The organism is Streptomyces sp. NBC_01288, from assembly GCF_035982055.1.
Lineage (GTDB): Bacteria > Actinomycetota > Actinomycetes > Streptomycetales > Streptomycetaceae > Streptomyces.
In genome coordinates this window covers 1,140,543-1,255,885 of the sequence record NZ_CP108427.1, presented here as the reverse complement: position 1 = coordinate 1,255,885, position 115,343 = coordinate 1,140,543, and the positions used below count along the sequence as shown (strand labels likewise).

Here is a 115,343-nt window from a genome sequence, read left to right as displayed (position 1 = left end):
CTGTCACGAGGTCACTTTCACACCAGGGGGCCGCCTCTGCACAGTGGGCGGGTCCGCTCGGGTGCCCGCTCCCTGCCCGCTACTCGCCCTTCGGGTGCCGCCGCAGCAGATACGTGTCCATGATCCAGCCCTTGCGCTCACGGGCCTCCGCGCGCAGCCGCTCGATGCGCGGGGCGGCCTCGGCTATCGGACCGGAGGCGAGGATCTCGTCCGGGGTGCCCAGGTAGGCGCCCCAGTAGATGTCGATGTCCTGGTCGGCGTACCGCCGGAACGCCTGGTGCGCGTCCAGCATCACCACCACGTCGTCCACCCCCTCCGGGAACTCCTCGGACAGTCGCCGGCCCGTGGTGATCTGCACCGGCCGCGCGACCCGGTTCAGCCCCGTGCGGTGCCGGGCGACGAGCGCCGAGACACTGCTGATGCCGGGCACGACGTCGTACTCGAACGCCACCGCACCCCGCTCCAGGATCTCCTCCAGGATGCCGAGCGTGCTGTCGTACAGCGAGGGATCGCCCCACACCAGGAACGCGCCGCTCTCGTCCTCGCCCAACTCCTCGGCGACGAGCCGCTCGTAGATGTCCGCGCGGGCACTGCGCCAGTCCCCGACCGCGGGTGAGTACGCGGCGCCGCCGGCCTTCCGGTCCCGCTCCGGGTCCCGCGCCTCGACCAGGCGGTACGTCCCCTCCGGCAGGTGCGCGTCGAGCATGTCCCGGCGGAGCCGGGTGAGGTCCGACTTCACCTCGCCCTTGTCGAGGATGAAGAACACGTCCGTGCTCCGCAGCACCCTGACAGCCTGGAGGGTCAGCTGCTCGGGGTCGCCCGCGCCGATACCGATGACATGAATCTTTCGCACACCCCGAGTCTGCCCCACGCCACTGACAGCCCGTGCACCGCACCGGAACCCATCGACATACACCGGGATGATTCGAACTCCCCGTCGGCTACGACGTCCCGCGCAGCCGAGGCGCCCGCGCCCCCGCGTCGACACTCCCGCCGCCCCGCTCCACCTCGCCCCCGAGCCCCCGCGCCCAGGCCGCCACCCCCGCGAGATCCATCCCGTACGGCCGCTCCCGCCCCGACCGGGACGCCCACTCCTCGACGCCCCCGGCACCGCGCCGCAGCAGCCGGGCCCCGCCGGTGACGTTGCCCCGGGCCGCGTGCGTGAGCCCCACGGCGAGCTGGGCGAGCCCGCGCCACAGGGCACGCTCCTCGTCCGGCCCCGACTTCCAGGCGTCCTCGAACACCTCGTGCGCGTGGAACGGCTTCCCCTCGTCGAGCAGCGCCTGCGCCTCCACGACGGTGTCCTCCGGCGCCCGCACGACCCCCTCGGGCTGCCGCGCCACACCGTCCGCGTCGTACGGCAACGGTCGCCCGAGCCCGTCCCGAGGCCGGGCATTGCGCGCCCGCCCCTCGCCGTCCCGGTCCCGCGCACCGGCCGTACCGCCTGAGGTTGTGTCGCTCATACGACGATTGTCCCGCGCCCGGCACCGGCTTCGGCGCACCCCCGGGCGTGGGGTAAAGTGCTGTTCGCGCGATCACACGGTTCTCCGTGGGAAGCGCACCGGGACGTGGCGCAGCTTGGTAGCGCACTTGACTGGGGGTCAAGGGGTCGCAGGTTCAAATCCTGTCGTCCCGACTCGACAGAGTCGCAGGTGAGGGGCGGTTCCGGAGGAATCCGGAACCGCCCCTCGGTCATTGTTGGGGACCAGTTGGGGACCAACCTGCCTTGACCGGTGTCATCGGGTGAGGACAGCCGTCGCGGGAAGTGTGCGCGGGGCGCGTAGCACGCTGAGGTGTGCGGAGAGTGCCGTACCCGCGGCTGTGATCTTGTGGATGTCCGGGTGCAGGTAACGCTGGGTGGTGGTCAGCGATCCGTGGCCGGCGATTCTGCGCAGGACGTGGATGGGGACTCCGGCGTCCGCGAGCCAGGTCAGTCCGGTGTGCCGGAGATCGTGGCGGCGCAGGTGTTCGTAGCCGAGTCGGGTGACCACCTCGTCCCAGTGGGTGGCGTCGCGCAGGACCGCGGTGGAGATGCGTCCTCCGCGTGGGCCGGTGAACAGGCGCGCGTCAGGGGCGGGGCCGGCGGAGAGGATGCGCTGGGCAACGAGCGGCCGGATCTCCTCGATGATGGGAACCTTCCGGGCGCGCTTGCCCTTGGTGCCCTTGTCGGTCAGTCCGCCGGGCGCGGGCGTGGTTTGGCGCCGTACCGTCCAGATCCACTGACTTGTGTCGATGTCTCCGACGCGGCACCCGGAGACCTCTCCGATCCGGGCGGCGGTGCTCGCGGCGAACAGAACGACGTCGCCCCAGCCTCGGTACTGGTTGGAGGAGGCGGCCACGAGTGCCTCGGCCAGCTGGACGAGCGTGTCCCAGTCGGGCAGGGCGAGGGCCCGTGGGTCGCGGAGTTCGTCCTCGGCCTGCTTGTAGAGCTTCTGCCAGCCGCTGACGCGGGCGGGGTTGACCTTGATGATGCCGTCGCGGACCGCCTGCTCCATGACGCGGACCAGGACGGCGATGGTGTTCTTGACCGTGGAGCGACTGTGGTCGTCGACGATCCAGTTTTGCACGCTGCGGTCGACGACGCCGTTGGTGATCATCCGTACGGCGAGGTGGCCCAGGGCTGGGACCACGCGCATCCGCCATCCCGCGAGATACGGGTCGAGGGTCTTCAACTCCAGCCCGCGCAGGGCGAGATCCATGTTGGTGTCGCCGTATTCGGCGAGTTTCATGGTGGCGAGCGACGGGGACAGGCCGGCCTGCGCGGCGTCGATGATGTCCTGGAGCCACTCCTGAGCCTCGTCCTCGTCCGCCTTTCCCTCCGACAGGGACAGGCGTCGCTTCGTCGCCGGATCGAACCAGCGGACGCGCGCTCGGTAGGGATTGGGACGATCGGGCCGGTACTCGATGTCGGTGGAGAGCTTGACGCCGACCGGAACAATGGTCTTCTCGGCCATCAGGCTTCTCGGCGCGGGACGGTCCGGCGGCTGTGCAGCCATTCCTCGACGTCGAGCGCGCTGTACATGACGACGCGTTCCGAAACGGAGACGAACGGCGGGCCCTGCGGTGGCCGGGCGGTGCGCCACCGACGCAGAGTCGAGGCGTCCACGTGCAGACAGGAGGCGAGATCACTCGTCGAATACCAGGCGTTGGCCAGAAGGGACGAACGGCTGTCACCTTGGACGGAGACGGCCTGACTGGCTATGGAGTGCGCCGCGTGCTCCTTTTGCTTGCGTGGCTGATGGATTGTGGAATCTATTATCGGTTCGGGGGGCAAGTGCGGTGGATCTCCGGGCGGTATGGAGCACCAAACGGATACCGGAGAAGAACCTCCGGCGATGGATGACACCGCTCGCAAACGGAGAACAGGGGATTCCACCTCCGCAGCGGTGGTGAGTCCTCGCTGATGGATCGATCCGCAGTGGTGCTCGGGGCAGCCCTCTCTGTCAGCCTTGGGTGAGACATCCCGCTTTGTCGGGTTAGCCTGAGAGGGCACGACAGGAGAACCACCCCCTCATGACCAGCACCACGCCCGCCGGATCCGACCCGGCGCCCCGGCCGAAGCGCCGCACTTTCAGCCCCGAGTACAAGCTGCGGATCGTGGCCGAGTACGACGCCGCCCCGAAGAACGAGAAGGGCGCAGTCCTGCGCCGCGAGCGCCTGTACCACTCGCACGTCAAGGAATGGCGGGCCGCGCGGGATGCCGGGGCCCTGGAGAAGCTGGTCGACCAGCGCACCAGTCCGGCGAGGCCGAAGAAGCCTGCCGCCGAGGCGGAGAACGAGAAACTGCGCCGCCAGGTAGAACGGCTGGAGAAGGAACTGGCCCGGAACAAGGCCGCGTTGGAAGTCATGGGAAAAGCTTCCGCGCTCTTGGAAATGATCTCCGAGAGCGCGGACTGAACGCTGCCGCCGAACCGGTGCTCGACGACGCGTTCACCGGTGTCCAGGGCGAACTGGGCATCACGGCCGCGTGCCGGCTGACCGGCCGCTCCCGGGCCACCCACTACCGCCGGCTGCGGCCCCCGACCGAGCGAAAACCCAGAAAACCGCAGGTCCAGCCCTCATCCCTCACACCCGATGAGCGGGCGGCGGTCCTGGAGATGATGAACAGCGACGAGTACGCCGAGATGCCGCCCGCGCAGATCTGGGCCCGCGAGCTGGATGCCGGGCGTTACCACTGTTCCGTCTCCACGATGTACCGGATCCTGCGCGAGAAGGGGCAGTCCGGCGAGCGCCGCCGCCAGGCCACCCACCCGGCGAAGACGGTGCCCGAGCTGGTCGCCACCGGGCCCTCGCAGGTGTTCACCTGGGACATCACCAAGGCGGCCGGACCGGCCAAGGGCATCTGGTATCACGCCTACGTCATCATCGACATCTTCAGCCGCTACGTCGTCGGCCACACCGTCGAGCGGGCCGAATCAGCGCTGCGGGCCGAGGAGTTGATCCGCGAGACCATCACACGCAACGGCATCGTGCCCGAGACCGTCCACGCGGACCGCGGCACCTCGATGACGAGCAAGAAGGTCTCCCAGATGCTGATCGACCTCGGCGTCACCCGGTCGCACTCGCGGCCGAAGACCTCCAACGACAACCCCTACAGCGAGGCCCACTTCAAGACCACGAAGTACATGTCCGACTACCCCGAACGGTTCGACTCGCTGGCCCATGCCCGTGAGTGGTTCGAGGCGTTCATCGCGTACTACAACCACGAGCACCGGCATTCGGGCATCGGCTGGCACACACCGGCCAGCGTGCATTTCGGCACCGCCGAGGAGGTCCGCGACCAGCGTGCCGTCACCCTCGCCGAGGCCTACGCCTGCCACCCCGAACGCTTCGGCCGCCGCCCCCGACCACCCCGGATACCTCAGCAGGCATGGATCAACGACCCGGCCAAACGCAGAGAGTCCGCACCACAAACCTCATAGCGTCACGACCGTCTCACTGGACTTGAAATCTTCCGCAGACGTTGGACAACAATCGTCTGCAGAAACGCCGGTTTGGCTAACCGGCGATGTGCGGCTATGTTCCCCTCGCTCACGAGCGAAATTGCCGGAGCGCGGCTCCTGCGGGGCGACGAGATTCGTCGGATGTGTCGGCGATCGCGTACATGCTTGACGCATCAGGTGCCGTGCCGTTTCATGCTTTCCCGATGACGCACCATGTGGAGTGCGTGGCGATCCTTGAACCGGTGGTCAAGCTGTCCTGACCTGCGGTTTTGTGCGTGCGCATTATGTGCGGTGTGGGCGTTACGGGCGATATCTTGACGCTGAAATGACGCTCGTGACGCTCATTTGACGCTCGTTCTGATGGGATGTCAGGTGTGTGGATGGGCTGGTCAGACCACCTGAAATGATCAGGCTCCAATCCGCTTGCGGGGATCCGACGCGAGGACGACGAACCCGGACTTCCGTGCCCGCCTCCGACCGGCCACCCTCGATCTGCTTGACACGTCGTCGGGTGGCGTCGTGTTGGGTCCCGGCGGCGTTGAGAGGCGGGCGCAGCCGGGTAGCAGGTTCGCACCTTGGAGCTCCTCTGTAACGGTTGTGGCGATGGTCGGCGCTGATTGTGCTGTCGAGCGGAGGTGCGGCGGCGGCCACAGCAGCGTTCCGCGACCCTGAACAACGGGGCGGGCGGTGCGAGCCTCTATGCTGACTGCTTTCACGAGCGGGGGAGGGTGTGTTGGCGCGGCAGGTCACGCTCGGGCGGGACTTCCGACGGTTGTGGGGTGCCTACGGGGTCAGTGCTGCGGGCAGTGCCGTCGCCATGGGGGCTTTGCCCCTGGTCGCCCTCCTGGTGCTGCATTCGTCGGCGTTTCAGGTCTCTCTGCTTACTGCTTTCTCCGCAGTGGCCAGTGCGGTGATCGCCCTCCCGCTCGGTGTGCGTATCGAGCACCGGTACAAACGACCTGTCATGATCACTGCCGATCTGGTCCGCTGCGCGGTACTGGTGAGTGTTCCGGTCGCGGCTGCCTTCGGCGGGCTCACCTTCATCCACCTGTGTGCCGTGGGCATTCTTCAGACGGCTGCGGCGGTTGCGTTCGACGCGGCGAGCGGTGCGCACCTGAAGGCGCTTGTCCTGCCCGAGCACCGCCTTCGCGCCAACAGCCTGTTCGAGACCGCCAACTGGATCAGCGTCAGCGCCGGTCCGCCCGTCGGCGGGTTTCTGGTCGGTGTTCTGGGCCCCACCGTGACGATGGCGGTCGATGCCGCGTCCTTCCTGGGATCCGCTATCGGTATCCGCCGTATCCGGCGGCCCGAACCCGCGCCGACGGCACGCGCCGCTGCCCCTCGCCTGGGCCGCGACATTGCCGTCGGCTGGCAGTACATCCTGCGACATCCCGGACTGCGTGCGTTGTTCTGCAACTCCCTGCTCTTCGGCGGCTCCATCATGATGACGTCACCGTTGATGGCCGTCCTCATGCTGCGTGACCTTGGCCTCGCACCGTGGCAGTACGGACTTGCTCTGGGACTGCCCTGCCTGGGCGGTGTGCTGGGCTCTCGCCTGACTCCGCCGCTCACCCGCCGTCTGGGGCAGCGCCGGATCCTGTTGCTGTCCGGCGTCGCACGCACACTCTGGACGATTCTGCTGCCGCTTGCGCCGTCCGGTGCTCTCGGCGTGTTCACCATCGTGGCGGTTGACTTCGGCCTGTTGTCCGCGGCCGGCGTTTTCAACCCGTCGTTCACCACCTACCGCATGGAGGCCACGCAGGACGCGTTCATGTCCCGCGTGGCTACCTCCTGGTCGGCCAGCTCGAAGACGTGCCAGGCAGTTTTCATGATTGCCGGTGGCCTCCTCGCCGATGCGGTGGGTGTCCGTGGTGCGCTGCTCATCGCTGGGGTGCTGTGTCTGTCGAGCGTGCTCCTTCTGCCATGGAAGACGACACGCACTTCCGCCCAGGGCATTCCAGCACCGGCGGGGGAGCCGGTTCAGGAATCGGCCCCATCCCCGGCCGACTCTCCATAGCGAACTGCTGGCCCGCGCCGGCGGTCACGATGAGTTCCTGTTGCTCAAGTTCCCAGCACAGGCTTGGGGTTGCTGATTCGCTCATCGTGGCCTCGGCTAGGTTGCCGGCATGGCCGTCGAGATCGTTGAGTTCGAACTGACCGAGCCCTGGACGGGCTTCATCGCTGAGCCGCTCGTGCGTGGCAGCAATGCGGGTGTACTCGTGCTGTCTGGATCGAGCGGCCGGATCGAGCGCGAACGGTGTCGGCTCTTCGCCCGTGCCGGTGTGATCGCGGCGACGGTTCGGTGGTTCGGCGGGCCCGGGCAGCCGCCGGGCATCTGTGAGGTTCCGCTGGAGATTCTTGTCGAGGCGACCGGGCTGTTGCGCGGGCGTGGTGCTGAACGGGTCACCATCCTGGGGCTTTCGAAGGGCGCTGAGGCGGCGTTGCTGGTGTCCACGCTCTCGGACTGCGCGGATGCTGTGATCGCGCTGGCCCCCTCGTCGGCCGTCTGGGCCAACGTCGGCCCAGGACACGACGGCCGGGATCGCCCGTATCGATCCAGCTGGACTTGGCAGGGGCAGCCCCTGCCCTTCGTCCCCTATGTCGAGTCCTGGCTCCCGGCGGAGCCTTCAGACGGGCCGGTCGCCGTGCTCGACTGGTACGAATCCAGTCTCACAGCATGCGAGGACCGCCTCGACGCCGCGGCTATCCCGATCGAGAAGGCCGACGCCGATCTGGTGCTGGTCGCGGGCGGCGCCGACAGGATGTGGCCGTCCCTGCGGTTCGCCCAGGAACTCGCTGACCGGCGCACGGCGGCCGGGCGGGACGCGATGGTGATCACCCGGATCGACGCGGGCCACCGCATCATCTTCCCGGACGAGGTGGCACCGCCTCCATCCACTCGCTTTGACCACGGTGGCACCCCGGAGGCCGGCGCAGCGCTGGGAGCGGTCGCCTGGCCGCACGTGATGGCAGCCATCCGCGGCTCCTGAGCCTGTCAGGCGCCGCTGGTCAGGAAGCCGGATCCCGAAAGACCGAGGCCACGTCCGGCGCGATGCGGGCCCGGTCGACTGTCGGCAGGCGCCGGTTCCCACCGCGCTGCGAACTGCCCGAGACGGAGGCACACATGGAGGCACACATGGAGACAGACCTGGTCAGTCGCCTGGACGAGGCGGCCACACGGTTCGTGATCCCCCTGCGTATGAACGAGGGGTTCGACGAGCAGGCGCTTCTTCGGCTCCAGGAGGAGATCGATGGGTGTTCGACGGCATGGAGGAATGAAACCCACGTGCCGAAGCGTGCGGCGTTGATCCTGGCCGAACTCCACCCGGCGATCGAGGCTTGCGCCTGGCTGTACGACGGAGACGTGCGTCAACGGATCCAGGAGGCAGGGCTGTTGGTGTCAGAGACAGTGGTCGAAGCCCTGGACTGAATACCTCCCTCGCGTCGCAACGTCCCTTCCCGCAGGCCCAGCGCGAAGAGACGCGAGCCGGCAGTACGGCGGTCGATGAGATCGCGCCCGGCCCGTCGAACTGTCCTGACATCAGTCGATCAAGTTCAGAGTTGACTCTCCGACGTACCGGCGTACCGGGCGCATTCGAAGTCGACGCGGCTAGTTGGCAGTTGGCCCCTGGGGCCGGGCACACGCTGCGTGCCCGGCCCTGACCCTGCGGGTTCTGTGTGGCGGGTGTGTCAGGTGTAGTAGCCGCTGGAGTCGATGACGAGGTCGGTGGTGCCGGTGCTGTCGTTGTAGAGGGTGATGGATCCGCTGGTGTCGGTGGGGGTGAGGGTGAGGTTGGCGAGGGTGTCGCCGGTACCCCAGTTGATGTTGCTGGTGGCGGGTTTGCCGACGCTGGTGGGGTAGACGGTGGCGTTGCCGCCGGCTGTGGGGCCGGTGATGGTGACCATGGCGGCGATGGTGGGAGTCGTAGCCGTGGTGACGTGCTGGGTGGTGGTGCTGTTGAGGGTGTAGGTGCTGTTGGCGGCGACGGGGCTGGTGGATCCGCCGATGCCGCTGCGGGTGTCGACCAGGCGGGTGGGGTTGATGGTGTGGAATTTCTGGCCGGTGGTGCTGGTGGTGTAGTAGCCGGAGATGTCGGCGAGGACGGCGGTGGCGCTGGCGTGGACGGAGATGGTGATGGTTCCGGAGGTGCCGATGGGTACGTCGCCGGAGAGTGAGGCGATGGCGTTGCCGCTGTTGAAGCTGAGGCTGGTGGCGGCGGTGGGTGCGTATCCGGTGGCGTAGGTCTGGAGGTAGCCGGTGCCGGTGGCGTCGGCGGCGGCGAGGTTGATGGCGACGGCGGTGGCGGTGCTGGGGATGCCGTTCTGGCCGGTGATCTGCAGGGTGAAGGTCTTGTCGGCGGCCACGGTTCCGGTGGCGGTCAGGCTGGTGTGGGCGATGCTGGCGCGGGTGTCCAGGGCGCGGACCGCGCTGGTGAGCGGTGTGTAGGTCTGGTCGCCGGTGACGGTGGAGTCGCTGGTGAAGTAGCCGGTGACGTCCACGATCAGGGCGGCGGTGCCGCCGGTGGTGTTGATGTGGGTGTAGAGGTCGATCTTGCCGTCGTTGCCGACGGGGACGATCTGGTAGCCGGTTGCGGTGGTGGACGCCGTGAAGTTCGTGGATGAGGTCTTGGGTTGCTGGGTGCCGTCGGCGTAGGTGGTGACGTAGCCGCCGTCGGTCTGTGCGGTGGCGGTCACGTCGACGGCGACCGCGGTGACCGAGGCCGGGATCGTGGTGGGTGCGCCCGTGACGGGTGTGGTGACGCTGTCGCCCGCGATCTTCAGATGGGTGACGGAGTCGGTCGCGATGGTGCTCGTGCCGGCGGTGACACCGCTCGTGTAGGTGAGGCCGCTGCTGGTGCGGGTGTCGAGGATGCGGGTGGGGGTGACGGCCTGGTGGTATCCGGCGGGGGTGTAGGGCTGGGCGGGCGGTACGACGGCGCCGGTCCAGGTCTGTGCGCGGGCGAGTTCACCGGTGAAGTAGTCCGTGCGGGCAGAGGTGATGTAGGCGTCGCCGAGCTGGAAGGTGCCGCCGGCTCCGGTGCTGGGGGCGGTGTGGCTGCCGGTGGCGACGAAGACGTCGTCGACGTACAGGTTCATTACGCGGGTGGTCTTGTCGTAGGTGGCGGTCAGGTGGGCCCAGGTGCCGAGGTGGACGGTGCCGCCGGTGACGGTGTCGAAGCTCCAGGCGGTGCCCGCACCGGTGTTGAGGCTGAACTGCCAGCCGTCCGTGGTGGGGATCAGCAGGATTCCTGAATCCGCGCTGCCGGTCTGGGAGAGGACCGCGCCGCCGTAGGCGGTGGGGTCGGCCCAGATGGACACGGTGAGGGACTTGGTGAGATCCAGGGCAGCCGTGCTGCCCTGCAGGTAGTCGTGGTCGGTGGAGTCGAGGGCGACGTCGGGGTCGAACAGGCCGTCGGTGGGCGCGGTGACACCGCTGGTGCCGGTGAGGCTGATTGCGCTGGTGCCCCCGTCCTTCGCGGTGAGCGGGGCATCCGCGTAGGTGTTGTAGTCGTTGAGGGGCCAGTCGTGGGTGTCTGTGGTCAGGGCCTGGCCTGTGGGGGTCGTCCAGGTGGCGGTGGTGCCGGAGAGGGTCATCTCATGGGCGGTGGCGGTGCCGGTGCTGCTGATGGTCCACAGGTCGGGTGTGTTGTCGTTGTTGATGTCGGCGGCTTGGAGGGTGGGCTGGCTGACGGAGTCCCAGCCGGTGGTGGCTGCTTCGACGGAGGTGAGGGCGGTGGCGCCGTTGGCGAGGCTCTCGAGGTTGTCGGGGCTGAGGTACCAGAGCTGGCCGTGAGAGGGATCGTTGGTGTCGGTGCTGGTGTCGCGGGCGAACAGTTCTGGTAGGCCGTTGGCGTCGAGGGCGGTGGTGATGCTCCAACCGCTCCAGTCGGTGGTGCAGCTGGTGGTGGTCGCGGTGTTCTGGGCGAGGCAGTACGGGTTGTACTCGGTCAGCTCGATGGCCTGATCGGCTCCGGGGTACATGCCCTGGCCGTCGTTTGAGGGTTCGTCGTAGAGGTAGCCATTGATCAGGAGGAGGAGGTCGGGGTAGCCCGTGGAGGTGTAGCCGTTGAGGGTGTTGTACAGGTTGCCGCCGCTGGCGATGGAGGTGGCCGGGGTGGTGGTGACGGTGGTGGTGTCGCCGTCGCCGGTGGTCGTGGTGGTCAGGGCGAAGACTCCGGTGGAGTTGGTGATGGGGAGGGAGTCGACGGGCTGGAGGTCGGTGCCGTCGCCTTGGCCGCGCAGGATCTCGCCGCTGATGGCGCCGTTGGCAGTGTTGTAGCTGTAATCGAGGACGTCGTTGAAGCCGGCTCCGGTGAAGAAGTGGCCGGTGATGGCCTGGGTGCCGTCGAAGGACGTAGGGGTCTCGGTGGTGTCGATGCCGTTGCCGTCGATGCCGACGTTGCGTGCGACGGGGTCGACCTTGCCGCTGCCGGTGCCGACGGCCTGCCAGAGTCCTGAGGGCAGGGAGTTCTTGCCGCCGACGGTCAGCAGGTCGGCGTTGCCGTCGCCGTTGAGGTCGTCGTCGGTGGCGGTGGCGGGAGCCTGGGCGATGAACCGGTAGTCGTCGGTGTCGCCGATGTTCCCGCCGCTGGAGACTGCGGTGACGGTCAGGACGTTGGTCTGCGTGGTCGGCTTCAGCGAGATGGTGGCGGTGTAGGGGCTGGAGCTAGAGGCGGCGACGCTGACCGGATTGCCGCCGTTGAGCTGGTAGCGGTAACTGCCGGGTGCGGAGCTGGTGTTGGTGTCCGTCAACGTGAAGCCGGCGGCCGTTCCCACGGTGCACAGACTGTCCCCCGAGGGACTGTCCGCGAGTTCAGGACACTGACTGGTGGTGGAGGCTATGGCACTGATGCTGGGTGCGCCCGGGATGGTGGGGTCGTAGTAGAAGTGACAGGTCTTCGACTGACTGCTGGTCAGGTCTCCGTCGCCGACGGTGAGGTACCAGGCGAACTCGGTTTTCGCGGTGAGTGCCTGGAAGGGCCCCGAGGTACTGGTGTGCGAGTACGGGGTACTGGCCGTTGTGCCGTTGGGGGCGCTGATGGCGCGCGGGTAGGTGGTGCCGCTGGACATGTTCTTCAGCGTGAAGTTGGCGGTGAGCTTGTTGATGCTTCCGTCCGGATCGGACACTCCGGCGCGCAGGGTGACGTCGCCCAGACCCAGGGTGGCGGGAGTGGTGGCGGTGCAGCTGGTGGCCGGGCTGGTGGTCAGGGTGGTCGGGGTGTTGGGAGTGTGGTCGTAGGTGGTGGTGATGGTGGCCTGCTTGCTGAACTGCTTCCAGGCCATGTCGTCGCCCTCGTCGGCGGCCCGCAGGCCGAAGGTGGCCTTTGACCACTTGCCGGCGGCGGCCGACTTCATCAGCGAGCTGATGTCGAAGGTGACGTCCGCAGGACCACAGGAGGCGGACCAGCCATGCGCCGCGGTCTGCGTGTCGAGCTTGCTGAACCAGAACTTCTTGTCCGGGTCACTGGAGCTGTGCGAGTTGGACCAGGTGGTGCCGGAGGTGATCGAGGCCGTGTGCCACAGGTCGACTTCCGTCTTGGTGCAGGAGGCCGACCAGTTCTCGTAGAAGGAGATGCTGGAGGTGATCGAACTCGGGTCCGCGCCCCAGACGCTGCTGTGGATGCTGGTCTGGAACAGGGCCCGGTTGGTGGAGACGTCGGAGGTCCAGTCGGTGTAGCCGACGTGCAGGGGACCGGGAGTGGAGGCGGCAGGCTTGTAGAACGCGGTGTCGGGCCACTCGCTGTCGACGAACGCCCATGCCTGGACGGTGTCGGTCTGGCCAGAGGGCACGAAGGTGGGGTCGATGTAGACGGGGTAGACGGTGTCCTTGCCCACCAGCAGCCGATGGTCGGGCGAGAGCCGTATCTTCCCGGCGCGGTAGGCGGCCTTCAAGCTGGTGGTACGGGCCGCTGTACCAGGAGAGGCGGGGCTGGAGCTGACCGGGTCGCCGGTGCGGGTATCGACGCTCTGACCGGTCTGGGGGTTGGTCACCTTCGGGGTGTTCGCGGCGGCACGGCCGGAGTCCCACATGGTGGGGGCGGTGGCGGAGAAGACGGTGCGTCCGTGGCGGTCCTTGGCGGTGATGTCACCGGCCATGTCGCTGGCCAGGGTCACTCCGGTGGCCTTGGTGGACAGATTCAGGTCGCTGAGCGCGGGGTTCGCCGCGGCGCCGGCGTTCTTCACGACCAGCACCTCACTGAACCCGCCGGTGTCCTGCGCGGTGACGGCGAGATCCACATCAGGCAGCACGCTGCGGTAAGTGGCGGTGGCGCCCGAGAGCGAGGGTGCTCCCAGCGTGAACGCGGCGGGCAAGGACACCGCCAGGGTTCCCTCGCCGGCCCGCATGGTGGCCAGCGGGGCGTCCGCGCCGCCTGACAGGGTCAAAGAACTGGTCGACACCTTGGGGGAGATGGTGCCGTCCGCTTGACGCACGAGCGTCGGATCCAGGCTCTTCCATCTCCCGTGCACCAGTTTGCGCACCGGGGCGATGGTCTGTCTGAGCGTCAGCGTGCCGTTCGGGTTCGCGGTCAGGGTGGAGGAGTCCGTCGTCGCGGCCGTCGCCTGGACCGGCTTGCCGGAGGCCCGCGCCTTCGCCAGGGCCTGATCCTCACTCAGCCCCGGGGAAACGCCGGCCGAAGGCCGGCCGGCTGCGCCGGCGTGAGACGCCGATGTGGCCGCGTGAGCGATGCCGGGAAGCCCCACGGCACCCGAGACAGCCAGGGCAGCGGTACCGACAATCATGCGGCGCGCCCAGGAACGAGGCAGAGACGTCCGCGAATTATTTTGCATTTTCTTTCCCCCACTTATTCATGCTGATGGAAATTCCGCACGGCTTACCCTCGACCTATGCCGAACGACCTTGCGCGAGGGTCAATATCTCGCAAAATGGCCCCGGTGGATTTGTTCGTCCGTTGTGACGCCCACCCGTTGCGGAGCGGGGTGCGGATGTGGCGTTGAAGGCGGCCGGATCGCGCCACCGTATGAGGATTTAGTGGCCTGACATGCGGTTGTGTGACCCAGATCACGGCGTGTACATGCCGTGGATGTCCACTTCTGTTGAAGTTTGGCCATCTTCTCGGGCGGGTTCTTTCCTAACTCATTATTCATTTGGATTGAACCTTCATGTACTTCTTTCCGTCGGGGAGTAATCACCGCAGCAGTAATAGGTGCAGGTGGTTGTTCGATATTTCGGCATGTCGTCATGGCGAGGGGGAAGCCGTGTCCGGTAGACGGGTGCGTGGAAACAGCGGGATGGTAGAGGCGCGATACCGGCGCACAGCCGGGAGGCTTCTTGTCGGGTGGGCCGCGGTACTGGCCTGGTCCCTGTGCCTGAGTCTGGCCTTTGGATCGACAGCGACCGCGCTGCCTACTACGACGGCCACCACGTCGGCTGCGAACGCGAAGCCGAAGGCGGACCTCGGCCGCTCAGTCACCGGCCTGAAGCCCGTTCCGCACAAGAGCGTGCATCTCTCCGGCGCCACCCGGCATACAGCCGTACCGACCCGGACGGCGTGGCCGGCCGCCAAGACACGGACTCTGAAACTCGCAGCACCGAAGCACTCGGCGACCACGGGTTCCAAGGCCACCGCGTCGGGAACACCGGTCTGGGCACGGGCAGTAGCACCCAGCAAGGGCACCTACGCGGGCCCGACCACGCTGGGGGTCTCGGTGAAGTCGCGGCCCCTGTCCACCCGGCTGGGTGTGTCCGGCCCGGTCTGGTCTCTCGCCATTAGCCAGAGCGCCGGTGCCGGTGCATCTGGCTCGGGCCGAGTGACAGTGGGCCTGGACTACGGTGCGTTCAGCCAGGCGATCGGCGGCAACTACGCCTCCCGGCTGCGACTGGTGACACTGCCCGCCTGCGCACTCACAACCCCTCAACTCGCCCAGTGCCGCAAGCAGACACCACTGACATCCCTCAACGACCCCAACAACACAGCCGTATCCGCGGACCTCACGCTCGGCAGCACAGGCTCGGTCAAGAGCGCCGCCTCCACCAGCGTCAGCCAGGCCGCGGCTGGATCGGCGTCTTCGGCTGTCTACACCGGCGCGGCCTCCAAGTCCGCGACGGCACAGACAGCATCGACCTCCGGCGCGGCCACCGTGATCGCGGCCACCGACTCCACCGGGCAGGAAGGCGGAGCCGGAGGGAACTACGCCTCGACCCTGTCGTCCGCGGGCTCCTGGGGCCAGTCGGGCTCGTCGGGCGACTTCACCTACACCTACAAGGTGGACTCGCCTGAGGCCACGACGTCGCTGGCGCCGGACGCGTCGCTGTCCTACGACTCCGGCAGCGTCGACGGGAAGACGGCGAATACTCAGGCCCAGTCGTCGTGGGTGGGCGATGGATGGACCACCCAGGACTCCTTCGTGGGACAGGAGTTCACGCCCTGTTCCGACTCCCCGGAGGGCAGCGCCGGGTCGGTGACCACACCGGACGAGTGCTACGACGGCCCGATCCTGACGATGTCCCTGAACGGATCGTCGACGTCCATCGTCTACGACAAGGACACGTCCACCTACAAGCTGTCCGACGACAACGGTGCGACGGTCACCAAGGTGACCAGCTCGTCGAACGGATCGGGTACCTACGACACGTCGTACTGGGTGATCACGGAGCGGGATGGCACCAAGTACTACTTCGGCCGCAACGAGCTGCCCGGCTGGGCCTCCGGCGATGACGCGACGAACTCGGTGGACTCCGAGCGCGTGTACTCCGCCCACTCCAGCGACCCCTGCTACAACTCCACGGCCACCAGCAGCTACTGCACCATGGCCTACAAGTGGCACCTGGACTACGTCACCACCCCCACCGGCGACGCGATGGCGTACTACTACAAGCAGGACACCAACTACTACGGCGCGTACAACGGAGCCTCCGAGGTCAAGTACGTGCGCGATTCCTACCTCGTGCACATCGACTACGGCTTCACCACCGCCACCGGCCCCTACGGCACCGTCCCCGACAAGATCGTCTACGGCACCTCGGTCCGCTGCACCTCCACCAGCAGCAACTGCGGCAGTTCGGAGACCTCCTCCAACGCCTCGTACTACCCTGACGTGCCCTACGACTTGGCCTGCGCCTCCGGGGCCACCTGCAGTGCGTACGGGCCGTCGTTCTTCTCTACCGTCCGCTTGAGCTCGATCACTACGCAGCAGTACTCGGTCTCCTCCAGCGCGTATGTGACGGTCGACTCCTACGCGCTGACGCAGACCGAGCCGTCGACAGGTGATGCGACCAGCGCGACGCTGTGGCTCTCCTCGGTCCAGCGCACCGGCTCGGACCTTACTGCGGGCGGCTCGACCTCGTCGATCCAGATGCCGGCGGTGAAGTTCACCGGCTCGGCGCTGGAGAACCGGGTCAGTACTTCCACCTACCCGGGCCTGTTCCGCTACCGCATCACAGCGATCACCAACGAGTTGGGCGGAGTGACCGGGGTCTCCTACACACTGCCGACCGCCTGCTCGACCTCGGCCACACCGTCCTCGAACACCGCCTCATGCCTCCCGGAGTACTGGACGCCCAGCGGTTACATCAGCCCGATGCTGGACTGGTTCAACAAGTACGCGGTCCAGGAAGTCCTGGAGACCGACAGCACCGGCGGCTCGGCAGCCAAGGAGACCGACTACTCCTACAGCGGTGCGGCCTGGCACTACGACGACGACGAGACCACCAAGGCCAAATACCGCACCTACGGGCAGTGGCGCGGCTACCAGCAGGTGACGACCACCACCGGCAACGGCTCCGGCGACGCCCAGACCAAGCAGGTCGACTCCTACTACCAGGGCATGGACGGCGACCGGCTCTCGTCCACCTCGAACCGAAGCGTGTCGCTGACCGACTCCCAGGGCGGCAGCCACACCGACTCCGCCCAACTCAGCGGCCAAATACTGGAGTCCACCTCTTACCTTGGCAACGGCGGAGGCGTCGACCACTCCACGATCACCTCGTACTGGATCTCCGCGGCAACCGCGACCCGCACCCGTTCCGGGCTGCCGGACCTGACCGCCAACGCTACGAGCACCGCCGAGGCATGGACCCGACAGCGGCTGACCGACGGCGGCACCACCAGCTGGCGCTACAACGAGACCGACACCACGTACGACGCGACCCGCTCCGACGACGACTTCGGCCTGCCGACCTACGCCTACACGCACACCGTGCCGGCCAGCACCGCCTACGACCAGTGCACCGCCACCACGTACGCACCGGCCAACACCAGCGCCAACATCGTCGGCCTGGTTTCCGGCACCGAAGTGGACTCGGTCGCCTGCTCCGGCTTCAGCGAGGGATCCGTCAGCTCTGCCCCCGACGGCTTGAACACCCTCGGCGCACCCACCAGCGTCAACCGCCCTGACCAGGTGGTCTCCGCCACCCGGACGCTTTACGACGACACCACCTTCTCCACCGCCTTCCCGCAGGCCGCCGCCCCGACCATGGGCCTGGTCACGATGACCCGCAAGGCCACCGACTACGGTTCGGGCGCCTTCACCTGGCGCACCACCGCGAAGAACACCTACGACAGCACCTACCACCGCCTGTCCAGCACGGCCAACGGCAACGGCAACACCACCACGACCGCCTACACGGTCAACTCCGCCTACCTGACCACCGGACAGACCGTCACCGCACCCACCGTGAGCGGCGTCGCCCACACCACCAGCTCGACCCTGGATCCGGAACGCGGGCTCACACTCACCAGCACTGACGCCAACCACGTGGTGACGACCGTCCAGTACGACGCGCTGGGCCGGGCGACCTCGGTGTGGAAGAACTCGCGCGCCACCACCTCGCTGGCGAACCTCACCTACACCTACACCCTGTCCAGCAGTTCCCTCTCGGGTGTGGTGACCAACACCCTCAACGACAACAGCGGTTACCTCACCTCGGTCAGCATCGAGGACTCCCTCGCCCGCACCCGCCAGACCCAGACCTACACGCCACAGGGCGGCCGTCTGATCGACGACACCCTGTACGACTCGCGCGGCTGGACGGCGAAGAAGAACACCGACTACTGGGACTCCGCCACCACACCGACACTCGGGCTGAAGTCGGTGGCCGACAACCAGGTCGCCGAGCAGGACGTGTTCACCTACGACGGGCTCGGGCGACAGGTCTACGACATCTCCGAGAAGAACGCGGTGATCGTCTCCACCACGACCACGGTCTACAACGGCGACGCCACCACCGTCATCCCGCCCGACGGCGGCGTCACCAAGACCACTCGCACCGACCCGGCCGGCCGCACCAGCGAACTTGACGAGTACACCGCCACACCCACACTGGCCACGCCGCTGAACACCGCCACCGGAATCTTCTACCTCACCGGGGGCACCCGCACCGCGACCACCTACGGGTTCGACGGCCACAACCAGCAGTCCACCACCACCGACGCCAAGAACCAGGTGTGGACCAGCACTTACGACCTGGCCGGCGAAGTGGTCTCCAAGACCGACCCCACCGCCGGCACGACCTCCGCCATGACCTACGACGCGGACCGCAACCTGCTGCAGGCCCAGGACTCCCGCGGCCAGTACGTCTCCTACACCTACGACGCGCTCGACCGTAAGACCGGCCAGTACGCCGCCTCCACCGCCGACCAGACTGCCTACGCTTCCACCAGCTCACCGGGCAACCAGACCGCGGCCTGGGTCTACGACAACTCCAACACCGCGATCTCCGGTATGACCTACCCGGTCGGGCACGTCACCACCGCCACCTCCTACAGCGGCGGCTACGCCTACGTACAGCAGGCCGTGAACTTCAACGTCTTCGGCGAGTCCCTGGGCGAGGAGACCATCATCCCCCCGGGTGCACAGGGCTCGGTCCTCGGCAAGACCTGGAAGATCACCCACACCTACACCAGCGTCAACGGTCTGCTGTGGACCGATGCCTACGCCCTTGGTGGCGGACTGCCGGCCGAGGTCATTACCCACGGCTACAACAACGACGACGAACAAAACGCGCTGGCCACCACTGCCTACAGCTACGTGCAGAGCACGGCTTACAGCGCCTATAACCAGGTCGCCCAGGTCCAGCTCGGCTCCTCCACCTCCTACGCCACCGTCACCGACGGCTACGACGCACGCACCGGGGACCTGACGGACCAGCTCGTCACCCGCTCCACCACCACCCCCGCCACCATCGACGAGACCGCCTACACCTACGACCTCTCCGGCAACATCACCCACCAGACCGAGACCCGCTCCGGCTCCAGCACCACGGCTGAAACCCAGTGCTACACCTACGACACCCTCGACCGCCTCACCACCGCCTGGACCACCGCCTCAACCGCCACCAACACCTGCGACACCACCCCCACCAGCAGTGACCACAGCACCGTCGGAGACGGCATCACCGGCGGAACCTACTGGACCAGCTGGACCTACGACGACATCGGCAACCGGCTCACCCAGACCCAGCACAGCGTCTCCGGCACCGGCAGCGACACCCTCACCACCAGCGGCTGGTCCAGCAGCCAGCCCAACACGATGACCGGCACCACCACCACGGGCGGCTCGACCGGCTCGACCAGCTACGGCTACGACGCCGCCGGAAACACCACCACCCGCGACACCAGCACCGGCGACCAGACCCTCCTCTGGAACAACGCCGAACAGCTGACCAGCGTCTCCAACAGCACTACCGGCACCGCCACCAGCTACATCTACGACGCCGACGGCGACCTCCTGCTGCAGATAGACCCCAGTACCACCACCCTCTATCTCGGCAGCGAACAGATCACCCTCAACGACTCCACCGGCACTGCCACCGGCGTGCGCTACTACAGCGCCCCCGGCGGCACCACCATCGTCCGCACCGGCACCGGCACCAACTACGGCTTCGAACTCGCCTCAGACCAGCACGGAACCAACAGCCTCTACCTCGACTACACCGCCCAGACCCCCACCTGGCGCCAGTTCGACCCCTACGGCAACACCCGCGGCACCACGACTACCTGGGCCGACAACCGCACCTTCCTCAACAAAACCACCGACACCACCACCGGCCTCACCGACATCGGCGCCCGCGAATACGACCCCACACTCGGCCGATTCATCAGCCTCGACCCCGTATTCATCGCCACCAGTCCCCAGGAACTCGGCGGGTACACCTACGCCGGCGATGATCCTGTCGGTGAGAGTGACCCCACCGGCCTGTGCATGGCGGACATCTGCGGTGTCGGCACACCGAAGGGCAACGTGGTAGGCGGTTCCAGCGGCATCATCACCGACGGACCCGTCGACCCCGGATACAACAGCGCAGGCTACTGCCACAATGGCTCTTGCGGCCGGACCCACTACAACACGAGCTGGGGCACATCACACAGCGGTAGCGGAACCGGAAAGGCAACGGTCAAGCGGCCTAAGGGATTCGGTGAGACGATCGCACTAGCCAAGGTCGCTGGCCTAGTCGACATCCTTTCTCACATAAATGAGGTAACGAATCCGGCCTGCGTGGTTTCCTTCGGGGTCTGCAGCGGCGATCCGGACGCGGTTGACAGCTTGATGAGCGATCTTGGTGCGGATACTGATTCACCTACCTATCAGGCATCCGCGAAAAACGGTGAAGAAGCTGGCGCGTGGTTGGCTGGTGGAGAATTCGGCGAGGCAGAGTCAGAGATTCTCGGGTTTGCCTGCAGTTTTGCGCCTTCCACTCCGGTTCTGATGGCGGATGGCAAGACCAAGCCGATCGATAAGATCAAGGCTGGCGATAAAGTCCAGGCGGCCAAACCGAAAACCGGAAAACATGAGGGCGCCCGGACAGTCCAGCACGTGTGGATCAACCACGACCACGATCTGCTCGACCTAACCATCCGCGCCAACGACGGCCGTACCGCGACCTTCCACACCACTTCCAACCACCCGTTCTGGAACGACCGTACCCACACCTGGATCTCCGCAGGTGAACTCCACGCTGGTGATGCCCTCAGCACGCCCGCCAACGGCCACGTCTACGTAGTTTCAACCAAGGTCACACCGGGTGCGGCAAACCGCTGGAACCTCACCGTCCAGCAACTCCACACGTACTATGTGCTGGCGGGCGCCACGCCAGTTCTCGTTCACAATTGTAATCCGGTCAAGGACTTCGACGTGCCGAGCACGCCGGGGGTTTACACTATTCACCTGAGGGGTGGAGAGAAGTATGTTGGAATGTCGACAGCAAATATCCAGGATCGCGTAATAGCTGCGACCAAGCCGTCCCACGCTGTGGGCACTGCTGGTTATTCATGTGCGGATATCTGCAATGTTACCTGGATGTCTCTCCCTGCGGGTGTCAAGTCCGTTCCTGCTAGAAGGTTGGAGCAGACAGTGATGGAGGGATTGAAGGTCCGAGGTATTTCTCTCGTTAATCGACGAGATCCTGAATTTGATGTCACCGGTCTGGGTGGCCCGGAAAACTGGAGATAATGACGTGGGAACGTGGAGTAGCGGTATCCTGGAGAGTGACAGTGCGCAAGACTTCATTGACCAGGTGAGAGGCATGCCTGTCGAGGAACGGTTGGCCTCCGTAGAAGATCTTCTGGCGAAGGTCGCAGCAGACGCATCGGTCATCAACCGAGAATTCCTTCCGGAGGAAGTAGTTGCAGCTGTGGCAATCGTTGCGGCGGCTGCCACCAAATCACGTGACTTCGTGTGGATGAATGACGAGAATTTTCTGGATGCAGTCCATGGCATCCGCCGACAGGGTCAACTCCATAACGTAGCCCTTGCTGCCTTGAGCGAGGTTGCCGATGGAGATGATGCATTCCTGTTGGCGGGATGGAAGGATGATGGCGACCGCGCCGCTGTGGTTCGACAGGTTGACGAAATTAGGGCGGTTCTTTCCGGAGTCTAGGCAATTCAGCCTAATGCTCCAGCAGTGTTTCGCTACCTGGCCTGATCAGGAGGCGTCGCCCGGAGTGTAGTTGGCTGATGGCGTGTCAGGGCAGTCTTGACGCACGAGCCCCTCCGAGGAATGGATTCATCGGCGGTAGTGGTAGCGGTGGGCGACGGCCTGGCGCCTGCATCGCCACTGATTCATTGAGCTTCTTCGAGTTGGCCACCGATCAGGTGACGGTCCATGAAGCGCAACGGGTGAGGCCCCCGGGCTGTTGATCGAGATGTCTGACGTCTCAACCACTCTGCTCGGGGGCCTCGTTGGTCATCTATCCTGCCGCACTCGACCTGCCCCATGCGCTCGTGGAGTGGGTGACGATGCTCATCGTCACCCGTGAGGGTGACCGGCGCTGCAAGCTCCGCCCGTCCCAGCGCGCGATGGTGGCACTGGTGTACCTGCGCGAACACACGACCCTGGCGAAGATCGCTGCCGGGTTCGGGATCAGCGAGTCCACCGCCCACGCCTACACCAGCACGGTCATCCGCCTGCTCGCCGACCGTGCACCGGGCCTGCTGAAAGTCCTGCGCGAAGCCGATGCGGACTTCGTCCTGCTGGACGGCACGCTCGCCGAGTGCGACCGGGTCGGCGACGGACGGGCCGACTATTCCCACAAACACCGCCGGCACGGGGTGAACGTGCAGGTGGTCACCGACCCGGGCGGCCGGCTGCTGTGGCTCTCACCCGCACTGCCGGGCCGATCTCACGACCTGACCGCTGCCCGCACCCACCGGATCATCCGCATCTGCGAGCGCCAGGGCGTCCCCATCCTGGCCGACCTCGCCTACCAGGGCGGCGGCCCCTGGGTGAGCACCGGCATCAAACGCAAGCCCCTGCAGGAACTCACCCTCACCGAGAAGACCCTCAACCGCGCGCTGTCCGCGGCCCGGGCACCGGTCGAACGCGGCGTCGCACGCCTGAAGTCCTGGCAGATCTTCCGCAGATCCCGATGCAGCCCCAACCGCATGACGTCAATCGCCAAAGCCATCCTCACCCTGGAGCGGCAACGCTGAAGAAGCTCAGTGGTGCACCTGGTACGGACAGGAGCACCTCTCGCTCCAGGACATCGCGGACCGCGATGGAACAAGCCTCGCCACCATCCGGCTCGCATTCATCAACAACGGCGTCTGTCTGCGCCCGGCTGGTTCCTACCCGGGCCGTCCGAGGAGAAAGTGACGGCGCCGACGCTGCCGACCAGCTCATGGCCACGTTCCTGAGGCAGGGGCCCGGCATCGTCGTGCGACAGGCTGGAGAGCCGCAGCCGGACGGCTGCGGGTCGCCCGAACTGCGGCCACATGCTCGCCAGGTGTCGGGCTTTCGCCTTCGCCGTCAGGCCATTCGGGTCACTGTGCGCGACGGACGGATCAGACGGTGAGTGGCCGTTCCAGGGGGTGTTGGGCGGGGAGGGATGCGGTGCGGTGTGCGATGTGGCCGAAGGCCATGAGCGTGAAGATGTCGCCGAGGACGGGGATGCGGAAGACGAACGGGCGGGGGCCGATGGAGTCGGAGATCGAGTCGATGCTTCCTTCGCTGTTCTGCCGGGCCATCAGGTAGGTGATGCCGGCGGCGGCCGGTTCGGGGTCCGGCTGGTGGCACAGGGCGATCAGGGCGTAGGCCGTGCTGACCGGGTCGCTGGCCGATCCGGGCTGCTGGCCCCAGCCTCCGTCGGGGTTCTGGGTCCGGAGGATGTGGTCGAGCGCCCGCGTCCGCAGTACGTGCGCGTGGGGCGCGTCGGACGGGGAGACAGCCAGTACGGCACGGAACATGCAGTGGAGCCTGCTGGCGCTCCAGTCCGGCGGGAAGGTGCCGTCCGCGCGCTGCCCTGCGGCGAGGTAGGCCAGGGCGCCGTCGAGGACGGCGGGGTCGCGGGGCGGCCGGCAGGAGAGTGCGTTGATCGCGGCGGCGGTCATGCAGACCTCGGAGGGAGCGCCGCCGACGTATGTCGGGAAGCCTCCGTCGGGGCCGCGGGTGGCGAGCAGTGCCTGGCGTCCGCGTTCGACGGCTTCTTCGTGGGTGGGGTCGTTGTGGGTGTGGAGCAGTTCGAGGACGACCGAGGTGTCGTCGGTGTCGGTCACGTCGGCGATGTCTGTGACCGACCAGCCGCCGTTGGGTTTCTGCCGGTCGACGAGGTTGTCGGCGATGGACTGAATGACGTCGTCCGGCGCGCCGGCGGCCAGGAGTGCCACACCCGCGGTCGCGGTGCACCAGGTGTCCGTGTCGGTAAAGAAGGGGATTCCGCCGTCGCGACGCTGGTGCTGGAGGACTTGGTCCACTCCGTCCCGGACGAGGGTTTCGTGTCCGCCGAGTCGGTGCAGTGCGTGCAGGGCGGACAAGTGCACCAGGAGGTTGCCCTCCCAGATCTCCTTCCGGTTCTGGGTGGACACCAGCAGGTCGATGTCACGGTGTTCGATCCGGTGCCGTGCGCCTGACGCCGTTGCCCAGATGACCTTCACGGCGGTCGTCTGGGTCTCGGCCCAGGGGTGCAGCCCGGCGTTGGAGAAGGCCGTGTGGTCGGGCTCCGCTTCCATGCCGATCTTCGCCCCGCAGGCGATGAGGAAGGTCTCGAAGGTGACGCGTTTGCGCCGGCTGGTGAAGGTGGGTGCCTGTGCGATGTAGGCGTCGAGGTCGACGGACGGGCTGTCGGACGGGCTGCCGCATGCTGCCGCGATCAGTGCCTGGTCGAGAGGTCCGGCCGACGTCCTGCGGCGCTTCAGGTACCCGGAGATCCTCTCCGCCTGGTCGCTCCGGCCGGGGCAGGAGCGCAGGAGTGCCAGCGTGAGTGCGGATTCCAGCACGCGGCTCTGGCAGGGTTCGCGGACTCCTCCGTCGGCTTCGACGCGTTCGATGACGTACGTCTTGAGCCGTTCCATCGTGGTGCGCCAGCCGACAGGGAGCGCACTGCTGGGCCAGGGGGTCTGATGGGCGGGTGTCGGGCGAACGCGCATGGGAGCACCTTTCGGAGGCGGAGGTGGTCGGTCCCGGGCGGGAGAAGGCTGGAGCAGACGGGGGCGCGTGCGGTGCACGGCCGGCCGTGACGGTGTGCCACGCCGTATTACTCCGGCGGGTTGCGGAGGGCTGTCAGCGCGGTCAGTTCGTCGATGCGGTCGATGACCTGCCAGGCGTGCGGGCGCAGGGGGGCGTTGTGCGGGAACGCCATGAGGACGCCGCGCCCCGTGCAGTGGAACATCCGCAGGTCGTACACGCTGTCACCGGCCACCAGCACCCGGCTGGGATGCAGTCGGTGCCGGGTGCAGAAGTCGTGGAGCTGGCGGTGCTTGAGCTCGGCGGCGTCGATCGTGAAGCCGACCGAGGCCAGCGCGTCGGTGTCGTCGAAACCGAGGTGGACGTTGCTGTACCAGTCGGTGACACCCAGGCGCGCTGCCATGGGCTCCACGTAGGTGTTGAACGAGGCGGAGATCAGCCCCACCCGCAGCCCGGCCCGCTGAAAGCCGCGGATCATCGGTGTCACCGAGGGGCGCAGTCTGATCGTGGAGAACACCCTCTCGACGGTGGTACGGCCGACACGGCCGCTGGAGGTCAGCAGGGCCAGCAGGCGCTGGTCGGCGACGGCCTGGCTGATCCGGCCGGACTCGGACTCGCCGATCAGATCGGTCAGCCGCTGCTGTGGGATTCCCAGGGCCGCCAGGAGTTCGGCGGCCGAGTTGTCGAGTGTGAGCGTGTCGTCCACGTCGGCGATCACCGCGTCGAACAGGCGGCGGTGTCCTTCCGGCGGGGCGGGCGGCGGACCGGCCCGATGCGTGACCGTGTCGGGGCAGTTGAGCGGCCCGGTCATGGCCGTACTCGCAGAGCGGTCAGGGCGCGCAGGGGGAACGTCGGCCGGTAGACGGGGGTGGTCTCCGGCGCCGCCGACAGCTTCGGGAAGCGGGTGGCCATCTCTTCCAGCGCGATCCGCAGTTCCGCCCGGGCCAGGGCGGCGCCCACGCAGTAGTGGGTGCCCCGGCCGAACGCCAGATGAGGAGCGGCAGGCCACCGTGCGGGCAGGCACCGGTCCGGGTCCGGGTACCGGCCGGGGTCGTGGTTGCCGGCTCCGTACAGCAGGAGCACCCGGCTGCCCGCGGGAAGCGCACGGCCGGCGACGGTCACCTCCCGCACCGCGGTGCGGTACATCCCGACCACGGGGCAGTCCAGCCGTAACCCCTCTTCGACAAGGTCGGCGATCGGGACGGTGCCGTCGACCAGCGCGGCCCAGCCTCCTGGTGAGCGCAGTTGGGTCCGGACGATGATGGACAGCGCCTGCGCCAGCGTGGTGTGGCCGGTGATGATCAGGGTCGGGATCAACGAGGCCACCTCGTCCGGCGAGAGCCGGTGACCATGAGGGCTCTCGTGCAGCATGGTGCTGATCAGGTCGTCGCGCGGAGCGGACAGCCGCTGCCGCGTCAGCTCCCTGGCGAACCCGCCGAAGGCCCGCAGCCCCGTGGCGTACTCCCGTAGCCGCTCAGGGGTGTGGTCGCGGCCGACCATGAGCTGAACCTTGTGGTCGGACCACCGCAGGCACGCCTCGTGGTGCTCGTCGGGGATGCCGAGGAAACGCAGGATCACCGTCAGCGCGTACGGGAGCGCGAACTCGGTGATCAGGTCGAACTCCGAGGCGGCGGCGAGCGGCCGCAGCAGATCCGCGGCCGCGGCCCTGATGCCGGTTTCCGCGGCCTGCAGCGCCCGCGGGGTGAACCCCGCGTTGATCACGGACCTGACCCTGGTGTGTTCGGGCGGGTCCATCTCGCCCAGCGACGCCGACTCCCCGCTCCAGGTACTCAGGATCTCCCGCACGTCCGGCGGCAGATCCTTCAAGGGCCGGGGTTTGTGATCGCGGGCGGAGAAGTCTTCGTCGTTGCGGAGGATCGCGGCGATGTCGTCGTACGCGGTCACACACCATGCCTGCAACGGGGGAGAGTGGAAGATCCGGCCATGACCGCGGAGCCGGGCCAATGCGCCGTAGAGGTCCTCGCGATCATGGTTCCAGGGATCGAACGCCAGGGGCGGCGCTTCATCATCGGTTGACCATCCTGCCAAGGAACCCTCCGGACAGATGACCTGGGGACGTAGCCCGTCGGATAGAAGATGTGGCCGTGCCGGGCGACGCAGCACCCGGCCGGGACTGGTCGGCCCTGTCAGCGATCCTCACACGGGGCCCGCGGGACATCCCCCTCACGACAACCACCAAACCATACGAAGGGGTGACATTCCCGCCCTCGTCAGCCGTGATGCCCCTCTGCCGGCGAAGGGGCAGAGGGCCGAGGAGCGTCACCGGAGTCAGCAGGTACCTGGACGCGGTCCTGCCGGTGAAGGGAGCCGCGAGCCAGAGGCGGGCCCCGGCCGTAACGCCTTCACCCGACCGACCGCGCCGGGCAGTTGCACCGGCTGACCGACATGGGCCGCGACCGCGGCCACCTGCACCACGTACGCGGTCACCGCGCCCGGCTGGGAGAGGTCAATTCCGGGATCCTCACCACGCAACTGGGACTGCTGCCCTCCTGGATCGAACGCCGCAACACCATCGCCCGCCGGTACTCGGATACCTTCGCCGAACTGCCGGTCGAGACGCCGATGGTCCAGGACGGGTAACCGACGACTGCCATGGCGTAGGTGTGGGCGGTGCAGACGGATATGCCGAGCCCGGTGGCGATCCGCGCGGGCGGGTCGTACCGGCGAGGTGGACCAGGGCGACGAGAGCGCGCTGGTGAGGCGGGAGTCTGCAGCGGCGGTCACCCCTGACCGGGTGACGATGAGCTGGCTACCGTCGATCCGAGCGAGCCGTTACGGGGTCGACTCACCGTGCGGAGCCATGCGCTAAGAGCGTGCTGGCCGGACTGGTCCCGTCTGCCAAGGGGAGTAGGCGCCGTCGCGGCGGGTTTGCCCTGTGCCGGCACAAGGGATGCATCGGCCGTGTTCTCGATGCCTGTGCCCTCGCGCTGGGAATCCCTACGCCGGCAGTTCTCCGCCGACGGCTACGTCGCCCTGCCCGGGCTCACCAGCCCCGCCGTGCTGGCGAAGCTCGGAGAAGAAGCACGCCAACTGGAGGCCGACGCGGTACGGCGGGACTTCCGCATGGAGTGCATGGCGGACAGCCCACGGCACATGACCACGCTCGGCGGACACCGGATCGCCGACGCCTCACCACTCATCACGGGTCTCTACGAGGACCGGGAGCTGATGCGGCTGCTCTCCTCGCTCCTGGGCGAGACGGTCGTCCCCGTCCACGACCCTGTCGAACGGCACGTCCTGAACGTCCTGCACCGCCCCGGCGACACCCACGGCGCGCACACCGACGACTACCCGCTCGCCCTGGTCCTCTTCCTCGAAGCCCCGCCGCACATCGCAGACGGCGGCCTGCTGGAATACCACCCCGGCCGCGAAGACCTCAACGCGCTCGACGCACCCGGCGCCCGGCGCGCACACCACCGGCCGGGTGACGGCTACCTCCTGCGCAGCGACCGCACCGCCCACCGCGTCACCCCGCTCGGGCGTCCAGGGCTGCGGCGCGCCGTATTCAACTTCGCGTACACCACGCCCGACCGCCAGGGCGCGACCACCTCGTCCGCCTCCCTCCTCTACGACTGAGGCCCAGCCCGGGCATCAGTGAGCTTCTTCAGCGTTGCCGCTCCAGGGTGAGGATGGCTTTGGCGATTGACGTCATGCGGTTGGGGCTGCATCGGGATCTGCGGAAGATCTGCCAGGACTTCAGGCGTGCGACGCCGCGTTCGACCGGTGCCCGGGCCGCGGACAGCGCGCGGTTGAGGGTCTTCTCGGTGAGGGTGAGTTCCTGCAGGGGCTTGCGTTTGATGCCGGTGCTCACCCAGGGGCCGCCGCCCTGGTAGGCGAGGTCGGCCAGGATGGGGACGCCCTGGCGCTCGCAGATGCGGATGATCCGGTGGGTGCGGGCAGCGGTCAGGTCGTGAGATCGGCCCGGCAGTGCGGGTGAGAGCCACAGCAGCCGGCCGCCCGGGTCGGTGACCACCTGCACGTTCACCCCGTGCCGGCGGTGTTTGTGGGAATAGTCGGCCCGTCCGTCGCCGACCCGGTCGCACTCGGCGAGCGTGCCGTCCAGCAGGACGAAGTCCGCATCGGCTTCGCGCAGGACTTTCAGCAGGCCCGGTGCACGGTCGGCGAGCAGGCGGATGACCGTGCTGGTGTAGGCGTGGGCGGTGGACTCGCTGATCCCGAACCCGGCAGCGATCTTCGCCAGGGTCGTGTGTTCGTGCAGGTACACCAGTGCCACCATCGCGCGCTGGGACGGGCGGAGCTTGCAGCGCCGGTCACCCTCCCGGGTGACGATGAGCATGGTGACCCACTCCACGAGCGCATGGGGCAGGTCGAGTGCGGCAGGATAGATGACCAACGAGGCCCCCGAGCAGAGTGGTTGAGACGTCAGACATCTCGATCAACAGCTCGGGGGCCTCGCTCGTTGCGGTGCGTGGACTGTCACCTGATCGGTGGCCAACTCGAAGAAGCTCACTGTTCCAGGCGGGTGGCGGTGCGCTGGGTGTGGCGAAACCGTGGCGGGCTCCAGTCGACGAGTGAGTCCGCTGAACTGTGGATCTCAGCACGACGCCATAAGTGGTGCTGATATGCAGTCAGCACGGAGAATATGGCGCGGTTTTTGAGAACCTACAGAAGGTTGTAGGGATTCATCGTCCATGTCTTACGGCGCTCTTGTGACCTGCGACTTCGCGCGGTGTCTCACGGAGTGTCGGCAGTGAGCCGTCTCATTGCGATGTCAATTCTTCGAAGATCTGCCATCGTGAAGGTCAGCCGCGACCGGCAGAGGGTGCCGCACCATGGCACGGCACCCTCTCGGTTCGAGCGGATCAGAGTTGCTGTCCCGCCCAGCAGTTGTTGTCTACGAGGTCCTCCTCATCCGTCGCTGTGGCATTTGAGCTGTGCGTCGATCTGCGTGGCGGTTCTGGCACCGTCGCGGGTCCAGTACTGGCCGTCGGGTATATGGGCGGCTTTGATCTTGCGGATGTTGAACACATCCCCGGTGCCGTCATCGGCTCCGGGGAAGGTGACGGAGATGTCGAGGTTGGTCGGCAAGGTCCTGGGCTGTGTTCCTGGACTCGCCTTCAGGAAATCGTCCGCCTTCCACAAGGTGACCGCACCGCGCCTTCCTTCGGGAGTCTTCGGGCCGCTCGCCCGCCAGAGCAGCTTTTCGGAGTCGCTGTTGTATACCTCGACCGTTCCCACCTTGTCCGTTGGGCAGGTGGGCATCTTGACTGAGATGCGGGAGTCGTCGATCCGTATGCCGGTCAGGATGATCGTGGCCGGGTCGGACATGCTGTAGGCGCCGTACACCCAGGTACCCGCGGCCACGAGGACGGCCAGTACGAGTACCGAGCCCCCCACCGCGAAGGGCCACACGGGTACTCTTCGAGGTTGGCTCAGCATGGATAGCCGCCGTCCGTCCAGTTCGCGCGACGCTCCCACTTGTTGTGGCATGCGTTTCGCCCTGCCCGCATGTATATGTAGGCGAAGCGCCATCCGTATTTCATCCACTGCTTTTTGTGTTTGTTTTCGTGCCGGATCCGGGGTTTGGACGTGTAGTAGCTGTTGTTCCAGGTGAAGTACGTCGTACCGAGCGTGGTTCCTCCGCGGGCGTGGAGACCGTAGCCGCCGGTGCACACGCGCATACCGTAGCGGTACCGGCATCGGTAGCCGAGGTAGCGGGACCCGACGTAGGCCAGGCCGACGCCGACAATGCGCGCCTCCTGGCGGTTGTTCCACCGGTTGGCGGCCCGGTAGAAGCGCTTTCCGTAGTGCCACGCCAGCTTCGCGCCGACGCTGACGTGGAAGCCCCAGAACCTGCCGTCGAGGTCGTAGCGGTTGATCGGGTCGCCGCCGCAGTACTCATAGGCGTTGGCCGAGCCGCCAGGTACGGGGTCGATGGACAGGAAGCGTCCGGTGGCGGGGTCGTAGAGGCGCACGCCCATGAGGGTGGCGCCGGTGACCGTTTCGCTGGAGCGCTGCTTTTCGCCGAGCCAGCCGTAGCGGTTGGCCGTGGTGTCGCCCTGGGGAGTGCCGTACTCGTCGTAGGCGAGTGCGGTCAGGGTCTGGCTGGTGTCCAGGGGGAGTTCCACGGTGACATCGCCGTGGATGTCGGCGAGGATCCGACGTCGATCCGACATCAGACATGAGAATCCGACACGAAATTTGAGACCCTACATGCGTGTCCTCGTGCTGGAAGCAGCCGCAGGAGGCTGCGAACACGTCGATCAGATCGCGGGGCGCTCCGCGGTCGGTGAGGGCCCTGACCTTGGTCCCGAGCACCTTCTCCTTCCAGCCGCACTCCGGCATTTCCGTCACGCGGCTGCCCGGGTGAGGGAGTCGAGCTGGGGGAAGGCGTCCTCCCATACGGTGCGCACGGTGCGGCCGACCAGGGTGCGCAGTACCGGCCACAGCTGGAGAAGTAGGTCGTGGTTGACGTAGTGGGGAAGGCCGTCGCGCAGACCCTCGTGCAGGACGGTGCGGTACAGGCCCATGCGCTGGCGGGGCTTGCCCAGGTCGTATGAGGTCATCCCGGACCAGGCCAGGTGCAGCGATCCCCGATCCCTTGGGACGGGCCGTGCAGCTCGTCCAGAGATTCCGGCAGGCGCCGTCGGAACTTCTCCCGGTACAGCGCGAGGTCGTCGGAGACCTCGCCCGACAGTTCGCTCTGCGCGGGGATGGATTGTTGGTTGTGACGCTCGTTTGACGCTCTGGGCTCCCGCACGCGGGGCAGTGAGCGGATAAATCGCCTCTGACCTGGGCTTTTTCGTGACCCGTCCAGGCCGACATCGTTCCGATGGCGCACCATGTGGAGTGTGTTGCGATCCTTGAGCCGGTGGCAAAGGTGTCCTGACCTGCTGTTTTGTGCGTGTGCGGTATGTGTAGTATGGGCGTTACGGGCGATATCTTGACGCTGAAACGACGCTCGTGACGCTCGTTCTGATGGGGCGTCAGACGCATTGCGTCCCTGGTCAGGCGATGTTACTGCTGTACCGGAACACCTCCGCTCGCGCGGAGCTGACTCCCGCACCGGCCGCGGGCTCGATCACGTCACCGGAACACCTCCGCTCGCGCGGAGGTGTTCCACCGGCGGTGCCCAGGTCGGACGGGTCGGGGCTGTCCGCTCCGCTCTCGCGGAGGTGTTCCGGACGGAGCCACCAGCAAGGTCGTCGTCCTCAAGTCCGCTCCGCTCTCGCGGAGGTGTTCCAGTACGAGAGCAGGCGGTCTCTCGTACTGCCCCGTCCGCTCCGCTCTCGCGGAGGTGTCCCGAACCCGCGCACCGCCGCACAGGCAATCGCGAGTTCCGCTCCGCTTCCGCGGAGGTTTTCCGGAGCCGGTGTCGTCGGGGTGGCGTTTTCAGCGGTCTGCTCTTACGGAGTTCCGGGGCATGCGCCCGCTGTCTGCCGCCGATTCGCGTCCGCTCTGTTCCCGCACGACCCAAAATCGTTGACCGCAGCAATTGCGCGTCGGCGCGTCGCGATCGCGACAGCTGGCTGTTGTTGTTCAGATGGCCGTGGAGGCGTCGGGGTGCCGGCGGGTGGTTCTGACTGATGGCTTCACGGCATCACGTGGGAGTTCTCTGGCTCCGCTTGCTGAACTGGACGGGGACCTGAGTGAGTAGCCCTGGAATCAGCACGACGGTGGTTGAAGTGGGCGCGCGGGTATGCGCGCGATACCGATCCCTTGCGCCATCTTCCATGCATGTCGAGTCCGTGTCATCGGGCACCGCATGCATTGCAGTCGTGCCTGATGAGATGAAGTTCGTACGGACCTGGGTGAGCGGTGTGTTGGGTCCGTTTGGGCTGACGGGGTCGGCGTTTGGACTGTCATCTGTTGGTGGAGTGCCGAAGGGCCGGCTCGCGTTGTTGTGGGGCCGGCCCTTCGGGTTCATTGCGGTGGGTGTGTCAGGTGTAGTAGCCGCTGGAGTCGATGACGAGGTCGGTGGTGCCGGTGCTGTCGTTGTAGAGGGTGATGGATCCGCTGGTGTCGGTGAGGGTGGGGGTGAGGGTGAGGTTGGCGAGGGTGTCGCCGGTGCCCCAGTTGATGTTGCTGGTGGCGGGTTTGCCGGTGCTGGTGGGGTAGACGGTGGCGTTGCCGCCGGCTGTGGGGCCGGTGATGGTGATCATGGCGGCGATGGTGGGTGTGGTTGCCGTGGTGACGTGCTGGGTGGTGCTGCTGTTGAGGGTGTAGGTGCTGTTGGCGGCGACGGGGCTGGTGGATCCGCCGATGCCGCTGCGGGTGTCGACGAGGCGGGTGGGGTTGATGGTGTGGAATTTCTGGCCGGTGGTGCTGGTGGTGTAGTAGCCGGAGATGTCGGCGAGGACGGCGCAGTTCCTTGCCATGAGTGCAGAGTGGACTGTCAGCGTCTTTGAGTTGCCGCCTTTTGTTGGTGCGGGTGAGCTTTGTAATGGGGCGCCTTGTGGTCGGTCAGGAGCCATAAGGTGGGCGAGTGGCAATCCACTTGATGGCGGAGGTTAGCGATCTTTCGGATCTGTGACTCGGAAAGCGCGGTGGGTTGGCTCCAATTGCGGCGGCAGATCGTGTGCCGGATTCTTCTGCTGGAGCCACCTGCCAAGCAGTGGATCAGATCGGGTGCTTAGAAGGCGCCTGCTCTGTCGCGGTGGCGGCAGTCGAGGGCCGCGTTCTGGTGTAGGAGGAGATTGGCAGTCGGTGAGCCGTCGACGTGGTGGAGTTCCGCTTCAACGTTCAGTTTTCGCCGACCCTCTGTGCCCTCTTTGGGGACCGGCCCGGCGGGTCTCCTGCGCGTGACTTGCTGCTGTGATCAGAAACGTCCCTCGGATGCGAGCGGAGACTGGGCGCCCTCGGCAGGTGCGAACCTGCTGGCAAGTGCTCGGGGGGCGCCTGTTGTATCCGTCACGTGGGCATCCCTGTTGGTGGCTATGCCCGATGTCCATAACACGGGATCGCCGGTTGGCCAAACCGGCGCTTCTCCTGATCATTGTCTGCGTTCGTTGACGGACATTGCGATCTCCTTGTCTGCGGTGGGGCATCTTCAGCGCGTCGCTGGTGAGGTCAGCTCCTGCCAGACGATGTCTGCCTGCCTGCCTGCCTGCCTGCGTGCGCGCGGGAGTGAGGGAGAAAGCGCCTGGCCGGTCTGGGGACCAGAGCTGGGGACCAGTGCATGGTGCACGCGGTGGCCTCGCGGTGTCGGTGTTGATGAAGAGCATGCAAGTGATGAATCGGCGTCCTTCAAAGATTGGACGAGGCGCCGTTCTGGTGCCTGGAAGGGGTAGCGCTGTTGCGGGGTTCGCGTTGTCGAGGAGCAGAGTCGGGGGGACTTGTGGGTATCGAGCTGTCGTTGGCTGACGTTCCGCTCGGGCCGTTCGAGGGCTCGTTGGTCACTGTGTATTCGGCCAGGAGCAAGGCGGCCAATCTGCACGTGTCGAGGCGATGCGGACAGTTGCGCACGTCCGATGTGAGGACTACCGACGTGCCGCTGGAGACGGCGATGTTGCGGCGGCTGTGTTCGCGATGCGCGGCATGGGGTGTCTGGGGCCGGCCGGGTACCGGGCTGGGTATGTTCTTCGGGGCTCTTGGCGGAACGGGGTTGTTGTACCAGTTGCAGTCCTACGTGAAGCCGGACGAGGAGGAACACTGGTCCGACCGCGAGGCACGGGAAGCCGCCGAACTCCTTCGCACTGAACAGGATGTCGACCCCGATGATGACGAGGAGGAGGTGGAAGGCGGCATATCGCGGTGGGAGGCACGTGAGGATGCAGAGGAGCTGCGCGGTCTGATCTTTGCCCACTGGCGCGGCGCGGGACGGAGTCTGCATCGGGCACAGGCCACCCTTGCTCACTTTCCATGGCTGGAGGAGTGGGCGAAGCCGTCACTGACGGTCAAGACGCGGTACCTGGAGCCGCTTCGGTCTCAGGCGGCGCGGTTTGTAGACCCGGAGGAGCTTGTCGTGGCTGCTGCCGCAACGGCACTCCCTGTGCCCGAGCTTCCGCACGCGGATCCAGCTTTCGCGGTGCTCGGCGGCAACAGCCGGGTGTCCAGGGCACTGGTGGACCTGTGGCACCGGTGGCAGAGCGCGGCCGAGCGGCCCTGGGAAGGTCCGGGGACGCGTGCATACCTCTCGTACGACATCGTGCGAGGCATTCGCAGCAATCGGAAGGGCTACGACGAGGCCCGAGCCGAGGCAGCGCGCCTGATCGCCTCCTGGGAGGAACAGGCCCAGGCGGCAGCGACGCCGGCCGACCGGGCACCGAGATGCCGGCTGACGACACAGATGCCGGAAGCATCCGACGCCATGCCGCGTCACGGTGCCCGGGATTTCCTGGACGGGCTGGATACGTGGACGCTCGGTGTGCTGCTCACGTGGACCGTTGATGCCGACTGGGGGAGCGGCGTCCTCACCCTGGAAGTGCCTGATCTCGTCGCCGAACGGCTACTGAGCCCGGTGAGCAGCCTTCCGTGCAGTCCAGCCGCCGCGGCGCCGGATCTGCCCGAACCTGACCGCAGTTCGGGAAGGCAGCCGGGCATCGTCCGGCCGGGTGTCTTCGATGACACCCCGGTCTTCGACCGGCGTCCGGTCACCCTCGATCACATCCGTGCGCTGCACACACTTGGGCCCGCTGCCGACGAGCTCTACCTTGTCTTCTCTGCGAGCGGGGGAGCGGAAGTACTGCCTCCGGACAGCATCGAGAAGCGGCTGGCCAAGGGGTGGCTGGGCGTCCTCATCGCAGGGGCCCGTGACCTGCCCGGAAGCGTGCTCGGCCTGCAGGAGCTGGAACAGAGTCCCGAGCCGGAAGCGCGTGAGGCCCAGCTGCCCGGTCGCGGCCAGGACGTCCACGATCCGAATTTCGGCGAAGGACTGGGTCTCGCCGAGGGCACACGCCGGACCCTCCGCCAGACGTATGCCACCGAAGACCGGAACCTGAATCTTCGCCTGCTCGCCCTGGCGCGCGGCGCGCACGACCTACGAAGCCTGGACGCCGGACAGCCTGGCGGGCTGCCAGTGGCCGTATGGCACGGCCTGCTCACCGAGGACCGCCTCAGCCTCGCACCTTTCCGGCAGCCCGGCAGCGACCGTTGGCGAAGCGGCAGCGGCCTCCCTCTGGGACCCTTGGCCGCAGTCCAGCTCTACACCACCAACGCCAGCCCTCTGATCGAGGGCAAGGGCCACTCGCCGCTGTGCCGGCACGCACACGAACGCGCGGTCGTGGCCGGCGACGACCTCCTCACGGTCGCCGACCTCATGGCGCGCACCGACTTCGACTGGTGCAGCAAGTGCGGCGGCTACGCCATGCGCAGGCTCACCGACACCCAACTGTCCTACTACCGTGCAGCTCACCAACTGCACGGTATGAAAGGGCGACTCGACGGCGGGAGCGGAATTCCCGACACCGAGATCTCCACGGTGATCGCTCGCCTGGACGAACTGGCGGCCTGGCACGCGGATGATGAAGCAGAGTGGTGCGGCAGTGATTCCTGGCAATGGCAGAACACCATCCGCGAGCTCAGGCGGCGAGTCGCGAGATCTCACACCGTGACCGCCCCTGGCGAACCCGCCTCCTGACCAGGCGACGGTCCTCGGACGTGCGTCGCGGATGCCCCGTCGGCGATGACACAAGCGTCTCCTCCAACTCGGAAGATTTCAAGTCCAGTGAGACGGTCGTGACGCTATGAGGTTTGTGGTGCGGACTCTCTGCGTTTGGCCGGGTCGTTGATCCATGCCTGCTGAGGTATCCGGGGTGGTCGGGGGCGGCGGCCGAAGCGTTCGGGGTGGCAGGCGTAGGCCTCGGCGAGGGTGACGGCACGCTGGTCGCGGACCTCCTCGGCGGTGCCGAAATGCACGCTGGCCGGTGTGTGCCAGCCGATGCCCGAATGCCGGTGCTCGTGGTTGTAGTACGCGATGAACGCCTCGAACCACTCACGGGCATGGGCCAGCGAGTCGAACCGTTCGGGGTAGTCGGACATGTACTTCGTGGTCTTGAAGTGGGCCTCGCTGTAGGGGTTGTCGTTGGAGGTCTTCGGCCGCGAGTGCGACCGGGTGACGCCGAGGTCGATCAGCATCTGGGAGACCTTCTTGCTCGTCATCGAGGTGCCGCGGTCCGCGTGGACGGTCTCGGGCACGATGCCGTTGCGTGTGATGGTCTCGCGGATCAACTCCTCGGCCCGCAGCGCTGATTCGGCCCGCTCGACGGTGTGGCCGACGACGTAGCGGCTGAAGATGTCGATGATGACGTAGGCGTGATACCAGATGCCCTTGGCCGGTCCGGCCGCCTTGGTGATGTCCCAGGTGAACACCTGCGAGGGCCCGGTGGCGACCAGCTCGGGCACCGTCTTCGCCGGGTGGGTGGCCTGGCGGCGGCGCTCGCCGGACTGCCCCTTCTCGCGCAGGATCCGGTACATCGTGGAGACGGAACAGTGGTAACGCCCGGCATCCAGCTCGCGGGCCCAGATCTGCGCGGGCGGCATCTCGGCGTACTCGTCGCTGTTCATCATCTCCAGGACCGCCGCCCGCTCATCGGGTGTGAGGGATGAGGGCTGGACCTGCGGTTTTCTGGGTTTTCGCTCGGTCGGGGGCCGCAGCCGGCGGTAGTGGGTGGCCCGGGAGCGGCCGGTCAGCCGGCACGCGGCCGTGATGCCCAGTTCGCCCTGGACACCGGTGAACGCGTCGTCGAGCACCGGTTCGGCGGCAGCGTTCAGTCCGCGCTCTCGGAGATCATTTCCAAGAGCGCGGAAGCTTTTCCCATGACTTCCAACGCGGCCTTGTTCCGGGCCAGTTCCTTCTCCAGCCGTTCTACCTGGCGGCGCAGTTTCTCGTTCTCCGCCTCGGCGGCAGGCTTCTTCGGCCTCGCCGGACTGGTGCGCTGGTCGACCAGCTTCTCCAGGGCCCCGGCATCCCGCGCGGCCCGCCATTCCTTGACGTGCGAGTGGTACAGGCGCTCGCGGCGCAGGACTGCGCCCTTCTCGTTCTTCGGGGCGGCGTCGTACTCGGCCACGATCCGCAGCTTGTACTCGGGGCTGAAAGTGCGGCGCTTCGGCCGGGGCGCCGGGTCGGATCCGGCGGGCGTGGTGCTGGTCATGAGGGGGTGGTTCTCCTGTCGTGCCCTCTCAGGCTAACCCGACAAAGCGGGATGTCTCACCCAAGGCTGACAGAGAGGGACTGGGCCGAAAGCTCGGCGAGGTTGACTTGGGGACCAGCTCTGGGGACCAATGGTCGCTGCATGGATCTGCCTTTCGGCGGTGGCGGAGACCAGAGGAAAGAGGGAATGCGCCCCAGCGGCCGACCTCCTGACCGACAGCAGCCCTTGGGCCTCCTCGTCAGGGTGGGCGCCTTTCTTCGCTGGAGGTCGCCGATCCGCTCCTCATGAAGTTGAGCCGTCGTCGAGAGGCTTACGGAGTGCAGGTGCCTGAGCCGATGAACTGGCGTGTTCCGGTGTAGGGGTCGAAGACGGCGACGGCCCAGTGGGTGTAGTTCCAGGTTTTGTTGCTCTTGAACTCGGCGGTGAGTTTGCCGCAGAGGGCCTTCTCGGCGGCACCTTTGAGGTTGGACTGCGAAGCGCGGCTGGCGAATCGGCTGTTGGGGTCGTCGGTCCATACGTACGCCGCTTTTTCGACAGGGTCGAAGCCGAGGTTGATGCCGTCGTTGACGGTGAGGGCGTCCTCGTTCGTCGTGGTGGTGTCGGTGTTCCAGGTGGCAACGATGGCTTTGACCGTGGCGTCGGCGATGCGGATCTCCGCCTTGTCGCTGCTGGGAATCTCAGCCGTGGCCATGCCGGATTCGTCTCCGTACCACTGGCCGGCTACCTCTGTGAAGCATCCGGTGGTGGCCTCTCCGAAGCCGATAGCTGCTGCATCGAGGTCTCCGTCGGATGTCTTCCAGTTGATGGAGAAGCGGCCGTAGGGCCAGGTGCTCGGATCGTTCTTGAGGTGGTGCGCCAGGGTGGAGCAGGCCGCCATCTCCCCGGCCCTGCGGAACACGTCCTGATAGGTGTCGGGCAATTGCGGCACTGGCCCACCGGTCACCATGACCGTCTGGGCCCGCTGGTTGAATGTGATGGTGGGTTTCATGAAGTCCATGTCCTTGGTCGCCAGCATGGACGTCATCCGGTCGCGGATCGCCGTCTCGGCGTCCCGCTCCTCGGTGGTGTTGGCGGTGGTGCTCGATCTCCATTCGTCGGCAGATGGCTGGGCCTCGTCGGCGGCACGGGTGTAGGCAGGGGTGGGCACCCCAGCTAGCGGATCCGTCGGGATCCTGATCGTGCGTGGATCGACCGCAGGCGCGGTGACGGTTTCGCCAGGGGCGCCGGAAGCCGCGCCTGCGGAAGCAGCGAGTGCGGAGGGTCTCCCTGAGGACGGCGCCGAAGTGGCGGTGCGCTCGGGCGTGATATCCACGTCCGCCCGGTCGCTCCTGCTGTAGAGAGTGACGATGCCGCCTGTGATGGCAGCGCCGACTGTCACCGTTGCGACGGCGGTGATGAGCGCCCGCCTACGGATGGGAGCAGCGGTCAAGTGCCAGGCAGGATCTTCCACGCTGGGCAGGTTCCACTCGGTGGTGAGGCAGTCGCTGATGTGCGTGGGTTCCGCTCTGGCGTCGGCGCCGAGGACCTGGGTTGCCTGGTCGGCCAGCAGTCGCGCACATTCCTCTGCTGCCGCGTCGGCGATGATGCGCTCGGCAGGGCTTTTCGCGAGCGCCTTCATCAGGGGCTCGTGCAGTTCGTCGGGAAGGCCGTCGAGATCGGGTTCCTCGGACATGACCCGGTAGGCGACAACGTCAGGAGCTCCAGTGCCGAAGGGCAAGCGTCCCGTGGCGGCGTAGGCGACCAGCGCGCCCCAGGCGAACATGTCGCCCTCGGGGCCAGCGGAACCTGTTCGGTACTGCTCGGGGCTGATCCAACCAGGGGTGCCGGTCACGACACCGGTTCGGGTCACGGAGGTGCCGTCAGAGGCATGAGCGATGCCGAAGTCCAGGACACGGGGGCCGGCCGGGGTGAGGATGACGTTCTGGGGTTTCACGTCCCGGTGGACGACGCCGGCAGTGTGGATGGCGGCGAGGGCCTGGGCGGTACCAGTGGCAAAGGCGTAGAGGGTGCCGCCGGTGAGTACGCCGTGGCTGGCGAGATGCTGATCGAGGGTGAGCCCGGGGGCGTAGGCGCTGGCCAGCCAGGGATTCTCGGCATCCGGGTCTGCTGCGAGAAGAGGTATGAGGCACGGCCCCTGCACTCGGGCTGACAGCTGGACCTCTCGGCGAAAGCGGGCCCGGAACTCGGGGTCCTCGGCCTGCGCGGGGTGAATCACCTTCACCGCGACACGCTGGCCGGCCGGATCGAGACCGGCGTGAACGGTACCCATGCCGCCCGTGCCGAGACGGCCGACGATCCGGTAGGGGCCGACCTGCTTCGGGTCACCAGAGCGGGCAGGCTGGACCCGCGTCTCTGCGCGAGCGATGCTCACAGGGTGTTCGTTCCTCTTCTGCGATGGAGCGCCATGAGACTGGACGCACGCCCGTGAACGGAGCCCCCAGCCTTAGGAACGGGATCGTATCGGCAGACTGCCGCAGCGAGTCGGGCAGTTCGCAGCTTCGTTGTCGCGAGGACGCTCCACGGAGTGGCCTGGCGACAGAGCTATGACATGCGGGTGGGGACCAGTTGGGGACCACACGGTGTGCGCGATGGCGCACGGCGGAGCCTTGGACGCACAAATCGCATCCAGATTAAGCCTGTTATATCCAGAAAATGCCCCCGACCCTCACTCCTGGGGGTCAAGGGGTCGCAGGTTCAAATCCTGTCGTCCCGACGGTGTGAAGGGTCTTCGCAGGCGAGAGCTTGCGGGGGCCCTTTTCGTATGGGGCGTTTCTCGTCTCCGGGGTTGAGTGCGCCGCCTGCCGCGCGGGCCGCGCCCACCAGCGCGGCGTCCCCCGCGGAGCCGGCGGGTCTGATCGCACGAACTCCGGGAGGCGGCGGATCCGTGCGGGCACCCGGGTCGTCCGGTGTCCAGCCCGCGGCCGCGAGACCGGTGGACAGGGCGGGGGCGACCAGGTCCCAGGAGCGGGCGATGGAGCCTCCGACGACCAGGGCGGTCGCGCCGAAGTCCAGCATGCGCGGGCCCACCGCGACGCCCAGGGTCGTGAAGACGTCGTCCAGCACCCGCCGGGCCCGCCCTTCCCCCGCTCCGGCCCGTCCGGCGATGTCGTGGACATCGGCGGCGGGGTCGCCGTAGCGGGCGAGGATCGCCCTGCGGGAGACCGTGTCCTCCAGCGGTCGGCCGTCGATCTCGGTGAGGTCCATCCGGCCCTCGGGCGGTATGCCGGGACCGGTGTCGCGGATGCGGCCGTCGGCGAGGAACGCCGAGCCGACACCGGTGCCGAGCGTGATGCCCACGGCGCGGCGGTGTCCGTGGACGGCGCCCGTGGACCACTCGCCGGTCAGGAAGGCGTGGGCGTCGTTGAGGAACACGATGTCGCCGGGGCGCTGTCGTAGTCCGTGGAGGAGTGCCGCTCGCATGTCCGTCCCGTACAGGGACTCGAACTTGCCCACGCCCCTGAAGAGGGCGATCCCCCTTGCGTAGTCGAACGGTCCGGGCACCGCCACGCCCCACCGCGCGCCAGGAGGTACCGGCAGCCCGTCGGCGCAGTCGCGTACGCGGCCGAGTATGGCTTCGGCGTCGCCGTCCGCGTCGAGTGGCTCGCGCGTACGGCTGGAGACGCGGCCGTCGCGCGGGTCGACGAGCGCCGCGGTGACGTGCGTACCGCCGATCTCCAGGACAGGGATCAACGGACCAGCGCCTTCACGACGCGCACCGGGCCGTCGACTGCTGCCCGCAGGGTGTAGCGGCCTACCGCGGCCGGCACGGTGAGCGTCTCCGCGTAGGCCAGTTCGTGCCGGTCTCCGGCCGCCGTGTGCACCGTGACGCCTTCACCTTCGACCACGTTCAGGATGTGGAACCGTCCCTGCGTGTCGTCGTCGGCCTCGGCCCCGGCGTCGAGCACGAACCTCCTGACCTCGTAGAACATCTCGGGCAGCGCGCCGATGACCTCCTCGCGCCAGCCGGTGCCCTCGCGCAGGGTGCGCGGCTTCTGGACCAGGTCACGGGCGACGGCCTCCCCGCGGCGTCCGGTCTCCAGGTTGGCGAACCCGTGCTCGTAGGGGAGGGGGCGCGGGTTGCCGTCGGTGCCGGGCCGCAGCCAGTCGTAGAACCTCAGGCTGTACAGGTAGGGGGTGGCGCTGATCTCCAGCACGAGGTTGCCCGCGCCGCTCGCGTGCGGGGTGCCCGCCGGGATCATGAACAACTGGCCCTGTTCCGCGGGGAAGGCGAGGACGTGGTCCTCGGGGTCCATGGGTACTCCGTCGGTGATGGACCGTTCCACCTCCTTGCGGAAGACGTCCACGTCGGCGTCCTCGCGCAGGCCGAGGAACACCTTGGTGTCGGTGCTGCCGAGGGTGAGGTAGTACGTCTCGTGCTGGGTGTACGCCCAGCCGAAACGCTCGCGCATGTACGGCTCCTTCGGGTGGCAGTGCACGGAGAGGCTGCCGCCGCCGACGGTGTCCAGGTAGTCGAAGCGGATCGGGAAGGACGTGCCGAAGCGGGCGTGTGCCTCTGCCCCCAGCACGCTCAACGGTTCGAGTACGCACAGGAGTTGGAACGGCACCTCGGCCTGGGCCTGCGGTCCGGTGCCGATGAGGATGCCGGCCTCGGGCGCGATCAGTTCGTAACCGAGCGCGGTGTTGCGGGAGTCGGGGTTGAAGCCGAGCTCGCGCTGGGCCCAATGACCGCCCCAGGGAGTGGAGTTGAAGTACGGGCGGGTGCGGACGGGCTGGTGGGCCAGGGCGGCGTACGTGGCGCGCAGGCCCGCTCCGTCGATCCACGCCGGGTGGTCGGGGTGCTGGACGTCGAGCCAGGCGTCGAGGCGGGGTGCGAGTGTGTCGCGGTGCCGGTCGAGCATCGGCCAGTCGATGTAGAAGAGGCGTCTGAAGTCGGGCTTCTCGTCCGGCAGTCCGAGGTTGGAGCCCTGCTCGCCCGCTCCGACGGCGGCCTCCGCGTAGCGCTTGGGTACGTCGGCGTACCAGAGCAGGTCGTGCTCGACGAGGGCGGCGCCGGGGCCGTAGACGAGGAGCAGGCCTGTCTGTGGTGGTGTGGGGACCGGGAGGGTCTCGAAGAGGTCGTCGAGGGGGTTGTCGGCGAGTTTGCGGAAGTACGGGTCGTCGGCGTCTGCCAGGTGTTCGGTACGGCTTCTGACGCGTGCCGGGGGTGCGTAGTGGCTCCGGATGTCGAGCAGGGTGACGGGGGTGCCGCGGTCGGTCAGTTCGTGTGCGAGGCGATCGGCGAGGAGGGGCCAGTCGACGGACGGGGGGCCGTCGATGGCCAATACCGTTGGGCCGGTGGGGAGTTGGGAGGCGACCGCCTGCCAACCGGCGTGGAGGACGGTCTGGGGGGCGGGGGCGTAGCGCGGATCGAGCCGGTACACGGGGTTTCCTTTCGCGGACAGGGCGCCGCTCATTCCTTGCTCGATCCGGCGAGCATCCCGGACACCAGCGTGCGCTGCGAGAAGAGGAAGAGCACCAGCACGGGCAGGATGGCGATGACGATGGCCAGGGCGAGTTCCGGGATGGTGATGTTCAGGCCGGCTCCGGCGACCGGATTGAACGACGGTGTGGAGGTGAGGAGTTGGTTCAGGCCCACCTGGACGGGGAACTGCTCGCTGTTCGGCAGGACGAGGTAGGGCAGAAAGAAGTTGTTCCAGTTGCCCACGAAGCTGAAGAACGCGACCAGTCCGATCACCGGCTTGGCGAGCGGGAGCGCGATGCGTGCGAAGAGCTGCCACTCGGTGCAGCCGTCGATGCGCGCGGCGGACAGCAGGTCCCTGGGGAGGCTGCTCCCGAAGTAGATGTAGACCAGGTACACGCCGAACGGATAGAAGGAGAAGGGGAGTATCAACGACCAGACGGTGCCGATGAGATGGAAGCGGTTGAGCTCCAGGAAGATCGGCAGCACCAGGGTGGCCTGCGGCATGATCATGGTGACCAGGGTGATCACGAGGAGTGTCTTGCGGCCCCGGAACTTCGTCAGCGCCAGCGCGTAGCCGGCCGGGACGCTGACGGCCAGCGTCAGGACGAGTGAACCGCCCGAGTAGATGGCCGAGTTGAGCAGCCACCTCGTCATGGCGCCGTCCTGGAAGGCGAACAAGTGCCGCCAGGCCGTGCCTATTTGATGGAACGAGCCGAAGGAGAGCGGGTTGTCCCGCACCACTTCGCCGGCGGTCTTCGACGGTGCCAGCAGCAGCCAGATCACCGGCAGGACGAAGAACACCAGGAGAAAGGCCAGGAGGAGTCCAACTACCAGGAAGGGGAGGCTCTTTGACGGGCGGACGCGTCGCCTCATGGCCGTCAGGGAGAGAGTCGTCTGTGTCATTTCTCGTCCAACGTGAACAGGTTCGAGCGGGCGACCAGGAGACCGGCGGCGAGGAGGCCCACGGCGAGGAGGACGACGGAGATGGCGGCGGCGCCGTTGAAGTCGCCCTGCTGGAAGGCGTAGACGTACGCCAGTTGGTTCGGTGACCAGGTGGGACTCACCCTGCCGAGGCTGGCGGTCTGGAGGAGTTGGGGCTCCACGAACAGCTGGGTGCCCGTCGCGAAGGCCATGATCGCCATGTAGACGATCCACTGCCGGATCATCGGGATCTGGATGTGCCAGGCGGTGCGCCACGGACCCGCGCCGTCCATGCGGGCCGCTTCCAGCACCTCGTCGGGGATGTTGTTCAATGCCCCGTACATCACGACCATCCAGCCTCCTGCACCGGTCCAAAAGGCGATCAGCATGAGGATCAGCGGCAGGTTGCCGGGCGCCAGGACCTCGGCGAACGTCTTGAACCCCAGGGCGGTGAGCAGCCGTGACACCGGGCTGACATCGGGGTCCAGCATGAACAGCCAGACCAGCACGCTCGCCACTCCGGCGAGGGCGCCGGGGATGTAGTAGAGGAAGCGGAAGAGCGCCGAGGTGCCCGGACGCACCCGGCTGCGCAGGATCACGGCGGTCAGCACGACCACGACGACGAGCGTCACCAGCCACATGACCAGATAGATCAGCATGTGGGTGAAGGCCGGGGCGAAGCGGTAGTCCTGGACGACCTTCGTGAACTGGTTGAGCCCGGTGAACTGGCCCCGGTCGTTGGTGAGCGACAGGTAGAACGCGTACCCGGTGGGGAAGACGCCGAACGCGAGCAGCAGCACCGCGTACCCGGCGACGAAGAAGTAGCCCGCGCGACCGCGGCCCGTGCGCCGCGGTACGGTGCCGCGGCGCACGGGGGAGACGGTGACGCGCTCGGTCTCCAGCAAGGTCACTGACCGACCACCTTGTAGCCCTGGGTCTTCGCCTCGCCGGCTATCTCCTTCTGCCAGGCCGGCAGCGTCTCGGTCAGGCTCTTTCCGGCGGTCAGCGCCGGGAGGACGACGCTGGACCAGGCGGTGGAGTCCGAGAACCTGGTGTTCGACCAGCCGGTCCACACCTCGTTCGCGGCCTGCTCGAACGCCCCGCTCACGTCATTCGCGAAGTAGTCCTTGTTCGCCGGGTTGGCCAGCCATGCCTTCGCGGCCTGCGTGTACGCCGGGTAGGTGGGCGCGGTGGCCTGGTTCGCGTCGGAGGTGGTCAGCCAAGTCACCAGGTCCGAGGACGCCTTGAGGTTGGCGCTGTGCGAGGACACCATCCACACACCGCCGCCGACGTTGCCCGTGGCCGCCGTGCTCTCGCCCTTCCAGGTCAGCGGGGCCGCCGCGGCGATCTGCTTGGCCGGAGTCTTGAAGCCGGCCTTGAAGAGGTACTGGCCGTACCAGGAGGGGCCGTAGGCCATCAGTACCTTGCCGCCGCTGTTCTTGGCGAAGCCCTGGCTGAAGAAGCCCTGCGTGGCGACGGCCTTGGCGCTGATCAGGTGGTCCAACAGGGTCGCCATCCGGGTGCACTTCGGGTCCTGGAGGTCGGTGCGCAGGGTGTCCGGCTTCGTCAGGCTGAACGCCGGGCACTGGCCCGACCAGAAGTACGACTCATGGGAGTTGGTGTCACCGACCGAGCCGACGAGGTAGCCGGGGTGCTCCTTGGCGACCTTCGTGCCGAGGGCCTCGTAGTCCTCCCATGTGGTGGGGACCTGGTAACCCCACTTGTCCATGAGGGACTTGTTGTACCAGAGGACGACCTGCGCGATGTCGTTGCGCATGCAGTAGGTGTGGCCGTTGAACTGACAGGGCGTCAGGGACCCCTTGGCGAAGCCGTCGAGCGTGCTCTGCGGGACGAGCTTGTCGTCCAGGGGCGCGGCGAACGGCTGTGCGCCCGGCTTGGTGGCCTCCGACGCCCAGGTCACGTCGGTGGGCGAGCCGAACACCACGTCCGGCCAGCCACTGCCGGTCCGGTCGAACAGCTGCACCTTCGACTGGAGGTACGTCGATCCGTCGGCCCCGCCGTCGTACGTGACGATCTTCATCTTCACGTCCGGGTGCGACTTCTGGTACGCCTGCACTGACGGCAGCCGGGTCGAGTCGGCCCACACCGTGATCTGTGAACTCGCCTTCTGCGCAACGGGCTTGAACGCCGACTGCTGGGAGGCGGAAGGGGTGGTGTCGGCGCTGGCGCAGCCGGCCAGGGCGGCCGCGGTGGCCAGGGACAGCGTGACGGCAGCCGCGCGGAGCAGCGAGTGACGCCGGCCGGTTCTCGGAGATCGGGAAGACTCCATCGTCTTGCCTTGCCTTTCTGTTCTTGCGCCGCTCAGCGCGGTTGCTCGACGAACGGCAGGAGTTGGCTGCCGTAGCCGAAATCGAGGGGGAGGGCTATGCCGGGCCCCGTGGGGGCGTGCACCAGGCCCTGGTCGTCCACGTGGCGCTCCCGGACGACGTTCACCGAGGTCACCAGGGACTCGTAGTAAGTGGTGTTGGAGATGGCCATGCACAGGTGGTGGTTGGGGATGTCCGAACCGTGCACCTCGGCGCGCAGCCGGTAGGCGTCGGCGAGATGCGCGGTGCGCATGGCGCCGGTGATGCCGCCCCGGAGGGTGGTGCCGGCCCGGACACCGAAGGTGGCGGCACCGGAGCGGATGAAGTCCGCCGCGTTCATGTGCGCACCGTCGGAGGTCTCGGCCACCAGAAGCGGTACGTCCACGACCTCGGCCAGCTTCTGGTACGCGGAGATGCTGAACTCCCGCATCGGCTCCTCGTACCAGAGGTAGTCGGCCTCGGAGAGCGCCCGCCCCAGCCGGATCGCGTCGGGCAGGTCGAAGCCCGCCGAACCGTCGTACATCAGCGGGACGTCGGGACCGACGTGCTCGCGCAGGGCCAGGCACAGTTCCGCGTCACGGCGGGCGTCGCCCCAGGCGTGCAGCTTGATGCCCCGGTAGCCCAACTCCAGGCACTGGTCCGCCACATCGAGGAACTCCGCGATGCCGGCGAACGTCGAGGTGGAGGCGTAGGCGGGGATGGCGTCCCGGAATCCGCCGAGCAGGCGCCAGACCGGTTCGCCGTGGTAGCGGCCGGCCAGGTCCCACAGGGCGATGTCGATCAACCCCAGGGCGGGGAGCGGGAGTTCGTGGATACGGTCCAGCTCCCACACCCGGTGCCACAGCCACTCCCGCTGGAACGGGTCGGCTCCGACCAGCTCCGGGCGGAAGACCCGGTCCACCAGGTCCCGCAGCATGGAGTGGGCGCCGGGACGGGCGAACACCGCCACGCCCTCGGCTCCCTCGTCGGTCCCGATGTGCAGGACCGCGCCGTCGCCCACCGGAGCGCTTCCGCTCAGCCCGTCGCGCCAGCGGAAGGGCGGACTGGCTGCCGGAACGTCGATCCGGTGCACTTCGACATGGGTGATCTTCATCCTGGCTTTCGTCTTCTGTAGGGAGAAAGGTTTCGGCTCGGAGGCGGAGTACTCGGACGCGGAGCACCCGGAAGCGGAGTACTCCGCATCGGAGTGCTCAGAAGCCGCCGTACGCCTGGAGCGCGTAGACGCTGCCGCCGTTGCCGCTGGAACCGGTGACGGTCAAGCGCAGGAAGCGTGCGGTGACGGGGGTGTCGGCGAAGGCGTAGTCGGTCCGCGCGGTGGTGCTCTCGGCTGTGTGGTCCTCGAACGTCGACCAGTTCTGGCCGTCGGTGGAGTACTCCAGGCGGTACTTGTAGCCGCTGGGCAACTCGAAGGTGGTGACCACGGTGGAGACGGCGGTGTCCTTGCCGAGGTCGACCTGGAGCCAGGACGGGTCGGGCAGTCCCAGGCCCTGCGCCCAGCGGGTGGAGAGGTCGCCGTCGACCGCCTTCGCCGGGGCGTAGCCCTCCGACTGGGAGGACGCGGTCGCCGTCCTGTTCAGGGCCAGGTCGTCGTCGGCCGGGGTGGTGACGACCGCTGCCTTGCTGGGGGCGGAGGCGTTCAGCGCCTCGTCGCGTGCCACGACGGTGAAGGAGTACGACGTGGCGGCGGTCAGGCCGGAGACCCGCAGGGTCGTGGCGTCGGTGACAGCGATCCGCTTGCCGTCCTGGTAGACGACGTAGCTGGTCACGCCGGTGTCGTCGGTGGCCGCGGGCCAGCTGACATCGACCAGGCCGGGCAGCAGCGGCTTGACCGTGGGCTGTCCGGGGGCGGTCGGGGCGGTGTGGTCCGTGACGGTCCTGGGAGTGCCGTAGACCTGGAAGTCGTAGATGCTGCCGCCGTTCCAGTTGGAGCCGGTGACGGTCAGTCGTACGAAGCGGCCCGCGACCGGGGTGTCCGTGTGGGCGTAGTCGGTCGCCGCCGTGGTGTTCGCGGCGGTGCGGTCCGCGAGGGTCTTCCAGTGGACCTCGTCGGGGGAGACCTCGATGCGGTACTTGTAGCCGCTGGCCTTCTCGAAGGTCGTGATCGCGCCGTTCACGTCGTACGACGCTCCGAGGTCGACCTGGATCCAGGAGGGGTCGGGCAGGCCCAGGCCCTGGGCCCAGCGGGTGGAGAGGTCTCCGTCGACCGCCTTCTCCGGGATGTTGGCCTCCGAGTACGACGAGGCGGTGATGGGCTTCTTGAGGGCGAGGTCGGAGCCGGACGGCATGGTGACCGTGACCGTCTGGCTGGGCTGGGACTCGTTGCCGGCGGCGTCACGGGCGGTGACCTTGAAGGAGTACGTCTTCCCGGCGGTCAGGCCCGGGAGGCGCACCGAGGTCTTGCCGGTGGCGCTGACCAGCTTGCCGTCGCGGTAGACGGAGTAGCCCGTGACCGCGGTGTCGTCGGTGGACGCGGGCCAGGTGAGATCCGCGATCGTCGGGAAGGCGGTGACCGCGCTCGGCGTGCCGGGCCTGCTGGGCGCCTGGTGGTCGGGGACGGCGGGGTCCGGGTCGAGGTGGCGGTAACTCGCTTGCAGGCCCGCGTTGTTGACGATGGAAGCCGGCAGCTGGGCGCAGGAATCCACCGTGGTGTTGCCGGTGATGGTGCTGCCCGTGCTGTTGGCCTGGGTGGAGTAGGCGGGCTGGGTGGTGAAGTTGCCGGTGGCGTCGATGTCCATGCCGTGGTTGAGGAACAGCCACTGGTAGGCGACGTCGCACAGGGCGTTGCCGGTGTTCGTCCAGTACCGGCTGCCCTCGTCGTGGTAGATCGCGCCGTAGGCGGGCGGCGGTGTGCCGTGGATGTAGTTGCCGGACACCACACCGCCGGGGTTGGAGCTCAGCGTGTAGATGGCACCGCCGTCGGCCTGCGACTTCATGATGTCGTAGATCTCGTTGTCGGTGACCTCGGTGTCGCGGCTGGTCGTGGGGGTGTCCCAGATCGGAACGCCCAGATTCCCGGGGTAGTTGGTGTCGCCGCCCTGGTCGGTGAGGCCCCAGCCCCAGCCGACGGATATGCCGGTGTACGGCAGGTCGTAGACCTTGTTGTGGGTGATGGTGGTGTGGTCGGTGTAGCCGGCCAGGATGCCGATGGAGCCGTTGTACTGGTCGGCGACCTTGGTGACCACGTTGTCGGCGACCCTGGTGTCCTTGGTGATGTCGCGGGGGTCGTCGGGGTGGGCGTCGATCACCTCGACCCCGCCGATCTGGATGCCGGTGGCGGCGATCTGGCGGAAGACGTTGCCCGTGATGTCGGTGCCCTGGGTACCGGTGTTCAAGTTCAGCCCCACCGCGCCGAGATGGGTGAAGGTGTTGCCCTCGAAGCCGATGCCGTGGCCGTGGCTGACATTGACGGCACCCGGTGTCTTCTGCCACTTCAGGCGGGTCGCGTCGAAGGTCGGGTCGTTGCCGACCATCCGGAAACCGGCCTGGCCCTCGATAAGGCCTTCGGAGGAACTGGGCGCGAGCCAGGTGGAGTCGGAGAAGGTGATGCCCTGGAACGACACGTCGCTCACCGGGGCGGTCCTGGTGCCGTCGAGGTCCACCAGGTCCTGCACGAGCGGCACGGTGACTGTCGAAGTGGACAGGTTCTGGCCGGACTTGGGCATGTAGTAGATCTCGCCCGCGCCCTTGTCCAGGTACCACTCACCGGGGGTGTCCAGCAGCTCGCGGGCGTTCTCCAGCCAGGTCGGATTCTGGATCTCCTGACCCTGCTGAAGATGCGCGTTGTGCCAACAGGGCTGCTGCATCGTCATCTTGTTGTCGGCGATCGACTGCACGGGGCAGCGCATCAGCTTCCAGCCCCAGGAGCTGACGACCTCCAGGTCCGAGGGACGCTTGTACGCGTTGAGACCGGAGTCCGTGAAGGCGTAGCCGGTGGACGTCTGGCTGAACCCGGCGGGGTTCTTGCCGCTGCGCGCCCGGGTCTCCAACTCGCCGTCCACGTACAGCTGTCGGGTGTCGATGGCACCCACCTTGGCCTTGTAGACCTTCCCTGCCGAGTCGGCCGGGGTCCAGCCGGTGACCTGCTTTCCCCCGCTGATCACCGGGTGCGCGCCGGGCGCGGCCTCGTAGAAGATCCGGTGTCCGTCGCGGCCGGAGTCCCGGGCGGTCAGGGCGAAGGTGCGGCTGAGCCGGTAGGTGCCGGACAGGAGCCGGACATGGATGTCGCCCTTGGCCTTCTGCTTGACGTCGCGTACGTAGTCCCGCGCGTGGTCGAGGGTCTTGAAGGGGTGGGTGGCGGTACCGGAGCCAACGTCCCGGCCGGTCGGGGAGACATAGACATCGAGGTCCGGCGACCTGGGAGCCGCGTGGGCCGGCACGGCGTTCAGCAGGGCTGCCACGACGGCTGCCGAGCAGACGGCCGTGAAACTTCTTCGCAGCGGCACGAAGGCGCCCCTGCGCGCAGACGGATGAGACACACCTATCCAATCGCCTGAGGGAGGTTGATACCTGCAAGTCCCGGTCGTCCACCGGGACTTGCAGGGCGTCGGGCGGCCCGATCGCCGTGCCGCGGCACATGCGGGGTCGGCCGGATCTACGGGCTGCCGCCTCGGCGTACGGCGGTGGAGCCCGGGTGCTGCCACCTATTGAGAGCGCCCCGGAGGTCCCTCGGGGGCCGGGTGAGCGTCGGTACTGAACAGCCGGCCGCGAATCTTGTTCTCGAACTGGCTCTGCGTGGTGCCGATGTGTTCCACCATCAGCCGCTCGGCGAGATCGGCCGCCCCCGCGGCGACCGCCTCCGCTATGGCCACATGCTGATGTGCGGCGACCTCCAGCGATCCGGGCACGTCACCGTGGAAGAGCAGCACGTCGGACTGGGCCGCCAGGCGGCGCACGCCGGCGACGCTCGCCCGCAGGAACACGTTGTGCGAGGCGGCGCCCACCGAGTCGTGGAAGGCCGCGTCCGCCTTGGCGAAGGTGTCCACGTCGTTCATCGTGGCCGCCGTCAGGGAACTCTCCGCGCTCTCCCGGATGGCCCGGACCTCGATCGGTGTGGCGTGGGAGGCGGCACGGCGTGCTGTCTCCGACTCGATCACCTTGCGGTAGTCCAGGAGCATGCGGACGTCTTCCATGCCGGTCGGCCGGAAGTGCGAGAGTTCGTCGTCCAGCAGTCCGCCGACCGAGGCGGCGACGAAGATGCCGGCGCCCCGCCGCACCGTGAGCCGGCCGATGGCGGCCAGCACCTTCACGGCCTCGCGGGTGACATTGCGGGACGCTCCCAGGATCTGGGCCAGGCCCTGCTCCGTGGGGAGACGGTCACCGGGTCGCAGGTTCTGCTGGGCGATGTACTCCAGCAGTTGTTCCGCGACCAGTTCGTACCCCGGACGGTAGGCCGGTGTTGAGTCACCCAAGGCGAACCCCTCTTGCGTCACGAATGAATCAGGTTCATTTTCCGGGGCCAATATGGCACTGCGGTTGCGAGTTGGGAAGAGATCGGACGGATCTCGGTATGCGGCCCTGCGTAGATGCCGCTAAAAGCTAATGAACTGCGCATGTCTACCGAGGTGTTGCGTGAAATGGATCCCATCCTTAAGGTCCTGCCTGCCAGATGAAGCAGATCCTTCTCTATGCGGCGAGGGCCGTGGAAGCGGGAATCCCGTGAGGGCACGCCCACTCGGCCGTACGAGCGTCCAGGTCGGCACGCTGGGATTCGGTGCCGCCCCCATCGGCAATCTCCACAGCCCGATCGGCGACTCGCAGGCGCGGGCCACCCTCGATGCCGCCTGGGCCGCGGGGGTGCGCTACTACGACACCGCCCCGCACTACGGCCTCGGACTGTCCGAACGGCGGCTCGGCGACGCCCTCGCGCACCGCCCACGGGCGGAGTTCACCGTCTCCACCAAGGTCGGCCGGCTGCTGGAACCCAACCCGGCACCCACCGGATCCGACCTGACGGCAGGCGGCTTCGCCGTACCCGACACGCTGGTCCGCCGCCCCGACTACTCACGGGACGGCGTGCTGCGAAGCCTCGAAGGCAGCCTGAAACGCCTGCGGTTGGACCATGTGGACATCGCCTACGTCCATGATCCCGACGATCACCTGGACGCTGCCCTCGCCCATGCGCTGCCGGCGTTGACCGCGCTGCGCGACCAAGGTGTCATCGGCGCCGTCGGTGTCGGCGCGAACACGGTCGCCCCGCTGCTGCGTGTCGTCGCGGAGGCGGAGGTCGACGCCGTGATGGTGGCCGGGCGGTGGACTCTTCTCGACCGTACCGCGCGTCCCTTGCTGGACGCGTGCGCCGGGCGTGGGGTCGCGGTGGTGGCCGCCGCCCCGTTCAACTCCGGTCTGCTCAGCCGTCCTTACCCTCCGAGTGACGCCACCTTCGACTACGGGCCCGCCTCGGAATCGGTACTGCGTCGGGCTCGGCTTCTCGCCGAGGCGTCCGGTCGGCACGGCACCGCACTCCCGCACGCCGCCCTGCGTTTTCCGCTGCGCGACCCCGGCGTGGCCTGCGTGGTCGCGGGTTTCCGCACCCCGGAGGAGGTCGTGTCCGCCGCCCGCTGGGTGGCCACCGAACTGACCGAGGAAGCATGGCTGGACCTCGACACGGCAGCCGCGCGGGCGGCGGAAGTTCCGCCCTCATAACGTCAGCGAGTTGCGCATATCTGCAAGAAACTTGCAGTGGCTTGCGAATTGCATTCTTTACTTCGTCGGAATCTAGCGGGGTCGATGGGGTCTCTGTACGGTCGGGGCGCCGGTCTCCCCCCACTCCGTGAAGGAGCCTCCCATGCTGACGATCCTCAGACCCCGGCAACTGGCGGTGGCCGTCGTCGCCGCGGTCGGTGCGCTGTGCGTGTCCGTCTTACCGGCCGCCGCCACACAGCAGGCGCCGCCGAGCAAGGCCGTCGCGAGCGCGGCGGTGGGTGCGACGACGCCGTTCTCGGTCTATGAGGCCGAGGGGGGAACTCCCGGCGGCGGCGCGGCAGTTCGGTCGCTGGCCTCGGCGCCGACCACGCAGTACTCCAGCGCCGTCCTGGAGGCGTCCGGCCATTCCTATGTGCACCTGGGCGACACGGGTCAGTCGGTGCAGTGGACGAACACCACCGGGCAGCCCATCTCCTTCCTCAACGTCCGTGCCAGCATCCCGGATTCGGCCTCCGGCGGTGGTCTCACCGGCACGCTGAACCTGTACGTCAACGGCGTGTTCCGGCAGGCGCTGAACCTCAACTCCCGGCAGACCTGGGTGTACGAGGGCAACGGCAACTACAACACGAGCGACGACCAGAACCCGGCCGACGGCGACCCGAGGGTCTTCTGGGACGAGTCGCACACCTTCGTCACCGGGGCCCCGATCCCGGCGGGCGCCACGTTCTCGCTGCGGAAGGACTCCGACAACAGCGCGTCCTTCTACGACGTGGACTCCGTCGACGTGGAGAACCCGCCGGCGCCGCAGACGCAGCCCGCGAACTCGATCTCGATCACGAGCTGTGGCGCGGTGGCGGACAACAACCCGACCAACGGCGCGGCCGACAGCCAGGCCGTGGACAGCCGGGCCGCCATCCAGAACTGCGTCGACCAGGCCGAGCAACAGGGAAAGATCCTCTGGATCCCGCAGGGCACCTTCTACGTGAAGGGCACCGCGGGACTGGACGCACAAGGGATCACCATCGCGGGCGCGGGCCTCTGGTACAGCACGGTCTACCGTGACGTACCCGTCCCCAACTCCACTCCGCTGGCAGCCCTGTTCGACCTGACCTCCTGCACGGTGCGCGACTTCCACATCGACGCCAACGCCGTCAGCCGGAGCACCATCGGCGGGGACGGCGGCGCGATGGACACCACCGGCACCGACTGGGTGGCCGACGGCATCTGGACCCAGCACACCATGTCCGGCTTCTGGGCCTCCGGCACCGGCGGGACGGTGAAGAACAGCAGGCTGACGTCGATCTGGGCCGACGGGATCAACGTCAACAACGTGTCGCTGGGCGCGGACACCGGGAACGACCTGACGGTCACGAACAACTTCGTGCGCGGCACCGGGGACGACGCGATCGCCATCAACTCGGTCGCCTACAACACCAACAGCGACGGTTCGCAGACCCACTACAACCCGATGACCGATGTCACCGTCAGCGGCAACACCTCGATCGCGCCCTGGGGCGGCAAGGGCATCGGGATCTACGGCGGCAGCGGCCACCAGGTCAAGGACAACTACATCAGCGACACGGCCCGTTACATCGGCCTGGGCGCCGGCCGCTTCGGTGTCAACGGCAGCGACCTGCTCTCCGCGACCGTGACCGGCAACACCGTGGTCCGCTCCGGCGGCAACGCCTACAGCCAGGGCCAACCCGCTTTGCACGTCGGCAACGGCGGCGACGGACAGAACACCGGGACCGTCGACAAGGTCACGGTGACCGGCAACACGGTCACCGACTCCCTCTACGACGGCATCGCCTTCTCCACCTCGACCAACACCCTGCTCCAGGACAACACAGTCAACGCCCCGGGCCGCAACGGCATCGCGATCTCGCCGCCGTTCTACCCCGCGCCCACCGGCTCCGCGACGATAACCGGCAACACCGTCACGGGACTTGCCGCCGGCACCTCGGCCTTCGTCAACAACTCCACCGGATTCGTCGCCACGTTGAGCGACAACCACTGGCCGCCGACCGCTCCCGAGGGCCCCTACGGCGGCACCCCGGCCGCCGTGCCCGGCACGGTCCAGGCGGAGGACTACGACACCGGCGGCCAGGGGATCGCGTACAACGTCAACTCCGTCAACGGCAGCGCCAACTCCTACCGCGCCGACGGCGTCGACCTGGACAACACCTCGGACACCGGCGGCGGTTACAACCTCGGCTGGACCGACGCGGGACAGTGGTTCCGCTACACCGTGGACGTCGCCACGGCCGGCACCTACACCCTCGACCTGCGCGTCGCGGCCCCGTCCGCGGTGCCCGGCGCGCTGCACCTGTCGGACGCCTCCGGCACGAACCTCACCGGCGCCGTCGACCTGCCCGCCACCGGCGACTGGCAGACCTGGGGCACCGCGACCACGCAGGTGACCCTGCCCGCCGGTCGGCAGATTCTGACGCTCAATCAGGACAGCGGCGGCTGGAACATCAACAACTTCGCCTTCGCTACGGGGAGTAGCTCACCGTCGGCCACGCTCACCGCATCTCCGGGAACGCTCACCTTCGCCGCCCAGGCGGTGAACACGACCAGCGCCGCGCAGACCGTCACCGTCACCAACTCCGGTACCGCCGCCGCCTCGTTGGCCGGGATCACGGCCGGTGATGACTTCGCCCAGACCGACACCTGCGGCGACTCCCTTGCAGTCGGGGCGAATTGCACGGTGTCCGTCACCTTCACACCCACCGCCTCCGGCACCCGCACCGGCACCCTCACCCTGACCGGCAACCAGTCCAACAGCCCCACCACAGTGGGCCTTTCGGGCACCGGTACCGACACCGCCGGAACGAATCTCGCCGCCGGCAGGCCCACCAGGGAGTCCAGCCACACCGACGTGTACCCGTCGTCGAACGTGACGGACGGCAACCAGAACTCCTACTGGGAGAGCGCCGACAACACGTTCCCGCAGTGGGTCCAGGTGGATCTCGACTCGGCCCGGAGCGCCTCCCGCGTGGTCCTGCAACTGCCCGCCTCCTGGGGTGCACGCACCCAGACCCTGGCCCTGGGCGGCAGCACCGACGGCACGACCTTCGTCACCCTGAAGTCCTCGGCCACCCACACCTTCGACCCGGTCACCAAGAACACCGTGACGCTCACCTTCCCCGCCACCACCGAGCGCTACTTCCGCGTCACCGTCACCGCCAACACCGGCTGGCCCGCGGGCCAGTTGTCCGAGTTCCAGGTCTGGAACGCCTGATCCTGCCCGCTTCCTGACTTCACTCTCCCCAAGGTGCCGCCGGACGATCCGTCCGGCGGCACCTTCGCGTGTGCGGACACCTGAGATCTTGCGGGATCCAAATTTGTTTGTTGCAAAGTCCTGTCGAGATATTGCGTGATCATGTCAACGATATTACGGTCCCCCATGCATCGTCACCGACCCCCCATCTCCCCTCCCTCTCTGGCGGCACCAGCGCGACAGTTCCGGCATTTCATTACGTAAGGAGTGGCACGTGTTCCATTCCATCCGAGACCTGAGACGAGCCCTCGTCTGGGTGGTCAGCACCGTGATGCTGGCCGCCGTGGGCGTGTTCGCTCTCGCTGTCCCACCCGCCGCGGCGGCGTCCACCGCCACCGGCGGCAGCGGCGCGAGCCTGCCCTACGTCGAGGTGCAGGCGGAGAACTCCGCCACCAACGGCTCGGCCATCGGCCCGAGTTACACCGCGGGCCAGCTGGCCGACGAGGCGTCGTACCGCAAGGCGACGACCCTCCAGGGCACCGGCCAGTACGTCACGTTCACCACGCCGGTGGCGACCAACTCGATCAACTTCCGCTACAGCATCCCCGACACCTCGGGCGGCTCGGTCTACACCGCCGCGCTGTCGCTGTACGTCAACGGCGTCAAGCAGCCCGACTTCACCCTGACCAACGCCTACAGCTGGTACTACGGCAGCTACCCCTTCACCAACACCCCGGGCAGCAACCCGCACCACTTCTTCGACGAGGCCCACCGCCTGTTCACCACCACCTATCCGGCGGGCACGACCTTCAAGCTCCAGGTCGACGCGGGGGACACCGCCTCCTCGTACACGATCGACTTCGCCGACTTCGAGCAGGTCGGCGCCGCCCTGACCGCACCCTCTGGTGCGGTGTCGGTGACCAGCAAGGGCGCCGACGCGACCGGCGTGGCCGACGCGACCAGCGCGTTCAACGCCGCGATCAGCTCGGCGGGCCCCGGCGGCACCGTGTGGATCCCGCCGGGCACCTTCAACATCCCCGGCCACATCAGCGTCAACAACGTCACGATCGCCGGCGCCGGCATGTGGTACTCGACCGTCACCGGCACGGCCCCCGGCTTCTACGGCAACTCCGCGCCCAACGCGAGCACCGACGTACGCCTCCAGAACTTCGCCATCTTCGGCAATGTCCAGGAACGCGACGACAGCGCCCAGGTCAACGGCATCGGCGGCGCGCTGAGCGACTCGACCGTCTCCAACCTGTGGATCGACCACATGAAGGTCGGCGCCTGGATGGACGGACCGATGGACGGCCTGACGTTCACCGGCATGCGCATCCGTGACACCACCGCCGACGGCATCAACTTCCACGGCGGCGTCACCAACTCGAAGGTGACCAACAGCGAGATCCGCAACACCGGCGACGACGGCATCGCCACCTGGGCGGACTCCGCCCTCGGCGCCGACGCCAACGACACGATCTCCAACAACACCGTGTCGCTTCAGATCCTCGCCAACGCCATCGCGATCTACGGCGGCCACGACAACACCGTCAGCGGCAACCGGGTCGTGGACACCGGCATCGCCCAGGGCGGCGGCATCCACGTGGGGCAGCGCTTCACGTCGACGCCGGTCGGCACCACCACCATCTCCGACAACACCATGGTCCGGGCCGGCAGCCTCGACCCGAACTGGCAGTTCGGCGTAGGGGCGTTGTGGTTCGACGGCAGTCAGGGCGCGATCACCGGCCCGATCAACGTGACCAACGCGCTGATCCAGCAGAGCCCTTACGAAGCGGTCCAGTGGGTCGAGGGCACCATCAGCGGGGTCAACCTCAACAACGTGACCATCGCCGGCACCGGAACCTTCGCCCTCCAGGAACAGACCGGCGGCGCCGCCAAGTTCACCAACGTCACGGCGACCGGCGTCGGTTACTCGAACCCGGTGTACAACTGCTCGGGCGGCAACTTCGTCATCACCGACGGCGGCGGCAACTCCGGCATCAGCGGCACGCCGTACTGCGGCGGCTGGCCCGCTCCGGTCTTCCCGCCCTATCCGTCGGAGGGCGTGACGGCCACCCCGGGCGCGCTCAACTTCGGTTCGGTGGCGACCGGTTCGACGAGTGCCGCGCAGACCGTGACGGTCTCCAACCCGACCAACACCGCCGCGTCCGTCTCGTCGATCTCGACCAGCGGCGACTACGCCCAGACCAACACCTGCGGCTCGTCGATCGCGGCGAACGGCTCGTGCACCGTCAGCGTGAAGTTCGCGCCGACGGCGACCGGCAGCCGCAATGGCGCGCTGACCGTCAACGCGGGCGGCACCACCAGCACGGTCAGCCTCTCCGGTACCGGCACCGCGCCGGGCCCGGTGCTGAACACCGATCCGGCGAGCCTGTCCTTCCCCGCCACGGTGGTCGGCTCGTCGGCCACCGCGCAGACCGTGACGGTGACCAACTCGGGCACCGCGTCGGCGACCGTCTCGGCCGTCGCGGCGACCGGTGACTTCAGCCAGACCAACAACTGCTCGACCCTCGCGGTCGGTGCCTCCTGCACGGTCACCGTCGGCTTCAAGCCCACCACGGGCGGAGCACGCGCGGGCACCCTGACCGTCACCAGCAACGCCAACAACAGCCCAACTGCCGTGTCCCTGACCGGCAGTGGCATCGACAGCACCACCAACATCGCCGCCGGGCGACCGGCATCGGCGAGTTCGAGCACGAGTCCCTACGTCGCCTCGAACCTCACCGACACGGACGCGTCGACGTACTGGGAGGGCACGGACGGTTCGTTCCCGCAGTGGGCCCAGGTCGACCTCGGCCAGAACTACGGCGTCGGCAAGGTCGTGCTCAAGCTCCCGCCGGCGACCGCGTGGTCGGCCCGTACGCAGACCCTGTCGGTGCAGGGATCGACGGACGGCTCCAGCTTCTCCACGCTCAAGGCCTCGGCCGGCTACACCTTCGACCCGAGCGCCAACGGCAACACGGCGACCATCACGTTCAGTTCGGCCACCGCGAGATACGTGCGGGTCAACATCACCGCCAACACGGGCTGGGACGCTGCCCAGTTGTCGGACTTCGAGGTGTTCCCGAGCGGGGGCGGCTCCTCGCCGGCGACCCTGTCGGCGGACCCGACGTCGTTGTCGTACGCCACTCAGGCGCTCAACACCGCCAGTAGCGCGAAGACGGTCACGGTGACCAACTCCGGTACGGCGGCGGCGACCGTCTCCGGCGTCACCGTCACGGGCGACTTCGCGCAGACCAACACCTGCGGTTCGTCGATCGCGGCGGGCGCCTCCTGCACGGTGAGCGTCACGTTCACGCCCACCGCGTCCGGCACCCGCGCCGGTGATCTCAGCATCGCCAGCAACGCGTCGAACGGCACGACCACCGTCGCGCTGACGGGCGTCGGCGCCGGCACGGTGAGCAGGAACCTGGCGGCCGGCGCGGCCACCACCGAGTCCAGCCACACCGACGTGTACGCGTCCTCGAACGTGACGGACGGCAACCAGGGCACCTACTGGGAGAGCGCCAACAACGCCTTCCCGCAGTGGGTCCAGGTTGACCTCGGTTCGGCACAGAGCGCGAGCCGGGTCGTCCTCCAGCTCCCCGCGACCTGGGGCGCCCGCAACCAGACGCTGTCCCTGTCGGGCAGCACCGACGGCTCCTCCTTCAGCACCGTCAAGTCGTCGGCGACGTACACCTTTGATCCCACCACCAACAACACGGTCACTCTCACGTTCAGCGCTACCACCCAGCGGTACCTCCGGGTGAACATCACGGCGAACAACGGCTGGCCGGCCGGCCAGATCTCCGAGTTCCAGGTCTGGAACAGCTGATCCGACCTGAGGGTGCCGCCGGGCGCAGGTACGAGCGCGCCCGGCGGCACCGACCACCGAGGAAAACCGAAGAGGAGTCCGGAGGAGTCCCGATGGGTGTCACACGCAGAGTCTTCTTGAGAGCCGCGATCGCGACCACGGCCGTAGGAACGGTAGGAGCGGCCGAGACTGTACTCGCCCCAGCCGCGTCGGCGGCCAGCGCGCCGGGCGATGTCGTCGGCAAGATCACCGTCGGCTACCAGGGCTGGTTCGCCTGCATCGGTGACGGTGCGCCCATCAACGGCTGGTGGCACTGGACCCAGAACTGGAGCCAGTCGCCGTCCCCGACCAACACCGGCATCAGCTGCTGGCCCGATGTGCGGGAGTACACCAACACGTACCAGACGTCGTACGCCGCCCTCGGCAACGGCCAGCCCGCCAAGCTGTTCTCGTCCTACGACCAGCAGACGGTCAACACCCACTTCCTGTGGATGCAGCAGAACAACATCGACACCGCCGCGCTCCAGCGCTTCAACCCCACCGGCGGCGAGGGCCCCACCCGCGACGCCATGGCGACCAAGGTGCGCAGCGCGGCCGAGTCGTACGCGCGGAAGTTCTACATCATGTACGACGTCTCCAACTGGACGAACATGCAGTCCGAGATCAAGACGGACTGGACGAACAAGATGTCCGCGCACACGGCGAGTTCGGCCTACGCGAAGCAGAACGGCAAGCCGGTAGTCTGCGTCTGGGGCTTCGGCTTCAACGACCCCAACCACCCCTTCACCCCGGACGCCTGTCTCGACGTCGTCAACTGGTTCAAGAATCAGGGCTGTTACGTCATCGGCGGCGTCCCGCGTGAATGGCGGACGGGCACCGGGGGCTCGCAGCCCGGCTTCTCGGGCGTCTACCACGCCTTCAACATGATCTCGCCGTGGATGGTCGGCGCCATCGGCACTGTGGGCGAGGCCGACAACGCCTACACCACGTACACCGTCCCCGACCAGGCCGACTGCAACGCCAACGGCATCGACTTCCAGCCCTGCGTCCTGCCCGGCGACGTCTCCGGCCGGCAGCGCGCGCACGGCGACTTCATGTGGCGGCAGTTCTACAACATGGTGCGGGCCGGGGTGCAGGGCATCTACATCTCCATGTTCGACGAGTTCAACGAGGGCAACCAGATCGCCAAGACCGCCGAGACCCAGGCCTGGGTGCCCACCAACTCCGGGTTCCTCGCCCTCGACGAGGACGGCACCGCCTGCTCCTCCGACTACTACCTGCGCCTGACCGGCGACGGCGGCCGCATGCTCAAGGGGCAGCTCGCGCTGACCCCAACTCGCCCCACCCAGCCGGTCGTTCCGAACGGAGGCGACACCACACCGCCCGCCGCGCCGGGCGGCCTGACCGTCACCGGGCACACCAGCGACTCCGTCTCGCTGAGCTGGAACACGGCGACCGACAACGTCGGCGTGAGCGGCTACCGCGTCCTGCGGGTCTCCGGCTCGACCAGCACCCAGGTGGGTACGACCGGCTCAACTGCCTTCACCGTCACCGGACTTGGCGCGTCCACCGCCTACACCTTCGACGTCGTCGCCTACGACGCGGCGGGCAACGTGTCCCAGCCCTCCGGCCAGGTCACCGTCACCACCGACGCGCCGTCCAGCACCACCAACCTGGCGCTCCACCAACCGACTTCGGAGAGCAGCCACACCCAGACGTACGGCTCGGGCAACGCGACCGACGGCGACACCAACACCTACTGGGAGTCCGCCAACAACGCCTTCCCGCAGTGGATCCAGGTCGATCTGGGCGCCGCTACCGCCGTCAAGCGGATCGTCCTGAAACTTCCCCCGGCCACCGCCTGGGCCACCCGCACCCAGACGATCTCCGTCCAGGGCGGCACGGACGCCGGTACCGCCACCCAGCTGCTCGCCTCGGCGGGCTACACCTTCGACCCGGCGACCGGTAACACCGCGACCCTCACGCTCCCCTCCACCGTCACCACCCGCTACGTACGGCTCAACATCACCGCGAACAACGGCTGGCCGGCCGGGCAGGTCTCGGAGTTCCAGGTCTTCGGCACCTGACTCCCTCACGTCCGACGGAGGGTGTTGCCAGGACCACCCCCGATCCGGTCCTCAGGCCCAGGGACCGGGAGTGTCTCCGACGGCAGGATTCAAGGCGTACCGAATCCACCACACGGAACCTCCGGGGGACCCCATGAACGAAATGTCGGCCAGGCGTCTGGCAGGCGGTGCCGGCATCGCCGCCGCCGTCGCTCTCATCGTCGAAGTGCCCCTGTACTTCGTCTACTCGGGCCCGCCGCCGGACGCCAACGTGCTGGCCCGGCTGCTGATCGGGATCGTCGCGCTGGCGTTCCTGCTCGTGTTCGTGACCGCGTTCCGCGAGCTGGTGAAGCGCGTGAATCCCGAGTACGAGTGGGCCGGTTCGATGGCGTTCACGGCGGGGCTGGTCTACACGACGATCACGCTGGTCTCCAGCGGACTGGAGGCCGGCGCGGTCATCGCCGCCGACCACCCGATCGACCCGACGATCGACGTCAGCGGCACTTACATCCTCTACGGGTCGATCTCCCGGCTGATGCTGGCGTTCTTCCTGACCGCGCTGGGCTTCGCCGTCTCCCGCACGGAACTGCTGCCGCGCTGGACCAGCAGGTCGGCCTACGTCCTGGCCGGGATCAACCTCGCGTTCGTACCCTCCCTGTTCTTCGGGAACACGCCCGCGCACTTCTACGCGGCGAACGGCTGGGGCACCACCGCCCTGATGGGCGCGATCCTCAGCTACTGGCTGCTGGCCCTGGGCATCTCCACCTACCGCAGCGCGAAGGCACCCGCGGCGGGCGCACTCACCTAGGTGTCCGGTGCGGGCCGAATACCCAGGGTGGGTATGGTGGCTCCATGGCCCGTCCCGAGCAGCCCGGTGGACCGCACTCTCGCGTGCGGTCCACCGGGCTGCTCGTCGCCGCCCTGCTGTTCGGCCTGCTCGGGATGCACGGGCTCGGGCCCGTTCCCATGGCCGAGCCCGCTCAGGGGCACACCATGACGGTGACGACCGTAGCGACGGGCGAGAAGGCGTCGACGCCGGACCCCTGTGATCACGACGCGGGCGACTGCGGCGGAAGCCACATGGCACACGCCGACGCGACCTGCGCCTCCGCGTCCGTCGCCGGGGCCCCGGCCGTGGTTCCGGTGCTGCAACCCGATGTGGCGGCCTGCGCCGAGGCGCCGGACGGTCGTACGTCCGGGACGGGCAGCGGTCCCGACGGGGGCCGGGCCCCGCCCTCCCTCTCCGAACTCCAACTCCTGCGGATCTAGAGCGGCCCGCGCGACACGTCACCGTGCGCGCACCGGCATGCCCTGAACGGATCCACACACCAGGAGTTCCACCATGACCGCACAGCGCAGGTTCGTCCGTCGTACCGTTCTCGCCGTCACCGCCTCGGTGGCCGCCCTCACGCTCGCCGCGTGCGGCAGCGACGGCGACGGCAAGGCGAGCGGCGGGACCGCGTCCGCCACCGCGACCGGTGGCCACAACGCCGCGGACGTCTCCTTCTCCAAGGAGATGATCCAGCACCACCGCCAGGCCGTGGAGATGGCCGGACTGGCCGCAGGCCACGCCTCCTCCGCGCAGGTCAAGAGCCTCGCCACGAAGATCGAGGGCGCCCAGGCGCCGGAGATCAGGACCATGTCCGGCTGGCTCACCTCGTGGGGCGAGCAGGTCCCGAAGGACATGTCCGGTATGGACTCCGGCATGAACCACGACATGTCGTCGTCCGCCACGCCCGGGATGATGAGCGACGCCGACATGGGCAAGCTGGAGAAGGCATCCGGCGCCGACTTCGACACCATGTTCCTCACCATGATGGTCGAGCACCACGAGGGTGCCGTCGACATGGCCAAGACCGAGAAGGCGGACGGGAGTTACGCCCCGGCCACCGAGCTGGCGGCCGGCGTGATCACGGCTCAGAGCGCCGAGATCAAGCAGATGGACAAGATGCTCGGCAAGAGCTGACACCACCACCGACGATGAGGGCGGGACCGGTCGGCCCCGCCCTCATCGTCGACTCAGGCCTCGTCGGCGGCTTCTCGCCGTCGCTTCTGCTCCTCGAACAGCCGCAGGAACTCCTTCGCCTGCTCCTCCGCCACGCGGCGCTGCTCGGTCTCCTCCTCGTTCAGGACCCGGTACTCGTCGAAGACGCCCTCCTCGCGGAGCTGTTTCTCCTGGACGGCGGTGGGGAGTTCGGGGTCGGGGTCGGAGGGGCGCGGGCCCTCGGGACCGTCGGGGCCGACGCGCACGAGGCGTTCCACGCGCACGATCCGCGTCCGGCAGCCGTCGATCACGATCTCGTCGCAGCGCTCGGCGTCGATCCGGTCGGCCAGCCGCCCGTACTCCGCCTTGGTCTCCTCGTCGAGCTGCTCCATGACCGGCGCCATCACCCGCAGATAGGTGGTGAGCGTGTCCCGCGACCCCTGTGGGCTCGCGTTCGTCATCTGCGTCGGCGCCCAGTGGCCGTCCGAGAACTCGGCCGCGGTGAACTCGGCGGGCAGCAGTACACCCCCGGGATGCGTCTCCAGGGCGCGCAACGAGTCCTTGCGTACGGCGGAGGGAGCGGTGCCCTTGGCGTGGACCAGGGAGAGGAGTTCCATGCGCAGGATGCCCTCGGACATTCCCGTCGGGGTGAAGGGGTCGATCACGAATCCCTTGGTACGGCCGCGGTATTCGTGGCCCTGTCCGACCTTCGCCGGGTCGGGGTCGGACGGCCGGGGCGGCTCCGGTCCCGTCGGTCCCATCCGGATGAACTGGTCGGACCGCACGATCCTGAACCGGCGCCCCAGCACCGTGAGTTCGTCCAGCGCCTCCCAGTCCAGCCGCTCCGCGTTCCGCAGCCATTCCCGCTGCGTCTCCGTGTCGCCCGCGTCCTCGGCGGCCCGCGCCTGTTCGCGGAAGGTCATGGCCATGGTGTCGCGGGCGCCCTGCGGGTAGGGGGTGGAGAAGAGGGAGACGATCTTCCAGCCGCCGGTCTCGATCTCCTCGGCCACACCGAATATCGCGCCACCACCACCGAGGACGTCCGGATAGGCCTTGCGGGCCTGCCACGCCTCCACGTCCGCGAGGGCAGCCGCCGGGGCGTCCGGCTGGGCTTCCATCCTGATCATCCGGTATCCGGGTACCTGATCACCGTGCTCAGACATGCATCCAGCATGCCCGGAGCGAGGGACGGTACGCGACGAATCAACGCAACCGGCACACCAGTTGAACTCGCGGGGCACGGGTTCCGGCCAGGTGTTCCGCCCCCCGGGGTGATAGACGTCGTTCATGAACAACTCGATCGTTTCCTCCCGTCCGGCCGGTGTCCGATGACCGCGGGCGCCGACACCCCCGACCGCCGGGGTCGCACCGGCCTGCACCGCACCGGCCTCGACCTGACCGGAAACCCGGGCGTCAAGGTCCGCGACGTGACCCTGCTGTCCAGCCACTGGTACGTCGAGCGGACCACGACCTTCGACTTCCGGCACGGCGACGGCACCTGGACCACCCAGGAACGCGAGACCCACGACCGCGGCAACGGCGCGACCCTGCTCCTCTACGACGCCGAGCGCGAAACGGTCCTGCTCACCCGCCAGTTCCGCTTCCCCGTGTACGTCAACGGCCACCCCGACGGCATGCTCGTCGAGACCCCGGGCGGCCTCCTCGACGACGAGGACGAGCACCCGGAGGAGGCCGTACGGCGCGAGGTGGTGGAGGAGACCGGCCACACCGTCGGCGAGGTCGAGCACGTCTTCGACGTCTACATGAGCCCCGGCTCGGTCACCGAACGCATCGGTTTCTACGCCGCGTCCTACGGCCCCTCGACCCGCACCCACGAGGGCGGCGGCCTCCAGGAGGAGGGCGAGGACATCGAGATCCTCGAACTGCCCTTCCGCAGAGCCCTGGAGATGATCCGCAGCGGCGAGATCGCCGACGCCAAGACCATCATGCTGCTCCAATGGGCCGCGCTGGACGGGCCGTTCGCCAAGTAGCCGCGCGGGGCCTTGACTTGAAGTGCGCTTCAAGAGGAAGACTCCCGTTCGTGCCCGGAGGACCGGGTGCGAACGGGAGGGACCACCATGAAGTACCGCACGATAGGCGCAGATCCGGCGCATCGCCGTGAGGTGAGCGTGCTCGCGCTCGGCGCGATGCTGTTCGGCTCCCGCACCGACGAGAAGACCTCCTTCGCCGTGCTCGACCGCTATGTCGAGGCCGGCGGGAACTTCATCGACACGTCCGACAACTACGCCTTCTGGACCGACGGCAGCCAGGGCGGCCAGAGCGAGAAGCTGCTCGGCCGGTGGCGGCGCAGCCGCGGCATCGGCGACGAGATCGTGATCGCCACCAAGCTCGGCGCCCGCCCGCTGGCACCCGGCACGGGGTTCGTCGACAACCCGGAAGGCCTGTCGGCGAAGGTCATCCGCGAATCGGCCGAGCGCAGCCGCGAACGCCTCGGCGTGGACAAGCTCGATCTGCTGTACGCGCACATCGAGGACCAGAGCGTTCCACTACAGGAAACCGTCGAAGGATTCGCCGAGTTGGTGGCCGAGGGCACCGTCGGTCTCCTGGGCGTCAGTAACCACTCCGCCTGGCGGGTGGAACGGTCCCGCGCGCTCGCCGCCGCGGCCGGACTGCCCGGCTACGAGGTCCTCCAGTACCAGCACAGCTATCTGCGCCCCCGGACCGACGTACCGTCCGACCTCTTCCCCGACGGCAGCCTCGGCAGCGCCGGCCCGGACCTGCTCGGCTACCTGCGCGCCGAGCCCGCCCTCACCCTGGTCGCCTACTCACCGCTGCTGGCCGGCGCCTACACCCGCGAGGACAAACCGCTGCCCGCCGACTACGACCACCCGGGCACCCCGGCCCGCCTCGCCGCGCTGCGGGAGGTGGCGAAGGAGACTGGGGCGAGCGTCAACCAGGTCGTACTGGCGTGGCAGTTGGGCGGGACGCTGCCGATCGTCCCGCTCGCGGGGGCGTCGTCGGTGGCCCAGTTGGAGGAGAACCTCGCCGCCGTGGACCTGGAGTTGACGGCGGAGCAGCGGCAACTCCTCGACTCCGCCGTGTAGTTCAGGGCCTGACCAGCAGCTGGAAGTCGAACGCGTACCGCGACGCCCGGTAGATGTGCGTCCCGTACTCGACCGCCCGCCCCGTGTCGTCGTACGCCGTGCGCTGCATGGTGAGCAGTGCCGCGCCCTCCTTCTCGTCGAGGCGGGTGGCCTCCGCGGGGGTGGCCGAGCGGGCGCCTATCGTCTGGCGGGCGCTGTGCAGGGTGATGCCGGCGGTGCGCAGCATCCGGTACAGGCCCGTCGACTCCAGCCGGGCGGTGTCGAGTTGGAGCAGGTTCGCCGGGAGGTAGTTGCAGAGGAACGCCACCGGCTGGCCGTGCGTGGAGCGCAGCCGTTCCAGCAGGGTGACCTCGCTGCCCTCCGGGACACCGAGGGCGGCCGCGACATCCGCGGTCGCGGGCACGCCCTCGTTGCGCAGCACCTCCGTGGTCGGGCCCTGTCCGGCCGACTCCAGGTCGTCGTAGAGGCTGCTGAGTTCCAGCGGTCTCTTGACCTGGCTGTGCACCACCTGCGTGCCGACCCCGCGCCGCCGCACCAACAGCCCCTTGTCCACCAGGGATTGGATGGCCTGGCGGACGGTGGGGCGGGACAGGCCGAGGCGTACGGACAGGTCTATCTCGTTGCCCAGGAGGTTGCCCGGCGCCAGCGTCCCGTGCTCGATCGCCGCCTCCAGCTGCTGTGCGAGCTGGTAGTACAGCGGCACCGGACTGTTGCGGTCCAGGGCGAAATGCAGGGCATCGAGCGGGGACCCGTTCGCGGCACGCGCGAAGTCACCGGTCTTCGCCACAGGGGCACCTCCTCACGGATCGTGACGGACAGTCAGGAGTTGCTGGGGAAGCCGAGGTTGATGCCACCGTCGGCCGGGTCAGGCCAGCGGGTGGTGATCACCTTGCCCTGCGTGTAGAAGGCGACGCCGTCGTTGCCGTAGACGTGGAGGTCCCCGAAGAGGGAGTCCTTCCAGCCGCCGAAGGAGTGGTAGCCGACGGGCACCGGGATCGGCACGTTCACGCCGACCATGCCCGCCTTGACCTCCATCTGGAAGCGGCGGGCGGCGCCGCCGTCCCGGGTGAAGATCGCGGTGCCGTTGCCCCAACGGGAGCTGTTGATCAGGGTGATGGCCTCGTCGTACGACTCCGCGCGGACGACGACCAGGACCGGGCCGAAGATCTCGTCCTTGTACGCGTCCGCCGTCAGCGGCACCTTGTCGAGGAGGGAGACGCCGAGGAAGAAGCCGTCCTCGTGGCCCTCGACCGAGAGGCCGGTGCCGTCCACGACGACCTCGGCACCCTGCGCGGCGGCCGACGCGACGTACGAGGCGACCTTGTCGCGGTGCTCGCGGGTGATGAGCGGGCCCATCTCGGACGCCGGGTCGTTGCCGGGGCCGATGCGCAGCTTGCCGGCGCGCTCGGCGATCTTGCCGACCAGTTCGTCGCCGGTGTCGCCGACCGCGACCACGACGGAGACGGCCATGCAGCGCTCGCCGGCCGAGCCGTATGCCGCGTTGATCGCCTGGTCTGCCGCGAAGTCGAGGTCCGCGTCCGGCAGGACGAGCATGTGGTTCTTGGCGCCGCCGAGGGCCTGCACGCGCTTGCCGTGCTCAACTGCCTTGAGCTGGATGTACTTGGCGATCGGCGTCGAGCCGACGAAGGAGACGGCCTCGATGTCCGGGTGCTCCAGGAGGCGGTCGACGGCCAGCTTGTCGCCCTGCACGACGTTCAGCACGCCCTGCGGCAGGCCCGCCTCGGAGGCGAGTTCGGCCAGGCGGAAGGAGGCCGAGGGGTCCTTCTCGCTCGGCTTGAGGATGAAGGTGTTGCCGGTCGCGATGGCGATCGGGAACATCCACATCGGCACCATGGCCGGGAAGTTGAAGGGCGTGATGCCCGCAACTACCCCCAGCGGCTGGCGAATTGACGCCACGTCGACGCGCGTGGAGACCTGCGTCGACAGTTCGCCCTTGAGCTGCACGCTGATGCCGCAGGCGAGTTCGACGATCTCCATGCCGCGCGCGACCTCGCCGAGCGCGTCCGAGTGGACCTTGCCGTGCTCGGCGGTGATCAGCTCGGCGATCTCGTCGCGGTGCGCGTCCAGCAGCTCGCGGTACTTGAACAGGATCGCGGTGCGCTTGGCGAGCGAGGCGACGCCCCAGCTCTCGAACGCGGCCTTCGCGGAGGCGACCGCGGCGTCCACCTCGTCGACGGTCGCGAAGCCGACCTGCTTCTCCTGCGCGCCGGTCGCCGGGTTGTAGACGGGACCGAAACGGCCCGAGGTGCTCTCGACGGGCTTGCCGTCGATCCAGTGGGTGATCGTCTTCATGGTGCAAGGGCCTTTCGGGGGAGGGGAGTTCAGAGGTGACGGCGACGGTCGGCGACCTGGCGGTCGTACTCCTCGCGGGCCTGTACGGCGGATGCGCGCGAGGCGGTCTCGGCGACCGGCACGTCCCACCAGGCCGCGGCCGGGGGAGCGGTCGGGGTGGCGGTGTCGGTCTCGACGTAGACGCAGGTCGGCCGGTCGGAGGCGCGGGCCGTGGCGAGCGCCTCGTGCAGTTCGCGCACCGTCTTGGCGCGCAGGACGTCCATGCCGAGGCTGGCCGCGTTGGCGGCGAGGTCGACCGGGAGCGGGGCGCCGGAGAAGGTGCCGTCGGCCGCGCGGTAGCGGTAGGCGGTGCCGAAGCGCTCGCCGCCGACGGACTCGGAGAGGCCGCCGATGGAGGCGTAGCCGTGGTTCTGGATCAGGACCAGGTTGACCGGGAGGCCTTCCTGGACCGCAGTGACGATCTCGGTCGGCATCATCAGGTAGGTGCCGTCGCCGACCAGTGACCAGACGGGGGTGTCGGGGGCGGCCTGCTGGACGCCGATGCCGGCCGGGATCTCGTAGCCCATGCAGGAGAAGCCGTATTCGAGGTGGTACTGGCGCGGGCTGCGGGCTCGCCACAGCTTGTGCAGGTCGCCGGGGAGGGAACCGGCCGCGTTGATGACCACGTCGTCGTCGCCCACGACCGCGTCGAGGGCGCCGAGGAGTTGGGTCTGGGTGGGTACGGCGTTCTCGTCGGGGGCGGTGAACGCGGCGTCAACAACCTGTTCCCACCGCTCCTTGCCCTCGCGGTATTCGGCCTCGTAAACCGAGTTCACACGGTGATCGGCGAGTGCCTCGGTCAACGCGGTGAGCCCGGCCCGCGCGTCGCACACCAGGGTGCGCGCCGCGAGCTTGTGGGCGTCGAACGCGGTGATGTTGAGGTTGACGAACCGGACGGCCGGGTTCTGGAACAGGGTGTGGGAGGCCGTCGTGAAGTCCGTGTAGCGGGTGCCGACGCCGATCACCAGGTCCGCCGTGCGCGCGATGTCGTCGCTGACCGCCGTGCCGGTGTGGCCGACGCCGCCCAGGTCGGCCGGGTGGTCGTAGCGGAGCGAGCCCTTGCCCGCCTGGGTGGAGGCGACCGGGATGCCGGTCGCGTCGACGAGCGCCTTGAGCGCGTCCTCGGCCTGGCTGTGGTGGATGCCGCCGCCCGCGACGATCACCGGACGCTCGGCGGCCCGGATCGCCGCGACCGCCTCCGTCAGCTCGAAGGGATCGGCCGCGGGACGCCGTACGTGCCACACGCGGTCGGCGAAGAACTCCTCCGGCCAGTCGTACGCCTCGGCCTGAACGTCCTGCGGCAGAGCGAGAGTCACCGCTCCCGTCTCCACCGGGTCGGCCAGCACGCGCATCGCGTTCAGTGCGGCCGGGATCAGGGCCTCGGGGCGCATGACGCGGTCGAAGTAGCGGGAGACCGGGCGCAGGGTGTCGTTGACCGAGAGGTCGCCCTCGACCGGGTGCTCCAGCTGCTGGAGCAGCGGGTCGGCGGCGCGGGTCGCGAAGAAGTCGCCGGGGAGGAGCAGGACCGGCAGCCGGTTGATCGTGGCCAGGGCGGCGCCCGTGACCAGGTTGGTGGCGCCCGGTCCGATCGACGTCGTGACGGCCTGCGCGGAGAGCCGGTCCAGCTGGCGGGCGTAGCCGACTGCCGCGTGCACCATGGCCTGTTCGTTGCGGCCCTGGTGGAACGGCATCGTGTCCTCGCCGGCTTCGAGCAGCGCCTGTCCGAGTCCGGCAACGTTGCCATGGCCGAAGATGCCCCAGGTGCCGGCGATCAGCCGGTGCCGTACGCCGTCGCGCTCGGTGTACTGGACCGACAGGAACTGCACCAGGGCCTGGGCGACGGTCAGGCGGCGGGTGGGGGTGCTCATCAGGACTTCTCCGGTGCCGTGTAGAGGGGGAGGCGGGGGTCGACGGGCTGCTCGGGCCAGGTGCCGCGGACCCAGGCGTGATCGGGGTGGTCGCAGATCAGCCAGGAGCGGTCGTCCTCGGGACCCGCCATGACGTTGAGGTAGTACATGTGGTGGCCGGGCACCGCCATCGAGGGCCCGTGCCAGCCGTCCGGGATCAACACGACGTCTCCGCCCCGGACTTCGGCCAGGACGTCCGTGTTGCGGCCCTGTCCGGACGGGGAGACGCGCTGGTAGCCGAGACCGGGGGTGCCCTCGTGGTCGGCGAACTCGAAGTAGTAGACCTCTTCGAGGACGGACTCCTCGCCGGGCCGGTGCTCGTCGTGCTTGTGCGGCGGGAAGGAGGACCAGTTCCCGCCGGGCGTGATCACCTCTACGGCGATGAGCTTGTCGCACTCGAAGACGCCGGCCGCGCCGAAGTTGTTGACCTGGCGCGAGCTGTTGCCGGTGCCGCGCAGCTCCACCGGCACCGACGAGGCCGGGCCGTAGCGGGCGGGCAGCCGGCGGGTGCAGCGGGCGCCGGTCAGCGCGAAGCGGCCACCGCCGGGCGACAGGATCGTCGTACGGGAGTCGCGGGGCACGTACGCGAAGTCGCTCACGGCGGTGAACACGCTCTCGCGGCCGTGGAGTTCGAAGGTGTCGTGGCCGAAGTCGTCGGCGGCGGAGACCGTGCAGGCGCCGCTGAGCGGGACGACGATCCACTCGCTGTCGTCGGTGTCGAAGGTGTGGGTGCCGCCCGGCGGCAGCTCCAGGACCCGCAGGCTGGAGTAGCCCCAGGCCGCCGACTCGGGGGTGACGTCCACGACGTAGGGGCCGCCGAGTGCCTTGCCCGCGGGAAGGTGGTACGCGCTCGTCATGGTGTGCCTCCGGTTCACAACAGACCTACGGCGGTGTCCACCGCCGTCTCCACGCCGCCGTCGGCGGGGTAGAGCAGGGAGCGGCCCACGACCAGGCCCTGGACGGTGGGCAGGCGCAGCGTCTTGCGCCACTTCTCGTACGCGCCCTCCTGGTCGTCGCCGACCTCGCCGCCGAGCAGGACGACGGGCAGGGTCGACGTCTCCAGGACCTCGGCCATGTCGTCCGGGTCGTCGGTGACGGGCAGTTTCAGCCAGGTGTAGGCGGAGGTGCCGCCCAGGCCCGAGGAGATCGCGATCGAGCGGGTCACGGCCTCGGCGGACAGGTCGTTGCGGACCTTGCCGTCGACGCGGCGGGATATGAACGGCTCGACGAACAGCGGGAGTTGGCGCGCCGCCATGTCGTCGATGGCGCGGGCGGTGGACTCCAGGGTGGTCAGCGAGCCCGGGTCGTCGTAGTCGATGCGGAGCAGCAGCTTGCCCGCGTCGAAGCGGAGCCGGGCGATGTCCTCGGCGCGGTGGCCGGTGAACCGGTCGTCCATCTCGAAGGCGGCGCCGGACAGGCCGCCGCGGTTCATCGAGCCCATCACGACCTTGCCGTCCAGGACGCCGAGGAGGAGCAGGTCCTCCAGGATGTCGGCGGTGGCGAGCACCCCGTCGACGCCGGGCCGGGAGAGCGCGATGCAGAGGCGTTCCAGCAGGTCGGCGCGGTTCGCCATGGCCGTGCGGCGGTCGCCGACGCCGAGCGCGCCGCGGGCCGGGTGGTCGGCGGCCACGATCATCAGGCGGCCGTTGTCGCCCAGCAGCGGGCGGCGCACCCGGCGGGCGGCCGCCTCGGCGATCGCCTCCGGGTGCCGGGCTCTGACCGTGACCAGGTCGGGAATGCTGATGCTCAAGAGAAGCTCCGTTCAGGGAAGGCTCGGGCGGCCATGGGGTCAGCCGCCCACGCGCGCGCCGGCGAGGAGGTCCTCGACCTCGGACTCGGTGGGCATCGCGGTGGAGCAGGCGAGACGGGAGGCGACGAGGGCGCCGGCCGCGTTGGCGAACCGCATGGACCGTTCCAGGTCCCAGCCGGACAGCAGCCCGTGGCACAGCGAGCCGCCGAAGGCGTCGCCCGCGCCGAGGCCGTTGAGCACCTCGACCGGGACCGGTGGCACCTCGGCGGTCGTGCCGTCGCGGTGCACGGCCAGGACGCCCTTGGGGCCCTGCTTGACGACGGCGAGTTCCACGCCCGCGTCGAGCAGCGCCTGGGCGCAGGCGCGGGGCTCGCGGACGCCGGTGGCGATCTCGCACTCGTCGAGGTTGCCGACCGCGACCGTCGCGTGGCGCAGGGCCTCGGCGTAGTACGGGCGGGCTTCCTCGGGGTCCTTCCAGAACATCGGGCGCCAGTCGAGGTCGAAGACCGTGGTGCCCGCCTTGTCGCGCGCCTTGAGGGCGGCGAGGGTGGCGGAGCGGCTGGGCTCCTCGCTCAGGCCGGTGCCGGTGATCCAGAAGACGCGGGCCTGGCGGATCGCGAAGTAGTCCAGCTCCTCGGTGCGGATCTCCAGGTCGGGCGCCTTGGGCTGCCGGTAGAAGTACAGCGGGAAGTCGTCCGGCGGGAAGATCTCGCAGAACGTGACCGGGGTCGGGTACTCCGCGACGGGCGTGACCCAGCGGTCGTCGACCCCGAAGTCCTTGAGGGCCTCGTGCAGATACGTCCCGAAGGGATCGTCGCCTGTGCGGGTGATCACCGCGGCGGTCCGGCCGAGCCGGGCGGCCGCTACCGCCACATTGCTCGCGGAACCCCCGAGGAACTTGCCGAACGTCTCCACACGGGCCAGCGGTACGCCAGACTGCAACGGGTAGAGATCGACCCCGATGCGGCCCATGGTGATCAGATCGAAGGACTGGGCTGACTCGGCCATGCGCGACACTCCTCTGAGCTGCTGGGGGTGGGCGGGTCCCAGGGGCCTGCCGCCTCCCAGGTGTAGGTCTCGGAGGGGCCTCGTGTCAATAGTTTGTACTTACATTCGGACCTGCTCGTGAAATGATGTCTTAACAAAGTATTGACAGCGGACGCGACCGGGGATTTGATTCCGTCCCAGCGCAACAGCCGTGTTTCGCGGCAAACGACCCGGGGTCGACAGGCCCCGAGCCCGGATTTCTGCGATCATGACTCCCTTTCCCCTGAAGCACAGTGAGGTGCAGGAAAGATGGACCGTTCCACTTACTCCCGCTCGCGCAGAATGGCCCCCTTCGTGGCGGTTGCCGCGGCAGCGGCCCTGACCCTCGCCGGCTGCTCCAGCAGCTCGGGCGGAAAGAAGGCCACGGAGGACAGCTCCGGCGCCTCCGCGGGCAAGGCGAGCACCCCTCGTATGACCGTCGCCCTGGTCACGCACCAGGCGCCCGGCGACACGTTCTGGGACATCGTCCGCAAGGGCGCCCAGGCCGCCGCCGACAAGGACAACATCAAGCTCGTCTACTCGGCCGACCCGAACGCGGGCAACCAGTCCAACCTGGTGCAGAACGCGATCGACCAGAAGGTCGACGGCATCGCGGTCACCCTCGCCAAGCCCGACGCCCTGAAGGACGTCATCGGCAAGGCGAAGTCCGCGAACATACCCGTCGTGGGCCTCAACTCCGGTCTCAGCGACTGGAAGAAGCTCGGACTGCTGGAGTTCTTCGGCCAGGACGAGACGGTGGCCGGCGAGGCGCTCGGCAAGCGGCTGAACGCGGAAGGCGCCAAGAAGGCCGTCTGTGTCATCCAGGAGCAGGGCAACATCGGCCTGACCCAGCGCTGCGCCGGTGTGAAGAAGACCTTCACCGGCACGACCGAGGTCCTCAACGTCAACGGCACGGACATGCCGTCGGTGAAGTCGACGATCACGGCCAAGCTCACCCAGGACAAGTCCATCGACTACGTCGTCACCCTGGGCGCCCCGTTCGCCATGACGGCCGTGCAGTCGCTGGCCGACGCGGGCAGCAAGGCCAAGGTCGCCACCTTCGACCTGAACAGCACGCTGACGGGTGCCATCAAGAAGGGCACCGTCCAGTTCGCGGTGGATCAGCAGCCGTACCTCCAGGGCTACTTGGCGGTCGACTCCCTGTGGCTCTACAAGAACAACGGCAACTACAGCGGCGGCGGTGAGCAGCCCGTACTGACCGGCCCGGCCTTCGTCGACAAGACCAACGTCGACGCCGTCGCGAAGTACGCCGCCAACGGAACCCGGTGATGAGTATGACCCAGCACGCCGAGCCGGCGGTGACCTCACCGCCGGCCCCCGGCCCCAAGGAAACCGACGGCCGGACCGCTGAACGGCCCCTGGCACTACGGCTGTTGGCCCGTCCCGAGGTGGGTGTCTTCCTCGGCGCCGCCGCGGTGTACGTGTTCTTCCTGATCGCCGCCCCGCCGGTGCGCGAGGGCGCCGCGATGGCGAACATCCTCTACAGCTCGTCGACGATCGGCATCATGGCGCTGCCGGTCGCCCTGCTGATGATCGGCGGGGAGTTCGACCTCTCCGCCGGTGTCGCGGTCATCACCTCGGCGCTGACCGCGAGCATGCTCAGCTACCAACTCACCATGAACGTGTGGGTCGGTGTGGTCGTCGCGCTGCTGGTGTCGCTGGGGATCGGCTTCCTCAACGGCTGGATGGTCGTCAAGACCGGACTGCCGAGCTTCCTGATCACGCTGGGCAGCTTCCTGATCCTCCAGGGCGTGAACCTCGCGGTGACGAAGCTGGTCACCGGGAACGTGGCGACCGACGACATCAGCAACATGGACGGCTTCGGCCAGGCCAAGAAGATCTTCGCGGCGTCGTTCGACATCGGCGGCGTCGATGTGAAGATCACGATCTTCTACTGGCTGGTGTTCGCGGCGATCGCCTCCTGGGTGCTGCTGCGCACGAAGTACGGCAACTGGATCTTCGCGGTCGGCGGCAACAAGGACTCCGCGCGGGCCGTGGGTGTGCCCGTGGCGTTCACGAAGATCTCCCTGTTCATGCTGGTCGGCCTGGGTGCCTGGTTCGTGGGCATGCACCAGCTGTTCACCTTCAACACCGTGCAGTCCGGCGAGGGTGTCGGCCAGGAGCTGATCTACATCTCCGCGGCCGTCATCGGCGGCTGTCTGCTGACCGGCGGCGCCGGCTCGGCGATCGGCCCCGTCTTCGGCGCGTTCATGTTCGGCATGGTGCAGCAGGGCATCGTCTACGCCGGCTGGAACCCCGACTGGTTCAAGGCGTTCCTCGGCGTGATGCTGCTCGGCGCCGTCCTCATCAATCTGTGGGTCCAGCGCACCGCGACCCGGAGGTGACCTTCATGGCAAGCAACGAATCCGGCACTCACGGCGCCATCCTCGAAGACAAGGCGCCGAGCGACGCGGACGCGCCGATCGTCCAACTGCGCAACGCGGGCAAGGCGTACGGCAACGTCCGCGCCCTGCACGGCGTCGACCTCGCGGTCCGCCCGGGCCAGGTCACCTGTGTGCTGGGTGACAACGGCGCGGGCAAGTCGACCCTGATCAAGATCATCTCCGGGCTGCACCAGCACACGGAGGGCGAGTTCCTCGTCGACGGCGGGGCGGTGCACTTCACCACCCCGCGGCAGGCTCTGGACCGCGGCATCGCGACCGTCTACCAGGACCTGGCCGTCGTGCCGCTGATGCCGGTGTGGCGCAACTTCTTCCTCGGCTCGGAGATGACGAAGGGCCCCTGGCCGGTCCGCCGTCTCGACATCGAGCGGATGAAGAAGACCGCGGACGAAGAACTGCGCAACATGGGCATCGTCCTGGACAACCTGGACCAGCCCATCGGCACCCTCTCCGGCGGCCAGCGCCAGTGTGTGGCCATCGCCCGCGCCGTCTACTTCGGCGCCCGCGTCCTGATCCTGGACGAGCCGACCGCCGCGCTGGGTGTCAAGCAGTCCGGTGTGGTGCTGAAGTACGTGGCCGCGGCGCGGGAACGCGGTCTCGGCGTCATCTTCATCACCCACAACCCGCACCACGCCTACATGGTCGGCGACCACTTCAGCGTCCTGCGCCTGGGCACGATGGAGTTGTCGGCGGAGCGCAGCGAGATCACCCTCGAAGAGCTCACGAACCACATGGCCGGCGGCACCGAACTCGCCGCGCTCAAGCACGAGTTGTCGCAGGTGCGCGGTGTCGACGTCGAGGAGCTCCCCGACGCGAAGTCCCTGAAGGCGCCGGTGGCCGCGTCTCCCGAAGGGGCCGCCTGACATGTCGGACCGTCCCTTCCTGGACCGCATCCGGGTCGGCTCCGCACCCGACTCGTGGGGCGTGTGGTTCCCGGACGACCCCCAACAGGTGCCGTGGGAACGGTTCCTGGACGAGGTCGCGCAGGCCGGCTACTCCTGGATCGAGCTGGGACCGTACGGCTATCTGCCGACCGACCCGGCCCGGCTCACGGACGAGATCGCCCGACGTGACCTGAAGGTCTCGGCGGGCACGGTCTTCACCGGCCTGCACCGGGGTCCCTCGGTCTGGGACGAGACATGGGAGCACGTCGGCCAAGTCGCCGCGCTCACCCAGGAGATGGGCGCGCGGCACCTGGTCGTCATCCCCTCCTTCTGGCGGGACGACAAGACCGCCGAGATCCTGGAGCCGCCGGAGCTGACCGGCGAGCAGTGGGCCCACCTCACCAAGGGCATGGAGCGACTCGGGCACGAGGTGAAGGAGGCGTACGGGCTCGACATCGTCGTCCACCCGCACGCCGACACCCATCTCGACACCGAGGACCACGTCGAGCGCTTCCTCGACTCGACCGACTCCGAACTGGTCAACCTCTGTCTGGACACCGGGCATTACGCCTACTGCGGCGGCGACAGCGTCAAGCTGATCGAGGCGTACGGCGAACGCATCGGCTATCTGCACCTCAAGCAGGTCGACCCGGAGATCCTCGCCGACGTCGTCAGGAACGAGGTGCCGTTCGGACCGGCCGTGGCGCGCGGAGTGATGTGCGAACCGCCGTCCGGCGTACCGGAGTTGGAGCCGGTGCTGATCGCGGCGCAACGCCTGGGCGTGGAGCTGTTCGCGATCGTCGAGCAGGACATGTATCCCTGCGAGCCGGACAAGCCCCTCCCCATCGCGGAGCGCACCCGCAAGTTCCTCCGTTCCTGCGGTGCCTGACGATTCCCGCGCTGCCTGACGACCCGAAAGGACGGCCGATGGCCGTGAACCCGCGCGACCCGCTCGGAGTGGCAGTCGTCGGAACCGGAAAGATGGGGGCCGACCACGTCCGCAGAATCCAGGACGTGGTCAACGGCGCCCGGGTGAGTGCCGTCGTGGACGTCGACGCCGAGCGCGCCAAACGCATCGCGTCCGGTGTCGACGGCTGCACGGCGTACACCGACCCGGCCGCGGCGATGGCGGCGGCCGACGTCGACGCCGTCCTGATCGCCTCACCGGGCCCGGCCCACGAGGCGGCCCTGCTGACGGCCTTCGAGCACGACCTCCCGGTCCTGTGCGAGAAGCCGCTCACACCGGACGCGGCCTCAGCGCTGCGCGTGATGGAGGCGGAGCTGCGCCTCGGCCACCGCCGGGTGCAGGTCGGCTTCATGCGGCGCTACGACGCCGAATACATGAAACTCAAGTCCCTCCTGGGTACAGGCCAGTTGGGCAGACCGCTCATGCTCCACAACCGGCACCGCAACGCCGCCAGCCCGCCCTTCTTCACCAGTTCCATGCTCATCAGCGACTCCGTGGCCCACGAGACCGACGCGACGCGCTGGCTGCTCGGCCACGAGATCACCGCGGTGACGGTGCTGCGCCCACGCCCCACGGCAAGCGCCCCGGACGACCTCCAGGACCCGCAGTTCGTCGTCTTCGAGACCGACGGCGGCGCGATCGTCGACGTCGAGATGTTCGTCAACTGTGGCTTCGGCTACCAGGTCCAGGCCGAGATCGTCTGCGAACGCGGCACCGCCCGCATCGGCGACGGCCACGCCATGGTCACCAATATGGCCGGCCGCTGGGGCGGCACCATCGCCCAGGACTACGTCGAACGCTTCGCCGACGCCTACGACCGCGAGGTCCAGACCTGGGTCGACGCCACCCGCCGCGGCGAGGTGACCGGGCCGAGCGTGTGGGACGGGTACGCGGCGGCGGCCGTGTGCGAGGCGGGGGTACGGGCGTTGGAGGACGGGGTTCGGGTGGAAGTGGAGTTGGTGGAGCGGCCCGAGTTCTATCGGTAGCCGCTCCGGCGAGGCGGTGCCCCTGCAACCAACCGCGCGGTCGCCCGCTGCGTCATCACGTTCGCCCAGGCGCATGCGGAACGCCCGGACGACATCGTCCGGGCGTGGGAGCAGACGGTCGGGGAGCCGTACCCGACCTTCGTCTACCGCAGAATCGACACCCGCGGCCGGGGCGCGAACCCCGCCGCGCGATAGGCCTCGTCGATCAACGTCATCGTCGCGACCGCGTCGTCCGGACCCAGCGGGAGAGGCGCGCCCTCCCTCAACCGGGCGGCGAACGCCTCCAGTTGGTAGGTGTACGACGACCGTCTGCCGAGCCGTTCCGTGCGTTCGCCGTCCGTGGTGCGGATGACGATCCGGTCGTCCAGCTGGGGGAGGACGAAGTTCGGCGCGAAGGCCTCGCCGCGGCTGCCGGTGATCCGGCAACTCATGACCAGTTCGTCGTACGCCATGTGGGAACGGGCGGAGCCCGTGGCGCCGCTGGGGAAGACGAGGTTGGCGTCCAGCCACTCGTCGACGCCCGGGGCGCCCGCGCGTTCGCCGCCGCGGGCCGAGGCGAGACGGGGTGCGCCGCCCGCCCAGGGGGCCAGCATCCGCTGGGCGTGCAGGCTGTAGCAGCCCAGGTCCATCGTGGCGCCGCCGGCCAGGTCCAGGGACCAGCGCGGGTCGGTGTCCGACGGGGCCGGGATCGCGACGAGCGTCTCGACGTGCCGGAGTTCGCCGAGTTCACCGGAGGCCAGCAGCTCGTGCAGGCGCCGGGTGACCGGGTGGAAGAGGTAGTGGAAGGCCTCCATGAAGACCGTTCCGGCTTTGGCGGCGGCCTCCCTCACCTCGACGGCCTCCTCCGCGTTGCTCGCCGACGGCTTCTCCGACAGCACGTGCTTGCCCGCCGCGAGCGCGGCGAGGTTCCACGGTCCGTGCAGGCCGTTGGCGAGCGGGTTGTAGACGACCTCCACCTCCGGGTCGGCGATCAGGTCGGCGTACGAGTCCGCCACCCGTTCGACGCGGTGCGCGGCGGCGTACGCCTCGGCCCGGGACCGGTCGCGCGCGGCCACCGCGACAATGCGGTGGCCGGTCGTCCGGGCGGGACCGATCAGGGAGTTCTCGGTGATCCGAGCCGCTCCCAGTACTCCGATGCGCAGTGGTTCCCGGCCCGGACCGCTCATGCTTCGCGTACCTCCTGGATGGTGACGGGGCGGTGCTCGTGCAGCGACAGGGTGCAGGCGTCGGCGATCCAGCCGGCCTCCAGGGCGTCCGCGACCGTGCACGGCGAGGTGCGGGTGCCGGCCACGACCTCCGTGAACGCGGTGAGTTCGGCACGGTAGGCGGCCGTGAAGCGGTCCATGAAGAAGTCGTGCGGTACGCCCGCCGGGAATGTCACGCCCGGCTCGACCGAGCGCAGCGGCAGCTTGTCCTCCAGGCCCACCGCGATGGAGTCCGTGAAGCCGTGGATCTCCATGCGGACGTCGTAACCCCGGGCGTTGTGGCGGGAGTTGGACACCACCGCGATGGTGCCGTCGTCGAGGGTCAGGATCGCGCCGGTGGTGTCGGCGTCGCCCGCTTCCTTGATGTACTCGGCACCCCGGTTGCCGCCGACCGCGTACACCTCGGTGACCTCGCGGCCCGTCACCCAGCGGATGATGTCGAAGTCGTGCACGGAACAGTCCCGGAAGATGCCCCCGGACGCGGCGATGTACGCGGCCGGCGGCGGCGCCGGGTCCAGCGTGGTGGAGCGCACGGTGTGCAGCTTGCCCAGCTCGCCGGACCGCACGGCGGCGCGCGCGTTGACGAAGCCGGCGTCGAAGCGGCGGTTGTAGCCGATCTGGATCGGCACGCTGCTGCCCTCGACGGCCTTGAGGACCTTGACACCCTCGGCCATCGTCTTGGCGACGGGCTTCTCGCAGAAGACGGGGATGCCCGCCTCGACGGCGGCCAGGATCAGGCCCGGGTGGGCGTCGGTCGCCGCGGCGATCACGACACCGTCGACCCCGGCGGCCAGTACGGCCTCGGGGGAGTCCGCGACCTCGGCGCCGAACCGCTCGGCGGCCTTCTTCGCGGCCTCCGTGAACGGGTCGGCCACGACGAGGGACTCGACGACGTCGAGTCCGGACAGGGTCTCGGCGTGGAAGGCGCCGATGCGGCCGAGGCCGAGGATTCCGATGCGCATGAGGGCTCTTGCTTTCTTGAGAGGTGCGGGTGTGTCGCTTGTGTCGAAGGTCAGTCGAGGGCGCCGAGGACGTTCTGGTCCCAGTCGATCACCGAACCGGTGACGACTCCGGACCGGTCGGAGAGCAGGAACACGACGAAGTCGGCGATCTCGTCCGGTTGGCCGAGCTTGCCCATCGGCAGCCGGGACGCGGCCTGCGCGACCCAGTCGTCCCCGGCGCCGTGGAAGGCCCGCTGGACGGCGTCCTCGCCCTCGGTCGCCGTCCAGCCGATGTTGACGGTGTTGATCCGGATCCGGTCGAAGCGGTGCGCGTGGGCGGCGTTGCGGGTGAGCCCTGCCAGTCCGGCCTTGGCCGCGGAGTACGGAGCGAGGAACGGCGGCCCGCCGTGGGCGCAGTTGGAGCCGATGTTGACGACGGTGCCCGGTGCTTCGCGGGCGGTCATGTCGGCGACCGCGGCCTGCATCGCGAAGAACGGTGCCTTCAGGTTGATCGCCATGTGCTGGTCGAACAGCTCCGGTGTGGTGTCCAACAGCGAGCCCCGCGAGGTGAGTCCGGCGGAGTTCACCAGGCAGTCGACGCGGCCGTGCGAGGCGATCACCTCGGCCACCGCACCCTTCGCCTGCTCGGGGTCGGACAGGTCGGCCCGGACGAAGGTCGCCTTGGCGCCCGCCTCGGCGAGTTCGGCCACCAGGGCATCACCGGGCTCGGCACGGCGACCGGTGAACGTCACCACCGCCCCCTCACGCACCGCCGCCCGGACGATCGCGGCGCCGATGCCCTGGCTGCCGCCGTTGACGAGGACGACCTTGCCGTCGAGGAGCCCCGTGAGCCCTGTACGTTCCGTGGATCCCATGGTGTCCTTCAGCTCTCGCGCCGCTCGGCACCGGCCCGCAGTTCCCCGCGCAGCGCCTGCGGGGCCCACCCCTCACGCACCGCGCGGCGTACGAGGTCGGCCTGCGAGGGCGGGGCCAGCCCCTCGACCGGCGGGTCGTTGTCGAGGTTGGTCGGGAACGGGTAGCCCTCGGCACTCGCCGCGACGACCGTGTCCAGCCACTCCTCGCCCACGCCCTCGGCCTTCCGCTTGAGCAGGACCGGGAAGACGGCGTTGGTGACGGCCTCGCGGTCCACCGTCTCCATGGCCCGCCCGAACGCGGACGACACCTGGAGCAGGTTGGCCATGCGCCGCACGTCCGCCGTGCGGTTGGTGCCGGCCGCGTGGAAGAGCGCCGGGTTGAAGAACGCGGCATCGCCCTTGGCGAGCGGGAGTTGGATGTAGTGCGACTCGAAGTAGGCCTGGAATTCCGGGAGTCGCCACGCCAGATAGCCCGGCCCGAACTTCTGGGAGTGCGGCAGGTACATCGTCGGCCCCGACTCGACCGGCATGTCGCAGTGCGCGACCGCCCCTTGGAGCGTGAGCACGGGGGAGAGACGGTGCACGTGCGCCGGGTACTCGGCGGCGACCGCGTTCGTGAGGAACCCGAGGTGGTAGTCGCGGTGCACGGTCTGTGCCTCGCCGCTCGGGTGGACCACGTTGATCTGCGAGGTGACCTGGTAGCCGGGACCGAGCCAGGCGACGGACACCAGGGCCAGCATGTCGTTCGCGTAGTAGTCGGCGAACACCTCGGGGTCGTAGAGCGCGGCCTTCTCCAGCGCGTTCCACACCCGGTCGTTGGCCCCGGGCTTCGCGAAGTGGTCCCCGGCGCCCGCACCCGAGGCGCGCTGCTCGGCGATCAGAGCCTCGAAGACCCCGGTGGAACGGTCCACCACCGACAGATCCGGGAAGGCGCCCTGAAGGACCACGATGCCGGGCCCCTCGGCGAACGCCCGCACCAGCTCGGCCTGCACCTCGCGGCGCTCGCCGGCCGCCACGGACTTGCGGAGCCGGTCGCTGTCGTAGACGAGGACGTTCCGCTCGACCGAGGACGCGTACGGGAAGTCGGCGAGGTCGGTCGGCTGCTCGACGAGGGTGCGGAAGGCGTCGAGGTCGCAGTCCTGCTCGGTGAGCCAGGCGCGGGATTCTGCTGATGTGAAGGACATCGTCGTCCCCTCGGGTCACGGAGCGGTGCGGTCCTGTCATTCTTGTCAGTACAAACCCATCGAACAACCAGCAGCCGACCATCAAAAACCCCTCAAGGAGACGACCGGTGGGACACCCCTTCCCGATCCGGGAAATCGCACGTCAGGCGGGTCTCAGCGAGGCCACCGTGGACCGTGTCCTGAACGGCAGGGGCGGGGTCCGCGAGAGCACGCAGCGTGAGGTGCGCCAGGCCATCGCCGATCTCGACCGGCAGCGCACCCAGGTCAGGCTCGTCGGCCGTACGTTCATGATCGACATCGTGATGCAGACGCCGGAGCGCTTCTCCACCGCCGTACGGAACGCGCTGGAGGCCGAGCTGCCCGACCTGCACCCGGCCGTCGTGCGCTCGCGCTTCCACTTCCGCGAGACCGCGCCGGTGAAGGAGCTGGTCGGGACCCTGGACAGGATCGTGCGGCGCGGTTCACAGGGCGTGATCCTCAAGGCGCCGGACGTCCCCGAGATCACCGCCGCCGTCGGCCGGCTCGTCGCCGCAGGCATCCCCGTCGTCACCCTGGTCACCGACCTGCCCGCGAGCGCCCGCCTGGCCTACGTCGGCATAGACAACCGGGCGGCGGGCGCGACCGCCGCCTACCTCATGGGCCAGTGGCTCGGCGACCGCGCCGGCAACATCCTCACCAGCCTGAGCAGCGGTTTCTTCCGCAACGAGGAAGAACGCGAGATGGGCTTCCGCAGCACCATGCGCGCCCGCTACCCGGAACGCGTGCTGGTGGAGATCACCGAGGGCCAAGGCCTGGACGCCACCCAGTACGAACTCGTCCGGGCCGCCCTCAAGCGCGACCCGGACATCCGCGCGGTCTACTCGATCGGCGGCGGCAACATCGCGACCCTGCGCGCCTTCGCCGACCTGGGCCGCGAGTGCGCCGTGTTCGTCGCGCACGACCTCGACCACGACAACACCCGGTTGCTGCACGAACAGCGGCTGTCCGCCGTCCTCCACCACGACCTGCGCCAGGACGTCCGCGAGGCCTGCCGCATCGTGATGCGCGCCCACGACGCGCTGCCGCCCGCGGGCCCGACCCTGCCGTCCGCGATCCAGGTCGTCACGCCCTACAACCTGCCTACGACACCGCCGCGTTGACCCCGTCTACAGGTTGATCGCGTACGCCTTGCGCAGCGTCTCGTGCACGGTCCACGTCGTACGGTCGCCCTCGCGCAGCACGGCCATGTCCCCGGGACCGACCGTCAGCGTCTGGCCGCCCTCGACCTCGATCGTGGCCGAACCGCTGATCACGACGAACAGCTCGTCCGCCTCCGTGTCGGTGACCACACCCGGCGTGATCTGCCAGATCCCGCGGACCCGCTTGCCGTCCTCGGACTCCCACACGACCTTCCCGGTGACCTCGGGCGTACCGGACACGATCTGCGCCGGATCGAGCGGCTCGGGTTCGAGTTCGGCGTCGGGGATGCGGACTACGAAACTGTGCGTCATGCCGCGACCCTAGCCGGGATGGACCGGTCCAGGCGTGGACACTGTGTGAGGTATCGGCCCAGGTCGGAGGACACTTCGTCGCGGAGTGGCGGCCAGGACGACGCCGGGTGATCGTGGAGGGCATGGCGCAGACCACGGCAGCCGTCCCCGAACCACACCCACAGCCGCACCCGCACGCAACCCGGGAGAACATCCTCTTCGGGGGCGTCTACGGCTCCGTCCTCGCCTGCTCGATGGTCGCCGCGCTCACCCAGTACGGCCACACCGACAGGGGCAGCCGCCGCTACGACGCCCTGTGGCTGCTGGTGACCGCCGCCGCCTCGGCACTCGCCCACGGGTACGCCCACTACATCGCCGAGCGTGCCCCGCACCGCCGCTGGGACGCCCTGCGCACCCTGCGCGACGAGTGGCCCCTGGTCGCCGCCGCGCTGCCGACCGTTCTGCTGCTCGCCGGGGCCGGCTGGGGCTGGTGGCCCGCGAACGGCGTCGAGTACGCGGCGTTCGTCCTCAACATCGCGCTGCTGTTCTGCCTGGGGCTGGTCACGGCCCGCTGGTCGGCGCGGAGTTGGGCGGCGGCCGTGGCCATCGGGGCGGTGGACGCGCTGCTCGGGGTGGTGGTCGTCGTGGCCAACGCCCTGATCAAATAACGCCGTTCGGCCTGCCTACGAGATGCCTTGGTAACCGCGCAGCTTGCGGTACAGCGTCGCCCGCCCGATCCCCAACGCGGCAGCCGCCCGCGCCTTGTTGCCCCCGTGCCGGCGCAGCGCCGCCAGGATCGTCGTGCGTTCGGCGTGCTCCATCGGGCTGAGCCGCCGGGCCGAGGGACCCTCCCGCACGGGATCGGGCAGCTCGGCCCGCCGCACGGGGCCGGTGACCCGCCGGTGTTCCGCCAACGCCCTGACGACATGGGCGAGTTCTGTCACGTTCCCGGGCCAGGGATGCTCCTCCAGGGCCCTGAGCGCGTCCAGGGTCCAGGTGAGCGGCGGCTGCCCCACGGCCGGGCGGGGCGCGAGCACCGGCAGCAACTCCCGTACGTCCTCGGGGCGTTCACGCAACGCGGGCACGGTCACCGACCGGGCCGCCAGGGTGTCCAGCAGTCGCTGGAAACACGGGCCCGGGGGAGTGCCGGGCGTATAGGTGACCAGCAAATACACGTCGGGGTGTTCGTCGAGCAGGGAGTTGAGCGCGGCGACGTCCGGCTGGGCCAGCCGCTCGGCGTGCCGCAGGAGGAGCGGGCGGCCGTCGGCCAACTCGCTGTACTTGACGCCTAGTTCGGGCGACTCGGCGGCATCGGCGACCAGCGGCACGGTCCCGCCGAGCAGTTCACGGGCGAGCGCGGTCTTGCCGCTGCCGCGCTCGCCGGTCAGCAGCAGCGGCTCGGGAACCCGGGCCAGCTCCACCGCCCGGGCGACCGCGTGCCGCCAGGGCACCGAACCACCCGCGAGCGCCAGCGCGGGGTGCGGCACGAGACGCGGCACGGGCGCCTCGGCAGGGCGCGCTTCGAGTACGGCGACGATCCCGAGGACGCGGCCCTCATGCCGTACGGGAGTGATCTCCGCGGTGCACCCGGCACCGTCGGGGAGCGTCAGGTCGTAGGACTGCTCCTGCACCGGGCGGCTTCCGGGGGCGTGGGACCGTTCCACGGCGGGACCGCGCCCGGCGTCGGTCGGCCGCTCCGGGCTGGGACCGCGCCCGGTGTCGTAGGACCGTTCCACGACGGGACCGCACCCGGCGTCGGCCGGCCCCTCCCGGCTCGGACCGCCCCCGGCGTCCTTGGACCGTTCCACGACCGGACCGCCCCCGGCGTCGTTGGACCGTTCCACCACCGGACCGCGCCCGGTGTCCTGAGGCCGCCGTGAGCCGTGGGGCGGTCGTGCGCCGGAGGCTCGCTCGCTAGTGCCGGACCGTTCCAGCGCGGCCAGTACCTGAGGTGTCGCGAGCCGTACCGCGGCCTCGCTGACGATGCGGTTGCGGCCGTCGAGGGCGACGACCGCGCGGGCCGGGGTGTGGGCGGCCGCCCGGGTGTAGGCGTCGAGGAGCACCCGTTCGGCGGTGCGGGAGCGGGCGAGCAGTTCCGCTTCGACCGCTGTGGCCGTCGCCTCGGCGAGGGCGGCTCCGGGGTGCGGGCCGCAGCCGGCGCACAGGGCGGACGCGACGGTCACCGTGCCCAGTACCTGCCCGGAATCCGGGGCGAGCAGGGGCACGCTCACGGCGGACACGTCCTGCCACACGTCAAGGAAGTGCTCGGGGCCGTGCACCTCGGCCCGGCGCCGGGTGCGCAGGGCGAGGGCCGCGCTGTTGTGACCCACCTCCGGCTCGGACAGATCCCGGCACCGGTCGTCGCCGGGCACCTCGCCCGTGGTCCACAGCACCCGCAGACGCTCGTCCGTGAGGAGCATCGCCGAGTGGCCGAGCGCCGGCGCGATGCGGTCCAGCACGGGTCGCGCCGCCTCCAACAGGGGGGATTCGGCGGGCGGTTCGGGTTCGTGGACCGGTCCATCGAGGTCATGCCGTACGCCGAAGAAGCGGGCGCGGCGCCAGGCCGCGAGGACCTCGTCGGGGACGTCGTCGGGCAGCGGGCGGCCGCTCAGGAACCGCTCGCGCGCCTGGCGCAGCGGGGCGAGGGCGGGGGTGTGATCCAGGGTGGTCATGACGCCTCTCACCGTATCGGGCCCGTGGCGGCGGCCGCCGAGGGGCTGTAACTGTCTCGTAATGAGACACCCGCGCAGGTCCGGCCCGCATCATGATCGTGAAGAGTCGGTGCCTTTCTCACCTCTGCCTCACCTCTGCCTCACCCTGTCCCAACCTGCCCCACCTCCGTCGCACCCCTGCCTCACCCCTGGAGCGTCCCGCCGTGCACGTTGTCGAGACCGACGTACTGATCGTGGGCAGCGGCCCGGCCGGAGCGTCCGCCGCGCTGGCGCTGAGCACCTACGGCGTGCCCCACATCGTCGTCACGCGCTATTCGCGCCTCACCCGGACGCCCCGCGCGCACATCACCAACCAGCGCACCATGGAGGTCCTGCGCGACCTCGGCGTCGAGGACGAGGTGCTGGCCCAGGCGACACCGCAGAACCTGATGGGCAACACCACGTTCTGCACCAGCCTGGCCGGTGAGGAGCTGGGCCGGATCCGCTCCTGGGGCAACGACCCGCTCGTCCAGGCAGCCCACGAACTGGCCAGCCCGACCCGCATGTGCGACATGCCGCAGCACCTGATGGAACCGGTGCTCATCGACGCGGCGCTCGCGCGCGGCTCCAACGTCCGCTTCAGCACGGTCTACAAGTCCTTCGTCCAGGACGAGGACGGCGTCACGGTCACCGTCGAGGACCGGCTGCGCGGCGACGAGTACCGGATCCGCGCCAAGTACCTGATCGGCGCCGACGGCGGACGCTCGCAGGTCGCGGAGGACGCCGGGCTGCCGATGGGCGGTCAGATGGGGGTCGCGGGCAGCATCAACATCGTCTTCGACGCGGACCTGTCGAAATACACCGCGCACCGCCCCTCCACCCTCTACTGGGTGCTCGCCCCCGGCGCCACCGTCGGCGGCATCGGCGCGGGCCTGGTGCGCTGCGTCAAGCCGTGGAACGAGTGGCTGATCGTGTGGGGTTACGACGTGAGCGCCGGCGCCCCCGACCTCACCGAGGAGTACGCGCTGTCCGTCGTACGGCAGTTGGTCGGCGACGACGAGATCCCGGTGACCATCAAGTCGTCCTCGGCGTGGACGGTCAACGAGTTGTACGCCGAGACCTACGTCAACGGCCGGGTCCTGTGCGCCGGTGACGCCGTGCACCGCCACCCGCCGTCGAACGGGCTCGGCTCCAACACGTCGATCCAGGACGCCTACAACTTGGCGTGGAAACTGAAGCTGGTCCTCGACGGCACCGCCACGCCGAAGCTGCTCGACACCTACGACGCCGAACGCGCCCCGGTCGGCAAGCAGATCGTCACCCGCGCCAACAAGTCTATCGGCGAGACCGCCCCCATCTTCGAGGCGCTGGACGGCCTTTCCCCGCAGACGCCCGAGCAGTTGTGGGCCAACATCGAGGCCCGCAAGGACGCCACGGAGGCGGCGGCCAAGCAGCGGGCCGCGTTGCGCGAGGCGATCGCGTTCAAGGTGTACGAGTTCAACGCGCACGGCGTCGACCTCAACCAGCGCTATTCCGCGGAGAGTTCGACCGCGGTGGTGCCCGACGGCACGCCCGACCCCGGGTTCGAACGCGACCGCGAGCTGTACCACCAGCCCAGCTCCCGCCCCGGCGCCAAGCTCCCGCACGCCTGGATCACCGCCGGCACCCGCACCGTCTCGACCCTCGACACGGTGGGCAAGGGCCGCTTCACCCTCCTCACCGGCATCGGCGGCGAGGAGTGGGTGCGCGCGGCGCAGGCGCAGTCCCTGGACATCGGCACGGTCGTGATCGGCCCCGGCCAGGAGTACGACGACCCGTACGGCGACTGGGCCCGCCTGAGCGAGGTGTCCGACGGGGGCGCCCTCCTCGTCCGCCCCGACGGCTATGTCGCATTCCGCCACGCCGACGCGGCCGAGAACGCCGAACAGTTGCTCACGGACGCGTTGCGACGCATCCTCGGGCACGGCTGACATTTCACACAGGGGCAGTTCGCGCAGGATAGGGAGCCGCAATGACCACTGACGTCACCGTCACGGACGAGGCCGTCGCCAGTCTGGAGGGGACGGCCGATCCCCGCCTGCGTGAACTGCTGACCGGCCTGATCCGGCATCTCCACGCGTTCGCGCGGGAGACCGGCCTGACCCAGGCGGAGTGGGAGCGGGCGATCGGCTTCCTGACGGAGACCGGGAAGATGTGCACGGACACCCGGCAGGAGTTCATCCTCCTCTCCGACGTGCTCGGCCTGTCGATGCTGGTCGAGACGATCAACGGCGACAGGGCCGCCGGTTCCACCGAGTCGACGGTGCTGGGCCCCTTCCACATGACCGAGTCCCCGGTCCGCGAACTCGGCGCGAACATCGACCTGGTGGGCGGCGGCGAGCCGTGCGTGGTCAGCGGCCGGATCGTGTCCGGAGACGGCACTCCGCTCCCCGGCGCGGTCCTCGACGTGTGGCAGGCCGACGGCAACGGCTTCTACGACGTGCAGCGCCCCGACCTCCAACCCCCGGGCAACGGACGGGGGTTGTTCACCGCGGACGCCGAGGGCCGCTTCTGGTTCCGCACCTGCGTACCGAGCCCGTACCCCATCCCCACGGACGGCCCGGTCGGCGAACTCCTCAAGGCGACCGGCCGCCACCCCTACCGCCCTGCCCACATCCACTTCATCGCCTCGGCCGAGGGCCACTCCCCGGTCACCACGCACATTTTCGTGGCGGGCAGCGACTACCTCGACTCCGACGCCGTCTTCGCCGTCAAACAGAGCCTCGTCGAGGACTTCACCCCGACCGACGACTCGTCCCTGGCAAGGGAGTTCGGCATCGCCAACCCCTTCCGCCACGCTCGCTTCGACCTCGTCCTGGACCGCGCGTGAAGAACTTCCTGGACTTCGCCTACGACGCCCAGCCCATGCGCGTCGTGTTCCGCCCCGGCGCCGCGCTGACCGCGACCGCCGGGGAGGCCGAACGGCTCGGCCTGCGGCGGGTGTTGGTGCTCTCCGGCGCGCGGGGTGCCGACACCGCGCAGGCGGTCGCCGACTCGCTGGGGGAGGTGTGCGTCGGGGTGCACGCCGAGGCGAAGATGCACGTTCCGGTCGAAGTCGCGGACCGCGCGGTCGAGTTGGCGCGCACGCTGGGCGCCGACGGCTGCGTCGCGGTCGGCGGCGGCTCGGCGGTCGGCCTCGGCAAAGCGATCGCCCTGCGCACCGGCCTCCCACTGATCGCCGTCCCCTCCACCTACGCCGGCTCCGAGATGACCCCGGTCTGGGGCCTCACCGAGAACGGCGCCAAACGCACCGGCCGCGACCCCGCCGTCCTGCCCCGGAGCGTCGTCTACGACCCCGAACTCACCCTGGAACTCCCCGTACCGCTCACGGTGACCAGCGGCATCAACGCCATCGCGCATGCCGTGGAGGCCCTGTACGCCCCGGACACCTCGCCCGTGATCGCCCTCATGGCGGAGGAGGGCGTAGGGGCGCTGGCGGGCGCGCTGCCCGAACTGGCCGCCGAGCCACGGTCGTTGGAGGCCCGGAGCCGGGCCCTGTACGGGGCGTGGCTGTGCGGTTCCTGCCTCGGCGCCACGACCATGGGCCTGCACCACAAGCTGTGCCATGTGCTCGGCGGCACCTTCGGCCTGCCGCACGCGGAGACGCACACGGTGGTGCTGCCGTACGTGCTGGCGTACAACGCGCCCGCCGTACCGCTGACGGCCTCCGTCGTGGCCCGCGCGCTGGACGCCGACGACGCACCGCGCGCTCTGTGGGACCTGGCGAGGCGGCTCGGCGCACCGCGCTCGCTCGCCGAACTCGGCCTGGAGGAGAGCGACTTGGCGACGGCCGCCGCACAGGCGGTGAGCCAGGCGTACGCCAACCCCCGGCCGGTCACGGAGGACGGGGTGCTCGCGCTGCTGTACGCGGCGTACGAGGGAACTCCCCCCGTGTGAACGGCCTTTCGGTGGTGCGCGCGGTCAGTGGTTCGTGCGGACGCCGTCCAGTGCGATGGCCAGGACGCGGTCGCGCTGGGCGTCGTCCACGAACGTCGTGCCGGTGATCCCGGCGGCCATGCGCAGCAGGTCGTTGAAGTCCATGTCCGTGCGGGCCACGCCCGCCTTCTGCGCGCGCTCGAACAGCGGGCCGCCCGCGGAGAACATCGAATCACGGCAGGTCCCGAAGATCTCCGAGTCGTTCTCCAGCGCCTGGCGCACCGCCTGCTTGGTCGTCACGTAGCCCGCGAAACGGTTGAGCCACGCGGTCAGCGCCTCCCACGGCTCCCGGTCGGCGACGTCCAGGGCGAACTGGCACAGGGCGTTCACCTCGCTCGCGTAGACGCTCTCGAAGAGGGCCCGGCGGGTCGGGAAGTTGCGGTACAGCGTGCCGATGCCGACGCCCGCGCGCCGCGCGATGTCCTCCAGCGAGGCCTCCGAGCCGTGCTCCGCGAAGGCCTCGCGGGCCGCGGTCAGCAGGGCGTCGTAGTTGCGGGCGGCGTCCTTGCGGTGGGGTCTCTGGGCCGCGACGATCTCGCCGACGGGGAACGGCTGGGCCGTCACGGGTGCCTCCCTGGGGTGGGCCCGGTTGAACCGGAGGTGTGCCTCCGTTATGGTGGAGGGGTACCTCCACTTTAGCAGTGTGGGCGCGTTCCGCCGTAGTGCCATGCGCGGGCGCACCCCCGTTCGCTTGTTCCGGAGAGGCTCTCGATGCCCCGCAAGTCCTCCCGCCTCACCTTCGCGGTCCTCGCGACCGGTGCGGGCGTGTTCTCCATGCTTCAGTCGCTGATCGCGCCGGCCCTGCCGACCGTCCAGCACGCGCTCCACACCTCCCAGTCCACCGCGACCTGGGTGATGACGGCCTATCTGCTGTCCGCCTCGGTCTTCACCCCGATACTCGGCCGCGTCGGCGACCTGGTCGGCAAGAAGCGCACCCTCGTCGCCGTCCTCCTGGCGGTGCTGGCCGGCTGTCTGGTCGCCGCGCTCGCCCCCAACATCGGCGTCCTGATCATCGCCCGGGTCGTCCAGGGCATCGGCGGCGCGCTGTTCCCGCTGTCCTTCGGCATCATCCGGGACGAGTTCGACGCGTCCCGGGTCCCCGGCAGCATCAGCAACCTGTCCGCCGTGATCGCCGCGGGCGGTGGCGTCGGCATGGTGGCCGCCGGTCCCATCGTGACCGCGCTCGACTACCGCTGGCTGTTCTGGTTCCCCGTCGGCATCGTCGCCGTCACCACCCTCATCGCCGTGCGCTACGTCCCCGAGTCGCCCAACCGCGCCCAGGGACACGTCAATTGGCTCGGCGCCGTACTCCTCTCGGGCTGGCTGGTCGCCCTGCTGCTCCCGCTGAGCCAGGCGAGCATCTGGGGCTGGGGCTCCGTGCGGGTCGTCGGCCTGTTCGCCGCCGCCGTCGTCCTCTTCGCGGCCTGGCTGCTCTCGGAGGCCCGCTCCCGCAGCCCGCTCATCGACCTGAAGGTGATGCGCCTGCCGTCCGTGTGGACCACCAACACCGCCGCGCTGCTGTTCGGCGCGGGCATGTACGCGATCTGGTCCTTCCTGCCCGGCTTCGTCCAGACCCCCTCGTCCGCCGGCTACGGCTTCGGCGCCAGCGTCACCGCGTCCGGACTCCTCATGCTCCCGATGCTGCTCGCGATGTTCGTCTCGGGCGTGCTCAGCGGCCGCCTGGAGCCGATCGTCGGCGCCAAGGCCCTGCTCACCACCGGCGCAGCCCTGGGCGCGGTCGCCTGCGCGATCCTCGCCCTCTGGCACGACCAGCAGTGGCAGATCGCCCTGGTGGCAGGCATCTTCGGCCTCGGCATCGGACTCGCCTTCGCCTCCATGGCCAACCTCATCGTCGGCAGCGTCCCGCCCGAGCAGACCGGCGCCGCCACCGGCATGAACGCCAACATCCGCACCATCGGCGGCTCGATCGGCGCCGCGGTCACCAGCGTCCTGGTCACCGGCCACCTCCAGCCGTCCGGCCTGCCCTACGACTCCGGGTACACCCACGGGTTCACGCTGCTGGCGGTGCTGCTCCTCGGCGCCGCGCTGGCCGCGCTCCTGGTGCCGCGCCGGTCCGGCCGTAGCGGAGGAACGACCGTCGGCGGCTCCGGGTCGGCGCTCCTGAAGGCGGAGGAGGAGGCGTCGGTGATGGCTCCCGGCGCCCTCAACTGACGTGGCCGGTATGCCAGCATGAGGTGATGATCGAAAAGAGCGCACGGGGTTCCGGCGGGGAACTCCTGGACGTACGGCGGCTCCGGTTCGTCGAGACCGCCGCTCCTCGGCTCACGCCCGAGGAGCGGCTGGCGATGGACCAGGTGTGGGACGCGAAGGTACGGGACAACCCGAGTTTCTTCGACGGGCCGGTCCTGGTGTGCGCGGGCACCCGGCGGGAGGGACCGGACGACCTCACCGTCTCCTGGGTGAGGACGACGTACCGCCACTTCGCCCTCCGCCGCGTCCCGTTCTCGACCTCGTGGCTGCCGTCGTTCTTCGTCTCCGTCCTCCAACCGGCCGACGACGGGCGCCTGTTGGTGGGCCGTATGTCGAACTCGACGGCGGCACCGGGACGTTGGCAGTTGCCGGGCGGCTCGCTCGAACCGCCCGAGGGGGACGAGCCGCTCGACATGACGGCCCTCCGCCGGCACGCCGCACGGGAGTTGATCGAGGAGACCGGCATCGACACCCCGCCCGACGACCTCACCTTCTGGAACGTGACCCGTGCCGGAAACGGCGGCATCGGTGTCCTGTTCCGTGCCCCCTCCCTCCCGGAGGCGCGACTGCGCGAGAGGTACGAGGCCATGGCGGCGGCGGAGCGGGCCCAGGGCCGCGAACCGGAGCTGGACGACATCGCCCTGATCCACTCGACGGCCCAACTCCCGCTCCTGGTGGGCCCGCACGCGGACTACCTGGAGCCGATCGTCCGCCGCCACGAGACATCGGGCGGCGCGGAACGGGCGTAACGGGTGTCTCGATATGAGACACCCGTTTCACGGCCGAAGCCTTCAGGATCGGCAGAGTACGACTGCTGTGAAGAAAGGTGATCACCATGGCCCTCGCACTGCTCAGGCGCTGGTTGCCCCAAGGCGGCCGCGCCACGGCGGCGGGCCTCTCGCTCCCCCTCCCGCTCGGCGCGGGCGGCCTCGGTCGTGAGATCGTCGACCCGATGGGTTCTCCCATGCCGGCCGCCGACGTGACGGTGACGGCCCTGGACTCCCACCGCGTCGCCGCCTCCGGTACGACCGACCCGTACGGCTTCTTCCTCGCGGCCCTGCCGCCCGGCCGCTACGGCCTCCTCGTCTCGGCCCAGGGACTCCAGCCGCACCAGGAGACGGTCGAGATCGTCGCGGGCATCGCCGAGCCCGCGGAACGCGTCTGGCTCCAGCCCGGCCGCGCCCAGGAACTCCCGCCGCCCGGCACCTGGCTCTTCGACCCGCCGCACACCGCGATCCGCTTCATCGCCAAGCATGTCGGCATGGCCCATGTGCACGGCCGGTTCGAGCGGTTCCAGGGCGGTATCCAGATCGCCCAGGAGATGACCGACTCCCGGGTCCACGTCCGCATCGACGCGTCCAGCATCACCACGGGCAACTCCACGCGGGACAACCACCTGCGCTCCGGTGACTTCCTCGACGTCGAGCGGTACCCGTACATCGACTTCGCCAGCACCCGGTTCGCCTACCGGGGCGGCAGCAAGTGGACGCTACAGGGTTCGCTGACGATGCACGGCGTGAGCCGCTCGGTGAACCTGGACACCACCTACCTGGGCACGGTCAACGGCGGCTACGCCGAGGAACTCCGCTGCGCCGCCCTGGCCACGGTCGAACTGCACCGCGAGGACTACACCTTGAACTGGCGAAGCATGCTGGCCCGGGGCATCGCCGTCGTAGGCCCCACCGTCCAGCTGGAGTTGGACATCCAGGCGATGTACCGCACCCACGACACCCCGACACCGCCGAAGTGACCCGGTACATGCGGTAGGGTTCACCTGCGCGTTCACCCGGCGGGACCGGGTGTGGCGCGAGCGGGACGTGGCGCAGCTTGGTAGCGCACTTGACTGGGGGTCAAGGGGTCGCAGGTTCAAATCCTGTCGTCCCGACTCTATGGAGTCGTTGGTCAGGGGCGGTTTCGGAGGAATCCGAAGCCGCCCCTTGGTCATTGTTGGGACCAGGTGGGGATCAGCCTGCTTCGACCAGTGTCAGCAGGTGGGGACAGTCGTTGCGAACTGCCTGAATGACGCCCTCCTGAAGTGTCGGTGGTGCTGACCGCGGCGGCGTCAGTCGTCGGCCGCGACGAGGAGGGTGAGTGTCGCTGCCGGACCGGCCGACCGCCCATCGGGCGACCAACTGGTCCGCGGCGGCGGCGATGGTACGCGCCAGTCTGGGCGCGGTCGTGCTGCCAGGCTCGGTCGCCTCGCGCACCCCCGGGCTGACCCTGCTCCCGGTGCCGGTACCGGGCACGTTCGAGACCCTGGTCCTGCACCGCCTCACTGCCCCCGGCCTGATCTCCGCGCCGGTGGCCGCCGTACTGACCCGCCTGGCCGAGGAACTGTCCCGGGCCGGGATGCTGGACCGCGAACCCGTGGTCAGAACGGTCCTGGTCAGACCACAGGGCTGCTCCCGCAGAGCGCGGAGCAGCTCGCGCTCCAGATCAATCCGAGGCGGCCCTTGACCGTTCCCCGGTGACCGGCCGGGGACCCGAGCCCCCCGCTACCCCAGCATCCACCCCTCCGCCCGCCGTGCCGTGGCGCGGATGTTCTTGCGTACGCCGGGCGGCAGGCGGCGCAGCACCTCGCGGACGCCGTGCCGGAGGCGGTGGTCGGCGGTGGTGCGGAGCAGGACGCGGCGGGTGGTGCCGATCCGGCCGGGTTCGCCGACGGCGAGCCGGAGTTGGCCGCCGGGGCCCGCCCAGGTGGGGGAGACCAGGCGCGGTGGCGTGCCGACGGCGACCGTGCCGAGGAGGATGCGCGCGCTGCCCGGGGCGGCTGCCAGCCGGGGGCGTCGGCCGACGCCCAACAGCTGTGCGCTGGCCCAGACTTGATAGGCACCGGGATTCATCGGGGCGTCACCGGTGAGGGTCAGCGGGTCGATGACCGTCTCGCCGGTGACCACGACCCGGTGGCGGTCTCCGCCGAGCGGTTCCAGGGTCGGCGTCAACTCGCCGTCGGGGTACCACCAGTGGTTGTCGGCGGTGTCGTGCACGATGAGTTCCCCGTACGCGTGCGAGAAGGGATCGGGAACCTCCCAGTTCTCCGCTCCCCTTATGCCGTCCAGGAGTTGGGGGTCGAGGAGCATCCGGCCGCCGCGCTCCACCACGGTCAGCGGCTCGCCGTCGGCCCGGACCATGCCGACGCGGGTCCGGATCACCAGCTTGTCGTTGCGCCAGCGCATGTCGTCGACGTCGACCTGCGCCCTGATCTGCTCGGTGCGGCGGGCGAGTTCGACCAGGGAGTCCAGCCGGTCCTGCACGAGCAGTTCGGCCCGCAGGCGGCTGATCGCCGGGAGGCCTTCGCTCACCCCTGGCGGATAGCTGGTCATCGCCATCCGGCGGACGGTGGTGAAGTACTCCTCTAAGTCCTTGCCGGTGCGCCGCAGTACGCGCGGTTCGCTCACCGGCCGCAGCAGCTCCACGCGGTACGAGCGGCGCAGCAGCCGGTCCTGGAGGTCGCCGGGAGGGGTGCCCTCCTTGATCGCCTCCACGACCTTGTCCAGGTGGCCGTAGTAGTCGTCGGCGGTGATCCGGCGGCTGCTGTTGTTGCCGCCGTCCTCGCGCCGATTCCACCGGTAGCAGGGGTAGTTGCCGAGTATCGACACCGTCTTGGCCCGTACGTAGGTGCGCGCCATGAACAGCTGGTCCTCCAGCCTGACGCGCCCTTCCGGGAAGCGGATCCCGTGTTCGCGCAGGAAGTCCCGGCGGAACATCTTGTGCGGCGTCAGGCTCTCGAAGAGCGGGGCGTCGGCGGCGGTGCACCGCTCGACCGTCCGCTTGAACACATTGCTGGGCCCCTGCATCGTCCCGTGCACCTTGCCCAGCACGATGTCCGACCCGTTGCGCTCCGCCATCGCGTACAGCCGCTCCAGCGCCTCGTACGACAACTCGTCGTCCTGGTCGACGAATTGGACGTACTTCCCCTGGGCCCGGTCCACCCCCACGTTCCGCGGCTTGCCCGGCCAGCCGGAGTTCTCCTGCCGGAACACCCGGACGTGCTCATGCGCCTCGGCCAGTCGTTCGAGTCGTTCGGCGGAGTCGTCCGTCGACCCGTCGTCGACGTACACGACCTCGTACGCGTCGGCCCCCAGGCTCTGGTTGACCAGTGACGGCGCACAACGGTCAATGTAGGAACCGGCGTTGTAGACGGGTACGACAACGCTTACCTTGATCAAAATATCCCCCCCGGGACAAGTGTCGTTGTCCTACGGGACACTTGTTGTTGGGGATTGGTTGTACGACTCTTGGTGTGCGCCTTACCGAATGTGCGAGGGGTCGGACGGGCGAGGTCGCCGCGTCACGCGGATTCCCTGATCACCAGCTCCGTCGGCAGGATGAGCGGCGTCGGCTCCTCGCCCGCCAGGATGCGCACGAGCATCCGGGTCATCTCGCTGCCGAGGGCCACGATGGGCTGGCGGATCGTCGTCAGGGCGGGGTGGGTGTGCCGGGCCGTGAGGATGTCGTTGAAGCCGACGACCGCGACGTCCCCGGGGACGGACCGGCCGCGCTCGCGCAGGACGTGCAGGGCGCCCGCCGCCATGGCGTCCGAGGCGACGAACACCGCGTCCAGGTCCGGGTGTTCGTCGAGGAGACGGGCGGTCGCCGTGGCCCCGCCCAGCTCGCTGAAGTCCGCGTGCGCCACCCGGTGGTCCGCCAGGCCGGCCAGCGCGACCGCCTCGCGGAAGCCCAGGTAGCGGGAGACACCGGCGTGCATGTCGAGCGGGCCGGTGACGGTGCCGATGGCCCGGCGGCCCGTCGCGATCAGGTACTCCACGGCCTCGCGGGCGCCACCCCGGTTGTCGGCGTCGACGTACCAGCGCGGAGGCCGTTCGAGCGAGCGGCCCCCGTGGACGACCGGGACGTTCCCCGCCTCGGCGACCTTCGCCAGCGGATCGTTCTCGCGCAGGGCCAGCAGCATGACGCCGTCCGCACCCCGGGACTGAAGGACGCGGGTCAGCCGGTCCCGGCCCCGCTCGCCCGCGGCCAGGATCAGCAGGAGTTCGAGGTCGGTCTCCTCCACGACCGCGTTCACACCGGTGATGACCTCAGCGAAGAAGAGGTTGGCGAACAGTGCCGGATCGTCGCTGGAGATCGCCAGCACCACCGCGCCGCGCCGCTGCGAGGCGAGCGAACGGGCGGCCACATTGGGCACGTAGCCCAGTTCCGCCACGGCACTCTCCACCGCCTGCCGCGCCTTCTGGCTGACGTGCCGACGGTTGTTGATCACACGCGAGACGGTTCCGACGGACACTCCGGCGCGCAGCGCCACCTCGTCGAGCGTCGGCGGCCGTGTGGTCATCGGGGGCGACTCCAGTTCGTACGGAGGGGCGGCGGGCGGTACCGGGGGCGGTCGGTAGCAGCACTGTAAGCGCTGACGGCCTCACAGGCCGCCGCGCCGGATGACCTCCGCGTACCAGCGGGCGCTGTCCTTCGGCGTACGGCGCTGGGTCGCGTAGTCGACGTGCACGATGCCGAAGCGGGGCCCGTAGCCGAAGGACCACTCGAAGTTGTCGAGGAACGACCAGACGAAGTAGCCCTTGAGCGGCACGCCGCGGTCGATCGCCCGTGCGCAGGAACGGAGATGGCCGTCCAGGTAGGCGATCCGGTCCGCGTCGTGCACACCGTCGGCCTCCACGATGTCGTCGAAGGCGGCCCCGTTCTCCGTGATGTACAGGGGTACGGCCGGATAGTCGGCCTTGAGCCGCAGGAGGAGGTCCAGGAGTCCCCGCTCGTCGATCTCCCAGCCCATCGCCGTCTTCGGCCGGCCGCCGTCGGCTACACGGGCCAACGGCGAGCCCACGTAGGCGGATGGGACCGGTGTCGCGCTGCCCGCGACCAGCATCGGCGCGTAGTAGTTGATGCCCAGGTGGTCCAGCGGAGCCCCGATCCGCTTCAGGTCGCCGTCACGGATGTGGCCGGTGTCGGTCACCTCACGGAGGTCGCCGAGCACGTCGTCGGGGTACGCCCCGCGCAGCAGCGGGTCGAGGAAGAGGCGGTTCTGCATGCCGTCGACACGGCGGGCCGCGTCCAGGTCGGCGGGCTCGGTGCCGAGCGGGGTGACATGGGTGAGGTTGAGCGTGATGCCGATGTGCGAGTCGCCGTTCCGTATCGCCTCCGTCGCCAACCCGTGGGCGAGTAGCAGATGGTGGGCGGCGCGTACGGCGGCGGCGGGTTCGTGGCGGCCGGGGGCGTGGCGGCCCGTGGCGTAGCCGAGGAAGGCCGAGCACCAGGGCTCGTTGAGGGTGGTCCAGTGGGCGATGCGGTCGCCCAGCGCCTCGTGCGCGAGGGCGGCGTACTCGGCGAACCGCTCGGCCGTGTCCCGCACCGGCCAGCCGCCGGCGTCCTCCAGCGGCTGGGGCAGGTCCCAGTGGTAGAGGGTGGGCCAGGGCTGGATGCCGTGGTCGAGGAGGGTGTCCGTGAGGCGGCGGTAGAAGTCGAGGCCGCGCTGGTTCGCCGGGCCGGAACCGGTGGGCTGGATCCGGGGCCAGGCGAGGGAGAACCGGTAGGCGCGCAGGCCGAGTTGGCCCATCAGTGCGATGTCCCCGGGGAAGCGGTGGTAGTGGTCGGCCGCGACGGCTCCGGTGTCACCGCCCCGGACTGCGCCCGGAGTTGTCGCGAAGGTGTCCCAGATGGAGGGCCCCCGGCCGTCCTCCGTGACCGCGCCCTCGATCTGATAGCTCGACGTGGCGGCGCCCCACAGGAAGCCGGGATCGAACGTGCTCACTGAGTTGAACCTCCGTCTTCGGCGAAACTGAGAGCGGTGACAATCGGAGTGCCCTCGTCCTCGACGTGCGTGTCGGTACTGAACTGGTATGGAACTGGGTTGACGCCACAGCTCGGCCGGTTCCTGTGCGATGCCTCCGAAAGAAACTGGAAGCGCTAACAGTCGCAGAGTAGGAGTGCGACGTTCAGTCTGTGAAGGGTCAGGACGCGGAAAGACTGTGGAGAAGGCTCCTGTGTGTGAAGTCTTGACAGCTTTGCCGCCTCCACCCACCATCTGGCACTGACGCCGCACCGAGCCGACCCTGTCACCGAGAAGGGCTCGGTATGTTCCGCAGGACCAGCTTCCGTAAGACCAGATTCCGCAGGACCAGATGGGCCGTGGTCTTTCTCGCGCCCGCCCTGACCGTCGCCACACTGGCCGCGACCCCCGTGCTTCCCGTGACGTCCGCGCACGCCGCCGACGCCCCCTACGAACGGGTGCTCAACGGCACGTTCGACAACGGCAAGACCTCCTGGTGGAGCAGCGGCAACACGCCCTCCACCGTCAGCCTGGGCCGCCTGTGCGCCGACGTCCCCGGCGGGACCGTCAACGTCTGGGACTCGATGATCGGCCAGAACGACATCCCGCTGGAGGCCGGCCAGCCCTACACGCTGCGCTTCACGGCCTCCGCCACCCGGGACGTGTCGATCCACGCCGTACTACAGCTGCCCGCCGCCCCGTTCACGACCACCCTCAACAAGACCGCCGCCGTCACCACCACACCCAAGACCTTCCAGTTCACCGGCAACTCCACCGCCGCCAACCTGCACGCCCAACTCTCCTTCCAACAGGGCGGCGCCGCCCAGCCGTTCACCCTCTGCCTCGACGACGTCTCCCTCACCGGCGGCGCGATACCACCCGGCGGCGGACGCGACTTCGGCTCCCCGGTGCGGACGAACCAGTACGGCTACGCGGTCCACGGTCCCAAGAAGGCGTCGATCGTCAACTCCTCGACGAAGCCCGTGCGTTGGCGTCTGCTCGACGCCTCGGGTGAGCTCGTGAAGTCGGGCCGCACCGACGTCCAGGGCACGGACGCCGCCTCCGGCGACCATGTGCACATCGCCGACTTCAGCTCGGTGCGCAAGGCCGGAACGGGATACACACTCGTGGTCGGCGACGCGACCAGCTACCCGTTCGCCATCGCGGACAACCCGTACACGTCCCTGCGCAAGGACGCACTCGGCTACTTCTACGACGTCCGCAGCGGCACGCCCATCGAGGCGCAGTACGCCGGTGACGCCTACGCCCGGCCCGCGGGACATGTCGGCGTGGCGCCCAACAAGGGCGACACCAACGTGCCCTGCCTGCCCGGCACTTGCGACTACTCCCTGGACGTCCAGGGCGGTTGGTACGACGCGGGCGACCAGGGCAAGTACGTCGTCAACGGGGCCCTTGCGGACTGGCAGTTGATGGATTCCTACGAGCGCTCGCGCGCCGAGGGCGACACCGCCGGGCTGCGCGACGGACTGCTGAGCATCCCCGAGAACCACAACGGCGTCCCGGACGTCCTCGACGAGTCCCGCTGGGAGACGGAGTTCCTGCTGAGCATGCAGGTCCCGGCGGGCGAACCGCTGGCCGGAATGGTCCACCACAAGGTCCACGACCTGGCCTGGACCGCCCTGCCCACCCGGCCCGACCAGGACTCCCAACCCCGTTACCTGCACGCCCCGTCCACGGCCGCGACCCTCAACCTGGCTGCCGCGGGCGCCCAGTGCGCCCGGGTCTGGGCCCGCTACGACGCCGCCTTCGCGCACACGTGCCTGACCGCCGCCGAGACCGCCTGGAAGGCCGCGCTCGCCCACCCCGACGTGTACGCCCCGAGCAGCGACAGCGTCGGCGGCGGAGCGTACGCCGACACCGACGTGAGCGACGAATTCTCCTGGGCCGCAACGGAGTTGTACGCCACCACGCACGACCGCGCCTACCTGTCCCGCATCGACACGGAGATCACCCCGGCCGGGTTCTCCTGGCGGGACACCGGCGCGCTGGCCGACCTCACCGTCGTCCGGCTGCCGAGCCGCTTCCCCGCCCGCATGGTCGCCGCCGCCCGCAAGCGGGTCCTCGCCGTCGCCGACGGGTTCGTACGGGATGAACGGTCACAGGGCTACCCGAACCCCAACCTGCCCACCGACGGCGCCTACGTCTGGGGCTCCAACAGCGTCACCGCGAACAACGCCATGGTCATCGCGACCGCCTACGACCTCACCCACCGGGACGGCTACCGCAGCGCCGTCCTGGAGTCGCTGGACTACCTCCTCGGCCGCAACGCCCTGAACCAGTCCTTCGTCACCGGCTACGGCACCCAGGCCAGCCACAACCAGCACAACCGCATCTGGGCCCACCAGATCGACGCCAACCTGCCGAGCCCGCCGCCCGGTTCACTGGCCGGCGGCCCCGACTCGGCCCTCCAGGACCCGGTCGCGCAACAGAACCTGGTCGGTTGCGCCCCCGCCACCTGCTACATCGACGACATCTACTCGTACTCGACCAACGAGATCGCCATCAACTGGAACTCCGCGCTCGCCTGGGTGGCGACCTTCGCCGCCGACTCCGCGCGCTGAACGCCGCGGCCTGAACGCACCAACCGCCGTGGCCCCGGCCGCGCTTGGACGAGCGCGGCCGGAGCCGAGCCGAGGGGCCCGCGGCAGCCCCGCCCCGAGAGATAGGGACGCGCCATGCGTTGGAAAGCCCTGCTCACAACCGACTCGCTGAAGACCGTTTCATTCAGAACTGCCCTGATCTGTCTGCTCGTTGCGCCGCTGTCGCTCGTGGCGACCGGTTCGGCGTCCGCCGCCAGCCCGGTCTCCCTGACGAGCGGCTTCTACTCCAACCCCGACTCCGGCCCGGCCGTCTGGGTCCGCAACAACCCTTCCGACTCCCGCGCCGCACGCATCCAGTCGGCCATCGCGTCCCAGCCGATCGCCCGCTGGTTCGCCAACGAGAGCGCGGGCATCGGACCGGCCGTGTCCGGCTACGTCGGCGCCGCCGACAGCCACGACAAACTGCCGGTCCTGGTCGCGTACAACATCCCGGGCCGGGACGCGTGCGGCGGCGAGTCCTCCGGCGGCGCGGGCAGCGTGGCCGCCTACCGCACCTGGATCTCCACCTTCGCGGCGGCCGTCGGCACCCACCCCGCCGTCGTCGTCATCGAGCCGGACGCGTTGTCGGACTTCAGCTGCCTGACCAGCGCCCAGATCAGCGACCGCCTCGCGATGCTCTCCTACGCCACCCAGATGTTCCAGCAGAAGGCGCCCAACACCTGGGCCTACCTCGACGCCGGACACACCAACTGGGTCGCCCCGGCGACCATGGCGAGCCGCCTGAGGTCAGCCGGCGTCGCCAACATCCGCGGCTTCTCCCTGAACGTCTCGAACTTCTACACCACCCCGTCCTCGGAGACCTACGGCAACTCGATCAACTCGGCGCTCGGCGGCGGCTCCCACTTCGTCGTCGACACCAGCCGCAACGGCAACGGCTCCAACGGCGAATGGTGCAACCCCGCCGGACGGAAACTCGGCGTCACCCCACGGGTGGGCGGTGCCGAGGACCTGCTGCTGTGGGTCAAGACACCGGGCAACTCCGACGGGCAGTGCGGCGTCGCACCGACCGTGCCCGCAGGGCAGTTCAGTCCCGATCTCGCCGTCAGGCTCATCGACGGCACGTGATCCCGGGGTGGGGCGCGGGCCCCTGACAGCCCGCGTCCCACATCGTCCCGCTCATCAACTCGGTGGTTCCAGGCGGACGTTGTCCGACGTCCCGTCGGGCCACGTGACGGAGGCGAGGGCGCTGCCGTCACCGTCGTAACAGACCTCCAGCCGTACGGCTTCGGCGGCGCCCGGACCCGCGACCACCCCGGAGAGACAGACCAACGCGGCGTACACCGTGCCCGGTTGGACCTCCGACGTGGTGGCGAGCCAGGGTGTCGCCGAGTGCGGCCCGAAGGCGTTGGCGTCGCGCGCGGTGGCGATGCCCGCCTCGTCGAAACCGCGCAGCCCGATCACCGTGCTGGACAGGCCGGTCGGGCGGCGTGCCCAGGCGGCCGGCTGTGACTCCAGGTGCATGCCCGGCGGTTCGACGTCGGCCAGGCAGTAGCCGCCGAGGCGCAGCCGCAGCGGTTCCTGGACCGGTCCATCGACGCGCGCGAGCCGCACCTCCAGCGGCCCGTTCAGCACGGACGCCGTCGTGATCCACGGACCCGTACGGAACCTGGGCGCGGGATCGTGGGCGTACGGGGCGGGCACCGGGCCGACCGGCCAGTGTGCTTGATGGCGGGAGACGGCCGTGCGTACACCCAGGTGCAGGCGGGTCAACGGGCGCCGGTGGGACGGCCGTTCCTCGGCGTCGAGCAGCGCGATGTGCGAGTCGACCGGGTCGTTCAGGCTCGACTCCGTGCTGTCGGGGGCGACGTGAGAGGCGTAGGCGAGGCGGCTGTAGACCGGATCGTCCGCCTCGGGGGCGGTGCCGTCACCGAAGGCGTGGTCGCTGCCGTGGTTGACGACGCGGACGACACCGTCCGCCGCCGTACCGGAGACGAGCCACCCCGGGGCGGTCAACGTCCGCCGCACGTCCCGGGTCACGATCGGCAGCGCCTCCTCCTTCTCCGCCCACACCGGGTGGTCCGCCGACAGCACCAGCCCGGCGAAGCCCTTGCTCGACCAGTACGGCGAGCCGGGCCCCGAGTACGGCTGCCGGATGGCCGTAAACTCCCCGTGCCAGCCCAGCGGTTGGAGCCCGCGCCCGTCGAAGCAGCCGGCCTCGGTGAAGTGCCGTAGGACTCCGCTCGCGAGGCGGCGGGTACGGCCCGCCGGCAGGGGAGTGGCGTCGAAGACGGCGCCCGCCCACAGCGGGCACAGCATCGCGTAGCGGTACGTCAGGGAGCGGCCCTGGTACAGCGGGGCGCCGTCCGCCCCCACCAGGTGCTGGGCGTCGTCCAAGTAGCGGCGCAGCCGGGCCCGGTAGCGGGGGAGCAGGGCGGGGTCCGCGTCGGCGCCGGAGATGCGGCAGTACCAGAGCGGGTAGTAGTGCATGGCCCAGCCCGAGTAGTAGTCGAAGTGGCGCAGCGGGCCGCCGGTGCCGCCCCCGTCGGCGTACCAGCCCTCGCCCGCGTACCAGGCCTCCGTGCGCGCGATCGCGTGGTCGATGTCGGGCGCGCTCCACGGGGCACCGACCGAGCGCAGGAACGCCGACGTGATCGCCCTGAACCAGACCCAGTTGTTGTCGGGGACCTCGCTGCCGAGCAGGTCCGTCATCCAGGCGACGATCCGCTGCCGTACGCCGTCGTCCAGCCGGTCCCAGATCCAGCGCCGGGTCTCGTGCAGCGCGATCGCCACCGACGCGCACTCCACCTTGGCCTGCCCGCACTCGCGCATGCTCGGCCAGTGGTCCGGCGAGTGCGGGTCCGTCCCGGCGGTCAGGCCCTCGGCGTACCAACTGGTGTGGTCGTGCGGGTCGTTGTCGCCGGAGTGGGCCAGGCGGAAGCCGGCGAGGAGGAAGGTGCGGGCGAAGCCTTCGAGGCCGTCGCTGTGCCGGCCGTTGCGGCTGGCGGGGCCCGGCAGATGGAGCAGGGCGTGCCGGTCGGTGGCGTACGGGCGGACGGCGGTCAGTTGGGCGTCGGCCAGCGCCTCCCAGTGCGTTCGCGTCCAGCCGGTGTGCGGGGAGAGGAGACGGTCCTCCGGTATCAACTGTCCACCTTTCCAGCGGTGTTGAGGCGGGCCGGGGGCGCCACCGACTGGCGTACGACGACGTGCGAGCCGAGCACCACACGGCGGCTCGGCGGGTCCATGGGACGGCGGTGCAGGGCGAGGCGGGTCGCGGAGCGGCCGAGCTCCTGCTGCGGGACGTGCACGGTGGTCAGCCGGGGGTAGAGGTCCTCGGCGAGCGGGATGTCGTCGAAGCCGACCACGGAGAGGTCGTCGGGGACCGAGCGGCCCAGGTCACGGGCGGCGGCGATGGTACCGGCCGCGCTCATGTCGCTCGCGCAGAAGATCGCCGTGGCATCGGTGTCGGTCAGCAGGCGGCAGGCCGCCTCGTAGCCGGACTCGCGGGTCATGTCGCTCTCGGCGACGAGCGCCGGGTCGGGCTTGACGCCGTGTGCGCGCAGCGCCCGTTCGTACCCTTCGAGGCGCTGGCCCGCCACGCTGAACTCGTGCGGGCCCGCCAGATGGGCCACCCGGGTGTGACCGGCGGACAGCAGATGACTGGTGGCGGCGAAGGCGCCGCTCTCCATGTCGCACTCCACCACGTCCACCGGCGCCTTCGCGCCGCCCTTCCACGGCCGGGCGCAGAGCACCAGACGGGCACCGGCCCGGTCCAACCCCTCGGCGGCGACCGTGAGTTGGGCGAGATGCTCCTCGGTCTCGGCCATGCCGCCGACCAGGATGACGGCCTCCGCACCCCGCTGACGCATCAGCTCGATCACCGACAACTCGCGTTCCGGGACACCCTGGGTGGAACAGACCAGGCAGACCCGGCCGTCGGCGACGGCCTGTTCCTCCACTCCGGAGGCGACGTTCATGAAGAACGGCGAGGTGATGTCGTTGACCACCATCGCCACCATCCCCGAAGCCGTGTTCAGGGAACGGGCGTTGGCGTTGACCACGTAGTCGAGGTCGTGCACGGCCTGCATGACCCGTTCGTGCGTCGCCGGGGGAGCGGTGTACGCCCCGCTGAGAATCCGCGAGACGGTCGCGACGGACACGCCCGCGCGCGATGCCACGTCACGGATCGTCGCCCGGCCTGCGGAACCCCGACCTTGAGCCATGCTCTGCTTCTCCTCGCCCCGGTGAACAGCCGATGTAAGTAACACCGATGAAAAAGTTACACAACTGGCGAGGGTTTCTCTACGGCCCGGGTGCAGGTACCTGTTGGAACTTGTCCAGGATCGCCGAACCTCTTGACGGCTGTGAGACCTGCCCTTAACGTCCCGGTTACTGTAAACGGTTCAGTGAACGTTACATGCCGCTCGGTAGCCGTCGGCATCCCACTGCACCCCACTGCATCCCTCTTCTCCGCCTCGGAGGAACACCAGATGACTTCGTCGAACGTCTCCAGACGCGGCCTCCTGCGCACCGCCGCACTCGGCGCCGGCACCCTCGCCCTGGGCGGCGGCCTGAGCGCGTGCGGCTCCGGCTCCCCCTCCTCGGCGGCGGACGCGCTCACCTACTGGGACTGGTACGTCACCCAAGCCCCCTGGGTGGACAAGGAGATCGAGCTCTTCGAGAAGGGCCACAGCGGCGTCAGCGTCAAGAAGACCACCCAACAGAACGCCAAGTACCCGGACTTGGTCGCGCTCGCCAACCGCAGCGGCAACCCGCCGGACGTCTTCATGATCCCGCAGGTCCCCAGCGTCGCCGAGCAGGTCGCCAAGGGCTGGCTGCACCCGCTCGACGAGTGGGCGACCCCGGCATGGCAGTCACGCTTCCCCGAGGGCACCTTCCTGGAAGGCGCCAACGTCTTCGACGGCAAGGTCTATTCGGCCCCGCTGAAGGGCTCCGGCCCCCAACTCCAGCTCTACATCCACCACGGCGTCTTCAAGTCCGCCGGCCTGACGAACCCCGACGGCAGCGTCAAGATCCCCAGGACCTGGGACGAGGTCACCAGCGCCGCCCAGACGATCACCAAGAAGAGCGGCGGCAAGTCGTACGGCTTCGGCTTCGGCAACGCCGACGGCATCGGCGTCCTCGCCTGGTGGCTGGACCTGTTCGTCCGCGGCGCCGGCGCACCCGGCGGCGCGCCCACCGTGCCCGGCACCGGCATGGACTACCGCGTCGGCAAGTGGACGTTCGGCACCGACCGGGCGTACGCCGACTTCCTGGAACTGTTCGTCGAGTGGAAGAAGCGCGGCTTCTTCCACCCCAACTCCGTGAGCCTGTCCGACGAAGCCGCCCGCGCGTTCTTCGAGCGCGGCAAGTTCGGCATGACCGTCGGCGGCGTGTGGAACCAACCCGAGTGGACCCAGCACAAGTTCACCGACTACAGCCTGGTCACCCTGCCCTCGCCGACCGCGACACCGAAGGGCTTCTACTACGCCGACCCGGTCGGCAACGGCACCTTCGCCGCGGTCTCCGCCAAGAGCAAGAAGGCACACGAGGGGTTCCAGTGGCTCGACGCGCTGACGTCCCCCGCCGCCGGGCGCCGCTGGGTCGAGGACCTCAACGGCGTCTCGGCCCACCCCACGGACAACGACCCGGACGGCATCGACTCCAAGCCCTTCGCCGCCTTCATCGGCATGACCGAGCAGGTACTGCGCGGCCCGGTGCCCCTTGTGCGCAACCCGGAACTGGCCGGTGTCGCGCCCGGCGTCCCCAAGCCGGACATCGGCGATGTGGTCACCGGCGTCTACACGGGTCAGATCAAGGACGTGCAGGGCGCGTTGAGCAGCCTGGCCGACAAGAAGTTCCAGCTCCTGTCCGACGCGGTCGCCGCAGTGGCCAAGCAGGGCAAGAAGGTCAGCACGTCCGACTACGTCTTCGCGGACTGGGACCCCACCAAGCCGTACACCACGAAGAAGAAGGCGTGAGCCGTCACCATGTCACTTCTTGACACCCGCGAGCGCAAGCGAGCGTCCCCGACCCCACCACCCGCCGCCGCCCACCCCGGACTCGGCCGCCGTATCCGCGCCGCCAAGTGGTCGTACCTCTACCTGGCCCCCATGGCCGTACTGCTACTGGCCTTTGTGGTCTACCCGATCTTCGCGTCCTTCGGCTACACCTTCTACCGCTGGAACGGCATCGGCGCCCCCGGCAACTACGTGGGCCTCGCCAACTTCCGGCAGATCCTCGGCGACAGCATCTTCTGGGGCGCGGTCGAGCACACCTTCGTCTACGCCTTCGTCCTCGTCCCGGTGCAACTCCTGCTGGCGTTGGCGCTCGCGCTCGTGCTGAACAACCCGAAGCTCAAGTTCGCGCTGTTCTTCCGGACCGTGTACTTCATCCCCGTCGTCACCTCGGCCGCGGTCGTCGGCGTCGTCATCCAGCTCATGCTCGCCAACTTCGGTGATTCGGCGGGGAGTCTGCTCGCCAAGACCGGGATGACCAACGGGCACATCGACTGGCTCGGCGACCCGCACACCGCGCTGGCCGTGATCATCGCGATCGGCATCTGGCACACCCTCGGCTACAACCTCGTCTACTTCCTCGCCGGACTCCAGACCATCCCGGCCGAGTTGTACGAGGCGGCGAAGCTCGACGGCTGTGGACCGGTCCAATCCTTCTTCCGCATCACCATCCCGATGCTGCGCCAAGTCGGCGTCGTCATCGTGGTGTTGGCGTTCATCGGCAGCTTCCAGGTCTTCGACCTGGTGCAGGTCCTCACCGGCGGCGGCCCGTACTTCGCCACCGAGGTCGTCAACACCTACATCTACCACCTGGCCTTCGGCGGCTCGGCCGGCGCCGCCGCCCAGCCCGACATCGGCCTGGCCTCCGCCGCCTCGTTCCTCTACGGACTGCTCCTCATCGTGTTCTCCGCGCTCCAGGTCCTCGCCCTGCGCGGGATCAGCCGCCGGCGCGCCGCCGCCGACCGATAAGCCGGCCACTCAACGGCCGCCAACCAGCAAAGGGTCACGTCGATGTCCACACTGTCCCAACGCCCGCGCCCGCGTAGGCAGTTGAGCTTGCGCCAAGGCCGACGAGGTCTGCTCTATCTCGCGCTGCTCGGCGGCGGCCTCATCTGGCTCTACCCGTTCCTGTGGGCGCTCGGCAGTTCACTCAAGAGCACCGACGGCTTCTTCTCCGGCGGCCTCAACCCGATCCCGTCCGAGTTCCACTGGTCCAACTACAGCGAGGCCTGGACACAGGCGGATTTCAGCAAGTTCTTCGTCAACACGGTCCTGTTCGCGACCGGCACGGTCATCGTCACCCTGCTCGCCACCTCCATGGCCGGCTACGTCCTGGCCCGCACCGACTTCCCCGGCAAGAAGATCTGGCTCGGCCTGGTCGGGGTGACACTCTTCCTGCCGCACGGCTACACGATCATCCCGGTCTTCGACCTGATCCAGCGCCTCCATCTCCTCAACACCCTCTGGTCGGTGGTCATCGTCCAGTCGGCGGGCGGGATGGTCTTCGGCACCTTCCTCTTCATGGGCTACTTCACGACGATCGACCGGGGGTTGGAGGACGCGGCCCGCGTGGACGGGGCCAACTTCCACCAGATCTTCTGGCGGATCATGCTCCCGCTGTCCGGACCGATGCTGGCGACCGTCGGCCTGTTCGCCTGCATCAACGCCTGGAACAGCTTCTTCATCCCGCTGGTCTTCACCCTCTCCCGCCCCGAACTCCACACCCTGTCCGTGGGCATGTTCAACTTCATCGGCCAGAACTCCACCGCGTGGACCCTGGTGTGCGCGGGCTCGGTCATCACGCTGCTGCCCATCGTCCTGATCTTCATCGTGCTCCAGCGGTTCTTCATCAACGGGCTGGCGGGCGCGGTCAAGCAGTAACGAGGGTCGGCCGTCGAGGAGTTGAGAGCGGCGACCGCCGGTCATCCGCCGCCGTCGAGGTCGGTGCGCTGCCGCAACACCCGCAGTTCGTCACCGACGACCTCCATCTCGTACACCTTCCCCCGCGCGTTCTCGAACGGCCGGTGCAGGATCATCATCAACCGGCCCTCGAACGTCCGGAACAGCATCCCGTGCCCGCTGTCCTCCCGCACCAGAGGCCGCCGCTGCTCCCAAGGCCCGTTGATCACACCGGACTTGGAGACGGCGTAGGTCTGCACGTAACCCCCGGTGAGGGTGCCGTCCGCGCCGAGCACGTTCTTCTCGTACGTCGACCACAGCATGAGCAGTGACCCGTCGGGGGTGCGGTACAACTGCGGGCCGTCCGTGACGTAAGGCGGAAGTTGATGCGGTGCGCCGGCCGGGATCTCCTCGCCGATCCAGGGCGCGTCCGAGGCCTTGAAGAGGAAGACCGGGTCGCCCATCGTCCCGGTCAGGTCCGGGGCCAGCCGGATCGCCTCCATCGTGCCGTCGACGGTCTGCAACCACTCGTGCGCGTACACCATCCACGGCTGCCCGGACGGGTCGACGTACAGCGTGCCGTCCAGGGTCATGAGGTGTTCGGGCGGGGTGGGGCGCGCGGGATCGACCGAAGTGAAGGGGCCCAGCAGGGATTCGGACACGGCCGTGATCGTGCCCCGCCGGTGGTTCGCGAGCTGAAACGGCGTGCCCCAGCGGCCGGTTGGGGGTACGGGAAGCGGACTGCCCTCGTCGTGCAGTGTGGTGAACAGGTAGTACCTGCCGTCCCAGGCGTGCACCTCCGGCGCCCAACCGCCGTCGCCCGCCCAGAGATCGGGCTGCTCCGCCGCCAGGAACACCACCGCGGGACGCGTCCAGTCGCGCAGGTCATCACTGCGGTAGACCATCGTGCCGACGCCCTCCACACCCGACACGGACGGGTCGTTGGACGTGTAGAGGTGATAGGTGCGGGTCGTGTCGTCGGCGACGACGAACGGATCGTGCAACGGCATGTCGGGAAGCCGCATCGGCTCGCCCACGGGATCGGTCGCCATGGTGTCACCGTAGAGCCCGCAAACCCCGTGCGCATCACAGCTATTGAGGGAAAAACGCTTGGACCGCACGGGTGCCGGCGCGGGACACTGCCACTTCCGGCCTGCCCCTTCACCGGGCTGCCGTCGACTCCACGGGGTGGGAATGGGATCGCCTGAATCGCGCGACGTCGGGCCGCGCAAAGGCTCGGTGTCACTCGCACTTCGGTACTACGGACGGGAGTTGGCCCGGCTCCGCCGCTGGACCGCGCCCGCCACACTGCTGCCCGCGGTGGGCAACATCGGCATCAACTACATCGCGCCGCTGATCGTCGCCAAGCTGGTCGGCCGCATCGCCGGCGACGCGGGCATCAGCGTCCGGACGGCACTGCCGTACGTCCTCGGGTTCGCCGGAGTGCTGCTGTTCGCCGAGGTGTTCTGGCGCCTCGGACTGCACTGTCTGAACCGGCTGGACGCGCTCGGCATCGAGCACCTCTATGTGATCGGCATGGACGAACTCTTCGCCAAGGACGCCGCGTTCTTCCACGACAACTTCGCCGGGTCCCTCACCAAGCGGGTGCTGAGCTTCGCCTCCCGCTTCGAGGAGTTCGTCGACACGATGACGTTCCAGGTGGTGGGCAGCCTGGTCCCGCTGCTGTTCGGCTCGGTCGTGCTGTGGCGCTACGAACCGCTGCTCGTCGTGGGCCTGTTGGCGATGATCGCCCTCACCGGCCTGGTCGTCGCGCCCCTCATCCGGCGCCGCCAGGCACTCGTGGACCTGCGCGAGGAGGCCATCGCCCGGGTGTCCGGCCATGTCGCCGACAGCCTGATGAACATGGACACGGTCCGCGCGTTCGCCGCCGAGGAACGCGAGGCCGCCGAACACCGCTCCCGCGTCGCCCAGTCGAGGCGCCTCACGCTGCGCTCCTGGGACTACGGCAACCTGCGCATCGACACCCTGGTCGCGCCACTCTCCGTACTCACCAACGCGCTGGGCCTGCTCCTCGCGGTGGCTCTCGGTGGCGGCGAACACGGCGTCGAGGCGGTCGTGGTCGCCTTCACGTACTACACGAACGCGACGCGGATCATGTTCGAGTTCAACCAGATCTACCGGCGCCTGGAAAGCTCGATGACCGAAGCCGCCCAGTTCACCGAGCTGTTGATGGCACCGCCCACCGTGGTCGACCCGGCCTCGCCCGAGCCGCTGCGGTCACGCGCCACCGACGTCCGCTTCGAGAACGTGACCTTCGCCCACGCGGGCGCCGACACCCTCTTCGACGGACTCGACCTGACCGTGCCCAGCGGCACGAAGATCGGCCTCGTCGGCAGGTCCGGCGGCGGCAAGACCACCCTCAGCCGACTGCTGCTGCGGATGACGGACATCGACGCAGGCCGCATCCTGATCGGCGGCCAGGACATCAGCAGGCTCCGCCAGGCCGACCTCCGCAGCCTGATCGCCTACGTCCCGCAGGACCCGGCCATGTTCCACCGCACCCTGCGCGAGAACCTCACCTTCGCCCGGCCCGACGCCACCGACGCCGAGGTCCGCCGGGCCGCCGAGGCCGCGCACGTCACCGAGTTCGCCGACGCGCTGCCGGACGGCTTCGAGACGATGGTGGGGGAGCGCGGGATCAAGCTCTCCGGCGGCCAGCGCCAACGCGTCGCCCTCGCCCGGGCGATCCTGCGCGACGCCCCGATCCTGCTGCTCGACGAGGCCACCAGCGCCCTCGACTCCGAGAGCGAGATCCTCGTCCAGGAAGCGCTGTGGCGGCTCATGGAGGGCCGGACCGCACTCGTCGTCGCCCACCGGCTGAGCACCGTCGCCGGCATGGACCGGCTCGTCGTCCTGGACCGCGGCCGGATCGTCGAACAGGGCACCCACCAGGAGCTGTTGGCGACCGAGGGCGCCTACGCGAAGCTGTGGCAGCACCAGTCGGGCGGCTTCCTCGACGAGAGCCCCGAACAGGCCGCCGACCTGCACTGACAGCCCGAACAGCGGCCGGAATCACGGGACTTCACCCATCGGATTCCCGGGGCTCTGCCCGTGCCAGGTGGACAACCGGTTTCTAGCCGAGCGTGTTCCAGCGCCGTCTCGCCGAGGTTACCCAGTCTTTTCGAAAGTTCGCCCAAGGTCTTGACGCCGTTTCCGAGCCGGAAGAAGCTCTGCCCCAACGCGTGACAACCGGTTTCTATTGGAGGTGGTGCGGTCATGCACCCACGTGCTGGTGCGCCCCTGAGCCGCCGACGATTTCTCGCCCTCTCGGCGACGGGTGCGGCGGCCGGCGCGGCGGCGCTCAACGGTTGCGCCCTCCAGGTGTCGACCGGGGTGAGCGGTGCGGGCGAGACCGTCACGGTGATGGTCAAGGACGGCGACATCACCACCGACCAGATCACGCAGGCCCACAAGGACCTCGGCATCAAGATCCACCTGGTGCGCTACGACCTCACCAAGCTGATCGCGATGATGACCACCGGCGCACCGCCGGACCTGGTGCGCGGCGTCGGCGCCGTGGACGCCCCGTACTTCGTCGCCCGGGACGTCGCCGAGAACCTCGACCCCTACTTCGCGGCGAGCACCGTCCTCAAGACCGACGACCTCGATCCGGTCAACGACCTGTGGCGCTACGACGGCCACACCCAGGGCAGGGGCCCGCGCTACGGCATGGCGAAGGACTTCTCCCAGGACTCCATGTACTGGTACAACACCGCGCACTTCGACAAGGCGGGCGTCGCCTACCCGCCGGAGACCCAACCGGTCACCTACCAACAGTGGTTGGAGGACGCCAAGCGGCTCACCCAGCGCAAGAACGGCCAGACGACGGTCTTCGGCGGCAGCTACAACGGCCTCAACGCCCCAGGTCTGCTGGCCGGGTTGACGGCCGCCGCCGGAGGCAGCCTGTTCAGCGGCGACTTCTCCCGCGTCGACTTCACCACTCCCGAGGCCCGCAGGGCGCTGGCCTG

85 protein-coding genes, 2 tRNA genes and 2 pseudogenes (2 of these 89 cut by a window edge) are annotated in these 115,343 nt (G+C 68.8%); 43 read left to right on the top strand and 46 right to left on the bottom strand.

Annotation, left to right across the window (positions count from 1 at the left end; translation table 11 throughout):
* From OG194_RS05615 to OG194_RS05605, 3 genes are all read right to left on the bottom strand, one after another.
* A protein-coding gene (locus tag OG194_RS05615; protein WP_327399722.1) for an MDR family MFS transporter crosses the window boundary here: on the bottom strand, window positions 1–7 show its start. It extends 2,072 nt beyond the left edge of the window; only the first 7 of its 2,079 coding nucleotides appear in the window; it begins with the start codon at window positions 5–7; its stop codon lies beyond the left edge, outside the window.
* A gap of 72 nt (window positions 8–79) precedes the next feature.
* Window positions 80–853, bottom strand: coding sequence for a precorrin-6A synthase (deacetylating) (gene cobF, locus OG194_RS05610; protein WP_327399721.1), 774 nt, complete (start codon window positions 851–853; stop codon window positions 80–82).
* An 88-nt stretch (window positions 854–941) separates the two neighbouring features.
* Window positions 942–1,463, bottom strand: a complete 522-nt coding sequence (locus tag OG194_RS05605; RefSeq protein WP_327399720.1) for a DUF309 domain-containing protein — start codon at window positions 1,461–1,463, stop codon at window positions 942–944.
* 99 nt (window positions 1,464–1,562) lie between these two features.
* On the opposite strand from OG194_RS05605, the gene OG194_RS05600 reads away from it, so the two are divergent.
* A tRNA-Pro gene (locus tag OG194_RS05600) sits at window positions 1,563–1,636 on the top strand.
* 100 nt (window positions 1,637–1,736) lie between these two features.
* Here OG194_RS05600 and OG194_RS05595 read toward each other — a convergent pair.
* Together OG194_RS05595 and OG194_RS05590 are read right to left on the bottom strand one after the other, a co-directional pair.
* Window positions 1,737–2,954, bottom strand: a complete 1,218-nt coding sequence (locus OG194_RS05595) for a tyrosine-type recombinase/integrase (RefSeq protein ID WP_327399719.1) — start codon at window positions 2,952–2,954, stop codon at window positions 1,737–1,739.
* Entirely contained in the window at window positions 2,954–3,106 is a 153-nt protein-coding gene (locus OG194_RS05590) for a hypothetical protein (protein ID WP_327399718.1), read from the bottom strand. Before OG194_RS05590 ends, OG194_RS05595 begins: the two co-directional genes overlap by 1 nt.
* A gap of 407 nt (window positions 3,107–3,513) precedes the next feature.
* Between OG194_RS05590 and OG194_RS05585 the strand changes: the two genes are divergently transcribed.
* From OG194_RS05585 to OG194_RS05565, 5 genes are all read left to right on the top strand, one after another.
* Entirely contained in the window at window positions 3,514–3,897 is a 384-nt protein-coding gene (locus tag OG194_RS05585) for a hypothetical protein (RefSeq protein WP_327398715.1), read from the top strand.
* 17 nt (window positions 3,898–3,914) lie between these two features.
* Window positions 3,915–4,922, top strand: coding sequence for an IS3 family transposase (locus tag OG194_RS05580; RefSeq protein WP_327398716.1), 1,008 nt, complete (start codon window positions 3,915–3,917; stop codon window positions 4,920–4,922).
* Between the two features lie 754 nt (window positions 4,923–5,676).
* The gene (locus OG194_RS05575; RefSeq protein ID WP_327399717.1) at window positions 5,677–6,960 is read left to right on the top strand and encodes an MFS transporter; all 1,284 of its coding nucleotides are present in this window, start codon (window positions 5,677–5,679) and stop codon (window positions 6,958–6,960) included.
* A 109-nt stretch (window positions 6,961–7,069) separates the two neighbouring features.
* Window positions 7,070–7,933 (top strand): acyl-CoA thioester hydrolase/BAAT C-terminal domain-containing protein, encoded by an 864-nt coding sequence (locus OG194_RS05570; protein ID WP_327399716.1) that lies wholly within the window; start codon window positions 7,070–7,072, stop codon window positions 7,931–7,933.
* 146 nt (window positions 7,934–8,079) lie between these two features.
* Window positions 8,080–8,373, top strand: a complete 294-nt coding sequence (locus OG194_RS05565) for a hypothetical protein (RefSeq protein ID WP_327399715.1) — start codon at window positions 8,080–8,082, stop codon at window positions 8,371–8,373.
* A gap of 260 nt (window positions 8,374–8,633) precedes the next feature.
* Here the strand turns inward: OG194_RS05565 and OG194_RS05560 are convergent, their stop codons facing one another.
* The gene (locus tag OG194_RS05560) at window positions 8,634–13,685 is read right to left on the bottom strand and encodes a beta strand repeat-containing protein (RefSeq protein ID WP_327399714.1); all 5,052 of its coding nucleotides are present in this window, start codon (window positions 13,683–13,685) and stop codon (window positions 8,634–8,636) included.
* A 1,029-nt stretch (window positions 13,686–14,714) separates the two neighbouring features.
* On the opposite strand from OG194_RS05560, the gene OG194_RS05555 reads away from it, so the two are divergent.
* The 3 genes from OG194_RS05555 (at window position 14,715) to OG194_RS05545 (ending at window position 22,832) form a co-directional block, all read left to right on the top strand.
* Window positions 14,715–21,353, top strand: coding sequence for a polymorphic toxin-type HINT domain-containing protein (locus OG194_RS05555; protein ID WP_327399713.1), 6,639 nt, complete (start codon window positions 14,715–14,717; stop codon window positions 21,351–21,353).
* A complete protein-coding gene (locus tag OG194_RS05550) occupies window positions 21,316–21,780 on the top strand; it encodes a DUF4259 domain-containing protein (RefSeq protein ID WP_327399712.1) in 465 nt (154 codons plus the stop codon). The genes OG194_RS05555 and OG194_RS05550 overlap by 38 nt, the downstream gene beginning before the upstream one ends.
* 302 nt (window positions 21,781–22,082) lie before the next feature.
* A complete protein-coding gene (locus OG194_RS05545; RefSeq protein WP_327399711.1) occupies window positions 22,083–22,832 on the top strand; it encodes a transposase family protein in 750 nt (249 codons plus the stop codon).
* A gap of 351 nt (window positions 22,833–23,183) precedes the next feature.
* Here OG194_RS05545 and OG194_RS05540 read toward each other — a convergent pair whose 3' ends face one another.
* The 3 genes from OG194_RS05540 to OG194_RS05530 form a co-directional block, all read right to left on the bottom strand.
* Window positions 23,184–24,764, bottom strand: a complete 1,581-nt coding sequence (locus OG194_RS05540; RefSeq protein WP_327399710.1) for a prenyltransferase/squalene oxidase repeat-containing protein — start codon at window positions 24,762–24,764, stop codon at window positions 23,184–23,186.
* Window positions 24,765–24,871: 107 nt separating this feature from the next.
* Window positions 24,872–25,612 carry an HAD family hydrolase gene (locus tag OG194_RS05535; protein ID WP_327399709.1) on the bottom strand — a complete coding sequence of 247 codons (741 nt, stop codon included), beginning with the start codon at window positions 25,610–25,612 and terminating at the stop codon, window positions 24,872–24,874.
* Window positions 25,609–26,706 (bottom strand): cytochrome P450, encoded by a 1,098-nt coding sequence (locus tag OG194_RS05530; RefSeq protein ID WP_327399708.1) that lies wholly within the window; start codon window positions 26,704–26,706, stop codon window positions 25,609–25,611. The genes OG194_RS05535 and OG194_RS05530 overlap by 4 nt, the downstream gene beginning before the upstream one ends.
* Before the next feature lie 501 nt (window positions 26,707–27,207).
* Here OG194_RS05530 and OG194_RS05525 point away from each other — a divergent pair.
* Window positions 27,208–27,402, top strand: a complete 195-nt coding sequence (locus tag OG194_RS05525; protein WP_327399706.1) for a DegT/DnrJ/EryC1/StrS family aminotransferase — start codon at window positions 27,208–27,210, stop codon at window positions 27,400–27,402.
* Here the strand turns inward: OG194_RS05525 and OG194_RS05520 are convergent.
* Window positions 27,402–27,547 (bottom strand): annotated as a pseudogene (locus tag OG194_RS05520) (transposase family protein); the annotation flags it as partial. The gene OG194_RS05525 and the pseudogene OG194_RS05520 sit on opposite strands and share 1 nt — an antisense overlap.
* 185 nt (window positions 27,548–27,732) lie before the next feature.
* Between OG194_RS05520 and OG194_RS05515 the strand changes: the two are divergent.
* Window positions 27,733–28,398 (top strand): HalD/BesD family halogenase, encoded by a 666-nt coding sequence (locus OG194_RS05515; RefSeq protein ID WP_327406984.1) that lies wholly within the window; start codon window positions 27,733–27,735, stop codon window positions 28,396–28,398.
* A 28-nt stretch (window positions 28,399–28,426) separates the two neighbouring features.
* On the opposite strand, the gene OG194_RS05510 is transcribed toward OG194_RS05515, so the two are convergent.
* From OG194_RS05510 to OG194_RS05490, 5 genes and pseudogenes are all read right to left on the bottom strand, one after another.
* Window positions 28,427–29,176 (bottom strand): transposase family protein, encoded by a 750-nt coding sequence (locus tag OG194_RS05510; RefSeq protein WP_327399705.1) that lies wholly within the window; start codon window positions 29,174–29,176, stop codon window positions 28,427–28,429.
* 515 nt (window positions 29,177–29,691) lie between these two features.
* A complete protein-coding gene (locus tag OG194_RS05505) occupies window positions 29,692–30,111 on the bottom strand; it encodes a hypothetical protein (RefSeq protein WP_327399704.1) in 420 nt (139 codons plus the stop codon).
* 104 nt (window positions 30,112–30,215) lie between these two features.
* Complete coding sequence (locus OG194_RS05500; protein WP_327399703.1) at window positions 30,216–30,959, bottom strand: RHS repeat-associated core domain-containing protein; 744 nt, start codon at window positions 30,957–30,959, stop codon at window positions 30,216–30,218.
* A 174-nt stretch (window positions 30,960–31,133) separates the two neighbouring features.
* Window positions 31,134–31,498 (bottom strand): annotated as a pseudogene (locus tag OG194_RS05495) (hypothetical protein).
* Between the two features lie 1,225 nt (window positions 31,499–32,723).
* Window positions 32,724–33,161, bottom strand: a complete 438-nt coding sequence (locus OG194_RS05490) for a hypothetical protein (protein WP_327399702.1) — start codon at window positions 33,159–33,161, stop codon at window positions 32,724–32,726.
* A gap of 959 nt (window positions 33,162–34,120) precedes the next feature.
* On the opposite strand from OG194_RS05490, the gene OG194_RS05485 reads away from it, so the two are divergent.
* Window positions 34,121–36,361, top strand: coding sequence for a hypothetical protein (locus OG194_RS05485; RefSeq protein WP_327399701.1), 2,241 nt, complete (start codon window positions 34,121–34,123; stop codon window positions 36,359–36,361).
* 104 nt (window positions 36,362–36,465) lie between these two features.
* Here OG194_RS05485 and OG194_RS05480 read toward each other — a convergent pair whose 3' ends face one another.
* The 11 genes from OG194_RS05480 to OG194_RS05430 all read right to left on the bottom strand — a co-directional run bounded on the left by OG194_RS05480 (window position 36,466) and on the right by OG194_RS05430 (window position 51,952).
* Entirely contained in the window at window positions 36,466–37,473 is a 1,008-nt protein-coding gene (locus OG194_RS05480) for an IS3 family transposase (RefSeq protein WP_327398716.1), read from the bottom strand.
* 17 nt (window positions 37,474–37,490) lie between these two features.
* On the bottom strand, window positions 37,491–37,874 hold the full coding sequence (locus tag OG194_RS05475; RefSeq protein WP_327398715.1) for a hypothetical protein: 384 nt from the start codon (window positions 37,872–37,874) through the stop codon (window positions 37,491–37,493).
* 310 nt (window positions 37,875–38,184) lie between these two features.
* On the bottom strand, window positions 38,185–40,245 hold the full coding sequence (locus OG194_RS05470; RefSeq protein WP_327399700.1) for a serine/threonine protein kinase: 2,061 nt from the start codon (window positions 40,243–40,245) through the stop codon (window positions 38,185–38,187).
* A 323-nt stretch (window positions 40,246–40,568) separates the two neighbouring features.
* The gene (locus OG194_RS05465) at window positions 40,569–41,564 is read right to left on the bottom strand and encodes an ROK family protein (protein WP_327399699.1); all 996 of its coding nucleotides are present in this window, start codon (window positions 41,562–41,564) and stop codon (window positions 40,569–40,571) included.
* Window positions 41,561–43,255 carry a class I mannose-6-phosphate isomerase gene (locus tag OG194_RS05460; protein ID WP_327399698.1) on the bottom strand — a complete coding sequence of 565 codons (1,695 nt, stop codon included), beginning with the start codon at window positions 43,253–43,255 and terminating at the stop codon, window positions 41,561–41,563. Before OG194_RS05460 ends, OG194_RS05465 begins: the two co-directional genes overlap by 4 nt.
* Window positions 43,256–43,284: 29 nt before the next feature.
* Window positions 43,285–44,199, bottom strand: a complete 915-nt coding sequence (locus OG194_RS05455) for a carbohydrate ABC transporter permease (RefSeq protein WP_327399697.1) — start codon at window positions 44,197–44,199, stop codon at window positions 43,285–43,287.
* Window positions 44,196–45,128, bottom strand: coding sequence for a carbohydrate ABC transporter permease (locus tag OG194_RS05450; protein WP_327399696.1), 933 nt, complete (start codon window positions 45,126–45,128; stop codon window positions 44,196–44,198). The genes OG194_RS05455 and OG194_RS05450 overlap by 4 nt, the downstream gene beginning before the upstream one ends.
* The gene (locus OG194_RS05445; RefSeq protein ID WP_327399695.1) at window positions 45,125–46,507 is read right to left on the bottom strand and encodes an ABC transporter substrate-binding protein; all 1,383 of its coding nucleotides are present in this window, start codon (window positions 46,505–46,507) and stop codon (window positions 45,125–45,127) included. Before OG194_RS05445 ends, OG194_RS05450 begins: the two co-directional genes overlap by 4 nt.
* A 32-nt stretch (window positions 46,508–46,539) precedes the next feature.
* Window positions 46,540–47,637: an enolase C-terminal domain-like protein gene (locus tag OG194_RS05440; protein WP_327399694.1), complete on the bottom strand. Its 1,098-nt coding sequence runs from the start codon at window positions 47,635–47,637 to the stop codon at window positions 46,540–46,542.
* A 97-nt stretch (window positions 47,638–47,734) separates the two neighbouring features.
* Entirely contained in the window at window positions 47,735–50,980 is a 3,246-nt protein-coding gene (locus OG194_RS05435) for a discoidin domain-containing protein (protein WP_442811783.1), read from the bottom strand.
* A 204-nt stretch (window positions 50,981–51,184) separates the two neighbouring features.
* Window positions 51,185–51,952: a FadR/GntR family transcriptional regulator gene (locus OG194_RS05430; RefSeq protein ID WP_327399693.1), complete on the bottom strand. Its 768-nt coding sequence runs from the start codon at window positions 51,950–51,952 to the stop codon at window positions 51,185–51,187.
* A gap of 247 nt (window positions 51,953–52,199) precedes the next feature.
* On the opposite strand from OG194_RS05430, the gene OG194_RS05425 reads away from it, so the two are divergent.
* From OG194_RS05425 to OG194_RS05395, 7 genes are all read left to right on the top strand, one after another.
* Window positions 52,200–53,186, top strand: coding sequence for an aldo/keto reductase (locus OG194_RS05425; RefSeq protein WP_327399692.1), 987 nt, complete (start codon window positions 52,200–52,202; stop codon window positions 53,184–53,186).
* A 142-nt stretch (window positions 53,187–53,328) separates the two neighbouring features.
* Window positions 53,329–56,430 (top strand): carbohydrate-binding protein, encoded by a 3,102-nt coding sequence (locus OG194_RS05420; protein ID WP_327399691.1) that lies wholly within the window; start codon window positions 53,329–53,331, stop codon window positions 56,428–56,430.
* A 253-nt stretch (window positions 56,431–56,683) separates the two neighbouring features.
* A complete protein-coding gene (locus OG194_RS05415; protein ID WP_327399690.1) occupies window positions 56,684–60,244 on the top strand; it encodes a choice-of-anchor D domain-containing protein in 3,561 nt (1,186 codons plus the stop codon).
* Window positions 60,245–60,336: 92 nt separating this feature from the next.
* Window positions 60,337–62,310 carry a galactose-binding domain-containing protein gene (locus OG194_RS05410; RefSeq protein ID WP_327399689.1) on the top strand — a complete coding sequence of 658 codons (1,974 nt, stop codon included), beginning with the start codon at window positions 60,337–60,339 and terminating at the stop codon, window positions 62,308–62,310.
* Between the two features lie 133 nt (window positions 62,311–62,443).
* A complete protein-coding gene (locus tag OG194_RS05405) occupies window positions 62,444–63,097 on the top strand; it encodes a hypothetical protein (RefSeq protein WP_327399688.1) in 654 nt (217 codons plus the stop codon).
* A gap of 44 nt (window positions 63,098–63,141) precedes the next feature.
* Window positions 63,142–63,558 carry a DUF6153 family protein gene (locus OG194_RS05400; RefSeq protein WP_327399687.1) on the top strand — a complete coding sequence of 139 codons (417 nt, stop codon included), beginning with the start codon at window positions 63,142–63,144 and terminating at the stop codon, window positions 63,556–63,558.
* 73 nt (window positions 63,559–63,631) lie between these two features.
* Window positions 63,632–64,255 (top strand): DUF305 domain-containing protein, encoded by a 624-nt coding sequence (locus OG194_RS05395; RefSeq protein WP_327399686.1) that lies wholly within the window; start codon window positions 63,632–63,634, stop codon window positions 64,253–64,255.
* A gap of 53 nt (window positions 64,256–64,308) precedes the next feature.
* On the opposite strand, the gene OG194_RS05390 is transcribed toward OG194_RS05395, so the two are convergent.
* Window positions 64,309–65,436, bottom strand: a complete 1,128-nt coding sequence (locus OG194_RS05390) for a DUF5954 family protein (protein ID WP_327399685.1) — start codon at window positions 65,434–65,436, stop codon at window positions 64,309–64,311.
* Window positions 65,437–65,601: 165 nt separating this feature from the next.
* Between OG194_RS05390 and OG194_RS05385 the strand changes: the two genes are divergently transcribed.
* Both OG194_RS05385 and OG194_RS05380 read left to right on the top strand, forming a co-directional pair.
* Window positions 65,602–66,264 carry an NUDIX domain-containing protein gene (locus tag OG194_RS05385; RefSeq protein WP_327399684.1) on the top strand — a complete coding sequence of 221 codons (663 nt, stop codon included), beginning with the start codon at window positions 65,602–65,604 and terminating at the stop codon, window positions 66,262–66,264.
* Between the two features lie 87 nt (window positions 66,265–66,351).
* Window positions 66,352–67,338, top strand: a complete 987-nt coding sequence (locus OG194_RS05380) for an aldo/keto reductase (RefSeq protein ID WP_327399683.1) — start codon at window positions 66,352–66,354, stop codon at window positions 67,336–67,338.
* Between the two features lies 1 nt (window position 67,339).
* Here the strand turns inward: OG194_RS05380 and OG194_RS05375 are convergent, their stop codons facing one another.
* The 6 genes from OG194_RS05375 to iolC are packed head-to-tail and all read right to left on the bottom strand — an operon-like array spanning window position 67,340 to window position 74,355.
* Complete coding sequence (locus tag OG194_RS05375; RefSeq protein ID WP_327399682.1) at window positions 67,340–68,125, bottom strand: GntR family transcriptional regulator; 786 nt, start codon at window positions 68,123–68,125, stop codon at window positions 67,340–67,342.
* 32 nt (window positions 68,126–68,157) lie between these two features.
* The gene (locus OG194_RS05370) at window positions 68,158–69,651 is read right to left on the bottom strand and encodes a CoA-acylating methylmalonate-semialdehyde dehydrogenase (RefSeq protein WP_327399681.1); all 1,494 of its coding nucleotides are present in this window, start codon (window positions 69,649–69,651) and stop codon (window positions 68,158–68,160) included.
* Window positions 69,652–69,680: 29 nt separating this feature from the next.
* The gene (gene iolD / locus OG194_RS05365; RefSeq protein ID WP_327399680.1) at window positions 69,681–71,558 is read right to left on the bottom strand and encodes a 3D-(3,5/4)-trihydroxycyclohexane-1,2-dione acylhydrolase (decyclizing); all 1,878 of its coding nucleotides are present in this window, start codon (window positions 71,556–71,558) and stop codon (window positions 69,681–69,683) included.
* Window positions 71,558–72,454, bottom strand: coding sequence for a 5-deoxy-glucuronate isomerase (gene iolB, locus OG194_RS05360; protein WP_327399679.1), 897 nt, complete (start codon window positions 72,452–72,454; stop codon window positions 71,558–71,560). The genes iolD and iolB overlap by 1 nt, the downstream gene beginning before the upstream one ends.
* Window positions 72,455–72,468: 14 nt before the next feature.
* Window positions 72,469–73,347: a Cgl0159 family (beta/alpha)8-fold protein gene (locus tag OG194_RS05355; RefSeq protein WP_327399678.1), complete on the bottom strand. Its 879-nt coding sequence runs from the start codon at window positions 73,345–73,347 to the stop codon at window positions 72,469–72,471.
* Window positions 73,348–73,386: 39 nt separating this feature from the next.
* On the bottom strand, window positions 73,387–74,355 hold the full coding sequence (gene iolC / locus OG194_RS05350) for a 5-dehydro-2-deoxygluconokinase (protein WP_327399677.1): 969 nt from the start codon (window positions 74,353–74,355) through the stop codon (window positions 73,387–73,389).
* 288 nt (window positions 74,356–74,643) lie between these two features.
* Here iolC and OG194_RS05345 point away from each other — a divergent pair, with 288 nt between their 5' ends.
* From OG194_RS05345 to OG194_RS05325, 5 genes are read left to right on the top strand one after another with little or no spacing between them, the layout of a single operon-like run.
* Window positions 74,644–75,663, top strand: coding sequence for a sugar ABC transporter substrate-binding protein (locus tag OG194_RS05345; protein WP_327399676.1), 1,020 nt, complete (start codon window positions 74,644–74,646; stop codon window positions 75,661–75,663).
* Window positions 75,663–76,739, top strand: coding sequence for an ABC transporter permease (locus tag OG194_RS05340; RefSeq protein ID WP_327399675.1), 1,077 nt, complete (start codon window positions 75,663–75,665; stop codon window positions 76,737–76,739). The genes OG194_RS05345 and OG194_RS05340 overlap by 1 nt, the downstream gene beginning before the upstream one ends.
* Window positions 76,740–76,744: 5 nt before the next feature.
* Window positions 76,745–77,659, top strand: coding sequence for an ATP-binding cassette domain-containing protein (locus OG194_RS05335; protein WP_327399674.1), 915 nt, complete (start codon window positions 76,745–76,747; stop codon window positions 77,657–77,659).
* A gap of 1 nt (window position 77,660) precedes the next feature.
* The gene (locus tag OG194_RS05330; RefSeq protein ID WP_327399673.1) at window positions 77,661–78,569 is read left to right on the top strand and encodes a sugar phosphate isomerase/epimerase family protein; all 909 of its coding nucleotides are present in this window, start codon (window positions 77,661–77,663) and stop codon (window positions 78,567–78,569) included.
* 38 nt (window positions 78,570–78,607) lie between these two features.
* A complete protein-coding gene (locus OG194_RS05325) occupies window positions 78,608–79,633 on the top strand; it encodes a Gfo/Idh/MocA family protein (RefSeq protein ID WP_327399672.1) in 1,026 nt (341 codons plus the stop codon).
* Between the two features lie 143 nt (window positions 79,634–79,776).
* On the opposite strand, the gene OG194_RS05320 is transcribed toward OG194_RS05325, so the two are convergent.
* The 4 genes from OG194_RS05320 to OG194_RS05305 are packed head-to-tail and all read right to left on the bottom strand — an operon-like array spanning window position 79,777 to window position 83,838.
* Window positions 79,777–80,799: a Gfo/Idh/MocA family protein gene (locus OG194_RS05320; protein ID WP_327399671.1), complete on the bottom strand. Its 1,023-nt coding sequence runs from the start codon at window positions 80,797–80,799 to the stop codon at window positions 79,777–79,779.
* Window positions 80,796–81,800 (bottom strand): Gfo/Idh/MocA family protein, encoded by a 1,005-nt coding sequence (locus OG194_RS05315; RefSeq protein WP_327399670.1) that lies wholly within the window; start codon window positions 81,798–81,800, stop codon window positions 80,796–80,798. Before OG194_RS05315 ends, OG194_RS05320 begins: the two co-directional genes overlap by 4 nt.
* 50 nt (window positions 81,801–81,850) lie before the next feature.
* Window positions 81,851–82,654, bottom strand: coding sequence for an SDR family oxidoreductase (locus tag OG194_RS05310; RefSeq protein ID WP_327399669.1), 804 nt, complete (start codon window positions 82,652–82,654; stop codon window positions 81,851–81,853).
* 8 nt (window positions 82,655–82,662) lie between these two features.
* Window positions 82,663–83,838: a phytanoyl-CoA dioxygenase family protein gene (locus tag OG194_RS05305; protein ID WP_327399668.1), complete on the bottom strand. Its 1,176-nt coding sequence runs from the start codon at window positions 83,836–83,838 to the stop codon at window positions 82,663–82,665.
* 107 nt (window positions 83,839–83,945) lie between these two features.
* Between OG194_RS05305 and OG194_RS05300 the strand changes: the two genes are divergently transcribed.
* Window positions 83,946–84,977, top strand: coding sequence for a LacI family DNA-binding transcriptional regulator (locus OG194_RS05300; protein ID WP_327399667.1), 1,032 nt, complete (start codon window positions 83,946–83,948; stop codon window positions 84,975–84,977).
* A gap of 6 nt (window positions 84,978–84,983) precedes the next feature.
* On the opposite strand, the gene OG194_RS05295 is transcribed toward OG194_RS05300, so the two are convergent.
* Window positions 84,984–85,328 carry a cupin domain-containing protein gene (locus tag OG194_RS05295; protein WP_327399666.1) on the bottom strand — a complete coding sequence of 115 codons (345 nt, stop codon included), beginning with the start codon at window positions 85,326–85,328 and terminating at the stop codon, window positions 84,984–84,986.
* Between the two features lie 122 nt (window positions 85,329–85,450).
* Between OG194_RS05295 and OG194_RS05290 the strand changes: the two genes are divergently transcribed.
* A complete protein-coding gene (locus tag OG194_RS05290) occupies window positions 85,451–85,975 on the top strand; it encodes a hypothetical protein (RefSeq protein ID WP_327399665.1) in 525 nt (174 codons plus the stop codon).
* 15 nt (window positions 85,976–85,990) lie between these two features.
* On the opposite strand, the gene OG194_RS05285 is transcribed toward OG194_RS05290, so the two are convergent.
* Window positions 85,991–87,979, bottom strand: a complete 1,989-nt coding sequence (locus tag OG194_RS05285; RefSeq protein WP_327399664.1) for a helix-turn-helix domain-containing protein — start codon at window positions 87,977–87,979, stop codon at window positions 85,991–85,993.
* Window positions 87,980–88,182: 203 nt separating this feature from the next.
* Here OG194_RS05285 and OG194_RS05280 point away from each other — a divergent pair, with 203 nt between their 5' ends.
* Genes OG194_RS05280 through OG194_RS05270 form a run of 3 tightly spaced genes read left to right on the top strand, consistent with a single transcriptional unit; the run spans window position 88,183 to window position 91,894 of the window.
* Complete coding sequence (locus tag OG194_RS05280; protein ID WP_327399663.1) at window positions 88,183–89,928, top strand: FAD-dependent oxidoreductase; 1,746 nt, start codon at window positions 88,183–88,185, stop codon at window positions 89,926–89,928.
* A gap of 41 nt (window positions 89,929–89,969) precedes the next feature.
* Window positions 89,970–90,827 carry an intradiol ring-cleavage dioxygenase gene (locus tag OG194_RS05275; RefSeq protein WP_327399662.1) on the top strand — a complete coding sequence of 286 codons (858 nt, stop codon included), beginning with the start codon at window positions 89,970–89,972 and terminating at the stop codon, window positions 90,825–90,827.
* Window positions 90,824–91,894, top strand: a complete 1,071-nt coding sequence (locus OG194_RS05270) for a maleylacetate reductase (protein WP_327399661.1) — start codon at window positions 90,824–90,826, stop codon at window positions 91,892–91,894. The genes OG194_RS05275 and OG194_RS05270 overlap by 4 nt, the downstream gene beginning before the upstream one ends.
* Before the next feature lie 24 nt (window positions 91,895–91,918).
* Here the strand turns inward: OG194_RS05270 and OG194_RS05265 are convergent, their stop codons facing one another.
* On the bottom strand, window positions 91,919–92,497 hold the full coding sequence (locus OG194_RS05265) for a TetR/AcrR family transcriptional regulator (protein ID WP_327399660.1): 579 nt from the start codon (window positions 92,495–92,497) through the stop codon (window positions 91,919–91,921).
* Window positions 92,498–92,644: 147 nt separating this feature from the next.
* Between OG194_RS05265 and OG194_RS05260 the strand changes: the two genes are divergently transcribed.
* From OG194_RS05260 to OG194_RS05240, 5 genes are all read left to right on the top strand, one after another.
* The gene (locus OG194_RS05260; protein ID WP_327399659.1) at window positions 92,645–94,105 is read left to right on the top strand and encodes an MFS transporter; all 1,461 of its coding nucleotides are present in this window, start codon (window positions 92,645–92,647) and stop codon (window positions 94,103–94,105) included.
* 26 nt (window positions 94,106–94,131) lie between these two features.
* Complete coding sequence (locus OG194_RS05255; RefSeq protein WP_327399658.1) at window positions 94,132–94,893, top strand: NUDIX domain-containing protein; 762 nt, start codon at window positions 94,132–94,134, stop codon at window positions 94,891–94,893.
* Between the two features lie 86 nt (window positions 94,894–94,979).
* On the top strand, window positions 94,980–95,894 hold the full coding sequence (locus OG194_RS05250) for a YceI family protein (protein WP_327399657.1): 915 nt from the start codon (window positions 94,980–94,982) through the stop codon (window positions 95,892–95,894).
* Window positions 95,895–95,955: 61 nt separating this feature from the next.
* A tRNA-Pro gene (locus OG194_RS05245) sits at window positions 95,956–96,029 on the top strand.
* Between the two features lie 206 nt (window positions 96,030–96,235).
* Complete coding sequence (locus OG194_RS05240; RefSeq protein ID WP_327399656.1) at window positions 96,236–96,601, top strand: hypothetical protein; 366 nt, start codon at window positions 96,236–96,238, stop codon at window positions 96,599–96,601.
* 38 nt (window positions 96,602–96,639) lie between these two features.
* On the opposite strand, the gene OG194_RS05235 is transcribed toward OG194_RS05240, so the two are convergent.
* From OG194_RS05235 to OG194_RS05225, 3 genes are all read right to left on the bottom strand, one after another.
* Window positions 96,640–98,313 carry a glycosyltransferase gene (locus OG194_RS05235; protein WP_327399655.1) on the bottom strand — a complete coding sequence of 558 codons (1,674 nt, stop codon included), beginning with the start codon at window positions 98,311–98,313 and terminating at the stop codon, window positions 96,640–96,642.
* 122 nt (window positions 98,314–98,435) lie between these two features.
* Window positions 98,436–99,437, bottom strand: a complete 1,002-nt coding sequence (locus OG194_RS05230; protein WP_327399654.1) for a LacI family DNA-binding transcriptional regulator — start codon at window positions 99,435–99,437, stop codon at window positions 98,436–98,438.
* 81 nt (window positions 99,438–99,518) lie between these two features.
* Window positions 99,519–100,862 (bottom strand): GH1 family beta-glucosidase, encoded by a 1,344-nt coding sequence (locus tag OG194_RS05225; protein WP_327399653.1) that lies wholly within the window; start codon window positions 100,860–100,862, stop codon window positions 99,519–99,521.
* A 323-nt stretch (window positions 100,863–101,185) separates the two neighbouring features.
* On the opposite strand from OG194_RS05225, the gene OG194_RS05220 reads away from it, so the two are divergent.
* Both OG194_RS05220 and OG194_RS05215 read left to right on the top strand, forming a co-directional pair.
* Window positions 101,186–103,462 (top strand): glycoside hydrolase family 9 protein, encoded by a 2,277-nt coding sequence (locus tag OG194_RS05220; protein ID WP_327399652.1) that lies wholly within the window; start codon window positions 101,186–101,188, stop codon window positions 103,460–103,462.
* A 114-nt stretch (window positions 103,463–103,576) separates the two neighbouring features.
* Window positions 103,577–104,566, top strand: a complete 990-nt coding sequence (locus OG194_RS05215; RefSeq protein ID WP_327399651.1) for a glycoside hydrolase family 6 protein — start codon at window positions 103,577–103,579, stop codon at window positions 104,564–104,566.
* A 54-nt stretch (window positions 104,567–104,620) separates the two neighbouring features.
* Here the strand turns inward: OG194_RS05215 and OG194_RS05210 are convergent, their stop codons facing one another.
* Both OG194_RS05210 and OG194_RS05205 read right to left on the bottom strand, forming a co-directional pair.
* Window positions 104,621–106,582 (bottom strand): DUF2264 domain-containing protein, encoded by a 1,962-nt coding sequence (locus tag OG194_RS05210; RefSeq protein WP_327399650.1) that lies wholly within the window; start codon window positions 106,580–106,582, stop codon window positions 104,621–104,623.
* Window positions 106,579–107,661 carry a LacI family DNA-binding transcriptional regulator gene (locus OG194_RS05205; protein WP_327399649.1) on the bottom strand — a complete coding sequence of 361 codons (1,083 nt, stop codon included), beginning with the start codon at window positions 107,659–107,661 and terminating at the stop codon, window positions 106,579–106,581. The genes OG194_RS05210 and OG194_RS05205 overlap by 4 nt, the downstream gene beginning before the upstream one ends.
* 267 nt (window positions 107,662–107,928) lie before the next feature.
* On the opposite strand from OG194_RS05205, the gene OG194_RS05200 reads away from it, so the two are divergent.
* Genes OG194_RS05200 through OG194_RS05190 form a run of 3 tightly spaced genes read left to right on the top strand, consistent with a single transcriptional unit; the run spans window position 107,929 to window position 111,336 of the window.
* Window positions 107,929–109,419 carry an ABC transporter substrate-binding protein gene (locus OG194_RS05200; protein WP_327399648.1) on the top strand — a complete coding sequence of 497 codons (1,491 nt, stop codon included), beginning with the start codon at window positions 107,929–107,931 and terminating at the stop codon, window positions 109,417–109,419.
* Window positions 109,420–109,428: 9 nt separating this feature from the next.
* Window positions 109,429–110,424 (top strand): carbohydrate ABC transporter permease, encoded by a 996-nt coding sequence (locus OG194_RS05195; protein WP_327399647.1) that lies wholly within the window; start codon window positions 109,429–109,431, stop codon window positions 110,422–110,424.
* Between the two features lie 42 nt (window positions 110,425–110,466).
* Complete coding sequence (locus OG194_RS05190) at window positions 110,467–111,336, top strand: carbohydrate ABC transporter permease (RefSeq protein WP_327399646.1); 870 nt, start codon at window positions 110,467–110,469, stop codon at window positions 111,334–111,336.
* A gap of 41 nt (window positions 111,337–111,377) precedes the next feature.
* Here OG194_RS05190 and OG194_RS05185 read toward each other — a convergent pair whose 3' ends face one another.
* Entirely contained in the window at window positions 111,378–112,406 is a 1,029-nt protein-coding gene (locus tag OG194_RS05185; protein ID WP_327399645.1) for a glycoside hydrolase family 43 protein, read from the bottom strand.
* A gap of 142 nt (window positions 112,407–112,548) precedes the next feature.
* Here OG194_RS05185 and OG194_RS05180 point away from each other — a divergent pair, with 142 nt between their 5' ends.
* Both OG194_RS05180 and OG194_RS05175 read left to right on the top strand, forming a co-directional pair.
* Entirely contained in the window at window positions 112,549–114,366 is a 1,818-nt protein-coding gene (locus OG194_RS05180) for an ABC transporter ATP-binding protein (protein ID WP_327399644.1), read from the top strand.
* Between the two features lie 225 nt (window positions 114,367–114,591).
* Window positions 114,592–115,343, top strand: partial view of an extracellular solute-binding protein gene (locus OG194_RS05175; protein ID WP_327399643.1) — the 5' portion only. It continues 598 nt past the right edge of the window; only the first 752 of its 1,350 coding nucleotides appear in the window; the start codon lies at window positions 114,592–114,594; the stop codon falls past the right edge of the window.

What these genes read in the sequence shown, in the direction of transcription:
- OG194_RS05585 (WP_327398715.1), top strand. Translation starts at nt 3,514, where the DNA reads ATGACCAGCACCACGCCCGCCGGATCCGACCCGGCGCCCCGGCCGAAG.
- OG194_RS05490 (WP_327399702.1), bottom strand. Translation starts at nt 33,161, where the DNA reads ATGGCAAGGAACTGCGCCGTCCTCGCCGACATCTCCGGCTACTACACC.
- OG194_RS05605 (WP_327399720.1), bottom strand. Translation starts at nt 1,463, where the DNA reads ATGAGCGACACAACCTCAGGCGGTACGGCCGGTGCGCGGGACCGGGAC.
- OG194_RS05455 (WP_327399697.1), bottom strand. Translation starts at nt 44,199, where the DNA reads ATGACACAGACGACTCTCTCCCTGACGGCCATGAGGCGACGCGTCCGC.
- iolB (WP_327399679.1), bottom strand. Translation starts at nt 72,454, where the DNA reads ATGACGAGCGCGTACCACCTTCCCGCGGGCAAGGCACTCGGCGGCCCC.
- OG194_RS05400 (WP_327399687.1), top strand. Translation starts at nt 63,142, where the DNA reads ATGGCCCGTCCCGAGCAGCCCGGTGGACCGCACTCTCGCGTGCGGTCC.
- OG194_RS05405 (WP_327399688.1), top strand. Translation starts at nt 62,444, where the DNA reads ATGAACGAAATGTCGGCCAGGCGTCTGGCAGGCGGTGCCGGCATCGCC.
- OG194_RS05410 (WP_327399689.1), top strand. Translation starts at nt 60,337, where the DNA reads ATGGGTGTCACACGCAGAGTCTTCTTGAGAGCCGCGATCGCGACCACG.
- OG194_RS05275 (WP_327399662.1), top strand. Translation starts at nt 89,970, where the DNA reads ATGACCACTGACGTCACCGTCACGGACGAGGCCGTCGCCAGTCTGGAG.
- OG194_RS05595 (WP_327399719.1), bottom strand. Translation starts at nt 2,954, where the DNA reads ATGGCCGAGAAGACCATTGTTCCGGTCGGCGTCAAGCTCTCCACCGAC.
- OG194_RS05255 (WP_327399658.1), top strand. Translation starts at nt 94,132, where the DNA reads ATGATCGAAAAGAGCGCACGGGGTTCCGGCGGGGAACTCCTGGACGTA.
- OG194_RS05525 (WP_327399706.1), top strand. Translation starts at nt 27,208, where the DNA reads ATGGGCCGCGACCGCGGCCACCTGCACCACGTACGCGGTCACCGCGCC.
- OG194_RS05550 (WP_327399712.1), top strand. Translation starts at nt 21,316, where the DNA reads ATGTCACCGGTCTGGGTGGCCCGGAAAACTGGAGATAATGACGTGGGA.
- OG194_RS05190 (WP_327399646.1), top strand. Translation starts at nt 110,467, where the DNA reads ATGTCCACACTGTCCCAACGCCCGCGCCCGCGTAGGCAGTTGAGCTTG.
- OG194_RS05565 (WP_327399715.1), top strand. Translation starts at nt 8,080, where the DNA reads ATGGAGACAGACCTGGTCAGTCGCCTGGACGAGGCGGCCACACGGTTC.
- OG194_RS05440 (WP_327399694.1), bottom strand. Translation starts at nt 47,637, where the DNA reads ATGAAGATCACCCATGTCGAAGTGCACCGGATCGACGTTCCGGCAGCC.
- OG194_RS05215 (WP_327399651.1), top strand. Translation starts at nt 103,577, where the DNA reads ATGCGTTGGAAAGCCCTGCTCACAACCGACTCGCTGAAGACCGTTTCA.
- OG194_RS05180 (WP_327399644.1), top strand. Translation starts at nt 112,549, where the DNA reads ATGGGATCGCCTGAATCGCGCGACGTCGGGCCGCGCAAAGGCTCGGTG.
- OG194_RS05505 (WP_327399704.1), bottom strand. Translation starts at nt 30,111, where the DNA reads ATGTCCGACCCGGCCACGATCATCCTGACCGGCATACGGATCGACGAC.
- OG194_RS05420 (WP_327399691.1), top strand. Translation starts at nt 53,329, where the DNA reads ATGCTGACGATCCTCAGACCCCGGCAACTGGCGGTGGCCGTCGTCGCC.
- OG194_RS05500 (WP_327399703.1), bottom strand. Translation starts at nt 30,959, where the DNA reads ATGTCGGATCGACGTCGGATCCTCGCCGACATCCACGGCGATGTCACC.
- OG194_RS05200 (WP_327399648.1), top strand. Translation starts at nt 107,929, where the DNA reads ATGACTTCGTCGAACGTCTCCAGACGCGGCCTCCTGCGCACCGCCGCA.
- OG194_RS05330 (WP_327399673.1), top strand. Translation starts at nt 77,661, where the DNA reads ATGTCGGACCGTCCCTTCCTGGACCGCATCCGGGTCGGCTCCGCACCC.
- OG194_RS05540 (WP_327399710.1), bottom strand. Translation starts at nt 24,764, where the DNA reads ATGCGCGTTCGCCCGACACCCGCCCATCAGACCCCCTGGCCCAGCAGT.
- OG194_RS05250 (WP_327399657.1), top strand. Translation starts at nt 94,980, where the DNA reads ATGGCCCTCGCACTGCTCAGGCGCTGGTTGCCCCAAGGCGGCCGCGCC.
- OG194_RS05260 (WP_327399659.1), top strand. Translation starts at nt 92,645, where the DNA reads ATGCCCCGCAAGTCCTCCCGCCTCACCTTCGCGGTCCTCGCGACCGGT.
- OG194_RS05310 (WP_327399669.1), bottom strand. Translation starts at nt 82,654, where the DNA reads ATGGGATCCACGGAACGTACAGGGCTCACGGGGCTCCTCGACGGCAAG.
- OG194_RS05230 (WP_327399654.1), bottom strand. Translation starts at nt 99,437, where the DNA reads ATGACCACACGGCCGCCGACGCTCGACGAGGTGGCGCTGCGCGCCGGA.
- OG194_RS05345 (WP_327399676.1), top strand. Translation starts at nt 74,644, where the DNA reads ATGGACCGTTCCACTTACTCCCGCTCGCGCAGAATGGCCCCCTTCGTG.
- OG194_RS05535 (WP_327399709.1), bottom strand. Translation starts at nt 25,612, where the DNA reads ATGACCGGGCCGCTCAACTGCCCCGACACGGTCACGCATCGGGCCGGT.
- OG194_RS05560 (WP_327399714.1), bottom strand. Translation starts at nt 13,685, where the DNA reads ATGATTGTCGGTACCGCTGCCCTGGCTGTCTCGGGTGCCGTGGGGCTT.
- OG194_RS05295 (WP_327399666.1), bottom strand. Translation starts at nt 85,328, where the DNA reads ATGACGCACAGTTTCGTAGTCCGCATCCCCGACGCCGAACTCGAACCC.
- OG194_RS05315 (WP_327399670.1), bottom strand. Translation starts at nt 81,800, where the DNA reads ATGCGCATCGGAATCCTCGGCCTCGGCCGCATCGGCGCCTTCCACGCC.
- OG194_RS05290 (WP_327399665.1), top strand. Translation starts at nt 85,451, where the DNA reads ATGGCGCAGACCACGGCAGCCGTCCCCGAACCACACCCACAGCCGCAC.
- OG194_RS05390 (WP_327399685.1), bottom strand. Translation starts at nt 65,436, where the DNA reads ATGTCTGAGCACGGTGATCAGGTACCCGGATACCGGATGATCAGGATG.
- OG194_RS05475 (WP_327398715.1), bottom strand. Translation starts at nt 37,874, where the DNA reads ATGACCAGCACCACGCCCGCCGGATCCGACCCGGCGCCCCGGCCGAAG.
- OG194_RS05570 (WP_327399716.1), top strand. Translation starts at nt 7,070, where the DNA reads ATGGCCGTCGAGATCGTTGAGTTCGAACTGACCGAGCCCTGGACGGGC.
- OG194_RS05285 (WP_327399664.1), bottom strand. Translation starts at nt 87,979, where the DNA reads ATGACCACCCTGGATCACACCCCCGCCCTCGCCCCGCTGCGCCAGGCG.
- iolD (WP_327399680.1), bottom strand. Translation starts at nt 71,558, where the DNA reads ATGAGCACCCCCACCCGCCGCCTGACCGTCGCCCAGGCCCTGGTGCAG.
- OG194_RS05515 (WP_327406984.1), top strand. Translation starts at nt 27,733, where the DNA reads ATGCCTGTGCCCTCGCGCTGGGAATCCCTACGCCGGCAGTTCTCCGCC.
- OG194_RS05195 (WP_327399647.1), top strand. Translation starts at nt 109,429, where the DNA reads ATGTCACTTCTTGACACCCGCGAGCGCAAGCGAGCGTCCCCGACCCCA.
- OG194_RS05320 (WP_327399671.1), bottom strand. Translation starts at nt 80,799, where the DNA reads ATGAGCGGTCCGGGCCGGGAACCACTGCGCATCGGAGTACTGGGAGCG.
- OG194_RS05340 (WP_327399675.1), top strand. Translation starts at nt 75,663, where the DNA reads ATGAGTATGACCCAGCACGCCGAGCCGGCGGTGACCTCACCGCCGGCC.
- OG194_RS05380 (WP_327399683.1), top strand. Translation starts at nt 66,352, where the DNA reads ATGAAGTACCGCACGATAGGCGCAGATCCGGCGCATCGCCGTGAGGTG.
- OG194_RS05445 (WP_327399695.1), bottom strand. Translation starts at nt 46,507, where the DNA reads ATGGAGTCTTCCCGATCTCCGAGAACCGGCCGGCGTCACTCGCTGCTC.
- OG194_RS05335 (WP_327399674.1), top strand. Translation starts at nt 76,745, where the DNA reads ATGGCAAGCAACGAATCCGGCACTCACGGCGCCATCCTCGAAGACAAG.
- OG194_RS05185 (WP_327399645.1), bottom strand. Translation starts at nt 112,406, where the DNA reads ATGGCGACCGATCCCGTGGGCGAGCCGATGCGGCTTCCCGACATGCCG.
- OG194_RS05325 (WP_327399672.1), top strand. Translation starts at nt 78,608, where the DNA reads ATGGCCGTGAACCCGCGCGACCCGCTCGGAGTGGCAGTCGTCGGAACC.
- OG194_RS05370 (WP_327399681.1), bottom strand. Translation starts at nt 69,651, where the DNA reads ATGAAGACGATCACCCACTGGATCGACGGCAAGCCCGTCGAGAGCACC.
- OG194_RS05305 (WP_327399668.1), bottom strand. Translation starts at nt 83,838, where the DNA reads ATGTCCTTCACATCAGCAGAATCCCGCGCCTGGCTCACCGAGCAGGAC.
- OG194_RS05220 (WP_327399652.1), top strand. Translation starts at nt 101,186, where the DNA reads ATGTTCCGCAGGACCAGCTTCCGTAAGACCAGATTCCGCAGGACCAGA.
- OG194_RS05395 (WP_327399686.1), top strand. Translation starts at nt 63,632, where the DNA reads ATGACCGCACAGCGCAGGTTCGTCCGTCGTACCGTTCTCGCCGTCACC.
- OG194_RS05205 (WP_327399649.1), bottom strand. Translation starts at nt 107,661, where the DNA reads ATGGCTCAAGGTCGGGGTTCCGCAGGCCGGGCGACGATCCGTGACGTG.
- iolC (WP_327399677.1), bottom strand. Translation starts at nt 74,355, where the DNA reads ATGGCCGAGTCAGCCCAGTCCTTCGATCTGATCACCATGGGCCGCATC.
- OG194_RS05385 (WP_327399684.1), top strand. Translation starts at nt 65,602, where the DNA reads ATGACCGCGGGCGCCGACACCCCCGACCGCCGGGGTCGCACCGGCCTG.